Below are 115343 nucleotides of genomic sequence, written 5' to 3' on the forward strand. Positions count from 1 at the left end.
TCGGCCACTGGCTGTGGAACGAGGGCCGCCGCGCGCTGGCGATCTTCCTGCAAAACCAGGTTTCTGTAAGCTTCCAGGTGGATATCCACCCGGCGGCGAAGATTGGCCGCGGCATCATGCTCGACCACGCCACCGGGATTGTGGTGGGTGAAACGGCGGTGATTGAAAACGACGTCTCGATCCTGCAGTCCGTGACCTTGGGCGGGACCGGTAAAACCAGCGGCGATCGCCACCCGAAAATTCGTGAAGGGGTGATGATTGGCGCAGGCGCGAAGATCCTCGGCAATATCGAAGTGGGACGCGGCGCGAAAATTGGCGCCGGTTCGGTGGTGCTGCAACCCGTTCCCCCGCACACCACCGCGGCTGGCGTACCGGCGCGTATCGTCGGCAAGCCAGACAGCGATAAGCCCGCGATGGATATGGATCAGTTCTTCAACGGCATCCACCATACCTTTGAGTATGGCGACGGGATCTGAGTAAACGCCCGGTGGCGCTGCGCTTACCGGGCCTACCGCAATATCGCGCCGGCATACCCCAGCTGGCGCCAGGCTTCATACACCACCACCGACACCGCGTTCGACAGATTCATGCTGCGGCTGTCCGGCATCATCGGAATACGGATTTTTTGTTCAGCAGGCAGGGCATCGAGAATGCTGGCCGGCAGGCCGCGCGTTTCAGGGCCAAACAGCAGATAGTCCCCCTCCTGATAGCTTACGGCGCTGTGCGCAGGCGTACCTTTGGTGGTGAGGGCAAAGATCCGTTCCGGTTTTTCCGTTTCCATAAAGGCGGCCTGATCCCGATGACGAACCACGGCGGTGAACTCGTGATAGTCCAGCCCGGCGCGGCGCAGGCGCTTGTCGTCCCACGTAAAGCCCATTGGCTCGATGATATGCAGACGGAACCCGGTATTGGCGCACAGGCGGATGATATTGCCGGTATTAGGTGGAATTTCTGGTTCGAATAGAACGATGTTAAGCATGCTGCCCCTTGAGCCTGTCCCATCAGGCTATTTTATTTGCCATTTTGGACCTGGGCAGTGCTCACAATCCTCACGTACTACGTGTACGCTCCGGTTATTGCGCGCTGTCCGTGTCCAAACTGGCTGCAACAATATACGCCTGATGGGACAGGCGCAAAAAATTGCGGGGCAGGATATCATCCCCTCTCCCCTTTGGGGAGAGGATGAGGAGCTAAGCCGCATCCCCCTGCGCCAGCGGGGCCAGCCCGGCAGGGATCTTACTCAGCTCCTGCACCAGCATCTCCTTGCTGATGTCGCGAATGGATTTCGCCCCGGTGAGGGTCATCGCCACCTTCATCTCTTTCTCGATCAGATTGAGCAGGTTCGCCACGCCCGCCTGGCCGTGGGTCGCCAGCGCGTAGAGATAAGCCCGGCCCAGCAGAACGGTATCGGCGCCGAGGGCAATCATGCGCACCACGTCCAGACCGTTGCGGATCCCGGAGTCCGCCAGAATCGCAATATCGCCCTTAACCGCATCGGCAATGGCGGGCAGGGCGCGGGCAGACGAGAGCACCCCGTCCAGCTGGCGGCCGCCGTGGTTCGACACCACGATGCCGTCGGCACCAAAGCGCACCGCATCGCGGGCATCTTCCGGATCGAGGATCCCCTTGATCACCATTGGGCCGTCCCAGAATTCGCGGATCCACTCCAGGTCTTTCCACGAGATCGACGGATCGAAGTTGTTCGCCAGCCAGCCAATGTAATCTTCCAGCCCGGTCGGTTTCCCGAGGTAAGTCGAGATATTCCCGAGATCGTGAGGACGACCGTTCAGGCCGACATCCCATGCCCACTGTGGATGGGTCACCGCCTGCCAGTAGCGGCGCATCGCCGCATTCGCGCCGCTCATTCCGGAGTGCGCATCGCGATAGCGCGCGCCGGGGGTCGGCATATCAACGGTAAAGACGAGGGTGGAGCAGCCCGCCGCTTTGGCCCGCTCCAGGGCGTTACGCATAAAGCCGCGATCGCGCAGGACGTACAGCTGGAACCACATCGGACGCTTGATGGTCGGAGCCACCTCTTCAATCGGGCAGACCGAGACGGTGGAAAGCGTAAAGGGAATGCCCTTGGCGTCGGCAGCCGCTGCGGCCTGTACTTCACCCCGGCGGGCGTACATGCCGCACAGGCCAACGGGGGCAAGGGCTACCGGCATGGAGAGCGTTTCGTTGAACAGCTTCGTCTCAAGGCTCAGGTCGGACATATTCTTCAGCACGCGCTGGCGCAGGGCCACCTGCGACAGATCTTCCACATTGCGGCGCAGGGTGTATTCAGAGTAGGCCCCGCCGTCGATATAGTGGAACAGGAACGGGGGCAGGATGCGCTGCGCGGCGGCGCGATAGTCACTGGCTGCGGAAATGATCATGCTTTGTTCTCCCTGGAAATGTCGTTGTCGCCAGGCAGACGGGTAATGCGCGCCTGTCGGGCCTGATCTTCATCGAATCGTTTAATGGTGGTATGCACGAAGCCCAGGTGCGCCATCATCGCTTTACGCGCGGCCTCGGCATCACCGGCGAGAATGGCGTTGAGCACCGCCTCGTGCTGTTCGGTCAGCTGAGCGAAAACCGGCGGGACCAGATACATACGCTGTCGGCTCTGCTTCACGGAGGATTGCAACAGGTCGAAGAACCCGCGCATGGTTTGCAGCAGCACCACGTTATGCGACGCCTCGGCAATCGCCAGATGGAAACGCACGTCCGCCTGAGAGGCGATATCCGGGTCGCTGCTTTGCGTGGCCTCAAAGCAGGCTTTGAGCTTCTCTTTATCGGCCTCGGTTGCCCGCATCGCCGCATGCCAGGCCGTGCTGGTTTCGATGGCGTGGCGCGCTTCGAGGATGTCAAAGCTGTAGTCCGGGTCGTTCTCCATCAACGTTTTAAGCGGCTGGACGATGTTTTGTTCGGACCAGTCGTCATGCTGCCAGCGCACGAAAGTGCCGCCGCCGCGACGGCTCAGCAGCACCCCTTCGTTAACCAGCGTCGCCAGCGCCTCGCGCAGAGAGTTGCGCGACACGCCAAGCTGGGCGGCAAGCTGGCGCTCGGCGGGCAATTTCATGCCCGCCTCCAGATGTTGTTCTTCAATCAGCGCCCGCACGCGAGTGGCAATCTCGTCGGACAGGCGTCTGGGCATCACTATCATGGGATCATCCAGGTTAAGACGTAGGCCTGCAGGGTGGTGATGACCCCTACCATGCAGGTAAATATCAGGCTGTGCTTCACGGTAAAGCGGAACAGATCCGACTCTTTACCCACCAGTCCCACCGCGGCACAGGCAATGGCGATGGACTGCGGCGAGATCATCTTCCCGGTCACGCCGCCGGTGGTGTTAGCGGCAACCAGCAGCACATCCGACACGCCAATCTGCTGGGCGGCTGTCGCCTGCAGGGCGGCAAACAGGGCGTTTGATGAGGTATCGGAACCGGTCAGGAACACGCCCAGCCAGCCGAGGAACGGCGAGAAGAAGGTAAACGCGTGTCCGGTGTGCGCCAGGGCGAGCGCCAGCGTTGACGACAGGCCGGAGTAGTTCGAGATAAACGCGAACGCCAGCACCATGCCGATGGAGTAGATCGGCAGCATCAGCTCTTTAATGGTCGCGGCAAACGTCTGTACCGCTGCGGCAGGCTTCATGCGCAACCACACCACGGAAAGGATCGCGGCAAACAGGATGGCCGTACCGGTGGCGGAGAACCAGTCAAACTTGAACACCGCTGCATACGGCGTGGCGTCGTGCACCACCGGCGGCATACGCGCGACCATTTTGTCGAGGAACGGCACGGAGATGTTAATCACCATGTCGTACAGCGCACCGCCCGGGGCGAACAGCGCTTTAAACGGTGGAACGCTCCACAGCGTCACGGTGGCGGTCAGGAACAGGAACGGTGACCAGGCGCGGACGATCTGCCCGGCGGTATAGCCGGTGCGGGCCAGAGTCTGATCCACATGTGAGGCACCCATGTCGGCAAAGCGGAAGATGCGCACCGGCTGCCAGCGTTTCAGGAACAGCGTCAGACAGACCAGCGACACCAGGGAAGAGATAATGTCCGGCAGTTCAGGGCCGAGGAAGTTGGAGCTGAGGTACTGGGCAATCGCGAACGAACCGCCCGCCACCATCACCGCAGGCCAGGTCTCCTTCACGCCGCGCCAGCCGTCCATAATCGCCATGATCCAGAACAGCACAATAATGGTCAGGAACGGCAGCTGACGGCCCACCATCTGGCCGATCTCAAAGCTGTCCAGCCCGGTCACCTGGCCGGCCACCAGAATCGGGATCCCCATCGCGCCAAACGCTACCGGCGCGGTGTTGACGATCAGACACAGACCGGCGGCATACAGCGGGTTAAAGCCCAGACCCACCAGCAGCGCGGCGGTAATCGCCACCGGCGCACCGAATCCGGCCGCCCCCTCAAGGAACGCCCCAAAGGAGAAGCCGACGATCAGCATCTGCAGGCGCTGGTCAGGGGTAATAGAGAGTATCGATGAGCGGATGATGTCGAACTGCCCGGTTTTCACCGAGATTTTATAGACGAAGACCGCGGCGATGATGATCCACGCTATCGGCCACAGGCCGTAGAAGAAGCCATAGATGACCGAGGCCAGCGCGCGATCGACCGGCATTTTGTAGAAGAACAGCGCCACCATCAGGGCGATGGCAACGGTATATGTCGCGGCAAGGTATCCCTTCAGCTTGAGCTTAATCAGCGCAAAGAAGAAGAACAGGATAGGTAGCGAGGCGATCAGGCTTGATAGCCAGATATTTCCTGCCGGATCGTAATTTTGTTGCCAGAGGCTCATTGCAGATCTCCCGAGGACCACACAGGGTGAGACGCGGTGAGTCTGTGCTCATCTCGGCGTCACATTATGTGTAAAAGTGGTCCTGCCAATAGTGTGATGTAGGGTTAATGACAACAAATGGTTAACCAAATGTTATTGTTCGGCAATGTGTTTGTGAGCAAAGATTATGGAAATGTGAACCAGGGAAGGATCGTTTGCGGAATTGGTTGGGCCAATTTTCTGAAGGGAAAGGGGCAGGCCGGGCAAGCATTGCGCTACCCGGCTAAAAATCAAAACTCGGTCTTGCTGAAACCCGTCATCTCTTTCAGGCCCATTTCACGGCCCAGCTCGGTCATCGGGTGGACAACCACCAGGCCGCGCACGCTTTTCTTCAGCTTGCCCATATCGGCCTGTTCTTTCTTGGTGATCGCACGGCGGAACGGCAGTTTTGACAGCTTCTGCGCTTCTTTGCTCAGCTTCTGCTCTTTCACGCCACGCAGACGCTCGATTTCGGTTTCCAGCGTCGCTTTCTCTTTTTCCAGCTCGGCATATTTCTCGGCGGCATCAACCAGCGAGAGGCTGGCCTGCTGGTGGCGGATCAGATCCAGGCGGTCGCTCAGGCGTTTAATTTCGTTCTTTTCGACTTCTTTCATCACAAATAGCTCTAAAAACAGGGGAGATTACAGGGAAGGATACACCAATGTGCGCAGGCTTACTTCTGAAACGCTTTTTTTAAGCTGATTCGGGAAATCAGCTCAGTCAGGGAGAGGACCATGGTGGAGCGGACGATCTGCTGGTAGCGCTGCTTCTGCATCGCGTACAGCTCCGGGTCGCTGGTGTCAAAATGCGGCGTCGGGGGAAGGGCGGTCACGCAGTGCAGTTCGCCAAGCGGGCCGAGGATCTCGTCGTCGGTGAATGCATACTCGTTGCCGTCGTGATTCAGCTCCTCACGCAGCGCCATCAGCAGTTCGGCATCTTCATACTCATGACGGCTAATGACGCCCAGGCCATAGATCAGTTTCAGACGCACGGATAAATCGCCCAAGGGGCCGTCACCGTCGAGCAACGGTTCAACTGCATATTTTACCGCGTAGTCGTCTTTGCGAAAAACCTGAAGCACCAGGATATTCACCGCCTCGGTTAATAACTCGACGGCTGATATCAGGAAACTTCGAACGGTTTTGCCAGCATTCAGACGCTCCAGCACACGGTTTTCAAAGGCCTGGGTTTGTTCCATTATTGCCTGCATATCTGACAATCTATCTTCCGGGCGCAGGATGACCTGCGCCAGTTCCTGCATCATTTGGTTGCGTTATATACGGTCACCGCCTCCACAACCACGTCGCTGTTGGCATCCAGACCGGATACCTGTGCCAGCGCGGCCTGTGGACCCTGCTCGTCAATCAGCTGCGCCAGCTCCTGCGCCTGCGGATCTTCTTCGCTGCGGTAGTGCATCGCGGCGGCAATGCCTTTGACCAGACTGGTGTGCGGCAGACCGTATTCCAGCGTGCCGAGCAGCGGCTTGATCAGACGATCGCCCGCACTCAGTTTACGCAGCGGCTGACGGCCCACGCGCTCAACGTCATCTTTCAGATACGGGTTTTCAAAACGACCGAGGATTTTCTGAATATATGCCGCATGCTTATCGGCATCAAAACCGTAGCGTTTAATCAGTACCGCGCCGCTCTCATCCATCGCACCTTTTACCACGGCGCGAACGTTCTCATCGAGAATGGCGTCACGAATGGTCTGATGACCGGCTGATTTACCGAGGTAGGCGGTTATAGCATGCCCGGTGTTCAGCGTGAAGAGCTTACGCTCGACAAATGCCATCAGGTTATCAGTTAATTCCATCCCCGGGATTTCCGGCAGCGTGCCTTTAAACTGGGTTTTGTCGACAATCCACTCGCTGAAGGTCTCAACAGTCACTTCCAGCGGGTCGCTGGTCGCTGAGGCTGATGGCGGAACGATACGGTCCACGGCGGAATCGACAAAGCCCACATGCTCTTCAACCCAGGCTTTATCTTCGTCAGCCACGGCGGCCATAACATGGCCTTTCAGCTGAGTGGTGCCGCGCACCATATTTTCACAGGCGATAATATTCAACGGGGCGTCGTTACCCTGGGCCTTACGTTTGGCCAGCCCTTTGGCGACGGCCGGGGCGATGCGCTCCAGCACCACCGGGCCCACCGCAGTGGTGACCAGGTCAACGTTAGCAATCAGGTCGATAACCTCATCGCCAATGCTGCTGACCGCATTCACGCCGGTGACGGTTTCGATCTGCTCGTTTTCACCCACCACATGCACCTGATAGCTATGACGGGCATTCAGGGCATCCAGTACCGTCTGATTCACATCTGCGAATGTCAGCGTAATGCCCGCGTCTGCCAGCAGTTTGCCGATAAAGCCACGACCGATATTACCTGCGCCGAAATGTAATGCTTTCATTGTATTAACCTTCATCAATGTTGTTACCCGAGAGGGCTGGGGTGAGGAACCACGCGAATTTCCCCTCACCCTAGCCCTCTCCCCAACGGGGAGAGGGAAGGGAAAGACTTACTTGTTCAACAGCGCCAGGACTTCTTCGACGCTGGTGGTGTTTGCCAGACGTTCGATAACGGTTTCATCGTCCAGAGCATTGGTCAGGCTGGTAATCACCTGGATGTGCTCGTTGTTACGGGCCGCGATACCAATCACCAGACGGGCAATGTCATCTTCTTCTTCACCGAAGCGCACGCCTGCCGGGTACTGACAGAACACTACGCCGGTTTTCAGAACGCGATCTTTCGCTTCTACCGTACCGTGCGGCACCGCAATGGATTCGCCCAGGTAGGTCGGGGTCAGTTTTTCACGTTCCAGCATCGCTTCAACATATTCCGCCTGCACGTAGCCGCCTTTTACCAGCTGCTCGCCTGCAAAGCGAATCGCTTCTTCTTTGTGGCTCGCGGTACGGCCAAGGAAGATGTTCTCCGCACCCAGTCGGAACAGGTGGCTGTTGCTCTCGTCAAAGCTGTCCTGCAGGCTGGTACGGACTTTAACTTCGTTGTCTTCATGACGCTGCGCCGCCACCAGACGTTCGGTCAGGCTGGTATACAGACCGCTGTCCAGGAAGTTGGTCAGCGAAATGTGCTGCGCCTGCGGAACCTGACGCATCGCACGCTCGGTCAGGTCGCGGTGGGTGATGACCAGGTCAACATCCGGCGGCAGGCTGTTAATCGCGCTGTTAGTCACGGAGATCTGAGACAGACCGGCATCCGCCACTTTCTTACGCAGTACGCCCGCACCCATGGCGCTTGAACCCATACCGGCGTCGCAGGCAACGATGATTTTACGCACGTGGCTCAGGTCGTTAGAGACATCGCCCGCAGCCAGTGGCGTTGCAGCAACACCTTTAGACTGAGATTTCATGTCCTGCATACGACGGGTTGCCGCTTCGATATCGTCTTCTTCTTTCACTTTGCTGGTTTTCAGCAGGATAGCCGACACGACGAAGGAAACCGCCATGGCCGCACAGATAGCGGCGATGTTAGCGAAGTAGGCGCCTTTCGGGGTCATCGCCAGTACCGCCAGGATAGAACCCGGGGAAGCAGGGGAGACCAGACCACCGCCCAGCACGCTTAGGGTGAACACGCCAGTCATACCGCCAAGGATAACGGCAAGGATCAGACGTGGGTTCATCAGCACGTACGGGAAGTAAATTTCGTGAATACCACCGAGGAAGTGGATGATAGCCGCACCGCCAGCAGACTGCTTCGCGCTGCCGCGACCAAAGAACATATACGCCAGCAGGACGCCCATGCCCGGACCCGGGTTAGCTTCAATCAGGAAGAAGATAGATTTGCCGAGGTCATGAGACTGCTGAATACCCAGCGGTGAGAAGATACCGTGGTTGATGGCGTTGTTGAGGAACAGGATTTTCGCCGGTTCAACAAAGATGGACGCCAGCGGCAGCATGTCGTGGGCAACCATGAAGTTAACGCCCGCCGCCAGAAGTTTGGAGAGCACTTCAACTGCCGGGCCAATGCCGAGGAACGCCAGAATCGCCAGGATCATGCCGATGATGCCGGCAGAGAAGTTGTTCACCAGCATTTCGAAGCCGGATTTGATTTTGCCATCAACCCAGACGTCGAACTTCTTAATCGCCCAGCCGCCCAGAGGACCGGCAATCATGGCACCGAGGAACATTGGCATATCCGCGCCGACGATCACGCCCATGGTGGTAATCGCACCGACCACGCCACCGCGGTCCCCGCCTACCAGACGACCACCGGTATAACCGATGAGCAGCGGCAGCAGATAGGTAATCATTGGGCCAACAAGTTTCGCCAGCGTTTCGTTAGGCAACCACCCTGTCGGAATAAATAACGCGGTGATGATACCCCACGCGATAAACGCGCCGATATTTGGCATCACCATGTTGCTGAGGAATCGACCAAAGCTTTGTACTTTGATCTTAAAATCGGATGACATAAAACACCCCTTCTTCTGTTTACGCAGGCCTTAAGCCCGAGGTTTGTTGTTAATGCGGTGGCAGAGGTTGCCCAGCCCTGTTCTGATGCGTGAAATTTGGCACTTAATACTTTAACTGTCCAGACAGGCAAAAATTGTGTGATCTTAGTCACGTAAAGGTAGGGGGTGTGGTGAGGAATGAAGTGACATATGTCACAAAATTGAAGTGTAAAAAAAATACAATGACCGCAAAAGCGGTAGTTTGACCCCTAAAATGTGAATTAAATCACATTTCGTTGTCGGCGATTTGTTTCTGTAGTGTGATCAAATCCACAAAAAATTTTTATGCAGAATTCTCTGGATGTGATCGATGGCAACATCTGTTTAAGCGAACAACGCCAGGATGTAAGTAAGCAACACTTATCGTTAAAAAAAGAGTCCTGAAATATGGTATGGCGAAAAGCGCTAAGCTGGATTAAGCTCATACTGTAAACTTAAGTCTATTATTATTCAGGATATATTTTGTCACGCTTCTAAACTTGCATGGAGATATAAGAAAAAATCATACTCCCCGGCTCTGAAATAATAAGTACATATTCGTGTACTTAATCATGAATTAATGTGGCTGCTTACCATTTAATTATTTTAATGAGTTTACGATTTATTTAGTGAGGCAAATATGTTTCTCAACTATTTTGCGCTGGGTGTGTTGATTTTTGTCTTCATGGTTCTTTTTTATGGAATCATCGCTATTCATGACATTCCATATAACATGGCCAAAAAGCGCAACCATCCTCATGCCGATGCTATTCATACGGCGGGGTGGATTAGCCTGTTTACGCTCCATGCCATTTGGCCGTTTCTGTGGATCTGGGCAACGCTCTACCAGCCAGAGCGCGGCTGGGGGATGCAGAACCATATTCAGCCGCCAGACCGCAGCCCCGACGTGGATGCGCTGGCAAGACGCGTAGCCGAGCTGGAACAAAAACTGGCCGCGGTGCCCCCTGTGGCTGATAAGAACACCTCGGAGCAATAATCATGGATCTGTTGATCGTATTGACCTATGTCGCGTTTGCGTGGGCCATCTTTAAAATATTTCGTATTCCGGTAAACCAATGGACGCTGGCGACTGCGACACTGGGCGGGGTATTTCTCGTGGCCGGTCTCATTTTATTAATGAACTATAACCACCCGTATACGTACACGGCGCAGAAAGCGGTTATCTCAATACCGATTACGCCGCAGGTGACGGGTGTGGTAAGTGAAGTGACGGATAAAAATAACCAGCTCATTAAAAAAGGTGAGGTGTTATTTAAAATCGATCCGGGCAGGTATAAAGCGCGTGTTGATCGTCTGCAGGCTGACCTGGTCACCGCGACGCATAATATCGATGTTCTGAAAGCACAGCTGACGGAAGCACAATCGAATACCACCCGCGTCTCTGCCGAGCGCGATCGTCTGTTCAAAGACTATCAGCGTTATTTAAAAGGCAGCCAGGCGAAGGTGAATCCGTTCTCTGAAAGCGATATCGATAACGCGCGGCAAAACTACCTGGCGCAGGACGCCATGGTTAAAGCCTCAGTGGCGGAGCAGACCCAGATCCAGAGCCAGTTAGACAGTATGTCTAACGGGGAGCAGTCGCAGATCGCCTCCCTGCGCGCCCAGCTAGCAGAAGCGCAATACAATCTGGATCAGACCATTATTCGTGCGCCCAGCAATGGCTATATCACCCAGGTATTGATTCGTCCGGGCACCTACGCCGCGTCTCTGCCGCTGCGTCCGGTGATGGTGTTTATTCCTGAACAGAAACGGATGATCGTGGCGCAGTTCCGCCAGAACTCGTTACTGCGTCTGAAGCCGGGCGATGAAGCGGAAGTGGTGTTCAGCGCGCTGCCGGGGCAGGTCTTCCCCGGTAAGCTCACCAGCATTTTGCCGGTGGTCCCGGGCGGTACTTACCAGGCGCAGGGTGCGCTGCAGTCCCTGACGATGGTGCCGGGTTCAGATGGTGTGCTGGGCACTATCGAACTGGATCCGAACGCCGACGTGGACGCGCTGCCTGACGGTATCTACGCCCAGGTCGCGGTCTATTCCGACCATTTCGCGCACGTCTCTGTGATGCGTAAAGTCCTGCTGCGTATGACCAGCTGGATGCACTACCTCTATCTCGACCACTAATTCCTTTAAAGGCAGGCACGCGATACGCAGTGCCTGCCTTTTTTCTTTGCCTGAGCCATACTTATCCTTTTGTTGGCGGAAAAGGAGCAGGCAATGAAACTCATCGGCAGTTATACCAGTCCCTTCGTGCGTAAAATCTCTATTCTCCTGCTGGAGAAAGGCATCACTTTTGAATTTGTGAATGAACAACCCTATCAGGCTGAAAACGGTGTCGCGCACTACAATCCGCTGGGGAAAGTCCCGGCGCTGGTGACCGATGACGGGGAGCACTGGTTCGATTCCCCGATCATTGCCAGCTATATCGAGCTGCTGGATATCGCCCCGGCGATGATCCCCCGTGAGCCCAGAGCCGCCCTGGCTATCCGGCAAATCGAGGCGCTGGCGGATGGGATCATGGACGCGGCCCTGGCCTCGGTGCGCGAGCAGGCGCGCCCGGCGGCACAACAGTCGGAGAGCGAGCTGCTGCGTCAGCGGGAGAAAATCGCCCGCAGCCTGGATCACTGTGAACAGCTCATCCGCGAAGGGAAAATTGCCACCGACAGCGTTAACCTGGCGACCATCGCCATTGCCTGCGCTATTGGCTACCTCAATTTCCGTCGCGTCTCGCCGGGCTGGTGCGTCGATCGCCCGCTGCTGGTTAAGCTGGCGGAAACCCTGTTCCAGCGCGAAAGTTTTGCCCGCACCGAACCGCCAAAGGCTTGATGTCGTCGATAACACTTCCTGGCCGGACGCGGTACAATCGCCCCTGACATTGACTCCCTCTCCCGTCGGGAGGGGGGAAGATACCCAACCGTCAGGCGCTTCCATGACTACTCAGCACGCACTCTATAGCCAACTTCCCGCGACCGATCGTCTGCTTCGCGACGCCCGTCTTTCCGCCGTTATTGCCCGCTTCGGCCACAGCCGAACGGTCGAGACCTTACGCCTGTTGCAGGACGAAGCCCGCGCCGGGATCCGCGCCGACAACCGCCTGCCGGCGTGGTGTGACGACTGGGCCCAGGAGACCGAAAGACGGCTGGCGACGGAAGACGCGCCGGGCCTGCGCCCGGTCATCAACCTGACGGGAACGGTGTTGCACACTAATCTGGGGCGCGCGCTGCTGGCTCAGGAGGCGGTGGCTGCGGTAACCCAGGCGATGCAAACGCCGGTTACCCTGGAGTACGATCTTGATGGGGCCGGGCGCGGCCATCGCGATCGGCCGCTGGCGGCGCTGCTGTGCCAGCTCACCGGGGCGGAAGATGCCTGCATTGTGAATAACAACGCTGCGGCGGTGCTGCTGATGCTGGCCGCAACCGCCAGCGGGAAAGAGGTGGTGGTTTCCCGGGGAGAGCTGGTGGAGATCGGCGGGGCGTTTCGCATCCCGGACGTGATGACACAGGCCGGGTGCCGGCTGCGGGAAGTGGGTACCACCAACCGCACCCACGAGCGGGACTACGCGGCGGCGATTGATGACAACACCGCCCTGCTGATGAAGGTGCACACCAGCAACTACCAGATTGAAGGCTTCACCCATGCCGTTGACGAGGCGGATCTGGTGCGCATCGGCCAGCAGAGAGACGTGCCTGTGGTCGTCGATCTGGGCAGCGGTTCGCTGGTGGATCTCAGCCGCTATGGCCTGCCGAAAGAGCCGATGCCGCAGGCGTTAATTGCCGCTGGCGTCAGCCTGGTGAGCTTCTCGGGCGACAAGCTGCTGGGCGGCCCGCAGGCCGGGATCATCGTCGGCAAGCGCGACCTGATTGCCAGATTGCAACAGCACCCGCTGAAACGCGCCCTGCGTGCGGATAAAATGACGCTTGCCGCGCTGGAGGCCACCTTACGCCTCTATCTCCACCCGGAGACGCTGGCCGAACGCTTACCGACGTTGCGCCTGTTGAGCCGCGACGCCGCCGCGATCCATCATCAGGGGGAGCGCCTGCTGGCGCAGGTCGCAGCGCACTACCCCGACTTTGAGGTTCGCGTAGAAGATTGCCTGTCACAGCCGGGCAGCGGATCGCTGCCGGTGGATCGCCTGCCGGGTGCGGCCCTGACTTTTACCCCGCGAGACGGGCGCGGCGCGCAGCTGGAGGCGCTGGCGTTACGCTGGCGATCCCTGCCGGTGCCGGTGCTTGGCCGGATAAAAGACGGCCGTCTGTGGCTGGATTTACGCTGTCTGGAAGATGAAGCTCAGTTTCTGGAGATGTTGTTGAAATGATTATTGCCACCGCCGGTCATGTTGACCACGGCAAAACCACCCTGCTGCAGGCGATCACCGGCGTCAACGCCGACCGCCTGCCGGAAGAGAAGAAGCGCGGCATGACCATCGATCTGGGTTATGCCTACTGGCCGCAGCCTGATGGCCAGGTGCTGGGATTTATCGACGTGCCGGGGCACGAGAAGTTTTTGTCCAACATGCTGGCCGGGGTCGGTGGGATTGACCATGCCCTGCTGGTGGTGGCCTGCGATGACGGGGTAATGGCGCAGACGCGCGAGCACCTGCAGATCCTCCAGCTGACCGGCAACCCGCAGCTGACGGTAGCCCTGACCAAAGCCGACCGCGTCGACGACGCCCGGGTGGAGGCGGTGCGCGACGAGGTGCTCACCACCCTGCGCGACTTTGGCTTTGCTGACGCGACGCTGTTTGTCACCGTGGCCACCGAGGGGCGGGGAATTGATGCCCTGCGCGCCCATCTGCAACAGCTCCCGGCCCGCGCTCATGCGGACCATCACCGCTTTCGTCTGGCTATCGATCGTGCCTTTACCGTGAAAGGGGCCGGTCTGGTGGTCACTGGCACGGCGCTGTCCGGTGAGGTGCGGGTGGGTGACAGCCTGTGGCTGACCGGAGTGAATAAGCCGGTGCGTATTCGTGGACTGCATGCGCAAAACCAGCCTGCTGAACAGGCCCACGCCGGGCAGCGTATTGCCCTGAACCTGGTGGGCGATACGGAAAAAGCAGAGCTGAACCGCGGGGACTGGCTGCTGGCCGAAGCGCCGCCGGAGCCGACCACGCGCGTCATCGTCACGCTGCAGGGAGATGTGCCGCTGACCCAGTGGCAGCCGCTGCATATTCACCATGCCGCCAGCCACGTCACCGGACGCGTCTCGCTGCTGGAGGGAGCGCTGGCGGAACTGGTCTTCGATGCCCCGCTGTGGCTGGCCGACAACGATCGGCTGGTGCTGCGCGATATCTCTGCCCGCGTCACGCTCGCCGGGGCGCGGGTGGTCACCCTCAATCCGCCGCGTCGCGGGAAACGTAAGCCGGAGTACCTGCACTGGCTGGCGACGCTGGCACCGGCGGCGGATGATCGTGCCGCGCTGCTGGCGCATCTGGAGCGCGGGGCGGTTAACCTGGATGCGTTCGGCTGGGCACGCCAGCTCAGCAGGGAAGGGTTGCGTCAGCTGACCCAACAGCCGGAGTTTATCCAGGCCGGCGCCAGCCTGTTAAACACTGCCGTCGCGGCGCGCTGGCAGCGTAAGATTCTGGAGGTGCTGACGACCTATCATCAGCAACATCAGGATGAACCCGGTCCGGGGCGCGAGCGCCTGCGGCGGATGGCGCTGCCGATGGAGGACGAGGCCCTCGTCCTGCTGCTGATCGAGCGGATGCGCGAGAGCGGCGAGCTGCACAGCTACCATGGCTGGCTGCACCTGCCGGATCATAAAGCCGGCTTTACCCCGGCGCAGCAGGCCGTCTGGGAAAAAGCGGACGCGCTCTTTGGCGATGAACCCTGGTGGGTGCGCGATCTGGCCCGTGAAACCGCCACTGACGAGCAGACCATGCGTCAGGTGCTGAAGCATGCGGCGCAGCAGGGGCTGATCACCGCGATTGTTAAAGACCGCTACTACCGCCACCATCGGATCGTCACCTTTGCGAACCTGATCCGCGCGCTGGACCACGAGCGCGGCTCCACCTGCGCGGCGGATTTCCGCGACCGGCTGAACGTCGGCCGTAAGCTGGCGATCCAGATCCTCGAATACTTCAACCGCATTGGCTTTACCCGCCGCCGCGGTAACGATCACCTTCTGCGGGATGCGCTGCTCTTTGCCGACGAGGGGCAGCAGGGTTAATCCTTTTTGCTGGCGAACTTCTGTTTCGCCAGCCAGACGGCGCCCAGCCTGCCCGCCTGGTTACCCAGCTGACAGGGCAGGATGGGCACCTGCAGGGATTCCCACTCTTCAAAGGTTTGCAGGTGTCGATCGAGGAGTTTATAAATTTTCTCCTGCTCGCTGATGCCGCCGCCGATCAGCACCACCTGCGGGTCGAACAGGGAGATCACGCTGTAGACCCCGCGGGCCAGAAACAGGGCCCACTCTTCCACCGCTTCGCGCAGGTGCAGATCGTTCTCCATCCGCTCGAACAGCTCTTCGCCTTCCGGCATATCCTCCCCGGAAACCCCCAGCGCCCGGCGGCAGGTCGCCATCAGTCCGCTGGCAGAGGCCACCTCGTGCATTCCTTCGCCGTTTTTGCCGACCGGGATAACCCCGAACTCCCCGGCGCGATAGTGCGAGCCGCGATAGAGATCGCCCCCGAGCACAATCCCGCCGCCGATCCCGGTGCCGATCGTCATGCAGACAAAATTCTCGTACTCATGTCCGGCGCCGCACCAGCGTTCGCCCAGCGCAGCACAGCTGGCGTCATTATCGGCCACCACCGGCAGGTCGGTCAGCTCTGCGAAAAGCGTGTAGAGGTTGACGTTATCCAGGTACTCCAGCGCGCCGGCTTTCGCGGCTTCGCCGGTATGGGTATTGATGTGGCCGGGGATACTCACCCCAATCGCCGTAATCTCGTGCTCTTTCTGGTACGCCTCGACCACCTCGCGCCACCGTTGCTTAAAGGTCTCTTCATCCTCTGGGGTATCAAATTGATCGGTGGTGATTTCGTTACCGTCCTCGTCGATCACGCCGTGTTTAATATGGGTTCCGCCCACGTCAAAGCCGATAAAAAGCTGCATTTATCCTCACCCTCTCCCCTGTTTGTGCGCTTTAAGTATGGCTCAGGGCAGGAAACCAAACGTAAAGTAAGGTAATGCGTGAAGGGGCTCGCAAAGCAGGCGATGACTGGCGATGTTTTCACCGCCGCGGTCTACCTTTGAAGGACACTTCACGCAAGGAGACAGTCATGACGAATAACCCTCCCTCAGCACGTATCCTGCCCGGCGAATATGGTTTCCCCCTCAAACTGAAAGCCCGTTATGACAACTTTATCGGCGGCGACTGGGTTCCCCCGGCCGACGGCGATTATTACCAGAACCTGACCCCGGTGACCGGCCAGCCGCTGTGCGAAATTGCCAGCTCCGGGAAGCGCGATATCGATCTGGCGCTGGATGCCGCCCACAAGATCAAAGACAAATGGGCGCATACCTCGGTACAGGATCGCGCTGCGATCCTGTTCAAAATTGCCGATCGCATGGAGCAGAATCTGGAGCTGCTGGCCACGGCAGAGACCTGGGACAACGGGAAACCGATCCGCGAAACCATGGCCGCCGACGTGCCGCTGGCGATCGACCATTTCCGCTATTTCGCCTCCTGTATTCGTGCCCAGGAGGGCGGTATCAGCGAGGTGGATAAGGACACAGTGGCGTATCACTTCCATGAGCCGCTGGGCGTGGTCGGCCAGATCATCCCGTGGAACTTCCCTCTGCTGATGGCTGCCTGGAAAATGGCACCCGCGCTGGCAGCCGGCAACTGCGTGATACTGAAACCGGCGCGCTTAACGCCGCTGTCGATCCTGCTGCTGATGGAAGTGGTAGGCGACCTGCTCCCGCCTGGGGTTGTGAACGTGGTCAACGGCGCCGGGGGCGAAATCGGTGAATATCTGGCGACCTCCAAACGGATCGCCAAAGTGGCCTTTACCGGCTCCACCGAAGTGGGTCAGCAGATCATGCAGTACGCCACCCAGAACATCATTCCGGTGACGCTGGAGCTGGGCGGCAAATCCCCGAATATCTTCTTTGCCGACGTGATGGACGAAGAGGATGCCTTCTTTGATAAGGCGCTGGAAGGGTTTGCCCTCTTTGCCTTCAACCAGGGCGAAGTCTGCACCTGCCCAAGCCGGGCGCTGGTGCAGGAGTCGATCTACGAGCGCTTTATGGAGCGCGCCATTCGTCGCGTGGAGTCGATCCGCAGCGGCAACCCGCTGGACAGCATCACCCAGATGGGTGCCCAGGTGTCGCACGGGCAACTGGAGACCATCCTCAACTATATCGATATCGGTAAGAAAGAGGGGGCCGAGCTCTTAACCGGCGGACGGCGCAAGCAGCTGGACGGCGAGCTGAAAGAGGGTTACTACCTCGAGCCGACGATTTTGTCCGGTAAAAATAATATGCGCGTCTTCCAGGAAGAAATCTTCGGCCCGGTGCTGGCGGTGACCACCTTCAAAACCATGGAGGAGGCGCTGGAGCTGGCCAACGATTCGCAGTATGGCCTGGGTGCAGGGGTCTGGAGCCGTAACGGCAATCTGGCCTATCAGATGGGGCGTGGGATCCAGGCCGGACGCGTCTGGACCAACTGCTATCACGCCTATCCAGCGCACGCTGCGTTTGGCGGATACAAACAGTCGGGCATTGGCCGCGAAACCCACAAGATGATGCTGGAACATTACCAGCAGACCAAATGCCTGCTGGTCAGCTACTCCGATAAACCGTTGGGCCTGTTCTAACCTCTGAGAGCAGGCCGCCCCAGGGGGGTCTGCTCAATCTGTTTACGCAGGGTATTCAACACCCCGTCCAGCACAAACTGCACCCGCCACGGCTGATAGTCACGTTTGCGGAAGATCGCTACCAGATCCAGCCACCACTCCTCCTGATGGGTGAAACAGGGCACCATTGAGCCTTCTTCTATCTCCCGTAGCAGACTCTCTTTTGGCGCAAAGACGATCCCCAGATGATTGCGGGCCAGCTCCAGCGCCGTCTGGGTGTTGTCGCAAATATAATTACCCGTGACTTTATAATCGATTATCTGCTCGCTATTATTCACGCGAAAACGCCAGATATTAGCGTCATCGATTATCATTGAATCGATAAGAATGCAGGAGTGATTAATGAGATCGTCAGGATGATTAACAGGGTGCTTTTTAATATATTCCGGCGTGGCGAAAGCAGTAACAGAATATTTGGTTAAGGTGCTGGCAACCAGGTTTTCATCTTTCGGTTGAGCATAGGTAATTAAAATATCGCAATCATCGGGAAAGGTGACCCCTTCGAAAAACTCATTCTTGTCCAGGTTGTAGGTCTTCAGGCTAATACGAATATCGCCAATATTTTCGATCTCATGAATCACGTGGCGGGCCAGGTAAGTGACGATCCCCGACGGTCCATAAATGGTGACCTTGCCGCGTTTTTCGTGTTTGTAATCAGCAATAAAATTAACCAGTTGTTCGTTTTTTTCCAGTGATGCATTGACGAAGGGCAGCAGGGATTCACCGAACTGGGTCAGCGCCAGCTGGCGGGTGGTGCGCTCAAAAATTTTCAGCCCGACGCGGGTTTCGAAATCAGCGAGATATTTACTGACGTTGGCCTGGGCCATTCCCAACAATGCAGCAGCATCTCCGATGCTGTGGGTCGCGGCAATGACGGAAATAATTTTTAATTCTCGCGGTTTGATTTGCAGCTTGTTCATTGCCTGACGCCCATCTATATGAATTTATATATAATATTATACAAATATCCCATTTGCATCGCGATTTTTGTAACCATTATTATGCGCCGCGTCGTATGACATTTAATGGATTGCAAACAATGAAGTTTAAAAAGAATTTACTCATCGCGGCCGCTTTATTTACGGCGACATCCGCAATGGCCGATGATTTTTCAGTTGGCGCTGGCGCAGTGTTTAATGAATCACCCTATCAAGGCTATAACGAGAACGTCTCCGCTGCCCCTTTAATTAGCTACGAAGGCGAACATTTCTACGTGCGTCAGACCACCGGCGGCTGGATCGTCTGGAAAGATGCGAAAAACGAACTGAGCCTGACCGCCTCCTGGATGCCGCTGCACTTCGACCCGGAAGATAACGACGACCACGTGATGAAGCAGCTGGATGAGCGTAAAGCCTCCGCGATGCTGGGTGGGGCCTACTACCGTCACGAAAGCTGGGGTAGCCTGAAGTTTGCCCTGGCGGCCGATGCGATGGACGAGAGCGGCGGCGTGGTGGGCGAGATGTCTTACTTCCGCCCGATCCGGATGGAGCGCCTGACCCTGACGCCGTCGGTGGGCGTGTTCTTCCACGACGAAAGCTTCAACGATTACTACTACGGTGTCTCTGCGAAAGAGTCCCGCCGCAGTGGTCTGCAGCAGTACACTGCCGGTGAAAGTGTGACCCCCTATATCGGCCTGGCGGCGAAATACCCGCTGACGCAGAACCTCTATCTGAACGCCAGCGCGGTCTATATCGTACTGCCTGACGACGTGAAAAACAGCCCGATGATCGACCGTGACGACAGCTTCGCGCTGATGACCGGTCTCTCCTGGACGTTCTGATTTTTCAGCAATCTGCCCTCAGGGACGAGGGCAGCCTCAATCGTTTTCTTCTTACGCCTCATCCACCCAGATGCGCATCTCTCCCTCGCCGCGATTCGCCCAGCTAAACCACGGAATAAAGGTCAGGGTCTGCGCCTGCTGCATGGTCGGGGCGCGATCGTACTGCCACAGCGGTCGCTTTTCCGCGTTCACGGCGTGGCGGGCATAACCCTGGGTCTGGATCAGCACCTTGTGGGCAAAAATCCCTTTTCCTTCCACGAGCTTAAATTCGCTATCGGTGGGCAGGGTCAGGTTATGCAGCCCGGCGCCGTTATCCGCCTCTTCGAGACAGTACACCAGCGGCCCGCGCTGAATCGCCACTTTCCCGGCCTGCTGGCGTACCTGCGGATTCCCGTAAACCCGACGTACCGGCATCGGCAGGGTTAACTGCAGCCTGTCGCCCTCCTGCCAGCGGCGGGTCAGGTAGAGATAACCCTGACGCCCCTCGCCGTTGACCGCTTCGCCGTTCAGCGTCAGCTGCGGATTGTCGCACCAGTCCGGCAGACGCAGAGCCAGGGTATGGTCGATTGCCACCGGGGAAGTGATCTCGATAGTGACCTGCTCCTGCCACGGGTAGTTGCCGCTGATGCGCAGCGTTAACTCCTCATCGCCCACCGGGAAGGTCATGCTGTTGCCGATATAGAGGTTAATAAACAGCGCATCCTCACGGACGGTATAGATGTAGTGGCCGATGGAGGTCAGCACCCGGGCGATATTCGGCGGGCAGCAGGCGCAGCCGAACCAGCGCTGGCGAACCGGCTTCACGTGATCATAAATATGGTTAAACTTCAGCGTTTTCGGATGCACCTCCAGTGGGTTAACGTAGAAGAAGTGCTTTCCGTCCAGCGCCATGCCGCCCAGTACGGTGTTATACAGCGCCCGCTCCATCACGTCGGCGTACTGGCTGTTGGCCTCCATCTCCAGCATCCGCCGGGCAAACATCATCAGGCCGATCGAGGCGCAGCTCTCGGCATAGACGGTGTCGTTCGGCAGATCGTAATCGCTGCTGAAAGCTTCGCCGCTGCTCTGGGAGCCAATCCCGCCGGTAATATAGAGCTGGCGCTGGGCCATGTTGTTCCAGAGACGCAAACAGTCCTGGCGTTTGCTTTCGTCCTGGCTCAGGCGGGCCAGGTGCGCGACGCCGGTCATCAGATAGACGAAGCGCACCGCGTGGCCGATGGCCGTCTGCTGTTCCGCCAGCGGCTGATGCGCCTGGCTGTAGGCTTTGTCCTGCACCATCCACGCCGGACCGTAGGTGTTCCAGTAAGAGGTTTTTCCGCGCTTTTCATATTCGATATCGTAGAAGTGCGGCTGAGTCCCGCGCTGCTCGACGAAATATTTCACCAGCGCCAGATAGCGCGGCTCCTGGGTGACATCGAACAGGCGCATCAGCGCCAGCTCAATCTCCGGGTGACCCGGATAGCCGTGCAGCTGCTGCTCGCCCGGACCAAAGACGCTGTCGATATGGTCGGCCAGCTTGCAGACCACCTCCAGCAGATGGCGCTTGCCGGTGCCCTGGAAGTACGCCACGCCCGCTTCAATCATATGCCCGGCGCAGTACAACTCATGGCACTCCGCCAGGTTTGTCCAGCGCTCGTCCGGAGCTTTTACCGTGAAGTAAGTATTCAGGTAGCCATCCTCGCACTGCGCGGCGGCCACCAGCTCAATCACCTCGTCGGCGGTCTTTTCAAGCTCAGCGTCGGGCTTCTGGCACAACGACCAGGCGACCGCCTCCAGCCATTTCGCCACGTCGCTGTCCTGAAAGACCATCCCGTAAAATTCGCCGCTCTGCTGGCCTGCGGCAATGCGGAAGTTGGCGATCGCATGGCTCGGTTCGGCCTCGGTGATGCGATCGTTCAGGGCATCCCACTGGTAGGGGATAACCACATCCCGCACCAACTGTTGATACTGGCCCAGAAACGGGTCGCTGATTTTCAGTTTATGCAGGTCGGGTTCCATTATGGACATCATATTCTCCTCAGGCTTGAGCGTGACGCTGGCGCAGGTCGGTGGCAATGCGCGCCATCATCGGGTTATTGAGCCGGCACTTGCGGATCGCCAGCGCCAGCAGCAGATGGAAAAGGGCAGGCAGCAGGGTTTCCATGGTGGTGATGCCCTGCAGCGAGGCGGCCGTCTGGTTACCAGCGCCCGGCTGATAGGCGACAAAAATGAATACCAGGCTGATGATCCCGGCGCTGGATGCCCAGGCCAGCTTGATGAAAAACAGGTTAAAGGCGAAGTTCATCCCGGAGGAGCGCACGCCGGTTTTCCACTCGCCGTAGTCGTCGGCAAAGGCCATTAACGCGAAGTGCAGCGGCAGGGTAAAGCCGAGGATCACTCCGTTCGCCAGAATCACCACCAGCCACAGGGTCTGATGCGCCGGGCCGCCGGGCAGGAACCACATTCCCACTGCCAGTGCCGCCAGCACCAGGTTAGTGTAATAGTAGAGTTTGACTGTATCGCTGCGGCGCGACAGCAGGTTGACGATCACCGCCCCGAGAATGGCGGCAAAGGTCACCATGGTGAAGAACAGCGAGGTATACGCGGTGCTGCCCTTCAGCACGTAGGTGATGAAATACATGTAGCCGCCGCCACGGATGTTGAAGACGTTAATCAGCAGGAAGGACATCACCAGCATCAGCAGCAGCTGATCGTTCTGGCGCAGACCGGCGAGATGCTCCCTGAGGGTAAATTTCCCCATCATTGCCAGCGGCACGCGCTCACGCACCCAGAAGAAACAGCACAGGAACATCACCACCGCAATGGCGCACAACACCCCCACGCCCAGTTGATACCCCTGAGCCGTGTCGCCCTGGCCGAGCTCCGAGACCAGCCACGGCAGGCCGACCGAGACCAGGAAACCGGCCACGCCGCACAGCACAAAGCGCCAGGACTGACAGGAGAGCACCTCGCTGTGGCGGGTGGTCATGGTGTTGATCAGCGCGCAGTAGGGCACGTTGATGGCGGTATAGCCCACCGAGAGCAGCAAATAGGTGCCGAACGCCCAGGCGATTTTGACTCCCATTCCGGCATCCGGCACGGTGAAGGTCAGGACGCCGATCGCGCCAATCGGCAGGGCGACCCACAGCTGCCAAGGGCGAAAGCGTCCCCAGCGGCTTTGGGTGCGGTCGGCAATGATCCCCATCACCGGGTCGGATATGGCGTCGAAAATGCGCAGGGCGATAAACAGCGTGCCGACCAGCGCCGGGGTTAATCCAAAGACATCGGTATAGAAGAAGGTAAGAAAATTCATGATCAGACAGGTGATGACCGTCCCGCCCGCGTCACCCAGGCCGTAGCCAATTTTTTCTCGTACTGAAAGGCGCTCGTTGACGGCCTGCCGGGCAATCTCTGTCTGCGTAATCGGAGTGGAAGTCATGAGGTAACTCCTCGGGTTATCGGATTTTTTATATTGTTTTGTCAGGTACCCGATTAATTTTGCACCGATCCCCGGCCTCAACAAGGGAAGGGAAAAGTATAAAAAGGTGAGGATTCCGACCTTGTTCTCAAAATGTGATTTCGATCGAGGCGAAAGGAAATTATCTGTTAATAATCAGTAATAAAGCGTCATAAATTGTCTATTAATAGCGGAAAAGTGAATGCCAATACTCGAATTGTCCATAGCACTTCCGATCAGGGTCCAGAATGGCGGGTATTTCATCTCCCGGGGCGTGGGGCGTCATCCGGCACGCAGGCTCGATTCGTGGGAAGTGATTTTTGTCGAAAAGGGAACATTAACGATCCAGGAGGAGGGGAGCGTGTTTGAGGTGCATGCCGGTGAGAGCCTGCTGCTCTGGCCGCATCGTCTGCATAAGGGCATTGAGGATTTTCCCGCCGATTTACGCTTTTACTGGCTGCATTTTGAGGTCGACGAGCAGAGCCTGCCCTCTGCCAGGAGCACGCTGCTGTCTGTACAACAGCACGGAAAAACCGGCGATCCGCAGGCAATGGTTGCGCTTTTCCGGCAATTTCTGACCGAGCAGGAGAAGCTTCAGCGCAGCCCGGCGCTGGAATTTCTTCTGCTGCTGATACTGCAGCAGCTCTCCCTGGCGGCCGGGCAGGAACTGCCGCCGGATGAAGCGGGAGTGAATCTGGCGTGGAAGGCGCGGCAGCTAATCGGCACCCAGTTTCACCTGCCGATCTCCACCTCTACGCTTGCCAAAGAGCTGCACTGCAACGCGGACTATCTGGGGCGGGTGTTTCGACGGGTCTTCAATCTGACCCTGACCGAGGCGATCCACCGCCAGCGTGTCAGGGCCGCTGAGAAGCTGTTGCTCAACGATGCCGTATCGCTGAAAGAGGTAGCAACCCGCTGCGGTTTTAACGATGCCGGCTACTTCCGGCAAATCTTTCGCAAGCATACAGGTTTAACGCCCGGAGTCTGGAAACGCCGCTACTGTAAAGAACACATCAATTCTGCCTGAGTTCTTTGGCAGATGGCCAGTTTTCACGGCAGGGCGCACAAATCGGGGCTTTTACCCTGTCTGATCAAGGCGCTCAACCCGAACCCTCTGGCAACCTGATTTTTTTCAGCAAGGATGGAGCAGGCGATGAACCCGTTTATTGTTGCGGACCCGGCGAAATGTATTGGCTGTCGCACCTGCGAAGTGGCCTGTGTGGTATCGCATCAGGAAGATCAGAATTGTGCGGCCGTGACGGCAAGGACGTTTACTTCCCGCATTCGGGTGGTGAAAGGCGGGACCTTTACCACGGCGGTCACCTGTCATCAGTGTGAAGATGCGCCCTGCGCCAACGTCTGCCCGACGCAGGCCATCCAGCGGCAGGCGGGAGTGTGGCAGGTGGATCAGGCGCGCTGTATCGGCTGTAAAAGCTGTATGGTCGCCTGTCCGTTTGGGGCTATGCAGGTGACGGGGAGCGCTGAGCAGGTTCAGGCCCTGAAGTGCGACCGCTGCGCGCACCGCGAAGCGGGACCGGCCTGCGTGGCGGCCTGTCCCACCTATGCGTTAAGCTGCGTCGATCCTGCCAGATTACGCGCCGAACGGCTGCGTTATCTGGCGTAAAACGTTACTGGCCGTTTTCCCGCCAGGCGAGCTCAACCTCTTCTGCCAGAATTTTAACGCCGGCTTCGATTTTTTCCGGGTCCGGCACGTAGTTCATGCGCATGCACTGATGGGTATGCGGCCAGGGTTTATCCAGCCCCGGGAAGAAGTAGTCCCCCGGTACCATCAACACCCCGCGCTTTTTCAGACGCTGATACAGCAGCTCGGTGGTGATCGGCAGGTCCTTAAACCACAGCCAGAGGAAAATCGCCCCTTCGGGTTTATGGATCAGGCAGCGATTTTCCGGTAAGTAGCGGCGAATGGTGGCGATCGTCTCTTGTACGCGCTGATAGTAGAAAGGCTTGATCACCTCATTCGACAGACGCAGCAGATCGTTGCGCTTAATCATCTCGCACATCATCGCCGGACCAATCCCACCCGGTGACAGGCTAATAATGCCGTTCATATTGGTGATGGCGGTGATGATTTTCTCATTGGCGATGATGATCCCGCAGCGGCTGCCAGGCAGACCCAGCTTGGAAAGGCTCATGCACAGGACAATGTTCGGGTTCCACAGCGGGCGCGCTTCGCTGAAGATAATGCCCGGGAAGGGCACGCCATAGGCGTTATCAATCACCAGCGGAATGCCGTGCTGGTTCGCCAGCGCATCCAGCTTCATCAGCTCTTCGTCGGTGATCACGTTCCCGGTTGGGTTGGTGGGCCGGGAGACGCAGATCATGCCGGTCTCTTCGCCAATATGCAGGTGCTCAAAATCGACGTGATATTTGAACTGGCCTTCCGGCAGCAGCTCGATGTTCGGACGTGCGGAGACGAAAAGGTCATCCTCAAGGCCGGAATCGGCGTAACCGATGTATTCCGGCGTCAGCGGGAAGAGCACCTTTTTGGTGGTGCCGTCGGCACGTCGGCCCGCGAAGAGGTTAAATAAGTAGAAAAACGCGCTCTGGCTGCCGTTTGTCAGTGCAATATTCTGTGGTTCGATCTCCCAGCCGAGGGTGTCGCGCAGCATCTCTGCCAGGGCAGCGAGCAGCTCGGTTTTCCCCTGCGGGCCGTCATAATTGCACAGCGCATCAGTGGCTTTGCCATTTTCCAGCATGTCCGCAAGGAGCGTCTGAAAATAGGCGTTCATCTCCGGAATTTGTGCCGGGTTACCGCCGCCGAGCATGATGGCGCCCGGTGTGCGCAGACCGTCGTTGAGATCCTCCATCAGGCGGGTAATGCCTGAATGGCGGGTGAATTTGTCGCCGAAAAGTGAAAAAGTCATAGCAGGTGTTCTGTCGGGCTTGTTCTAAGAGTGGCTCACCATAACGCTACAACTGCGCAGGTGCAAATCAGCGTGGAAAGACAGAATGATTGCTTTATGTTATCAGTTTGCCATCAGGCAGTGAATTATGCTGTATTTTCCCTCTCCCGTCGGGAGAGGGATTCTGAACGTAACGATCAGCGATTACCCGCCCATACCACCATCACCTTGTCGCCCTGGTGCTCACGTACAAAGCCATAGCCCTGGGGCAGGGACAGCGTGGTTTGCGTTCCTTCCCCCACTGCCGGATGGCGGGCGCGGAACTGTCCGAGCCGCTGCCAGTGGGTGACGGTGGCGGCCTGCGCGCCGCTGATATCCTGCCAGTTCATGTCCGAGCGCGTCCCCTGCAGCGGGTCGGAGCCCGTCGGGCCGAACGGTCGGGCGGATTCATCACCATAAAATATCTGCACGCTGCCCGGCGCCAGTAACAGCAGCTCTGCCGCCCGCTGGTCGCCCTCGCGGAACAGACGCGTATCGTGGGAAGAGAGGTAGCTCAGGACGTTAAAGCCCTGCAGCTTTTCTGCCATCTGCTGCCAGGTCAGGTCGATATCGGCCAGGCAATCTACCGCTTTCGCCGCCTGCTCCTGATAATCAAAATTGATCATCGCATCGAAGCCGTGACGGTAGTAATCGCTCTGCATCACCCCGTGACCCCAGGATTCACCGGTCATCCAGAAGGGCGCATCGTCGAGTTTTTTCTCCGGGTTGGCCGCTTGCCACGCTTTTAGCGCGTCACTGGCCTGGTCCTTCAGCTGCTGCCAGCCTGCCAGCTCCACGTGCTTGGCGGTATCGACCCGGAAACCGTCAATCCCGTATTCCCGTACCCACTGGCTCAGCCAGTGGGTGAGGTAGTCCCGGGGCGTGTAGCCATCGATGGCTTTTGCCCCGGTGTCGGGTTTATGGCGATAAAAGTTCGGCAGGCCCGAAGGAGTGGTGGATTCGGTTTTCAGATCCGGCAGGAAGGCCAGCGACATGGTCAGATCGTCGAAGCCGGGGTTGTCGTAATCGCCAATGTCGGTGCGTATCCACTGTTTGCCCCACCAGTTTTCCCATGCGGCTTTGTCGCTGAAATTGATGTAGTCGTTAAAGCTGTGCCAGCTCTGTCCGGCGGCAGGCTTCCAGTCGGTCCAGCGTTCACCCAGGGTTTTCTTCAGCTCATCACCCTGTAAATAGAGTGCGCCGAACTGGTACTCCTGCATGTCGGCCAGCGTCGCATAACCGGTGTGATTCATCACCACGTCAAACAGAATGCGGATCCCCCGACGATGGGCTTCATCCACCAGCTGGCGTAAATCGTCTTCCGTGCCCATGTTGGCATCGAGTCGGGTCCAGTCCTGGGTGTAGTAACCGTGATAGGCGTAATGGGGGAAGTCACCCTTGGTGCCGCCGCCGACCCAGCCGTGGATCTGCTCCAGCGGCGAGCTGATCCACAGGGCGTTGACGCCGAGCTGTTGCAGATAATCCAGTTTGCTGGTGAGCCCCTTCAGGTCGCCGCCGTGGAAGGTGCCGATCTCCTGTATGCCATCTTTATGGCGTCCGTAACTGTTGTCGTTGCCCGGATCGCCATTCTCAAACCTATCGGTCAGGACAAAATAGACGGTGGCGTTTTGCCAGCTGAACGGGGCGGGTTTGTCCGTCCCGGCACGCTCCAGTAACAGCAGGCCGTTGCTGCCCGGTGCGGGTTGCAGGGTGATTTTGCCCTGCTGCACGGTGGCGGTCTGTTTGCTGTAAGAATCACGCACCACGCTACCTTCCGGGAAGGTGTTGCTGACGTCGACCGTCAGGGGGTTACCGTCCCATTTCGGGCACTGGCGCACCACGCTGGTTACCGCTTTTTCGCTCTCGCTGGCGACGGTCAACATCAGGGTGGGCGTGCCGGAGCGGGTATCAATCCGTGCCTGATAATCACCGTCGCGGAACAGACGCCACTGCACCGGATCCCCTTCGCACGGCTTGAGTGACATCATCTCGTTGAGTTTTATCGCGTTTGTAGGCTGCCAGCACGTCTTGTCAAGATTCACCGTCAGCGGGCGGATACCCTTCGTCAGCTTTGCCTGTGCCGTGAAGACCCCCGAGCCTTCAGCCGTAAAGGTCGGAAAACCCGGGGCTGACCAGTCGGCGCTGGCCATGGCAGGCAAGAGGAGAAGAGCGAGAGCGGAACGTTTCATACCGGTTTCCTGTCACAGCGTTTTGCTCAGTTTGCCATCTATTGTAGAAGGCTAACTCCTCCCCTGGCGCTATCGCGCAGGGAGGAGCAATGAGGGTGAGTGATCTCACGCTAAACGGGTGTATTAACTGCGATATTGAGCACATTTTGGTGAAAATGATGCTTAAGCGAACGCTTTCTGGATGACAGGGTTTCGGATTTAGACTATTTCTTTGAATGCTCTTCTCGTCTATTTTTGCTAGGATCTGAGATTCGCTTCTCATTTTACGAAAAAAATAAGGTGTTGGAATGTTTCTATCCGACCAGGAGACTTAATGATATCGACTCCCATTCGACGATATGGGGCCGCGATACTCATGTTACTCACCATGGCAATTTCTGGTGAGGTGCTTGCGAAGACGCACACGGATACAACGAGTAAGAAGGCCCACGTCATAAAGACGACAAGTAGTAAGGTTAGCAGTAAACAAGAGTATTCTCGCAATAGTGCAAAGAGTAGTTCACTTCCTGATTTGCGAAAATACCCTTCCGGGACACCAAGGAAAAAAGCGTTTCTCCGGACGGTAATGCCTTATATTACAAGTCAAAATGCCGCGATTACGGCGGATCGTAACTGGTTGATCTCCAAACAGTACGATAGCCGCTGGTCGCCATCAGAACGCACGCGTCTGAAAGAAATTTCAAAACGCTATAAGGTGAGCTGGAACGGAAACACGCGTCGTGTGCCGTGGAACTCTCTCTTAGAGCGCGTAGATATTATTCCAGGCAGCATGGTCGCAACGATGGCTGCAGCCGAGAGTGGCTGGGGTACCTCGAAGCTGGCGCGCAGTAATAACAACCTCTTCGGCATGAAATGTGCGAAAGGGCGTTGTAACAATGCGCCGGGCAAGGTGAAAGGCTACTCACAGTTTGAATCGGTAAAAGATTCCGTGAATGCTTATGTTGTGAATCTGAACACGCATCCTGCTTATAAATCCTTCCGTAAGTCGCGCGCGCAGCTGCGTAAAGCAGACCAGGAAGTGACGGCAAGCACCATGATCCATAAGCTGAAAGGTTACTCAACCCAGGGCCAACGCTATAACAACTATCTGTTTGCGATGTACCAGGATAACCAGCGCTTAATCGCCGCACATATGTAATAGTAAAAAAGGCCTTCCATCCGGGAGGCCTTTTTTTATTTAAATCAGTACTTCACTGTAGCGATCGCGATACTCTTTCGGCGTGGTGTCATACGCTTTTTTAAATACCGAATAGAAATATTGTAGAGAGGGATAACCGCACATCTGCGAAATCTCATGAATCGAAAGCGACGTCGAAATTAGCAGGCTGCGGGCTTTCTCCAGTTTCTCGGCGTGAATCACCGCATGGATCGTCTCGCCCACCTCTTCTTTAAAACGCTTCTCCAGATTTGAACGTGAAATCCCTACCGCATCCAGCACCTGATCCACTTTGATGCCTTTACAGGCGTGGTTACGAATGTAGTGCATCGCCTGAATCACCGCCGGATCGTTCAGTGAACGGTAATCGGTCGATCGCCGCTCCACAACGCGCATCGGCGGTACCAGCAGCCGTTGCAGCGGCAGGTTTTCATTATCCAGCAGCCGGTGCAGCAGCTTGGCTGCCTGATAGCCCATCTGACGCGTTCCCTGGGCCACGGAGGAGAGCGCCACCCGTGACAGGTAACGCGTTAGTTCCTCATTATCGATACCAATGACGCACAGCTTTTCCGGCACCGGAATGTGCAGATGCTCGCACACCTGTAACACGTGCCGGGCGCGGGCATCGGTCACGGCGATAATCCCGGTCTGCGGCGGCAGGGTTTGCAGCCAGTCGGCGAGACGATTCTGCGCGTGCTGCCAGTTTTCAGGGGCCGTCTCCAGCCCCTGATAGACAACGCCGCGATACTTCTCCTTTGCCACCAGCTGACAGAACGCATACTCACGTTCCGCCGCCCAGCCTTTGCCGCTGGAAACGGGCAGGCCATAAAAGGCGAAGCGGTGTACCCCTTTCTCCTTCAGATGGAGAAAGGCGCTCTCCACCAGAGCGTGGTTGTCGGTCGCGATATAGTGCACGGGAGGGTAATTTTCCGGCTTGTGGTAGGAGCCGCCGACGCCGACGATGGGGACGTCGACATCGACCAGCAGCTGCTGGATAACGGCATCGTCAAAATCCGCGATAACGCCGTCGCCCAACCACTCTTTAATATTATCGATACGCATCCGGAAATCTTCTTCGATGAAGATATCCCACTCGGACTGCGACGCCTGCAAGTATTCACCCACACCCTCTACAACCTGACGGTCATAAGCTTTATTGGCATTGAATAACAACGTTATGCGGTGACGCTTCTCAAACATGGCGCTCTTTTTCCAGAATCAGTGACAGACGATAAAGCATCCTCAGGCGCGCCTCTTGGTCGCGGAATCCATCCATACTGCCAGCAACAGAATGGCACCCTTAACGATATACTGCCAGAATGTCGGGACGTCCATCATACTCATTCCGTTATCCAGCGACGCCATAATAAAGGCACCCATCACCGCCCCGGCGACGCTGCCGATCCCGCCCGCCAGACTGGTTCCGCCAATGACGCAGGCAGCGATGGCGTCGAGTTCGGCAATGTTCCCTGCCGACGGCGAGCCTGCCCCCAGGCGCGAGCTTAAGATCAGACCCGCCACGGCGACCATCAGGCCATTAATGGCAAAGACCGCCAGCTTGGTGCGCTCAACGTTGATGCCGGACAGGCGCGCGGCTTCGAGGTTGCCGCCGATGGCATAAATGCGCCGACCAAAGGCGGTGCGGGTGGCCATAAACATCCCGGCCAGCAGCAGCAGAACCAGCAGCAGCACCGGCGTCGGCACGCCGCGGTAGTCGTTCAGCAGCCAGATTGCTCCAAGGACAATCACTGCCGTCAGCGCCTGGCGGCCGACAACCGAGGTGGACGGTGCCGTGGCTAACCCTAAGCTCTGACGACGCATTCTGCTCCGCCACTGCCAGGCAACAAACGCCATCAGGCCAATTGCGCCGAGGCTAAAACCGACCCCGCTGGAGAGATAGCTCTGACCAATCTGCGACATGGAGGCGCTGGTGGGAGAGACGGTGGTGCCGTTGGTCACGCCAATCAGAATGCCGCGGAAGGCCAGCATCCCCGCCAGGGTGACGATAAACGACGGCACTTTACGATAGGCCACCCACCAGCCGTTCCAGGTGCCGAGGAGTAAACCGAGCAGCAGGGTAACCACGATGGTGAGCGGCAGCGGCCAGCCCAGCCAGACGTCGAAAATCGCCGCCAGGCCGCCGAGCAGGCCCATCATCGAACCTACGGAGAGGTCGATCTCCGCCGAGATAATCACAAACACCATCCCCACCGCCAGAATGCCGGTAATGGCGGTCTGACGCAGCAAGTTGGAGACGTTACGGGCGCTGAGGTACGAGCCGTCAGTGGTCCAGGTAAAGAACAGCATGATCGCTACAATGGCGGCAATCATGACAAAGACCTGCAGATTAAGCGCCTTTAACCCTGAAAACAGACCCGGTGCGGGCGCCGTGGCTTTTAATTCAGATGGATTGCTCTTCGACATGGCGTTCGCTCCTTAATGCGGCTTCCATCACCTGTTCCTGCGTCAGGTTCTGGTTGTTCAGGTTGGCTTTCAGTTTTCCTTCGTGCATCACCAGCACCCGGTCGCTCAGACCCAGCACTTCAGGCAGCTCTGACGAAATCACAATTACGGCGATACCCTGCTGAACCAGCTGGTTGATCAGCTTGTAGATTTCGTATTTCGCACCGATATCGATCCCGCGGGTGGGTTCATCAAGGATCAGGATGCGCGGGTTGAGCAACAGGCAGCGGGCAAGAATGGCCTTCTGCTGATTGCCGCCGCTAAGACGACCAATGGCGAGGTCCGGGGAAGACGTTTTGACCTTCAGCCGTTGAAGGGACTGCAGAATGCAGTGCTGCTCGGCGGCGTCATCAAGGCTGCTTAGCTTTCCGCTGAACTGATCTAAGGCGGCGAGGGTGATATTTTTACCTACCGCCATCACCGGCACGATGCCGTCTTTCTTACGATCTTCCGGTACCATCGCGATGCCGTGGGCAATCGCCTGCTGACAGTTTTTGATATCGACCGGCTGCCCGTCAATAAAGATACGGCCTTCCCAGCGACCGGGCCAGACGCCGAACAGACACTGCACGGCCTCGGTACGCCCGGCGCCGACCAGCCCGGCTATGCCAAGAATTTCACCGCGATGCAGCGAGAAGGAGACGTCGTTCACCCGTTTGATATGACGATTGATCGGATGCCAGGCGGTGAGATGCTCCACGCGCAGCACCTCCTCCCCGAGGGTATGCGGTTCATTTGGGTAGAGCGCAGTGAGCTCGCGGCCCACCATCATAGTAATGATGTCATCCTCGCTCATTCCCTGCGCTTCGCGGGTGCCGATATGCTGCCCGTCGCGAATGACGCAGACCGTGTCCGAAATAGCTTTCACTTCGTTGAGCTTGTGGGAGATGTAAATGCAGGCAATACCGTGGTTTTGCAGGTCACGAATGATGTCCAGCAATACCGCGGTTTCCTGTTCCGTCAGCGAAGCGGTCGGTTCATCGAGGATCAGCAGGCGCACCTGTTTGTTGAGCGCTTTGGCGATCTCCACCAGCTGCTGTTGCCCCAGACCTAACTCGCCCACCCGGGTATCGGGAGAGATCGCCAGGCTCACCTGTGCCAGCAGCTTTTCGCAGCGCAGGGTCATGGTGTCGTAATCCAGCACCCCGTGACGGGCGATCTCGGCGCCGAGGAAGATGTTCTCCAGCACGGTGAGGTGCTTCACCAGCGCCAGCTCCTGGTGAATGATGGCGATGCCTTTGCGTTCGGTATCGCGGATGTGCGTGGCCTGCAGGGTTTCGCCGGAAAAAATAATTTCGCCGTCATAGCTGCCGTGGGGGTAAATGCCGCACAGCACTTTCATTAACGTCGATTTGCCGGAGCCATTTTCACCGCACAGCGAGACGATCTCGCCGGGATTTAAACGCAGACTGACGTTGTCCACGGCCTTCACCGCGCCAAACACCTTAGTGATGCTTTTCATTTCAAGGAGATAAGACATAACTGCCCCACATGACCCGAAGGAAAACAGTACAAGTCGATACGCCCCCGCCAGGCAGGGGCGATGCTGGATTACAGTTCGCTTTTTTTATGGAAACCGTCTTTCACAACGGTGGCGTCAATGTTCTCTTTATTGACTTCGATAGGGGTTAACAGTCGGGACGGCACATCTTTCAGGCCATTGTTTAAGCTGGTGTCGGCTTTAGGCTGCTGGTCATTGCCCAGCTCAACGGCAATTTCTGCGGCGGTGGTGGCCAGCTCGGTGATCGGTTTATACACCGTCATGGTCTGGGTGCCGGCCACAATGCGTTTCACCCCGGCCAGGTCTGCATCCTGCCCGGAGATCGCCACTTTTCCGGCCAGCCCCTGAGCGCTGAGCGCCTGAATTGCGCCGCCAGCGGTGGCGTCGTTAGACGCGACCACGGCGTCAATTTTGTTATTGTTGGCAGTTAAGGCGTTTTCCATAATTTTCAGTGCGTTTTCTGGCAGCCAGCCATCTGCCCACTGGTCGCCAACCACTTTGATTTTGCCTTCGTCAATGTACGGCTTCAGCACTTTCATCTGCCCGGCGCGGAATAATTTGGCGTTGTTGTCTACTGGCGAGCCGCCCATCAGGAAATAGTTCCCCTGTGGCACTTTCGCTACCAGGCTTTGCGCCTGTAATTCACCGACTTTTTCATTGTCGAAGGAAATATAATAATCGATGTCGGCGTTATTAATCATGCGGTCATAGGCCAATACTTTAATGCCCTCGCGTTTGGCTTCTTTTACCACGTTACTTAAAACCTGACCGTTATAGGGAATAATAACCAGCACATCGACGCCGCGGTTAATCATATTTTCGATTTGCGACATTTGGGTTTCTTCATTGCCATTGGCAGACTGGACAAAAACTTTTGCTCCTAATGCTTCTGCCTTATTGACAAAAATATCGCGATCTTTTTGCCAGCGCTCCAGGCGGAGGTCATCGATCGCCATGCCGATTTTGACTTCTTTTGCATGACTCGCCGTACTCGCCAGCAGCAGCGATGCACAAAGAGTGAGGCACAGGTTCTTTATCTTCATAATTGTATTGCCTTTTGTAGGGTTAGGTAACTGAGATAAAAGAAACAATCATTGCAAGAGACGTAGCAAATTCTTAACGGGGAACGGCAGACTGGCAATTACAGATTTTTATCTTCTCGTTATGATATTTGGTTTATTTTCGAATTTATGACCGCGATCTTATTTTAAATTACATAACTTCTTAATTACGCATGATTCTGGAATTTACGCTGTGAAATTCCTTTGGCTGCAAATTGATTTTGCGAGCCAGCGCACGTTTGTGCATTCTCTCAATAGCAGTGTGAAATAACGTAATTGAGCAAGCTGCGATCACTATTCACTATTACTCCAGTATCTACTCTTCGCCGCACCCCTGATTATGGAGCTCACTATGCAAGCTTATTTCGATCAACTCGATCGCGTTCGTTATGAAGGCCCGAAATCCTCTAATCCTTTAGCGTTTCGTCATTACAACCCGGACGAGCTGGTGTTGGGTAAGCGCATGGAAGAACATTTGCGTTTCGCCGCCTGCTACTGGCATACCTTCTGCTGGAGCGGGGCCGATATGTTTGGCGTAGGCTCGTTCGATCGTCCCTGGCAGCAGCCGGGCGATGCGCTTGAGCTGGCGAAGCGCAAAGCGGACGTTGCCTTTGAGTTCTTCCACAAGCTGAACGTGCCGTACTACTGCTTCCACGACGTGGACGTTTCCCCGGAAGGCGCTTCGCTGAAAGAGTACCTGAATAACTTCGCGCAGATGGTCGACGTACTGGCTGAAAAACAGCAGCAGAGCGGCGTGAAGCTGCTGTGGGGCACCGCCAACTGCTTTACCCACCCGCGCTATGGCGCAGGGGCTGCCACTAACCCGGATCCGGAAGTGTTCAGCTGGGCGGCCACCCAGGTCGTGACGGCGATGAACGCGACCCATCAGCTGGGCGGCGAAAACTACGTCCTGTGGGGCGGGCGCGAAGGCTACGAAACGCTGCTCAATACCGATTTACGCCAGGAGCGCGAGCAGATTGGCCGCTTCATGCAAATGGTGGTGGAGCATAAACACAAAATCGGTTTCCAGGGCACGCTGCTGATTGAGCCAAAACCGCAGGAGCCGACTAAGCACCAGTACGATTACGACGTGGCAACGGTGTACGGCTTCCTCAAGCAGTTCGGGCTGGAAAAAGAGATCAAAGTGAACATCGAAGCCAACCACGCGACCCTGGCCGGCCACTCGTTCCACCACGAGATCGCCTCCGCTATCGCGCTGGGCATTTTCGGCTCCGTGGATGCTAACCGCGGCGATCCGCAGCTGGGCTGGGATACCGATCAGTTCCCGGTCAGCGTGGAAGAAAACGCGCTGGTGATGTACGAAATCATTAAAGCGGGTGGGTTTACCACCGGCGGCCTGAACTTTGACGCCAAAGTGCGCCGTCAGAGTACCGATAAATACGATCTGTTCTATGGTCATATTGGGGCGATGGACACCATGGCGCTGTCGCTGAAAGTGGCCGCCCGCATGATTGAAGACGGCGAGCTGGATAAGCGCGTGGCGAAACGCTATGGCGGCTGGAACAGTGAACTGGGTCAGCAAATTTTGAAAGGCCAGTTATCGCTGACGGAACTGGCGAAGTACGCTGAACAGCATAACCTGGCGCCGCAGCATCAGAGTGGTCATCAGGAGCTGCTGGAAAATCTGGTGAATCATTACCTGTTCGACAAGTAACGGGTATCGCCGGGCGGCGCTACGCTTGCCCGGCCTATAATTTTAAGGAGCCCAGGGCATGTATATCGGGATCGATCTTGGCACATCGGGTGTGAAAGCCATTCTGTTAAATGAACAGGGCGACGTGCTGGCAGCGCAAACAGAAAAATTGCAGGTTTCACGGCCACATCCGCTCTGGTCTGAACAGGATCCTGAAGCCTGGTGGCTGGCAACGGATCGCGCCCTGAAGGCGCTTGGCGAGCAGCACTCGCTGAGGGAAGTCAAAGCCCTGGGAATTGCCGGGCAGATGCATGGCGCTACGCTGCTGGACAAGGACAACCGTGTTTTACGTCCGGCCATTTTATGGAATGACGGCCGCTGCGGTGAAGAGTGCGCCCTGCTGGAAGAACGCGTGCCGACATCCCGGGAGATCACCGGCAACCTGATGATGCCGGGCTTTACCGCACCCAAATTGCTGTGGGTCCAGCGCCACGAGCCCGAGATTTTTAGCCAGGTGGCGAAGGTGCTGCTGCCAAAAGATTATCTGCGTCTGCGGATGACCGGCGAGTACGCCAGCGATATGTCCGATGCGGCAGGCACTATGTGGCTCGACGTCGCTAAACGCGACTGGAGCGAGACGATGCTCGACGCCTGCCATCTCACCCGTGACCATATGCCTGCTCTGTTCGAAGGCTGTGAGCAGACCGGCACGCTGCTGCCGTCGGTCGCGCAACGGTGGGATATGCCGGCCGTTCCGGTCGTGGCGGGGGGCGGTGATAACGCCGCGGGCGCGGTTGGTGTGGGGATGGCCGATGCCGGACAGGCGATGCTGTCGTTGGGCACATCCGGCGTCTACTTTGCCGTCAGCGACGGTTATCGCAGTAACCCTGACAGCGCGGTGCACAGCTTCTGCCATGCGTTACCCGGCAAATGGCATCTGATGTCGGTGATGCTCAGCGCGGCGTCGTGCCTGGACTGGGCGGCAAAACTGACCGGCTTAGGCAGCGTTCCGGCCCTGCTCGATGCTGCGCAGCAGGCCGATGAAAACGCGGGTACCCTCTGGTTCCTGCCCTATCTTTCCGGCGAGCGCACGCCGCATAACAACCCGCAGGCGAAAGGGGTGTTCTTTGGCTTAACCCATCAGCACGGTCCGGCCGAACTGGCGCGTGCGGTACTGGAAGGGGTGGGTTATGCCCTGGCTGATGGCATGGATGTAGTACATGAATGCGGACTCAAACCGACCAGCATTACGCTGATTGGCGGCGGGGCGCGTAGCCCGTACTGGCGTCAGATGCTGGCGGATATCAGCGGTCAGCAGCTGGATTACCGTACCGGCGGGGATGTCGGGCCTGCGCTGGGCGCCGCGCGGCTGGCGCAGATTGCGGTGAATCCGGATAAACCGCTGTCGGCGCTGCTGCCACAGCTAGCGCTGGAACAGCAGCACATCCCTGATACCGCGCGTCATGCCCGCTATGCCGGGCAACGCGATGTGTTCCGCAAGATCTATCAGCAGCTTCTGCCATTGATGTCGTGAAACGTTGCCGGGTGGCGTTTCGTTTGCACAGCCTTGTAGGCCCGTGCAAGCGAAGCGCCGCCGGGCAAGCAAGTCGTGCTTAACTGACAAACCTGCGCGTATCAATCCGCTGCAACAGCATAGACAGCAGCAGACTGACCACCAGCGTGGCCGAGAATATCCAGACGATATCCAGCAGCGGCCAGCTCTTTAACTCCACGCCACGCGTGCGCAGGGCGTGGATCACCAGCGCGTGAAAACCATAAATCCCCAGTGAGTTACGCGAAATTAACCCCAGCAGCGGCAGGGGGCGTGCATTGAGCGTGTTTTTCACCAGGGTAAATAATGACATCGCGCAGATAAAGACCATCGGGCCGCAGTAGAGATACCAGGTGTCGGCGAAGGTGCCGCGCCACTGCAGTTCATGCAGCGTACCGCGGGAGATGATCGCAACCGCAGCAATAAACAGCGCGGCGCAAATCCCATTCAGCCAGCGTTTACGGGTATCCATCATACCCAGAGCGCGGCCCAGCATACCGTACAGCACGTAATAGAAGGTGTCGCCGTTGATATACAGGTTGATCGGCAGCCATTCAAATCCGCCTATTTTTTGCGAGACGGTGTTGGGGTTGGCCACGATGCCGATCACGATCATCAGCGCCAGCAGCATTTTGCCGTTCGCGCTCTTCACCTGCAGCAGCGGGGAGAGCAGGTAAATGACGATAATGGCGAAGAAAAACCACAGATGATAGAACACCGGCTTTTGCAGCAGGTATTTCAGCGACAGCTCGCTGTTAATCGAGGTAAACAGCACGATATAAAGGAACGCCACGGTGCTGTAAAACAGCAGACACAGCCCGATGCGTAAAAAGTGGCGCGGTTGCGCGCTGCGCTCGCCAAAAAAGAGATAGCCGGAGATCATGAAAAACAGCGGCACGCTCACGCGTGAAGCGGAGTTGAGAATATTGGCGATATCCCAGTTAACGAGGCTGACGCTTGCGGCATTGGTGATATACCAGGTCGTGGTATGGATCATCACCACCATTAAACAGGCAATTCCCCGCAGATTATCAATCCAGTTAATTTTTTCCTGCATCCATCCCTCTGTTTTCGCATTAAAAAGAGTCTGACTGTGGTATTGCTAAAGACGCTCACTGGAAAATTCTGAGTTTGCATCGCCCTGCTTGTGCCCGGGCGGTGAGATTCGCAGAATGCCGGGCCATAATCTATAAAGTTTAGAGTTTAAAAATAATAGCCACAGCACAGGGCGGTAATAAAAATGATGATGCGTGCAATGTGGATCCTGATCCCCGCGTTACTGGCCGGCTGCGCGGCTCAGGAGACGTCCCCCGCGCAAAAAGCGCAAACGAAGAAAGTCAGTCCGGTGCGTTCGCTGGACATGGAACAGCTGTGTAAGGATCGGGCGGCTCAGCGCTACAATACCGGTGCGCAAAAAATCGACGTCACCGCATTCGAACAGTTCCAGGGTAGCTATGAAATGCAGGGCTTCACTGCCCGCAATGAGAGTTTCATCTGTTCTTTTGACCCAGAAGGCCATTTTTTACATCTTTCGATGCGTTAAGGCCGTCGCGTCATGAGCTGGCTGTGTCCCGAGGGCGTTGTCAGCTATGCTTATTTCCCAATTTTCCCTAAACAACGCCGTTTCGTACTGTATATCTTGCATCCGACGGGTATACTGATCCCTTCCATTTAAAACCACACGTATCCAGCACGAAATACTATGCAAAAGTTCGATACTAAGACCTTCCAGGGCCTGATCCTGACCTTACAGGATTACTGGGCTCGTCAGGGCTGCACCATTGTTCAACCACTGGACATGGAAGTCGGCGCCGGCACCTCACACCCGATGACCAGCCTGCGCGCGCTGGGGCCAGAGCCAATGGCGACCGCTTATGTGCAGCCATCTCGTCGTCCGACCGATGGTCGCTACGGTGAAAACCCGAACCGCTTACAGCACTACTATCAGTTCCAGGTGGTCATTAAGCCATCACCGGACAATATTCAGGAGCTGTACCTTGGGTCGCTGAAAGAGCTGGGTATGGATCCAACCATCCACGACATCCGTTTCGTGGAAGATAACTGGGAAAACCCAACGCTGGGTGCCTGGGGTCTGGGCTGGGAAGTGTGGCTGAACGGTATGGAAGTGACGCAGTTTACCTACTTCCAGCAGGTTGGCGGTCTGGAATGTAAACCGATCACCGGTGAAATCACCTACGGTCTGGAACGTCTGGCCATGTACATTCAGGGCGTAGACAGCGTTTACGACCTGGTCTGGAGCGACGGTCCGCTGGGTAAAACCACCTACGGCGACGTGTTCCATCAGAACGAAGTGGAGCAATCCACCTATAACTTCGAATACGCGGACGTGGACTTCCTGTTCACCTGCTTCGAGCAGTACGAGAAAGAAGCCCAGCAGCTGCTGGCGCTGGAGACTCCGCTGCCGCTGCCCGCCTATGAGCGTATTCTGAAGGCCGCCCACAGCTTCAACCTGCTGGACGCCCGTAAAGCGATCTCCGTGACTGAACGTCAGCGCTACATTCTGCGTATTCGTACCCTGACCAAAGCCGTTGCAGAAGCTTACTATGCGTCCCGTGAAGCCCTTGGCTTCCCGATGTGCAACCGAAACAAATAAGAGGCGGCCATGTCTGAGAAAACTTTCCTGGTGGAAATCGGCACCGAAGAGCTGCCACCAAAAGCCCTGCGCAGCCTGGCGGAGTCCTTTGCTGCGAACGTGACTGCCGAGCTGGATAACGCTGGCCTCGCACACGGTAAAATCGAATGGTTTGCTGCCCCGCGCCGCCTGGCGCTGAAAGTGGCAAACCTGGCTGCTTCCCAACCCGATCGCGAAGTTGAAAAGCGCGGCCCGGCCATTGCTCAGGCGTTCGACGCTGAAGGCAAGCCGAGCAAAGCGGCAGAAGGCTGGGCGCGTGGTTGCGGGATCACCGTTGACCAGGCCGAGCGTCTGACTACCGACAAAGGAGAATGGCTGCTGTATCGCGCCCATGTGAAGGGCGAGAGCGCAGAAGCGCTGCTGCCGAACATGATCGCCACCTCGCTGGCTAAGCTGCCGATCCCAAAACTGATGCGCTGGGGCGCAAGCGACGTCCACTTCGTGCGTCCGGTTCATACCGTGACCCTGCTGCTGGGCGACACCGTGATCCCTGCCACCATTCTGGGCGTGGCGTCCGATCGCGTGATCCGCGGCCACCGCTTTATGGGCGAGCCGGAGTTCACCATCGACAATGCCGACCAGTATCCTTCAATCCTGCTGGAGCGCGGTAAGGTCATCGCTGACTATGAACAGCGTAAAGCCCGTATTAAAGCGGACGCGGAAGAAGCGGCACGTCAGATTGGCGGTAACGCCGATCTGAGCGAAAGCTTGCTGGAAGAAGTGACCTCGCTGGTGGAATGGCCGGTGGTCCTGACCGCGAAGTTTGAAGAGAAATTCCTGGCGGTACCGGCAGAAGCGCTGGTTCACACCATGAAGGGCGACCAGAAGTACTTCCCGGTCTATGCCAATGACGGCAAATTGCTGCCGAACTTCATCTTCGTGGCCAACATTGAATCGAAAGATCCGATTCAGATTATCTCCGGTAACGAGAAAGTGGTGCGTCCGCGTCTGGCGGATGCCGAGTTCTTCTTTAATACCGACCGTAAAAAGCGTCTGGAAGATCACCTTCCGCGCCTGCAGACCGTGCTGTTCCAGCAGCAGCTGGGTACGCTGCGCGACAAGACCGACCGTATCGCGGAGCTGTCCGGCTGGATCGCCCGTGAAATCGGCGCGGACGTCAACCACGCCACCCGCGCAGGCCTGCTCTCCAAGTGCGACCTGATGACCAACATGGTGTTCGAATTTACCGACACCCAGGGCGTGATGGGCATGCACTATGCGCGTCACGATGGCGAAGCGGAAGACGTAGCTGTCGCGCTGAACGAGCAGTATCAGCCGCGCTTTGCCGGTGACGATCTGCCGTCCAACCCGGTGGCCTGTGCCGTCGCGATTGCCGACAAGATGGACACCCTGGCGGGTATCTTCGGTATCGGTCAGCATCCGAAAGGCGATAAAGACCCGTTTGCGCTGCGTCGTGCTGCGCTGGGCGTGCTGCGCATCATCGTTGAGAAGAACCTCAATCTCGATCTGCAGACTCTGACTGAAGAAGCGGTGCGTCTGTACGGCGACAAGCTGACCAACGCCAACGTGGTAGATGATGTTATCGACTTTATGCTGGGCCGTTTCCGCGCCTGGTATCAGGACGAAGGTTACACCGTCGACACCATCCAGGCGGTGCTGGCGCGTCGTCCGACCCGTCCGGCTGATTTCGATGCCCGCATGAAAGCGGTTTCCCACTTCCGTACCCTGGAAGCGGCGTCTGCTCTGGCGGCGGCCAACAAGCGTGTATCCAATATTCTGGCGAAGTCCGATGAAAAGCTGAACGAGCGTGTCAACGCCGCGACGCTGAAAGAGCCGGAAGAGATCGCCCTGGCGATGCAGGTTGTGGTACTGCGCGACAAGCTGGAGCCGGTCTTCGCGGAAGGTCGCTACCAGGAAGCGCTGGTGGAGCTGGCCGAACTGCGCGACGTGATCGATGCCTTCTTCGAGAAAGTGATGGTGAACGTAGAAGATAAAGATCTGCGTATCAACCGTCTCTCGATGCTCGAAAAACTGCGCGAGCTGTTCCTGCGCGTGGCGGATATTTCCCTGCTGCAGTAATGCGCCCTTTGCCCGGCGGCGCTACGCTTGCACGGGCACCGGGAGTGCTAGAAACCCGCTTCGGCGGGTTTTTTTATGCCGTGCCGTTGAAAATTTAACCTTGAAACGGTCAACAAATTACCGTTATCCTTATCCACGTTGACTTTCTCCCCCTGGAGCGCCCCCCAAAAATGAACAACCACGACTGATGAATTTCGATCCTTGCTAAACGCCACCGCGTCGGCAGGGGAGGTTTTGATTTCATTCAGGAGTGCTTATGGCTCATTTTGCGCAATCCCCTTCTTTTATTTTGCATCAGGTCACCTGTCAGTTTGCGACGGGCGATACCCTTTTTGGTCCGCTGAATTTCTCGCTGGAGTCGTCGCTCTGCGCGCTGGTTGGCCGCAACGGCAGCGGTAAGACCCGTCTCCTGCGCCTGCTGGCCGGTCTGGACGAGCCCGCCAGCGGTCATATCGAACGTTTCGGCACGCACAGCTATGTTGCGCAACAGCACGATATTTCTCCGCAAACCACGCTGGCCGGGCTACTTGGCTATGAGGATATCTTTGCGGCCCGGGCGCGGATCGATAGCGGTGATTACCAGCCTGACGATCTGGAGCGCCTGGAGGGTTTCTGGGATATCGCCGAACGGCTGAGCGAGGCATTCAGGGACGCGCAGCTTCCGACGTTTACACCCGACAAACCGGCTTCCGAACTGAGCGGCGGTGAGCGGATTCGCGCTCTGCTGTGCGGCGCGTTTACGGCGAATACGGATTATCTGCTGCTGGATGAACCGACCAACCACCTCGACCGACAGGGGCGGGAGTGGTTTTACGCTCAGCTTGCCCGCCATACCGGCGGCGTGCTGGTCGCATCCCACGATCGTGAGCTGCTGGCGCAGGTGCCGCGCATACTGGAACTCAGCGCTTCCGGTTTGCACAGCTATGGCGGGAATTATGCCGATTATCAGCGTCAGCGGGATGCGGAACAGCAGGCTGCCCGAGCGGCGCTGGATCATGCAACTCACGAGCGCAAACGCACCCGCACACGTCAGCAGAAAGAGCATGACGACAGCCTGCGCCGCTCGGCTAAAACCCTGCGCACGGTGGATACCCTTAATATCGCCTCGTTTGAGCGCGTGAAATATAAAGGGGCGGCAAAGGAGCGTCCAGGCGCATGGCGCAAACAGCATCACGATCAACAGGATGCGTTGAATGCGGCGGTCAATCAGGCGCGGGAGCGGGTCGAAGAGGAAAACCCGGTGATGTTTACCCTGCCGGGCAGCCAGATTGCGGAGGGCAAACAGGTGCTAGTGCTGGACGATCTGGTGCTGCCGTATGTCACGATGCTGCCGCTCACCTGGCGCATGGACGGGCCGAGGCGGGTGGCCCTGCGCGGGCCGAACGGCTGCGGGAAATCTACCCTGCTGAAAGCGATCCTCGGGGAGTGCGCGCCCGTCGCCGGGACCTGCCGCGTGTCGGTCAACACGGTGTACCTCGACCAGCATTTATCGCAGCTGGATCTGACGCAGTCGGTTATCAGTCATCTCAATCTGCACAACACGCCGCTTGAGGAGGGCGTGCTGCGCAGCCGTCTGGCGCAACTCCAGCTGGGTGCCGGGAAAGTTACGCTGCCGCTGGCAGAGCTGAGCGGCGGCGAGCGGTTAAAAGCAGCGCTTGCCTGCGTTCTGTGGCGGGAAGAGGCGACGCAGCTGTTGCTGCTTGATGAACCGACCAACCACCTGGACCTGGCCTCAACGCAGGCTATCGAAGCGGCGCTGGCAGGCTTTGCAGGCGCACTGCTGGTAGTGTCGCATGACGATCATTTTCTGAACGGGCTGAACCTGACGGATGAACTGGTATGGCTGGATGGGGAGTGGCGTGCTGAACGGCGGTGACAAAAACATAAACCCCCGCAAATGCGGGGGCAAAAACAACTTCATTCAGTCAACTGCTTGCGGAGTGCCGGGTTAGCCTGAATCAGACTCATCAGCTTCAGCTCGGTCATAGAGGGCTTCACTCTTTTCGATTCCCACTCCTGAACCATTGCTACGCTGACACCCATTGCTCGGGCGAAATCATCTGTTTTCATCCCTGTCCCTTTGCGTAAGCGCTCAAATTCCGTAAAGGGGTTAGACTTTTGCGAACGGGTCACCGTCTGCGGTACATCTTTAAAAACAATCTGTTCCAGACTGCTTAGCAGATCGAACATAGGATCTTTTAATTCCATTGAGGACTCCTCTTAAATCACACTGCGGGATCGTGAACATAGAGAGCAATTTAAGAATAGTCGCTAAAACTGACAGGAGATCGTAACGTGCGTGATTAATTTTGAGAGATACGTTTCGCTCGCTTGTTTTCGGTGTGAGCACCAGTGCTAATGACTTGATTATTCAGTAGCGCAATAGCATCAGGTATATTTTTGTAAATCGTAAGAATTTATATGGCAATAGCCGTTTTACATGAAAAGGGTATCTTGCAGGCCTGACCTGGACTATTCTTGTCAGCGTCGGGCACGCCTGTGCCGGTGTACGCTTTTTTGGGTGAAAGGAGTAATAACAATGGCGACAGGAAAGCCCTGCTCTCGCTGGTTTGCGCCGCTTGCGGCGTTATTAATGGTGGTTAGCCTGAGTGGGTGTTTCGATAAGGAAGGCGATCAGCGCAAAGCGTTTATCGATTTCCTGCAAAATACTGCGATGCGCAGTGGCGAGCGTTTGCCAACGCTGACTGCGGATCAGAAAAAACAGTTTGGTCCCTTCGTTTCCGACTATGCCATTTTGTACGGCTATTCACAGCAGGTGAATCAGGCGATGGACGCCGGTCTGCGTCCGGTGGTGGACAGCGTGAATGCGATTCGCGTCCCGCAGGACTATGTGACCCAGCGTGAGCCGCTGAGCCAGTCAAACGGCGCACTGGGTGTGCTGGGCCAGCAGCTGCAGAACGCCAAAATGCAGGCCGATGGCGCGCGCTCTGCGCTGAAACAGGGCGAAGACCTGAAACCTGTGTTCGACAAAGTGTATGAAAAGGTGGTGACCAAACCTGCCGATGCGCTGCAGCCGCTCATTCCGGCCGCGCAGATCTTCACTCAGCAGCTGGTACAGGTGGCGGATTATATTTCGCAGCAGGGTACCCAGGTGAGCTTTGTCTCGAACGGCATCCAGTTCCCGACCTCGCAGCAGGCCAGCCAGTACAATACGCTGATTGGGCCGCTTGCAGCACAGCACCAGGCGTTTAGCCAGGCCTGGGGGGCGGCGATGGCCGCAACGGAATAACGTCAGACGCGCACATTTCCAGAATAAAAACCCCGCTGAAAAGCGGGTTTTTTATTCTGCCAGAAAATAAAGCTTGTCTTTGATCCCGTAACTATGTTTAATAGTCCTCGTCGGTTTGTTACACAGACCTAAAGCAGTTTAGTTAAGCAGTCCAGATGCGTTATCCTTAGATACCCTTCGTAGTGACCCTTCCTTCATCGCTTAAAAATCTGTAACACATTCCATCATCGCGCCGGAAGGCAAAACAAATTTTTAAAAAGGTAATATCTATGTCTGGTAAAATGACTGGTCTGGTAAAATGGTTCAACGCTGATAAAGGTTTCGGCTTCATCACTCCTGACGATGGCTCTAAAGACGTGTTCGTACACTTCTCTGCTATCCAGAACGATGGCTACAAATCTCTGGACGAAGGTCAGAAAGTTTCCTTCACCATCGAAAGCGGCGCTAAAGGCCCAGCAGCTGGTAACGTTGTAAGCCTGTAAGCTTCCAACTCAGCTACAAGAATTTAAAAACCCGCCTCTGGCGGGTTTTTTTCGTTCAGGGTTTGGCCTGTGGATTCACGCAGTTTTTATCGACCTTGCCCTGCAGGGCGTCGATCAGGTTGTCCACCGCACAGGCTGCCATGTTGTAGCGCGTCTCGTGCGTCGCAGAGCCAATATGTGGCAGCGCCACCACGTTAGGCAGCTTCAGCAGCTCTGAGCTGGCCGGCAGCGGCTCCTGCTCGAACACGTCCAGCCCTGCGGCGTGGATCTCACCATTTTTCAGCGCTGCAATCAGCGCCTGCTCATCCACCACCGGCCCACGACCCGCATTAATAAAGATGGCGGACTTCTTCATCTTCTCAAACTGCGCTTTGCCCATCAGATGATGCGTCTCATCGGTCAGGGGCAGGATCAGGCAGACAAAGTCCGCTTCCTGCAACAGGGTATCCAGATCGCAGTGGCGGGCGTTAAAACGCTCCTCGGCCTCTTTATGCTGGCGACGTGCGTTGTAGAGGATCGGCATGTTGAAACCGAAGTGGGCGCGCTGCGCCAGCGCCAGGCCGATGCGGCCCATCCCGACGATACCCAGCGTTTTGCCGTGCACGTCGGTGCCGAACCAGTCCGGGCCGATGCTTTTGGTCCATTCCCCGGCCTTAACGCGTTCGGCCACTTCCACCACCCGACGCGCGCTGCTGAGCACCAGCGCCATCAGAGTATCGGCCACGGTTTCGGTCAGTACGGTTGGCGTGTGCATCAGCAGGACGTTACGGGCATTCAGTGCATCGACGTCGAAGTTGTCATAGCCCACCGAAATAGTGGAGGTTGCACGAAGCGCCGGCATTTTCTCCAGCAGCGCGGCATCCACTTTTTCGCTGGAGCCAAGCAGCCCGATGGCACCGGCGAACGCGTCAGCGTGTTGCTGCACCGTCTCCGGGCTCAGGTTGTTGACCCGGGTAACGGTGAAATGATCTTCAAGGCGCTGCTGTAACGCATCAGGCAGGGCTTTGTACAAAATGACGGACGGCTTCATGCTAATCTCCGTTGATTTTAAAAGGGTTCAGGCGTGGCGTGCGCCGACGGGAAGGTTCTGATTATTAGCAGGCTTAACAATTAAAGTAAGCCACACTGAGGCAAAAAGCGCCACCCCCATAAAGATGTACGAGGCCGACGGGCTGCCGGTTGCGCCATTCAGATAACCCACGAACCATGAACCAAAGAACGAGCCCAGCGCACCCATGCTGTTGATCAGCGCCATCGCGCCGCCCGCCACGTTACGCGGCAGCATTTCCGGGATGATGGCAAAGAACGGACCATAAGGGGCGTACATTGCGGCACCGGCGATCACCAGCAGCGTATAGGAAACCCAGAAGTGGTTTGCGCCCACCGCCCAGGAACCGATAAAGGCGCAGGCAGCAATTAACAGCAGCGGCCAGACGAATAGCTTACGGTTTTGCAGTTTATCCGACGCCCAGGAGACCACGATCATGGCGATGGTCGCGGCCAGATACGGCACGGATGACAGCCAGCCTACCTCGACCATACCGAGGTTATCGCCCGCGCTACGGATGATGGAAGGCAGCCACAGAACAAAACCGTAAACCCCGATGCTCCAGGTGAAGTACTGCATGCACAGCAGCACCACGTTGCGTGACCGGAAGGCTTCGCCGTAGTTGCGCACCGCTTTCAGCCCCTGCTGCTCTTTATCCAGCTGCGCCTGCAGGGCCGCTTTTTCATCTTCAGAGAGCCATTTGGCCTGTGCCGGTTTGTCTTTCACCAGCACCCACCAGCAGAAGGCCCAGATCACCGCCGGAACGCCCTCAATAATGAACATTTCGCGCCAGCCGAAGGACTGGATCAGATACCCGGAGACTACCGACATCCACAGCACCGTGACCGGGTTACCGAGAATAAGGAAGGTATTGGCGCGCGAGCGTTCGGATTTGGTAAACCAGTTGCTGATGTAGATCAGCATCGCGGGCATAACTGCCGCTTCCACCACGCCGAGAATAAAGCGAATGGCCGCCAGCGCCGGGATGTTATTCACTACCCCGGTGAGTGACGCACAGGCCCCCCAGAGGATCAGGCAAACGAAGATCAGTTTGCGCACGCTGCGGCGTTCGGCGTAAATCGCGCCGGGGATCTGGAAGAAGAAATAGCCGAGGAAGAACAGGGCGCCCAGCAGAGAGGAGACGCCTTTAGTGATCCCCAGATCTTCGGTGATGCCTGCGGCGGACGCGAAGCTGAAGTTCGCGCGGTCGAGATACGCCAGGCTGTACGTGATGAACACGACAGGCATGATGTACCACCAGCGTTTTACTGCATTTGTTGCACTGTTCATAGGCTTGCCTCTGTGGTTGAGGGAGTAACCGCCGCTGTCTGTAGGGTACAGGGTGGCTTAATTATGTGGCGGGGAGTTATTCCCCTAACTGTTCCCGGGTGGGTAATCCTTCGCTGTCGCCCTGAACCTGGATCGCCAGCGAGCCGATGATATTGCCGCGAGTGATAGCCTGATGGAGCGTTTTCCCCTCCAGCAGGGCGCTGACCACGCCAACGGCAAAGCCATCTCCCGCGCCGACGGTATCGACGACGTTTTCGACCTTCACCGCCGCTACGGCTCCTTGCTCACCGTTGGCGGTTTTAAACCAGGCGCCGTCGGCCCCGGTCTTCAGGATCACCGCCTTCACGCCCCGGTTCAGGTAAAAATCCGCGATCCCTTCCGGCGTCTTTTCCCCGGTCAGGATCTGGCCCTCTTTCACGCCGGGTAATACCCAGTCGGCCTGGAAGGCGAGGTGGTTCAGCTTTTCCACCATCTCCGCTTCGCTTTTCCACAGCACCGGGCGCAGGTTCGGGTCGAACGAAATGGTCTTACCCGCGGCCTTCATCGCGCCCGCAGCGTGATCGAGCAACGCGTATGAGCTGGCAGACAGCGCCGCCGCCACGCCGCTCAGATGCAGATGCCTTGCCGCGGTAAACCAGATGGGGTTGAAGTCCTCTACCGACAGGTGGCTGGCCGCCGAGCCTTTGCGGAAGTATTCCACAATGGGATCGGTTCCATCGGTGACTTTCGATTTGAGCTGGAAGCCCGTCGGATACCGGTCGTCCAGGGTCACGCCTGCGGTTTCGATCCCCTCCTTTTTCAGGGTGTCGAGCACAAACTGACCGAAGCTGTCATTGCCCACGCGGCTCACCCAGCCCACCTTCAGGCCAAGGCGCGCCAGCCCGGTGGCGACATTCAGTTCGGCACCGGCAACGCGCTTGATAAAGTGGTCGACGGCACTGAGTTCGCCGGTCTTGGTGGCGACAAACATGGTCATGGCTTCGCCAATGGTGATGACATCCAGAGCGTGCGGCATGGGGTTACTCCTCGCGCAGTAAATTGACGTAGTGACGGGTGACAGCCGTCAGGTCTGGTCCTTCCAGCGGGAATTCGATTCCGCGCGGGGCGTCGGAGGGGAGCTGATCCAACAGCGCCTGCCAGCGGGCATCGTCGTTATCCGGCGGCACGGCACGATACTGTTGCTGATGGGGAACGGCGGCTTTAACGTGGATATAGCTCACCGCAGGCGCCAGATGCTTCGCGGCCTCCTCCGGAGATTCACCTACCCACAGCCAGTTGCCCATATCAAAGGTCAGCGTGACCGGCAGATTCATCACCCGGCACGCCGCCTTGAAACGCTGCATCGGGGCCAGTTGGCCGCAGCGCGTCTGGTCGTTTTCCACCACCAGCGTCATGCCGGTTTCATCGAGCAGGGCGCGCAGCGCATCGAGCTGCTGCTTATCGCTGAAGTGGCCGAGAGAGACTTTCAGCCACAGGGCGTTGAGTGTCGCGGCTTCGGCAAGGTAGCGGGGCAGCATGGGATTGAGGGTTCCGTCCGGGGTAAAGAGGGCATCGGGGGCGGAGTAGCAGGCCAGCAGACCAAGCAGTTCAATGGATCCGGCAAGCGTAGGGAGGGACGCCAGTTCGGCGTCGCTGAATAACTCCCGGCGGATCTCGACCCCGTCGGCACCCGCGCCGGCGATCACGTGCAGCATGGCGCGCTGGCCACCTGCCTCACGTACCTTGTCAGCGCCATACGCGGCGGTGACAACAATAATTTTTCTGCCCATTGGCGGACTCCATCACGTAGCTGATACTCTTTACGCTAGATGGAACCGGTTCCAAAGAAAAGTTCAGGATGCTGGATTTATGATCGCCATCACGAAGGGGACTTAACGCGCCGTGGAACCGCGTACGATCAGTTCGCCGGAGAAGACCTGCTCGCGCACGGCCTCATCGGCACCGTTGATCCGGCGGACTACCTGCTCGACGGCGGCAAAGCCAATCTGCCAGGTGGGCTGTTTGAGGGTGGTAATGCCCACGCCTGCCAGCTCGGCCCACTCCAGCTCGTCAAAGCCCAGCAGACCGATGTCGCTGCCCCAGTGCAGGCCAATGCGCTTCAGCGAACGGGCGATCTGTAGCGTTAACGCGCCGTTAGCGGAGATGACCGCCTTGCGCATCCCGCGATGGCGGGTGTGAAACTGGCGCAGGGCGTTGTCCAGCTGCTCAGACTCGTGAAGGGAGATTTCGACGTTTTCAGCAACCACGCCGGCATAGCGGGCCAGGGTGGTGCGAAAGGCGCTCAGGCGCTCGCGGCGGGTATTGACCATTCCCAGCGGCTCGCTCAGGAACAGGATCGCTTCAAAGCCCTGTTCAATCAGGTGCTCTGTGGCGGTAGTGGCGGCCTGGGTGTTATCCAGTCCCACCACATCGCAGGCAAAATCGGGGATTTTGCGATCAATCAGCACCATCGGCAGGGCGGACTGCTGCAGGCGGTTCAGCCCCTCCTCGCGCATGCCCACGGCATTGACCACGATGCCCTCCACCTGATAGCTGCGCAGCAGATCGAGGTAGTGCAGCTCCTGATCGACTTCGTTATTGGTATTACACACCAGCGGGGTGAATCCTTTTTCCCGGCAGGCGGCTTCGATGCCGCTAAGGACATTAACGGAGTAGGGATTAGTGATATCGGCGATGATCAGGCCGATCAGCCGGGTTTTACCATGTTTTAGCCCCCGGGCCATCAGGCTCGGGCGGTAGTCGAGTTCGGCAATAGCGTGTTCAATACGGGCCAGTAGCGCGTCGGAAAGCAGGTGTTTTTCGCCGTTGAGATAACGGGAGATGCTGGTTTTACCGGTTTTCGCGGCTTTCGCCACGTCGCTGATGGTGGGCCGTGTTGATTTTCTCATCGCTGATTTCCTTGCTATTGGTGCGTACACCTTAGCGCGAAAATGCCCGGTGGCGCTACGCTTACCGGGCCTACGGAGTCAGAGCGAGATTTTCCAGGCCGGGTAAGGCGAAGCCGCCACCCGGCAATAAACTTACTGCACCGGGCTTAAGGTGATCTCAACGCGGCGGTTCTGCGCTTTGCCTTCCGCCGTGCTGTTGCTGGCGATTGGGTTCGCCGGGCCCATGCCGCTGGTGCGGATGCGGGTCGCCGCGACGTTCTGGGTGATCAGCGCGCTGGCCACTGCGTCAGCACGCTGCTGGGAGAGACGCATATTCAGATCCTGGCTGCCGGTGCTGTCGGTATAACCCAGCACGTTCACCGCGGTTTTTTCGTACTCTTTCAACACCATCGCCACGCCGGTCAGGGTGTTGGCACCCGCCGGTTTCAGCGTTGCGCTGTTGCTGTCGAAGGTGACGTTATTCGGCATATTCAGAATGATGTTGTCGCCGCTACGGGTGACGCTCACGCCGGTACCCTGCATTTTGTCGCGCAGCTTCGCTTCCTGCACGTCCATGTAATAACCGGCACCGCCGCCCAGCGCGGCGCCTGCTGCGGCACCAATCAGGGCGCCTTTACCGCGATCTTTTTTCGAGGAGGAGAGGACACCTACACCTGCGCCTACCAGGGAGCCGATGCCTGCGCCAATGCCTGATTTACCCGCTTCGCGTTCGCCGGTGTATGGGTTGGTGGTGCAGCCTGAAACAACCAGTGCGCCGCTGACTACGGCGGCAATCATAAGTGCGCTTTTTTTCATCTTCTTTCCTTAAGCTTTTTTATTCTTTGCCACGACGGGCGTGGCGGTTGATTATGACGTGCAGTTACGGAGAAAATTCCGGGGATAACTCTTAAATTTGTGTCAAATCATAAACAGTCTCAATGAAGGCTGAGAAAACCTGCAACCGGCAATCCAGGAGCACACGCTGTGACCACTTCTACAAAAACCATTCTGACGGCAGCCCACTGGGGGCCCATGCTGGTCGAAACCGACGGCGATACGGTGATCTCATCCCGTGGCGCGTTGCCGACGCAGCACCCTAACTCCCTGCAAACCGCAGTGCGCGACCAGGTGCACAGCAAAGCCCGCGTGCGCTGGCCGATGGTCCGTAAGGGCTTTCTGGCGTCGCCGGATAATCCACAGGGCGTGCGTGGGCAGGATGAGTTTGTGCGCGTCAGCTGGGATCAGGCGCTGGATCTTATCGACGCGCAGCACAAACGTATTCGTGAGAACTATGGTCCGTCGTCCATTTTTGCCGGGTCGTATGGCTGGCGCTCGAACGGCGTGCTGCACAAGGCGGCAACCCTGCTTCAGCGCTATATGAGCCTGGCGGGCGGCTACACAGGTCATCTGGGGGATTATTCCACCGGCGCGGCACAGGCCATCATGCCCTATGTGGTAGGCGGCAACGAGGTGTACCAGCAGCAGACCAGCTGGCCGCTGGTGCTGGAGCACAGCGAAGTGGTGGTGCTGTGGAGTGCCAACCCGCTCAATACCCTGAAAATAGCCTGGAACGCCAGCGACGAGCAGGGGATCCCGTACTTCGACGCGCTGCGTAAAAGCGGCAAGCGCCTGATCTGTATCGATCCGATGCGCTCCGAAACCATGGATTTCTTTGGCGAGAGCGCCGAGTGGATCGCCCCGCATATGGGCACTGATGTGGCGATGATGCTCGGTATCGCCCATACGCTGGTGGAGAACGGCTGGCAGGACGAGGAATTCCTCGCGCGCTGTACCAGCGGTTATGAAAAATTTGCCGACTACCTGACCGGGGAAACGGACGGTGTCGCCAAAACCGCCGATTGGGCTGCCGACATCTGCGGCGTTCCGGCAGCGAAAATTCGTGAACTGGCAGCGTTGTTCCACAGCAATACCACCATGCTGATGTCCGGCTGGGGCATGCAGCGCCAGCAGTTTGGCGAGCAGAAACACTGGATGCTGGTCACCCTCGCGGCGATGCTCGGTCAGATCGGCACCCCGGGCGGCGGCTTTGGTCTTTCGTACCACTTTGCCAACGGCGGAAACCCGACGCGGCGCGCGGCGGTGCTGGCCTCTATGCAGGGCTCGGTCAAGGGCGGGACGGACGCGGTGGATAAATTCCCGGTCGCTCGCATCGTGGAGGCGCTGGAAAACCCGGGCGGCTTCTATCAGCACAACGGGCTGGATCGCCACTTCCCGGACATTCGCTTCGTCTGGTGGGCGGGCGGCGCCAACTTTACCCACCACCAGGACACTAACCGCCTGATCCGCGCCTGGCAAAAGCCGGAGCTGGTGGTGATCTCCGAGTGCTTCTGGACCGCGGCGGCAAAGCATGCCGATATCGTGCTGCCAGCCACCACCTCGTTTGAACGTAACGACATGACCATGACCGGCGACTACAGCAACCAGCATATGGTGCCGATGAAGCGGGTCGTGCCGCCGCGCGATGAAGCGCGTGACGATCTTGAGGTATTTGCCGAGCTGAGCGAGCGCTGGGAGCAGGGCGGCGGTGAGCGCTTTACCGAGGGCAAAACCGATCTGGAGTGGCTTGAGACCTTTTATCAGATCGCCGGGCAGCGCGGCGCGGCACAGGGGGTGACGCTGGCACCCTTTGCCGAATTCTGGGAAGCCAATGCCATCGTTGAAATGCCGGAGTCTGACGAGAACGCGAAGTTCGTGCGCTTCGCTGATTTCCGTCGCGATCCTGTGAGCCATCCGCTGAAAACCGAGAGCGGCAAAATTGTGATCTACTCCGAGCGTATCGCCAGCTACCAGTATGCCGACTGTCCGCCGCACCCGATGTGGCTGGAGCCGGACGAGTGGCATGGCAACGCCGAGCCGGAGCAGCTGCAGATCCTGTCTGCTCATCCGGCGCACCGTCTGCACAGCCAGCTGAACTACTCCTCACTGCGCGAGCAGTATGCAGTGGCCGGGCGCGAGCCGGTGACGCTACACCCGGATGATGCCAAAGCGCGCGGCATTGCCGATGGCGACGTGGTGCGCGTCTGGAACCATCGCGGTCAGGTGCTGGCCGGGGCGGTGGTCAGCGACGGCATCAAGCCGGGCGTGATCTGCATTCATCAGGGGGCGTGGCCGGACCTGGATGCTGAAAATGGCGGAATTTGTAAGAACGGGGCGGTCAACGTGCTGACCAAAGATCTCCCCAGCTCGAAGCTGGGGAACGGCTGTGCGGGGAATACCGCGCTGGCGTGGCTGGAAAAATATCAGGGGCCGACGCTTACGCTGACGGCGTTTGATCCGCCTGCCAGCTCATAAGCCAGGTCGGGTGTTGGGTATCTTCCTGCCAGGCGCTGTCTTCAATCCGAAAGCCCTGAGCATGGTAGAAATTCACCGCCCGGCTGTTCTTCTGGTAAACCTCCAGGCTTAACGACGGGTAGCGCTGCTGCACATGGTGGATCAGCGCATGCCCGATCCCCTTTCCGGCATACGCCGGATCGACAAAGAGCGCGCCGACAAAGGCTGACTCCATCACGCTGATGAAGCCCCGAAGCTGGCCTTCCTCTTCCCACACCCAGGTCTCTGCCGACGGCAGATAGACTTCCCGCACGACCGCCTCGCTCTCCTGCCAGTACTGCGCATCAATAAACGGGTGGGCGACGGTGGTGCTCTCCAGCCAGAGGGTCAGCAGAGGTTCGACATCGTCACTGAGCCATTTGCGGATCATGTTGACCTCCAGGATGACAGTGGCAGGCGGTGACGTGATCGTTAACCAGCCCGCAGGCCTGCATAAAGGAGTAACAGATGGTGGTGCCGACGAACTTAAAGCCGCGCTTTTTCAGCGCTTTCGACAGGGCATCAGAGGCGGGCGTAGAGGTGGGGATCTCTGCCAGCGTTGCCGCCTGGGTCACCTGCGGAGTGTTATCGACGAAGGACCAGACGAAATCACAGAACCGCTCGCCGTTCTCTTCCATCGCCAGGTAAGCCCGGGCGTTGCCGATAATGGCCTCGATTTTGCCGCGATGGCGGATAATGCCTGCATCCAGCACTAACCTGTCGACGTCCGCAGTGGTCATCCCGGCGACAAGAACCGGATCGAACCGGTGGAAGGCCTGGCGATAGTTTTCCCGTTTCTTAAGCACGGTGATCCAGGATAATCCGGCCTGCTGGCCCTCAAGGCAGATCATCTCAAACAAATTCTTTCCGTCAGTTTCCGGCACGCCCCACTCCTTATCGTGATAGGCGATGTAGAGCGGATCCTGGCTAACCCAGCCACAACGTTGCATCGGTTCTCTCCCTTGTTGCACCTGAAATTACAAAAATTTCAATCGACCCGGCTTGACGTGTCACCTAAAGAGACAATAGTTAATACAGGCTGATACGCAACATTCTTCATGTAGCCGCGTAGCCTCACTATAAACAATCACAAATATCGCCGAATTCGGCTCTTCTCTGGAGTCGCTTTGATGATTATAAAAAAAATAAGTGGCCGCCATGCCGTAACCGGTCTGGTGAGTTTCTTGGCCTGTCTGCTGACAGGCAACACAGCAAATGCCTGGCAACAGGAATATATCGTTTCGGATACAAAAAGTAATACCACTGAGCGTTATACATGGGATGACGATCACCAACCGCGTTACGAGGATATTCTCAAAGAGCGGATCCTCTCTTCACAGAATATGCCCGGTCTGGCGCTGAATTTGCCCGATTCGTCACCGGCAGAGGCGACCAGCACGATGAGTGTGGGCTGGAGTATTCCCGTTGCCCGCCGTTTCACCACCGGACCGGTTGCCGCCTGGCATTACGATGGCTCCACGCCCAATATGTACAACGAGTTTGGCGACAGCGTGAACACGCAGTCGCTCACCGACCCGCTGTGGCATGCCAGCGTGAGTACGCTGGGCTGGCGCGTCGATACGCGCCTGGGCGATGTACGGCCCTGGGCGCAAATCAGCTATAACCAGCAGTTCGGCGATAACCAGTGGAAGATGCAGTCCGGGTTGGGGCGCCTGGCACCCTCAACGCAGTACGGCAACTGGATGGATGTCACCGTCGGGGCCGATATGCTGATCAACCCGTATATGGCGGCCTATGCTTCGATGTCGCAGGCCGAAAACATGTCCACCGGAGAAGATTATCTCTATACCCTCGGCGTCAGCGCGAGGTTCTGAAACCCGTGGATGAATGACCTGAGCGACTCCGGGTTCATCTTTTTCGGGGCGGGTTCAGACAGCAGTCCAGGTCATTCATTCCTGATTTTCGGCATTTCATTCCGGCACCTCTGCATTTCATGCCGTTTTACCCCTGCCCATGTAGGGTTTTGGTTATCGTTGTCAGCAGTGAATTTCCCTTTTTTCTGCTGCAGGACAACTGCCATGAATACCTCAAATTACAACCGCACCCGCTGGCTGACCCTTATCGGCACCATCGTGACCCAGTTTGCCCTGGGTTCAGTCTACACCTGGAGCCTGTTTAACAGCGCCCTCTCCGAAAAACTCGATGCCCCGGTCAGCCAGGTCGCCTTCTCCTTTGGCTTGCTGAGCCTGGGCCTGGCGCTCTCATCTTCCATTGCCGGTAAATTACAGGAACGCTTCGGCGTGAAGCGCGTCACTATGGCTTCCGGGATTTTGCTGGGGGTCGGCTTCTTCCTGACCGCCCATTCCAGCAACCTGATGATGCTGTGGCTGAGCGCCGGGGTGCTGGTGGGGCTGGCGGATGGCGCTGGCTACCTATTAACCCTGTCGAACTGCGTGAAATGGTTCCCGGAGCGTAAGGGGCTGATATCCGCCTTCGCCATTGGCTCTTATGGTCTCGGCAGCCTGGGCTTTAAGTTTATCGACAGCCATCTGCTGGCCACCGTCGGTCTGGAAAAGACCTTCATGATCTGGGGCGCTATCGTGCTGGTGATGATCCTGTTCGGGGCCACGCTGATGAAAGATGCCCCACAGCAGGAAGTTAAATCCGTTAACGGCGTGGTTGAGAACGACTTCACCCTGGCCCAGTCCATGCGTAAACCACAGTACTGGATGCTGGCGGTGATGTTCCTGACCGCCTGCATGAGTGGTCTGTATGTGATTGGCGTGGCGAAAGATATCGCTCAGGGGATGGTGAAACTGGATGCCGCAACGGCGGCCAACGCGGTCACCATTATCTCTATCGCCAACCTCTCTGGCCGCCTGGTGCTGGGGATCCTCTCCGATAAGATTGCCCGTATCCGCGTAATTACTCTCGGCCAGGTGGTGTCGCTGGTAGGCATGGCGGCGCTGTTATTCGCCCCGCTCAACGAAGTGACCTTCTTCGCCGCTATCGCCTGCGTCGCGTTTAACTTCGGCGGCACCATTACCGTATTCCCGTCGCTGGTCAGTGAATTCTTCGGCCTGAATAACCTGGCGAAAAACTACGGCGTTATTTATTTAGGCTTTGGTATCGGCAGTATTTGCGGTTCGCTTATTGCTTCGCTGTTTGGCGGCTTTTATGTCACCTTCTGCGTTATATTCGCCCTGCTAATCCTCTCCCTGGCGCTTTCCACCACTATTCGCCAGCCGCAGCGCGAAATATTTAAAGAAGCGCATGCCTGATTGAAACTCCCTCTAAAGGCCGGATATTCCGGCCTTTTTTGTTTCTTCGGGAGGCAAAGAACAGGCCGCAGGTATGTCATCGGACTTGTTTTTTTGTAAATATTTGCAGGGATCACATTCTCTGTTGCCACTTTTTCTTTTCCCTGTGGTCTACTTACCGCGCTTAAAGACGTTTCCGATAACGATCCCCTGAGCAATGAAACACCCTGTTCACTTTTTGACCAAGAGTGGAGCGGCTCTACTTTACCTTTTTCCAGGTTGCATTAATGAAATATATCAAAGCGATGACGCAACAAAAGCTTAGCTTTTTGCTCGCGTTGTACATCGGTCTGTTTATGAATGGCGCGGTTTTTTTCCGTCGGTTTGATGGTTATGCGCAAGATTTTACCGCCTGGAAAGGAGTCGCTGCGGTCGTTGAACTGGTGGGCACTGTGCTGGTCACCTTCTTTTTGCTGCGTCTGCTGTCGCTGTTTGGACGGCGTATCTGGCGCGTACTCGCCACGCTGGTGGTGTTGTGCTCGGCGGGTGCCAGCTATTACATGACCTTTATGAACGTGGTGATTGGCTACGGCATTATTGCCTCGGTCATGACCACGGATATCGACCTCTCGAAAGAAGTGGTCGGTATACACTTTATTCTCTGGCTGGTTTGCGTCAGCATCCTGCCGCTGCTGCTTATCTGGAACAACCGCTGCCGCTATACGTTATTGCGCCAGCTGCGTACCCCAGGGCAGCGCATCCGCAGCGCCGCGGTCGTGGTACTGGCGGGATTAATGGTCTGGGGACCCATCCGGCTGTTGGATTTGCAGCAGAAGAACGTTGAGCGTACCTCCGGCGTGGATATGCCGAGCTACGGCGGCGTGGTGGCAAACTCCTATCTGCCGTCCAACTGGATCTCCGCGCTGGGGTTATATGCCTGGGCGCAGGTGGATGAGTCCTCCGATAATAAATCGCTGATGAACCCGGCGAAGAAATTCACCTATCAGGCGCCGTCTGATATCGACGATACCTACGTGATTTTCATTATTGGCGAAACCACGCGCTGGGATCATATGGGTATTCTGGGCTATGAGCGGGATACCACTCCGAAGCTGGCGCAGGAGAAAAACCTTGTCGCCTTCCGCGGGTATTCCTGTGATACCGCCACCAAGCTCTCGTTGCGCTGTATGTTCGTGCGCGAGGGCGGGGCGAGCGATAACCCGCAGCGGACGCTGAAAGAGCAGAACGTCTTCTCGGTACTGCGTCAGCTGGGCTTTAGCTCCGACCTCTACGCGATGCAAAGCGAGATGTGGTTCTACAGCAACACCATGGCCAACAACATCGCCTACCGTGAGCAGATTGGCGCCGAGCCGCGTAACCGCGGTAAGAGCGTGGACGACATGCTGCTGATCGACGAGATGCAACGCTCCCTGCAGAGCAACCAGGATGGTAAGCATATGATCATTCTGCATACCAAAGGGTCACACTTTAACTACACCCAGCGTTATCCGCGCAGCTTTGCCAAATGGACGCCGGAGTGTAAGGGCGTGGATAAAGACTGCAGCAAAGCGCAGCTGATTAACTCCTACGACAACTCGGTGACCTATGTGGATCACTTTATCGATAGCGTGATTGACCAGGTGCGCGATAAGAAGGCGATTGTCTTCTACGCCGCCGACCACGGTGAGTCGATTAACGAGAAAGAGCACCTGCACGGTACGCCGCGCAAGATGGCACCGCCGGAGCAGTTCCGCGTGCCGATGATGGTGTGGATGTCCGACAAGTATCTGGAGAACCCGGATAAAGCCAAAATGTTCGCCCATCTTAAAGAGCAGGCGGATATGAAAGTGGCACGGCGTCATGTGGAGCTGTACGACACCATTCTCGGTTGCCTCGGTTATACCTCGCCAGACGGCGGGATTAACGAGAATAACAACTGGTGTAAAGTGCCGGACGGCGCTGCGAAAGCCGCAAAGTAACAGGCCTGGCGACTTTATAGCCGATCGAAAGGCTTTTGCAAAATAAGGGATTGACGGAGGCAGAGCGTAGCAGTAAGATGCGCTCCGCATTCGGCGAGTAGCGCAGCTTGGTAGCGCAACTGGTTTGGGACCAGTGGGTCGGAGGTTCGAATCCTCTCTCGCCGACCACATTCGAAAACCCCGCTCTTTGAGCGGGGTTTTTTGCATTTATCACCTACAGAAATTAATGCTCAGCAAGACTTACCCGACTTAACCCACCAAAATACGCCTTACCTCTGTTTAGCCCTGCCTGTTAACCATTATGTGACATATTCCATTGTATTTTTTTATCTTTAGATTGATCTTTTTTCGCGTTGCTTATGGATAACCTCAGCATTTTCCCCTGTGCGTTTTAACGTTCATGGTATTTAGTGCGCAGATAATCGCCATTCCGTAAGAAAATTTACCCCGGTTGAATAAATGTTAATCACTGGTTGTAGCAGATTGCGTAGAGAGTTGTGCTACGTCATGGCGGGTAGCATAAATTTCCCTGCTGAAAATACGCTCCGGTAGTTTTTTTAATCTTTGTTTGCCAATTCTCACACTTAGCGTAAATCCCCGTCACCTGTATTGACGTTTTCACATTCTGTTGACAGATTGTAGGGCACGAGGGGCACTTCAGGGAGGATCTGCGCTGCAACTCAGTCGCTCTTCTGAAAGGAATCTCCATCCCTTATAACGCCTCAGGGCAACACCGACCGGACCGGGTAAAAAATAAATTAAAGGTCAGGCGGAGTAACACAACAAAAAACATCACATTGGAGCAGAATAACAATGAGTATTTCCTTGAAGAAGTCAGGGATGCTGAAGCTTGGTCTGAGCCTGGTGGCTATGACCGTCGCAGCAGGCGTACAGGCAAAAACCCTGGTCTACTGTTCTGAAGGCTCGCCGGAAGGCTTTAACCCACAGCTCTTTACCTCTGGTACGACGTACGACGCAAGCTCTGTACCTATCTATAACCGTCTGGTTGAATTCAAAACCGGCACCACGGAAGTTATTCCAGGTCTGGCTGAGAAGTGGGAAGTCAGCGAAGACGGTAAAACCTATACCTTCCACCTGCGTCAGGGCGTGAAGTGGCAGGACAGCAAAGAGTTCAAACCAACGCGCGATCTGAATGCAGACGACGTGGTGTTCTCCTTCGACCGTCAGAAGAATGCCCAGAACCCGTACCACAAAGTCTCTGGCGGCAGCTATGAGTACTTCGAAGGGATGGGCCTGCCAGACCTGATCAGCGAAATCAAAAAAGTGGACGACAACACCGTTCAGTTCGTGCTGACTCGTCCTGAAGCACCGTTCCTGGCTGACCTGGCCATGGACTTCGCCTCTATTCTGTCGAAAGAATATGCCGACAACATGCTGAAAGCCGGCACGCCGGAAAAAGTGGACCTGAACCCGGTTGGTACCGGTCCGTTCCAGCTGCTGCAGTATCAGAAAGACTCCCGCATTCTGTACAAAGCGTTCGAAGGTTACTGGGGCACCAAGCCGCAGATCGACCGTCTGGTCTTCTCCATCACGCCTGACGCATCCGTGCGTTACGCCAAGCTGCAGAAGAACGAGTGCCAGGTAATGCCGTACCCGAACCCGGCTGATATCGCGCGCATGAAGCAGGACAAAAACATCAACCTGCTGGAGCAGGCGGGTCTGAACGTCGGCTACCTCTCTTTCAACACCGAGAAAAAACCGTTTGATGATGTGAAAGTGCGTCAGGCGCTGACCTACGCGGTCAACAAAGAAGCGATCATCAAGGCCGTTTATCAGGGCGCTGGCGTTGCCGCGAAGAACCTGATCCCACCAACAATGTGGGGCTACAACGACGACGTTAAGGATTACACCTATGACGTTGAGAAAGCGAAAGCGCTGCTGAAAGAAGCGGGCCAGGATAAAGGCTTTACCGTTGAGCTGTGGGCAATGCCAGTACAGCGTCCTTACAACCCGAACGCACGCCGTATGGCCGAGATGGTTCAGGCTGACTGGGCGAAAATCGGCGTTCAGGCCAAGATCGTGACCTACGAGTGGGGCGAGTACCTGAAGCGTGCTAAAGCAGGCGAGCACCAGGCGGTCATGATGGGCTGGACCGGCGACAATGGGGATCCGGATAACTTCTTCGCAACCCTGTTCAGCTGTGCAGCGGCGAAAGACGGTTCTAACTACTCTCGCTGGTGCTACAAGCCGTTCGAAGATCTGATTCAGCCGGCACGTGCTGCAGAAGATCACAACAAGCGTATCGAACTGTACAAACAGGCTCAGGTTGTCATGCATGAACAGGCACCAGCGCTGATCGTGGCTCACTCAACCGTGTACGAGCCAGTGCGTAAAGAAGTTAAAGGCTATGTGGTTGATCCACTGGGCAAACACCACTTCGAAAACGTTTCTGTTGAATAATTAAAAGCAATGCCAGGCGGCGCTGCGCTTGCACTGGCCTACGGAATGTAGGCCGGGTAAGTGTAGCGCCACCCGGCAGCAGTGCTTTATTCCCTCTCTGAAAGGGGAGGGAATAAGATTTGTGAGCAATACAGACGTCGCGCCTCCAGGCGTACGTCATTAGAGAGAATCCGGGTTATGTTGCAGTTCATCCTCCGACGTCTGGGACTTGTTATCCCCACGTTTATCGGTATCACCCTTCTCACCTTTGCCTTCGTCCATATGATCCCCGGTGACCCGGTAATGATTATGGCGGGCGAGCGTGGTATTTCTCCTGAACGTCATGCGCAGCTGTTAGCCGAACTGGGGCTGGATAAGCCTATGTGGCAGCAGTATCTCCACTATATCTGGGGCGTGTTGCATGGTGATTTAGGTATTTCGCTGAAAAGCCGTCTGCCGGTGTGGGAAGAGTTCGTACCACGATTTAAAGCAACGCTGGAACTCGGTGTCTGCGCCATGATTTTTGCCGTCTCCGTGGGTATTCCGGTGGGCGTGCTGGCTGCGGTGAAACGTGGCTCTATCTTTGATCATACCGCCGTTGGCCTGGCGCTGACCGGTTACTCCATGCCTATCTTCTGGTGGGGCATGATGCTGATCATGCTGGTGTCGGTGCAGTGGAACCTGACCCCGGTGTCCGGGCGCGTCAGTGATATGGTCTTCCTTGATGACACCAACCCGCTGACCGGCTTTATGCTGATCGACACGGCTATCTGGGGTGAAGAGGGCAACTTTATCGATGCGCTGGCGCATATGATCCTGCCGGCCATGGTGCTTGGTACGATCCCGCTGGCGGTTATCGTGCGTATGACCCGTTCGTCGATGCTGGAAGTGCTGGGCGAGGATTATATCCGTACCGCCCGCGCCAAAGGTCTGACCCGCATGCGGGTGATCATCGTTCATGCCCTGCGTAACGCCATGCTGCCGGTAGTAACGGTTATCGGCCTGCAGGTAGGGACGTTGCTGGCAGGGGCGATCCTGACCGAAACCATCTTCTCCTGGCCGGGCCTGGGGCGCTGGCTGATTGACGCGCTGCAACGCCGTGATTATCCGGTGGTACAGGGCGGTGTGCTGCTGGTGGCGACGATGATTATTCTCGTCAACCTGCTGGTCGATTTGCTGTACGGCGTGGTGAACCCGCGTATTCGTCATAAGAAGTAAGGGGCCATCATGTCACAAGTATCTGAAAATAAAGTGGTCGCTGCACCGGTGCCAATGACGCCGATGCAGGAGTTCTGGCACTACTTCAAACGCAACAAAGGCGCGGTAGTAGGGCTGGTGTATGTTGTCATCATGATCTTGATCGCGGTGTTCGCGAACTTTCTTGCGCCGTACAACCCGGCGGAGCAGTTCCGTGATGCGCTGCTTGCACCACCTGCATGGCAGGACGGCGGTACCCTGACGCATCTGCTGGGTACTGACGATGTAGGCCGCGATGTGCTGTCTCGTCTGATGTACGGCGCGCGTCTGTCGCTGCTGGTGGGCTGTCTGGTGGTGGTGCTGTCCCTGATTATGGGGGTGGTACTCGGTCTGGTGGCTGGCTACTTCGGCGGTGTGGTGGATAACATCATTATGCGTGTTGTCGACATCATGCTGGCGCTGCCAAGCCTGCTGCTGGCGCTGGTGCTGGTGGCGGTCTTTGGGCCGTCAATCGGCAACGCCGCCCTGGCCCTGACGTTCGTGGCGCTTCCTCACTACGTGCGATTAACGCGTGCGGCGGTGCTGGTGGAAGTGAACCGTGACTACGTGACCGCCTCTCGCGTGGCGGGTGCGGGCGCGATGCGCCAGATGTTCGTCAATATTCTTCCAAACTGCCTTGCGCCGCTGATTGTTCAGGCGTCGCTCGGTTTCTCTAACGCCATTCTCGATATGGCCGCTCTTGGCTTCCTTGGCATGGGTGCGCAGCCGCCAACACCGGAGTGGGGCACCATGCTCTCCGATGTGTTGCAGTTCGCGCAAAGCGCTTGGTGGGTTGTGACCTTCCCGGGTCTGGCGATCCTCCTGACGGTGCTGGCATTTAACCTGATGGGTGATGGTCTGCGTGATGCACTTGATCCCAAACTGAAGCAGTAAGAGGCACGAGATGGCGTTATTAAATGTAGATAAATTATCGGTGCACTTCGGTGACGTGGGCTCCGAGTTTCGCGCCGTAGATCGGGTTAGCTACAGCGTAAATCAGGGTGAAGTTGTCGGCATCGTGGGCGAGTCAGGTTCCGGTAAATCGGTAAGCTCTCTGGCGATCATGGGGCTGATTGATTACCCTGGCCGCGTAATGGCGGAAAGCCTGGAGTTCAACGGCCAGGATCTGAAGCGGATCTCTGAAAAAGAGCGTCGCAACCTGGTTGGCGCCGAAGTGGCAATGATCTTCCAGGATCCGATGACCAGCCTCAACCCATGCTACACCGTCGGTTTCCAGATTATGGAAGCAATTAAGGTGCATCAGGGTGGGAATAAGAAAACCCGTCGTCAGCGGGCAATCGACCTGCTGACCCAGGTGGGTATTCCTGACCCGGCCTCGCGTCTGGATGTCTATCCGCACCAGCTGTCCGGTGGGATGAGCCAGCGCGTGATGATCGCCATGGCCATTGCCTGTCGTCCGAAGCTGCTGATTGCCGATGAACCGACGACCGCGCTGGATGTGACCATTCAGGCGCAGATCATCGAGCTGCTGCTGGAGCTGCAGCAGAAAGAGAACATGGCGCTGATCCTGATCACCCATGACCTGGCGTTAGTGGCCGAAGCGGCGCATAAAATCATCGTGATGTATGCCGGACAGGTAGTTGAAACCGGCAGCTCGCACGATATCTTCCGCGCGCCGCGCCATCCTTATACTCAGGCGCTGCTGCGCGCACTGCCGGAGTTTGCTCAGGACAAGGCGCGTCTGGCGTCGCTGCCGGGCGTGGTACCGGGGAAATATGACCGCCCGACCGGCTGTCTGCTGAACCCGCGCTGCCCGTATGCCACGGACAAATGCCGCATCGATGAGCCGGATCTTTATACCCTCAACGATGGCCGTCAGTCTAAATGCCACTACCCACTCGATGACGCCGGGAGGCCCACACTATGAGTTCGCAAGAGGCCACCATGCAACAGCCGCTGTTGCAGGCTATCGATCTGAAAAAACACTACCCGGTCAAGAAGGGGCTGTTTGCTCCGGAACGCCTGGTGAAAGCGCTGGATGGCGTCTCCTTTACTCTGGAGCGCGGCAAAACGCTGGCGGTGGTGGGGGAGTCCGGCTGCGGGAAATCCACCCTGGGCCGTCTGCTGACCATGATTGAAACCCCGACCGGGGGCGAGCTGTACTATCAGGGGCAGGATCTGCTCAAGCACGATCCCGACGCGCAGAAACTGCGGCGCCAGAAAATCCAGATTGTGTTCCAGAACCCGTATGGTTCCCTGAACCCACGTAAGAAAGTGGGGCAGATTCTGGAGGAGCCGCTGCAGATCAACTCCACGTTGAGCAAAGAGCAGCGTCGCGAGAAAGCGCTGGCGATGATGGCGAAAGTGGGGCTCAAGACCGAACACTACGATCGCTATCCGCACATGTTCTCCGGCGGTCAGCGTCAGCGTATCGCTATCGCCCGTGGTCTGATGCTTGACCCGGATGTGGTGATCGCCGATGAACCGGTCTCCGCGCTCGACGTTTCCGTCCGTGCGCAGGTGCTGAACCTGATGATGGATTTGCAGCAGGATTTAGGCCTGTCGTATGTCTTCATCTCCCATGACCTGTCGGTGGTGGAGCACATTGCCGATGAAGTGATGGTGATGTATCTGGGCCGCTGCGTGGAGAAGGGGACGAAAGATCAGATCTTTAATAACCCGCGCCATCCTTATACGCAGGCGCTGCTCTCTGCGACACCGCGCCTGAACCCGGATGAACGTCGGGAGCGTATTAAGCTGACCGGCGAGCTGCCAAGCCCGCTCAACCCGCCGCCGGGCTGTGCTTTCAACGCCCGCTGCCGTCGTCGTTTTGGGCCGTGCACCCAGCTGCAACCGCAGTTAAAAGACTACGGCGGTCAGCTGGTGGCCTGCTTCGCCGTCGATCAGGATGAAAACGGCGAGAAGCCCCTGGCGTAAGTCATAAAAAAACCGGCGATAAGCCGGTTTTTTTATTGGGGCGGTGAATAGCTATTTCCGTAAACGAATCTGGTCGACAGCGTGTTTCTCACTCTTGGTGAGGATCAGGCTGGCGCGCTCACGCGTCGGCAGAATGTTCTCTTTCAGGTTCACGTAGTTGATCTCATTCCACAGCGAGGTGGCCACATTAACAGCCTCATCTTTCGAGAGCTGGGCGTAGTTATGGAAGTAGGAGTCAGGGTCGGTGAACGCCCCTTCGCGGAACTTAAGGAAGCGGTTGATGTACCAACTCTGCAGGAGATCTTCCGGCGCATCCACGTAGATAGAGAAATCGACAAAGTCAGAGACAAACACATGATGCGGATCGTGAGGATAGTCCATCCCGCTCTGCAGAACGTTTAATCCTTCCAGAATCAGAATGTCCGGCTGCACCACCGTTTTGTCCCCGTCAGGGATGCGGTCATAAATCAGATGCGAGTACACCGGAGCCGTCACGTTTGGCACGCCGGATTTCAGATCCGACACGAATTTCACCAGACGGTGCATATCATAAGAGAGCGGAAAGCCCTTCTTCTTCATCAGACCGCGTTCTTTTAACACCTCGTTAGGGTGCAGGAAGCCGTCGGTAGTGATCAGCTCCACGCTGCGGTGTTCCGGCCAGCGGCTCAGCAGCGCCTGCAGAACACGCGCGGTGGTGCTTTTCCCCACGGCGACGCTGCCGGCAATACTGATAATATAAGGGATGCGCTGCCCGTTCGTACCGAGGAACTGCTCAAGTACGGCCTGTCGGCGGAGGTTAGAACTGATATAGAAATTCAGCAAACGCGAGAGAGGTAAATAAATTTCAGCCACTTCTTCAAGCGACAGGTCTTCGTTTATCCCTTTTAACCGTGCGATTTCGCCTTCCGTTAAGGTCATGGGAACGGAGTCACGCAGAGCAGCCCACTGGCTGCGGCTAAACTGGAGATAAGGCGTCATTAACGTTTGCTCTTTTTTGCTCATAAGCACGCTTGAGTGAGGCGTCTTATCCCACACCAGAGGCTAGCCGTGCGGGGTAGAGCACATCACATATATAGTTAATTTTGGACAATGCGCAGGAGGTTAACACCAGATGGGCCGAATAATAAGAAAAAAAGTGGCCGAGTGTTGCGTTAAGCGTGAAACGTCACAGACCGGGTTTCACCCCTTTTGAGGACCGTAAATGATGAATATTTGCGCGCATTTGCCTGGAAATACAGCGTTATTCTCTCTTCTCGCACAAAATGTGAGCGAAAGAACGATTTATGCAAATTTTTAGTTGCATGAACCTGCAGGGCTCCCTAAAATGCGCGCTACTTGATGCCGACTTAGCTCAGTAGGTAGAGCAACTGACTTGTAATCAGTAGGTCACCAGTTCGATTCCGGTAGTCGGCACCATCAAGTCCGGTGGGGTTCCCGAGCGGCCAAAGGGAGCAGACTGTAAATCTGCCGTCACAGACTTCGAAGGTTCGAATCCTTCCCCCACCACCACTTTCTGGCAGCGTTAAAGCCGCCGGAGCTGGTTGGAAAAAATTGACCAGCTCGAACTTAAAAAGAGAGAAATCTCTTTTTTTGTTACAGAAAGAACTGGGTAGCCGAGTTTCAGGATGCGGGCATCGTATAATGGCTATTACCTCAGCCTTCCAAGCTGATGATGCGGGTTCGATTCCCGCTGCCCGCTCCAATACGTGCTGATATGGCTCAGTTGGTAGAGCGCACCCTTGGTAAGGGTGAGGTCCCCAGTTCGACTCTGGGTATCAGCACCACTTCACTTCTCCCTCCCGTTTCTCTCTGTTTCAATTTAAATGTATTCAACAGTTCAGGCATTTCGCCTGGTTGATGTGGTGATATCACCGATTTATCCGTGTCTTAGAGGGACAATCGATGTCTAAAGAAAAGTTTGAACGTACAAAACCGCACGTTAACGTCGGTACTATCGGCCACGTTGACCATGGTAAAACAACGCTGACCGCTGCAATCACTACCGTTCTGGCAAAAACCTACGGCGGTGCTGCTCGTGCATTCGACCAGATCGATAACGCACCAGAAGAAAAAGCTCGTGGTATCACCATCAACACTTCCCACGTTGAATATGACACCCCGACTCGCCACTACGCACACGTAGACTGCCCGGGCCACGCCGACTATGTTAAAAACATGATCACCGGTGCTGCGCAGATGGACGGCGCGATCCTGGTTGTTGCTGCGACTGACGGCCCTATGCCTCAGACCCGTGAGCACATCCTGCTGGGTCGTCAGGTAGGCGTTCCTTTCATCATCGTGTTCCTGAACAAATGCGACATGGTTGATGACGAAGAGCTGCTGGAACTGGTTGAGATGGAAGTTCGTGAACTCCTGTCCCAGTACGACTTCCCGGGCGACGATACCCCAATCGTTCGCGGTTCCGCGCTGAAAGCGCTGGAAGGCGAAGCAGAGTGGGAAGAGAAAATCATCGAACTGGCTGGCTACCTGGATTCCTACATCCCAGAGCCAGAGCGTGCGATTGACAAGCCGTTCCTGCTGCCTATCGAAGACGTATTCTCCATCTCCGGTCGTGGTACCGTTGTTACCGGTCGTGTAGAGCGCGGTATCGTTAAAGTTGGCGAAGAAGTTGAAATCGTTGGTATCAAAGAGACTGCCAAGTCTACCTGTACCGGCGTTGAAATGTTCCGCAAACTGCTGGACGAAGGCCGTGCCGGTGAGAACGTTGGTGTTCTGCTGCGTGGTATCAAACGTGAAGAAATCGAACGTGGTCAGGTTCTGGCTAAGCCAGGCTCCATCAAGCCGCACACCAAGTTCGAATCTGAAGTGTACATCCTGTCCAAAGACGAAGGCGGCCGTCATACTCCGTTCTTCAAAGGCTACCGTCCACAGTTCTACTTCCGTACTACTGACGTGACCGGTACCATCGAACTGCCAGAAGGCGTTGAGATGGTAATGCCAGGCGACAACATCAAGATGGTTGTTACCCTGATCCACCCAATCGCGATGGATGACGGTCTGCGTTTCGCAATCCGTGAAGGCGGCCGTACTGTTGGCGCGGGCGTTGTTGCTAAAGTTCTCGGCTAATTGCTGATAACATTTGACGCAATGCGCATGAAAAGGGCATCATTTGATGCCCTTTTTGCACGCTTTCGAACCAGAACCTGGCTCATCAGTGATTTTATTTGTCATAATCATTGCTGAGACAGGCTCTGAAGAGGGCGTTTTAGTCCGAAACGCAACAGAGCATTTCGGTTTGGTTCGCCTCGCTATCGCGGGGTGAAAATGTTTGTAGAATACTTCTGACAGGTTGGTTTATGAGTGCGAATACCGAAGCTCAAGGGAGCGGGCGCGGCCTGGAAGCGATGAAATGGGTAGTAGTAGCTGTATTGCTGATCGTGGCAATCGTTGGCAACTACCTTTATCGCGACATGATGCTGCCGCTACGCGCGCTGGCAGTGGTAATTCTGATTGCTGCAGCGGGTGGTGTCGCGCTGTTGACGACCAAAGGTAAAGCGACCGTCGCTTTTGCCCGCGAAGCGAGAACCGAAGTCCGTAAGGTCATTTGGCCGACTCGCCAGGAAACATTGCACACCACGCTGATTGTAGCTGCGGTTACCGCTGTAATGTCACTGATCCTGTGGGGACTGGATGGTATTCTGGTTCGCCTGGTATCCTTTATCACTGGCCTGAGGTTCTGAGATGTCTGAAGCCCCTAAAAAGCGCTGGTACGTCGTTCAGGCGTTTTCCGGTTTTGAAGGCCGCGTAGCAACGTCGCTGCGTGAGCATATCAAATTACATAATATGGAAGAGTTGTTTGGCGAAGTTATGGTTCCGACCGAAGAAGTGGTCGAGATCCGTGGCGGCCAGCGTCGCAAAAGCGAGCGCAAATTCTTCCCGGGTTACGTGCTTGTTCAGATGGTGATGAACGATGCAAGCTGGCACTTAGTGCGCAGCGTACCGCGCGTAATGGGCTTTATCGGCGGCACGTCTGACCGTCCGGCGCCAATCAGCGACAAAGAAGTTGATGCGATTATGAACCGCCTGCAGCAGGTTGGTGATAAGCCGCGTCCGAAAACGCTGTTTGAACCGGGTGAAATGGTTCGTGTTAATGACGGTCCGTTTGCTGACTTTAACGGCGTGGTTGAAGAAGTGGACTACGAGAAGTCCCGCCTGAAAGTTTCCGTTTCTATCTTCGGTCGTGCGACCCCGGTAGAGCTGGACTTTGCCCAGGTAGAAAAAGCCTAAGCAGCGATCAAAAAAGCGACGATTTAACCGTTGCACAGGGCGCGAGATTGGACTACAATTTCGCGCCTTTTGTTTTTATGGATTGCATCCGTAAAACGAATTTTATCACGGGGAGCCTCCTTGAGGCGCTATAACCCAATCAGAGGATTTTACAATGGCTAAGAAAGTACAAGCCTATGTCAAGCTGCAGGTTGCAGCTGGTATGGCAAACCCAAGTCCACCAGTTGGTCCAGCTCTGGGTCAGCAGGGTGTGAACATCATGGAATTCTGTAAAGCGTTCAACGCCAAAACCGAATCCCTGGAAAAAGGTCTGCCAATCCCAGTCGTAATCACTGTTTACGCTGACCGTTCTTTCACTTTCGTTACCAAGACCCCGCCGGCAGCAGTTCTGCTGAAAAAAGCGGCTGGTATCAAGTCTGGTTCCGGTAAGCCGAACAAAGACAAAGTTGGTAAAATTTCCCGCGCTCAGCTGCAGGAAATCGCGCAGACCAAAGCTGCCGACATGACTGGTTCCGACGTTGAAGCGATGACTCGCTCCATCGAAGGTACTGCACGTTCCATGGGCCTGGTAGTGGAGGACTAAGAAATGGCTAAACTGACCAAGCGCATGTCCGTAATCCGTGGCAAAGTTGATGCGACCAAACAGTACGACATCAACGAAGCAATCGCTCTGCTGAAAGAACTGGCTACCGCTAAGTTCGTAGAAAGCGTTGACGTTGCTGTTAACCTCGGTATCGACGCTCGTAAATCCGATCAGAACGTTCGTGGCGCAACTGTACTGCCACACGGTACTGGCCGTTCCGTACGCGTAGCTGTATTTGCTCAGGGTGCAAACGCTGAAGCTGCTAAAGCTGCCGGCGCTGAACTGGTAGGTATGGAAGATCTGGCTGATCAGATCAAGAAAGGCGAAATGAACTTTGACGTTGTTATTGCTTCCCCGGATGCAATGCGCGTTGTTGGCCAGCTCGGCCAGGTTCTGGGTCCACGCGGCCTGATGCCAAACCCAAAAGTTGGTACTGTAACCCCTAACGTTGCTGAAGCGGTTAAGAACGCTAAAGCAGGTCAGGTTCGTTATCGTAACGACAAAAACGGCATCATCCACACCACCATCGGTAAAGTGGACTTTGACGCTGACAAACTGAAAGAAAACCTGGAATCTCTGCTGGTTGCGCTGAAAAAAGCAAAACCAACTCAGGCGAAAGGCGTGTACATCAAGAAAGTTAGCATCTCCACCACCATGGGTGCAGGTGTTGCAGTTGACCAGGCTGGCCTGAGCGCTGCTGCAAACTAATGCCTTTACGTGGGCGGTGGATTTGTCTACAATCTTACCCCCACGTTTGCTAACAATAGTTAGCGGCTAAAAGATTTGTTCGTTGGAGCCTGGCCTAATCCAGGCCTCCGTCGAAGACCGCAGGTGTTTCGCAAGAAACTTAATGCCCTGCGTAGACGGTGACAGAACGCTAAGATTATTTTTGGATACTCTGGCTTGTTTCTGCTCACCGTATTAAGACGCTCTTCCCGTTGGGAAGAGTGAAGTGAGTTCCGGAACATGAGTTCCGGCAAACATCCAGGAGCAAAGCTAATGGCTTTAAATCTTCAAGACAAACAAGCGATTGTTGCTGAAGTCAGCGAAGTAGCCAAAGGCGCGCTGTCTGCAGTAGTTGCGGATTCCCGTGGCGTTACTGTAGATAAAATGACTGAACTGCGTAAAGCAGGTCGTGAAGCTGGCGTTTACATGCGTGTTGTTCGTAACACCCTGCTGCGCCGCGTAGTTGAAGGTACTCAGTTCGAGTGCCTGAAAGACACGTTTGTTGGTCCAACCTTGATTGCATACTCTATGGAACACCCGGGCGCTGCTGCTCGTCTGTTCAAAGAGTTCGCGAAAGCGAATGCAAAATTCGAGGTTAAAGCTGCAGCCTTTGAAGGTGAGTTGATCCCGGCATCGCAAATCGATCGCCTGGCAACCCTGCCGACCTACGAAGAAGCAATTGCACGCCTGATGGCAACCATGAAAGAAGCTTCGGCTGGCAAACTGGTTCGCACTCTGGCTGCTGTTCGCGATGCGAAAGAAGCTGCTTAATAGCAGTCATCTTTATCAAGTATTCGCTTACGTATAAACTTATTCTGATTTTCAGGAACAATTTAAATGTCTATCACTAAAGATCAAATCATTGAAGCAGTTGCAGCTATGTCCGTAATGGACGTTGTAGAACTGATCACTGCAATGGAAGAAAAATTCGGTGTTTCCGCTGCTGCTGCTGTAGCTGTAGCTGCTGGCCCGGCTGAAGCTGCTGAAGAAAAAACTGAATTCGACGTAGTTCTGAAAGCTGCTGGCGCGAACAAAGTTGCTGTAATCAAAGCAGTACGTGCTGCAACTGGCCTGGGTCTGAAAGAAGCTAAAGACCTGGTAGAATCTGCTCCAGCTGCGCTGAAAGAAGGCGTGAGCAAAGACGACGCAGAAGCACTGAAAAAATCTCTGGAAGAAGCTGGCGCTGAAGTTGAAGTTAAATAAGCCAACCCTTCCGGTTGCAGCCTGAGAAATTAGGCTGATGGCTGGTGACTTTTTAGTCACCAGCCTTTTTGCGCTGTAAGGCGCCAGTAGAGTTTCACACTGTTTGACTGCTGGCTGTCCTGACAATGCTTGTTTCTATCGACGACTTAATATACTGCGACAGGGTGCTCGCTCTGGGTAAATCGCAATGAAATGGTTTAAGCGTGATAGCAACAGGCATTGCGGAAAGTGTTCGATTTTCCGATCAACAAAATGGTGTTGCACAAACTGTCCGCCAATGGACAGATGGGTCGACTTGTCAGCGAGCTGAGGAACCCTATGGTTTACTCCTATACCGAGAAAAAACGTATTCGTAAGGATTTTGGTAAACGTCCACAAGTTCTGGACATTCCATATCTCCTTTCTATCCAGCTTGACTCGTTCCAGAAGTTTATCGAGCAAGATCCTGAAGGGCAGTACGGTCTGGAAGCTGCCTTCCGTTCCGTGTTCCCGATTAAGAGCTACAGCGGTAATTCCGAGCTGCAATACGTCAGCTACCGCCTTGGCGAACCGGTATTTGACGTTCAGGAATGTCAAATCCGTGGCGTGACCTACTCGGCACCGCTGCGCGTTAAGCTGCGTCTGGTGATCTACGAGCGCGAAGCGCCGGAAGGCACCGTTAAAGACATTAAAGAACAAGAAGTCTACATGGGCGAAATTCCGCTCATGACCGACAACGGTACTTTCGTCATCAACGGCACCGAGCGTGTTATCGTTTCCCAGCTGCACCGTAGCCCGGGCGTCTTCTTCGACAGCGATAAAGGTAAAACGCACTCTTCCGGTAAAGTACTGTATAACGCGCGTATCATTCCTTACCGTGGTTCCTGGCTGGACTTCGAGTTCGATCCGAAAGACAACCTGTTTGTCCGTATCGACCGTCGTCGTAAACTGCCTGCGACCATCATTCTGCGTGCGCTGAACTACACCACTGAGCAGATTCTTGATCTGTTCTTTGAGAAAGTTGTTTTCGAAATTCGCGACAACAAGCTGCAAATGGAGCTGGTGCCTGAGCGTCTGCGTGGTGATACCGCGTCGTTCGACATCGAAGCCGACGGCAAAGTGTATGTGGAGAAAGGCCGTCGTATTACTGCGCGCCACATCCGTCAGCTGGAAAAAGATGATATCAAACACATCGAAGTCCCGGTTGAATACATTGCTGGAAAAGTCGCTGCAAAAGATTACGTTGATGCATCCACTGGCGAGCTGATCTGCCCGGCTAACATGGAGCTGAGCCTGGATCTGCTGGCTAAGCTGAGCCAGTCTGGCCACAAGCGTATCGAAACGCTGTTCACCAACGATCTGGACCACGGTCCGTACATGTCCGAAACCGTACGTGTCGACCCAACCACCGATCGTCTGAGCGCGCTGGTAGAAATCTACCGCATGATGCGCCCGGGTGAGCCACCGACTCGCGAAGCGGCTGAAAGCCTGTTCGAGAACCTATTCTTCTCCGAAGACCGCTACGATCTGTCCGCGGTTGGTCGTATGAAGTTCAACCGTTCTCTGCTGCGTGACGCGATCGAAGGTTCCGGTATCCTGAGCAAAGAAGACATCATCGAAGTGATGAAGAAGCTCATCGATATCCGTAACGGTAAAGGCGAAGTGGACGATATCGACCACCTCGGCAACCGTCGTATCCGTTCCGTAGGCGAAATGGCGGAAAACCAGTTCCGCGTTGGCCTGGTACGTGTTGAGCGTGCGGTGAAAGAGCGTCTGTCTCTGGGCGATCTGGATACCCTGATGCCTCAGGATATGATCAACGCCAAGCCGATCTCCGCAGCAGTGAAAGAGTTCTTTGGTTCCAGCCAGCTGTCCCAGTTTATGGACCAGAACAACCCACTGTCTGAGATCACGCACAAGCGTCGTATCTCTGCACTCGGCCCGGGCGGTCTGACCCGTGAGCGCGCAGGCTTTGAAGTTCGAGACGTACACCCGACTCACTACGGTCGCGTATGTCCAATCGAAACGCCTGAAGGTCCAAACATCGGTCTGATCAACTCCCTGTCAGTGTACGCACAGACTAACGAATACGGTTTCCTTGAGACCCCGTATCGTAAAGTGACGGACGGTGTTGTAACCGACGAAATTCACTACCTGTCAGCTATCGAAGAAGGTAACTACGTCATCGCTCAGGCGAACTCCAACCTGGATGACGAAGGCCACTTTGTAGAAGACCTGGTAACGTGCCGTAGCAAAGGCGAATCCAGCTTGTTCAGCCGCGACCAGGTTGACTACATGGACGTTTCCACCCAGCAGGTGGTTTCCGTCGGTGCGTCCCTGATCCCGTTCCTGGAACACGATGACGCCAACCGTGCATTGATGGGTGCGAACATGCAACGTCAGGCGGTTCCAACTCTGCGCGCTGATAAGCCGCTGGTTGGTACCGGTATGGAACGTGCTGTTGCCGTTGACTCCGGTGTTACTGCAGTTGCTAAACGTGGCGGTACTGTTCAGTACGTCGATGCTTCCCGTATCGTTATCAAAGTTAACGAAGACGAGATGCATGCAGGCGAAGCGGGTATCGACATCTACAACCTGACCAAGTACACCCGTTCTAACCAGAACACCTGTATCAACCAGATGCCATGTGTGTCTCTGGGTGAGCCAATTGAGCGCGGCGACGTGCTGGCTGACGGTCCGTCTACCGACCTCGGTGAACTGGCGCTCGGTCAGAACATGCGCGTAGCGTTCATGCCGTGGAATGGTTACAACTTCGAAGACTCCATCCTCGTCTCCGAGCGTGTGGTTCAGGAAGATCGTTTCACCACTATTCACATCCAGGAACTGGCGTGTGTGTCCCGTGACACCAAGCTGGGGCCAGAAGAGATCACCGCTGACATCCCTAACGTGGGTGAAGCTGCGCTCTCCAAACTGGATGAATCCGGTATCGTATACATCGGTGCAGAAGTGACCGGCGGCGACATTCTGGTTGGTAAGGTTACGCCGAAAGGTGAAACCCAGCTGACGCCAGAAGAGAAACTGCTGCGCGCGATCTTCGGTGAGAAAGCGTCTGACGTTAAAGACTCTTCTCTGCGTGTGCCGAACGGTGTTTCCGGTACGGTTATCGACGTTCAGGTCTTTACTCGCGATGGCGTAGAAAAAGACAAACGTGCGCTGGAAATCGAAGAGATGCAGCTGAAGCAGGCTAAGAAAGACCTGTCTGAAGAGCTGCAGATCCTCGAAGCTGGCCTGTTTGGTCGTATCTACGCGGTGCTGGTTGCCGGTGGTGTTGAAGCTGAGAAGCTCGACAAGCTGCCACGCGACCGCTGGCTGGAACTGGGCCTGGCCGACGAAGAGAAACAAAATCAGCTGGAACAGCTGGCTGAGCAGTATGACGAACTGAAACACGAGTTCGAGAAAAAACTCGAAGCGAAACGCCGTAAAATCACTCAGGGCGACGATCTGGCACCGGGCGTGCTGAAGATTGTTAAGGTTTATCTGGCCGTTAAACGTCAGATCCAGCCTGGTGATAAGATGGCAGGTCGTCACGGTAACAAGGGTGTTATCTCTAAGATCAACCCGATCGAAGATATGCCGCACGATGCTAACGGTACGCCGGTAGATATCGTACTGAACCCGCTGGGCGTACCGTCTCGTATGAACATTGGTCAGATCCTCGAAACTCACCTGGGTATGGCTGCAAAAGGTATTGGCGATAAGATCAACGCCATGCTGAAACAGCAGCAGGAAGTCGCGAAACTGCGCGAATTCATCCAGCGTGCGTACGATCTGGGTACTGATGTTCGTCAGAAAGTCGACCTGAACACCTTCAGCGATGAAGAAGTGCTGCGCCTGGCTGAGAACCTGAAAAAAGGTATGCCAATCGCAACGCCAGTCTTCGATGGTGCGAAAGAGTCTGAAATCAAGGAACTGTTACAGCTGGGTGGCCTGCCAAGCTCTGGCCAGATCACACTGTTCGACGGTCGTACCGGTGAGCAGTTCGAGCGCCAGGTAACCGTGGGTTACATGTACATGCTGAAACTGAACCACCTGGTTGATGACAAGATGCACGCGCGTTCTACCGGTTCTTACAGCCTGGTTACTCAGCAGCCGCTGGGTGGTAAGGCGCAGTTCGGTGGTCAGCGCTTCGGGGAGATGGAAGTGTGGGCGCTTGAAGCATACGGCGCGGCATACACCCTGCAGGAAATGCTTACCGTTAAGTCTGATGACGTGAACGGTCGTACCAAGATGTATAAAAACATCGTGGACGGCAACCATCAGATGGAACCGGGCATGCCAGAATCCTTCAACGTACTGTTGAAAGAGATTCGTTCGCTGGGTATCAACATCGAACTGGAAGACGAGTAACTCTCGCTCAAACAGGTCACTGGTGCCGGAGTAGTTTCCGGCACCAGATTGTGCTAACTCCGACGGGAGCAAATCCGTGAAAGACTTATTAAAGTTTCTGAAAGCGCAAACTAAAACCGAAGAGTTTGATGCGATCAAAATTGCTCTGGCCTCGCCAGACATGATCCGTTCATGGTCTTTTGGTGAAGTTAAAAAGCCAGAAACCATCAACTACCGTACGTTCAAACCTGAGCGTGACGGCCTTTTCTGTGCGCGTATCTTCGGGCCAGTAAAAGATTACGAGTGCCTGTGCGGTAAGTACAAGCGCCTGAAACACCGTGGTGTGATCTGTGAGAAGTGCGGCGTTGAAGTGACCCAGACTAAAGTGCGTCGTGAGCGCATGGGCCACATCGAGCTGGCGTCTCCGACTGCCCACATCTGGTTCCTGAAATCTCTGCCGTCCCGTATCGGTCTGCTGCTGGATATGCCGCTGCGCGATATCGAACGTGTTCTGTACTTCGAATCTTATGTTGTGATCGAAGGCGGGATGACGAACCTGGAACGTAACCAGATTCTGACCGAAGAACAGTATCTCGACGCGCTGGAAGAGTTCGGTGACGAATTCGACGCGAAGATGGGTGCGGAAGCTATCCAGGCCCTGCTGAAGAGCATGGATCTGGAGCAAGAGTGTGAAACTCTGCGTGAAGAGCTGAACGAAACCAACTCCGAAACCAAGCGTAAAAAGCTGACCAAGCGTATCAAACTGCTGGAAGCGTTCGTTCAGTCTGGTAACAAACCAGAGTGGATGATCCTGACCGTTCTGCCGGTTCTGCCGCCAGATCTGCGTCCGCTGGTTCCGCTGGATGGTGGTCGTTTTGCGACTTCTGACCTGAACGATCTGTATCGTCGCGTCATTAACCGTAACAACCGTCTGAAACGTCTGCTGGATCTGGCTGCGCCGGACATCATCGTACGCAACGAAAAACGTATGCTGCAGGAAGCGGTAGATGCCCTGCTGGATAACGGTCGTCGCGGTCGTGCGATCACCGGTTCTAACAAACGTCCTCTGAAATCTTTGGCCGACATGATCAAAGGTAAACAGGGTCGTTTCCGTCAGAACCTGCTCGGTAAGCGTGTTGACTACTCCGGTCGTTCTGTAATCACCGTAGGTCCATACCTGCGTCTGCATCAGTGCGGTCTGCCGAAGAAAATGGCACTGGAACTGTTCAAACCGTTCATCTACGGCAAGCTGGAACTGCGTGGCCTGGCCACCACCATCAAAGCCGCTAAGAAGATGGTTGAGCGTGAAGAAGCTGTCGTTTGGGATATCCTGGACGAAGTGATCCGCGAACACCCGGTACTGCTGAACCGTGCACCAACCCTGCACCGTCTGGGTATCCAGGCCTTTGAGCCAGTACTGATCGAAGGTAAAGCTATCCAGCTGCACCCGCTGGTCTGTGCGGCATATAACGCCGACTTCGATGGTGACCAGATGGCTGTTCACGTACCGCTGACGCTGGAAGCCCAGCTCGAAGCGCGTGCGCTGATGATGTCTACCAACAACATCCTGTCTCCAGCGAACGGTGAACCAATTATCGTTCCTTCTCAGGACGTTGTACTGGGTCTGTACTACATGACCCGTGACTGTGTTAACGCCAAAGGCGAAGGCATGGTGCTGACTGGCCCGAAAGAAGCTGAGCGTATTTATCGCGCTGGCCTGGCCTCTCTGCATGCGCGTGTAAAAGTGCGTATCACCGAGTATGAAAAAGCTGAAAACGGCGAACTCGTTGCGAAAACCAGCCTGATTGACACGACCGTTGGCCGTGCCATTCTGTGGATGATCGTACCGAAAGGTCTGCCTTTCTCCATCGTCAACCAGGCGCTGGGCAAGAAAGCAATTTCCAAGATGCTGAACACCTGTTACCGCATCCTGGGCCTGAAGCCGACTGTTATCTTCGCTGACCAGACAATGTACACCGGCTTTGCTTATGCAGCGCGTTCAGGTGCATCTGTTGGTATTGATGACATGGTCATCCCAGAGAAGAAACACGAGATCATCTCTGAAGCGGAAGCCGAAGTTGCTGAGATCCAGGAGCAGTTCCAGTCTGGTCTGGTAACCGCGGGCGAACGCTATAACAAAGTTATCGATATCTGGGCAGCGGCGAACGATCGTGTATCCAAAGCGATGATGGACAACCTGCAGACCGAAACCGTTATCAACCGTGACGGCGTCGAAGAGCAGCAGGTTTCCTTCAACAGCATCTACATGATGGCCGACTCCGGTGCGCGTGGTTCTGCAGCACAGATTCGTCAGCTGGCAGGTATGCGTGGTCTGATGGCGAAGCCAGATGGCTCCATCATCGAAACGCCAATCACCGCGAACTTCCGTGAAGGTCTGAACGTACTCCAGTACTTCATCTCCACCCACGGTGCTCGTAAGGGTCTGGCGGATACCGCACTGAAAACAGCAAACTCCGGTTATCTGACGCGTCGTCTGGTTGACGTTGCACAGGATCTGGTTGTTACCGAAGACGATTGTGGCACCCTCGAAGGTATCACCATGACCCCGGTTATCGAGGGTGGTGATGTTAAAGAGCCACTGCGCGATCGCGTTCTGGGTCGTGTTACTGCGGAAGACATTCTGAAGCCGGGTACTGCAGACATCCTGGTTCCACGCAACACGCTGCTGCACGAGCACTGGTGTGACCTGCTGGAAGCCAACTCTGTTGACTCAGTGAAAGTACGTTCCGTTGTATCCTGTGACACCGACTTTGGTGTATGTGCGCACTGCTATGGTCGTGACCTGGCGCGTGGCCACATCATCAACAAAGGTGAAGCCATCGGCGTTATCGCGGCACAGTCCATCGGTGAGCCGGGTACACAGCTGACGATGCGTACGTTCCACATCGGTGGTGCGGCATCTCGTGCGGCTGCTGAATCCAGCATCCAGGTGAAAAACAAAGGTAGCATCAAGCTCAGCAATGCGAAGTCTGTTGTTAACTCCGCAGGCAAGCTGGTTGTGACTTCTCGTAACACCGAGCTGAAGCTGATCGACGAATTCGGTCGTACCAAAGAGAGCTATAAAGTGCCTTACGGTGCTGTTATGGCGAAAGGTGATGGTGAGCAGGTTGCCGGCGGTGAAACCGTAGCGAACTGGGATCCACACACCATGCCGGTTATCACCGAAGTAAGTGGTTTCATCCGCTTTACTGACATGATCGACGGCCAGACGATTACTCGTCAGACCGACGACCTGACCGGCCTCTCTTCCCTGGTGGTTCTGGATTCTGCAGAACGTACCGCGGGTGGTAAAGATCTGCGTCCAGCACTGAAAATCGTTGATGCTAACGGCAACGACGTTCTGATCCCGGGCACCGACATGCCGGCTCAGTACTTCCTGCCAGGTAAAGCGATTGTCCAGCTGGAAGATGGTGTTCAGATCGGTGCGGGTGATGCTCTGGCGCGTATTCCTCAGGAATCCAGCGGTACCAAAGATATTACCGGTGGTCTGCCGCGCGTTGCGGACCTGTTCGAAGCACGTCGTCCGAAAGAGCCGGCAATCCTGGCTGAAATCAGCGGTATCATTTCCTTCGGTAAAGAGACCAAAGGGAAGCGCCGTCTGGTGATCACGCCGCTGGATGGCAGCGATCCGTACGAAGAGATGATTCCAAAATGGCGTCAGCTCAACGTGTTTGAAGGTGAACGTGTAGAACGTGGTGACGTGGTTTCCGACGGTCCGGAAGCACCGCACGACATTCTGCGTCTTCGTGGCGTCCACGCGGTAACGCGTTACATCACCAACGAAGTACAGGACGTTTACCGTCTGCAAGGCGTTAAGATCAACGATAAGCACATCGAAGTTATCGTTCGTCAGATGCTGCGTAAAGCCACCATCGTGAATGCCGGTAGCTCCGACTTCCTCGAAGGTGAGCAGGTTGAATACTCTCGCGTTAAGATTGCTAACCGCGATCTGGAAGCGAACGGCAAACTCAGTGCGACCTTCGCACGTGATCTGCTGGGTATCACCAAAGCGTCTCTGGCAACCGAGTCCTTCATCTCCGCGGCATCGTTCCAGGAGACCACTCGTGTGCTTACCGAAGCAGCTGTTGCGGGCAAACGCGACGAATTGCGCGGTCTGAAAGAGAACGTTATCGTGGGTCGTCTGATCCCGGCCGGTACCGGTTATGCGTACCACCAGGATCGTATGCGCCGTCGCGCAGCGGGCGAAATCCCTGCTGCACCACAGGTGACTGCTGAAGATGCATCTGCCAGCCTGGCAGAGCTGCTGAACGCAGGCCTGGGCGGTTCTGACAACGAGTAATCGTTACGTCAGCCCATAAAAAAACCCGCTTCGGCGGGTTTTTTTTGTCTGTTTGGTGCGGTTTATGCCGGATGGCGCTGCGCTTACCCGGCCTACGGTTCGGGGGCGTTGTAGGCCCGGTAAGCGTAGCGCCACCGGGCGTGTTAGTTCACCAGCGGTAACCGGCGATACAGCTCGATCATATCTCCCGCCAGATCCTGAATCACCATCGCGTTCATCAGATGATCCTGGGAGTGAACGGTAATCAGGTTAACCGGCAGCTTGCCGGTGCCTTCATCCATACCAATCAGCTTCGTCTGGATGGTATGCGCATGCTTAACGAATTCGCGCGACTCTTCCATCGCCTTTTCTGCGTCGGCAAAATCGCCTTTACGCGCCATCTGCAGGGCGGTTAATGCTGAACTGCGGGCTGCACCGGCATTCACCAGCAGCTCCATAATGATGGTTTCTAAATCGTCCATGGGTCACTCCAGCAGTTTGAGGGCTTTTTCGAGAACGGCATCGCCTTTCATCATGCCGTAATCCATCATGTCGATAACCGCGACCTTTTTGCCCAGCGGTTCTGCCTGTGCCTGAAGATTATTGAGTTCGTATTTGACCTGCGGGCCAAGCAACACAATGTCGGCTGCGGCGATTTCATCTTTAAACTCAGCAACCGGTACGGCTTTAATGGTTACTTCGACCCCTTTTTTCTGCGCGGCGTCTTTCATGCGTTGAACCAGCATGCTGGTGGACATTCCCGCTGCACAGCATAAAACGATGTTCTTCATAGTCAGCCTCAATGTACATGTGTTTATTGATAATTATCCCGCGCCGCCCGCTTCGACAACCGCGTTACCGCGATTGTGTGTGAGGCATCACAAAGAAACCCGCATTTTCTGAAACCGGTTACAACTGTTACAGAACGGGGAAAGGCAGGGCGAAACGAGGAAGAAGCTTTCCGCCCTGGTCAGCATCCCCTGCTGACGAAGTAAGCGTAAAAAATACGGGCACAGTCTGGCAATGGCCCGTTGATCAGGTTACGTGACGCCTCGTAATAACTTCATCGGGTTGCATTCTTTCTCAGCCCGGCTGCGAGGCGCGTCCCAGCCAGCTATCCCAGTCTTTCCACACCGGCTGTAATCCCTGCAGGCTGAGCGCTTCGGCAACCTCTTCCGGACGACGATTGTCGTGCGGCGCAAACTGTTCCAGCTCGGGGCGATTGTCGGCATAGCCGCCTGGCTGCGTTTTTGAAAAAGCACTGACGTTGTTAATGGCCAGAGGAATGACGCGATCGCGAAACGCGGGAGATTCCCGGGTCGACAGCGACAGCTCCACCTCTGGTGCCAGCAGACGAAACGCGCAGATGGTCTGTACCAGCTGGCGTTCATCCATGATCGACGCGGGCTGGATCCCCCCGGCACAGGGGCGCAGCCGTGGGAAGGAGATCGAGTACCGGCTCTGCCAGTAGCGCTGCTGCAGCCACAGCAGATGTTCCGCCACCATAAAGTTGTCGACCCGCCAGCTGTCGGAGAGCCCGGTCAGTGCCCCGAGTCCGATCTTGTCGATCCCGGCGCGGCCCAGTCGATCCGGCGTCTCCAGCCGCCAGAAAAAGTCCTGCTTTTTACCTTTCAGATGGTGCTGAGCATATACCGCCTCGTGATAGGTTTCCTGATAGACCAGCACGCCATCCAGCCCCAGCGTTTTCAGCTCGCCATATTCGGCTTCTGACAGGGGTTGAACCTCCATTTGCAACGAGGCGAACTGGCGGCGAATGGCCGGAAGATGGCGACGAAAATAGTCCATCCCGACCTTAGTCTGGTGCTCGCCGGTCACCAGCAGCAGATGCTCAAACCCCATCTCGCGGATCGCGGCACACTCCCGGGCAATCTCATTTTCATCCAGCGTCTTGCGCTTGATGTGGTTGCTCATTGAAAAGCCGCAGTAGGTACAGTCGTTCGCGCACAGGTTGGACAGATAGAGCGGAACATAAAAACTCACCGTGTTGCCAAAGCGCTGGCGCGTCAGACGCTGGGCCCGCTGGGCCATCGGCTCAAGATACGCGCTGGCTGCGGGCGAGAGCAGGGCCATCATGTCCTCGCGCGTCGGCTGCCGGGCATTCAGGGCGCGTTCAACGTCCGCCGGGGTTTTACTGTTGATACGCAGGCGAATATCGTCCCAGTCGAGCTGGCGCCAGCGATCGGTAAAGGTGCTCATGAGAAGGCCTCCAGAAATCCGGTTAACGGGCTCGTGGCCTGGGCTTCAGGGCTCCGTGAACCGGGGCCAGACTGACGCGCCAGCACGCCCGCCTCCACCGCCAGCCGAAACGCCCGTGCCATGCTCACCGGATCGTCCGCGACCGCAATGGCGGTGTTGACCAGCACGGCATCGGCACCCATCTCCAGCGCCTGCGCGGCATGGCTGGGCACGCCGATGCCGGCGTCCACGATCACCGGCACCGTCGCCTGCTGAATGATAATTTCCAGCATCGCGCGGGTTTCCAGCCCCTGATTGGAACCTATCGGCGCTCCGAGCGGCATCACCGCGGCGCAACCCGCCTCTTCGAGCCGTTTGCACAGCACCGGATCGGCGCCGCAGTAGGGCAGCACCGTGAACCCCTCTTTGACCAGCATCTCCGCCGCTTTCAGCGTCTCGATGGGATCGGGAAGCAGCCAGCGGGCATCGGGATGGATCTCCAGTTTGAGCCAGTGCGTCCCCAGCGCCTCGCGCGCCAGTCGGGCGGCGAACACGGCTTCCTCCGCGGTTTTGGCTCCGGAAGTATTGGGCAGCAGGCTCACGCCCGCCTCCAGCAGCGGCGCCAGAATAGCGTCATTGTGATGACGCAGATCGACCCGCTTCATCGCCAGGGTCACCAGTTGGCTGCCGCTCTCGCGAATGGCGTCCACCATCAGCTGCGGCGAGGCGAATTTCCCGGTGCCGGTAAACAGATGCGAATCAAAGGTTTTATCAGCAATACGTAACATCTCAGCCTCCGGCAATCACCTGAAAGAGCAGGATCCGATCGCCTTCGCGGACCTGCTGTTTATCCCACTGCTCGCGCGGCAGGATCTGTTGGTTCAGGGCCAGCGCGACCCCGGGTTTTAACTGGCGCAGCTGGTGGAGCAGGGTGGCGACGGTTAAACCTTCCACGCACTGCATCGGTTCGTCGTTAAACAGGATCTGCATGCTGCCCTCCACACACCGCACAGCCGCTGGCGCGCTGCAGGGCCAGCTGTCGCCAGCTGCCCGCCCGGGCATCAAACAGGCGCAGCGCATTGCGCGGGGTCTCAATGCCGCTGAGCAGCTTGATCGCCTCCAGCGCCTGTAAGGTTCCCATCACGCCAACCACCGGCCCGACGATCCCTGCGGTGCGGCAGTTGCGTTGCGGCTCGTCATCCTCCGGCCACAGACAGCGGTAACAGCCCTGCGCCCAGGGCGGCGTCAGCACCATCATCTGGCCACCAAAACCCACAGCGCTGGCGGTAATGAGCGGAGTATTGAGCATCACGCAGGCGGCGTTGATCGCCTGGCGCGTGGCCATGTTATCGGTGCAGTCCAGCACCACGTCGGCGCGGGCGATCTCCTCCTCCAGCGCTTTGCCTTCCAGGCGCGTCTGCAGGGCAATCAGCCGGATATCCGGGTTGAGCTGCTGCAGCCGACGCTGCGTTACCTGCGCCTTTGGCTGGGCGATGTCGTCGGTGGTGAAGAGGATCTGGCGCTGCAAATTACTCAGATGAACCTCGTCATCGTCGGCCAGCACCAGAGTGCCGATCCCTGCACCGGCCAGGTACAGCGCCGCCGGGGCGCCTAATCCGCCGAGACCGACCAGCAGGACCCGGCTGGCGAGCAGCTTCTGCTGCCCGTCGATGGCGATATCGTCCAGCAGGATCTGGCGGCTGTAGCGCATAAAGTCACGGTCATTCATCGCCTGCTCCCGCCAGTTGCAGTAACTGCGCCGTCGCTGCCTGCCAGTCATCGGCCTGGGTGATGGCGCTTACTACCGCGATGCTCCCGACGCCGGTCGCCAGTACCGCCGGGGCGCGCTCGAGACTGATACCGCCGATGGCAACGGTGGGGTAATCCGCCAGTCGTTCGATATGCCGGGCCAGCTGCTCCAGCCCCTGAGGGGCGGAAGGCATCTGCTTGGTCTGGGTAGGGAAAACGTGCCCCAGGGCGATATAGGACGGACTCGCCGCCAGCGCCACGTCGATCTCCATATCGTCGTGGGTCGAGACGCCGAGACGTAACCCGGCGGCACGAATGGCCTCAAGATCGGTGGTCTCCAGATCCTCCTGACCCAGATGCACGCCGTAAGCCTGATGTTTAATCGCCAGGCGCCAGTAGTCATTGATAAACAGCCGGGCGTTGTAGCGACGCCCCAGGGCAATGGCCGCCACGATATCGGCTTCGACCTCATCCTCCTGCTTGTCCTTTATGCGCAGCTGGAGCGTTTGTACGCCCGCGGCAAGCAGGCGTTCGATCCACGCCACGCTGTCGACTACCGGATAGAGCCCCAGGCGAAAGGGCACCGGCGGAAAGTTGGGTTGATACATTACGCCTCCTCTTTTTTGAGGTAGATTTCGCCGCCCCGGGCGCGGAAGGTTTCCGACATATCGGCCATCCCCACTTCGATGGTCTGCGCCGCGGCGTAGTCGCGCACTTCCTGGCTGATTTTCATCGAGCAGAATTTTGGCCCGCACATGGAGCAGAAGTGCGCCACTTTGCCCGACTCCTGCGGCAGGGTTTCGTCGTGGTAGGCGCGGGCGGTGAACGGGTCAAGGGCGAGGTTGAACTGATCTTCCCAGCGGAATTCAAAGCGCGCTTTTGACATGGCGTTATCGCGGATCTGCGCCCCCGGATGGCCCTTCGCCAGGTCGGCAGCATGGGCGGCAATCTTGTAGGTGATCAATCCTTGCTTCACGTCCTCTTTATTCGGCAGGCCGAGATGCTCTTTCGGCGTGACGTAGCAGAGCATCGCGCAGCCAAACCATCCGATCATCGCCGCGCCAATTCCGGAGGTGAAGTGGTCATAGCCCGGTGCGATGTCGGTGGTCAACGGCCCCAGGGTGTAGAACGGCGCTTCGTGGCAGTGCTCCAGCTCCTCGGTCATGTTGCGGCGGATCATCTGCATCGGCACATGGCCCGGGCCTTCAATCATCACCTGGACGTCATACTCCCAGGCAATTTTGGTCAGCTCGCCCAGGGTATGTAGCTCGGCAAACTGGGCTTCGTCGTTGGCATCGCGAATGGAGCCCGGACGCAGGCCATCGCCCAACGACAGCGATACGTCGTACGCGGCGCAGATTTCGCAGATCTCGCGGAAGTGTTCATACAGGAAGTTCTCCTGATGATGGGACAGGCACCATTTCGCCATAATAGAACCGCCGCGGGAGACGATGCCGGTCAGGCGTTTGGCGGTCATCGGCACGTAGCGCAGCAGCACGCCCGCGTGGATGGTGAAGTAGTCCACGCCCTGCTCGGCCTGCTCCAGCAGCGTATCGCGGAACGCTTCCCAGGTGAGATCTTCCGCAATGCCGTTCACCTTCTCCAGCGCCTGGTAGATAGGTACCGTGCCAATCGGCACCGGACTGTTACGCAGGATCCACTCGCGGGTTTCGTGAATATAGCGCCCGGTAGAGAGGTCCATCACCGTGTCCGCGCCCCAGCGGGTGGACCAGACCAGTTTTTCCACCTCTTCTTCGATGGAGGAGGTGACCGCCGAGTTACCGATGTTGGCATTCACTTTCACCAGGAAGTTACGTCCGATGATCATCGGCTCTGATTCCGGGTGGTTAATGTTGGCCGGAATAATGGCGCGGCCAGCAGCGACTTCGTCACGTACAAATTCCGGGGTGATGTTCTCCGGCAGGCGGGCGCCAAAGCCTTCTCCCGGATGCTGGTGGCGCAGCACTTCGCCACGTATGCGCTCGCGGCCCATGTTTTCGCGGATGGCAATAAACTCCATCTCCGGCGTCACTATCCCCTGGCGGGCGTAATGCAACTGGGTCACACATTTACCCGCTCTGGCACGCTTCGGCGTGAGCAGTCCGGTAAAGCGCAGCTCGTCCAGCCCGTCATCGGCCAGACGCTCCCGGGTATAGGCTGAGCTTTGCGCATTCAGGGTTTCGCTGTCGTTACGGGCTTCAATCCACGGCTGGCGCAGCTTCGCCAGACCCTGCTGGACATTAATCGCCACAGCCGGATCGCCGTACGGGCCGGAGGTGTCGTACACCGGCACCGCTTCGTTTTCTTCAAACTGCGGGTTCTCTTTGCTGCCGCCGATTAACGTCGGGCTGAGCTGGATCTCGCGCATCGGCACGCGGATATCCTCCTGCGAACCCGTCAGGTAAATGCGTTTTGAGTTGGGGAAAGCGGTGCCTTCCAGGGTGTCGATAAAGTGTTGGGCGTGTGCGCGCTGTTCGCGGCGGGTCATTTTTGTGGCAGACATAGCTCGTTCCAGTAAGTTCAGGAAGTGGCTTGTCAGACGACGGATGAAGCAAGAGAGGATCGCCCGGGGGCGATACAATAAATTGACTCTTGTTCCCTTCGCAGGTCTTAACCTGATCAGGTTCCGCGGATCCCGAATTAACGGTCTCAGCCCGGCTTTCGCACTGGGCACTCCGACAAGAATAGGCTCCCCTACAGCGGGAGCAGTGAATGTAAACTACGCGTTAACGAGGAATAACTCAAGCCGGTCGGGCGACGTTATCTTCGTTGCTCGCTTTCAGATTGTGATCCAGCGCAAGGGCGATCAGGTTATCTTCCAGCGTAAAGCGTTGCTCCAGCGCCTCGCCGATATCGGAAAGCGCCTGCTGAAATTCCAGGTAGTTATCCTGATCGATGGCGTTTTCCAGCGTGGAGTCATAGTAATCCATGATTTGCTGGGTATTGGCCTCCAGCAGGGGATAGAGTTTGGTTGCCGCTAAATACGGGCTGTTGCCTTCCATTTCACGGATAAAACGTTCATAAACATTGAAATGACCGTTGGAAAGGTAGTCGACCAGGCTCTGACAGAAATCGTCCAGCGCTTTTTCATTCAGGCGCATATAGGACTCTTTGCCAGGCTTAATGCCAACGAGATTGTAGTAGGCAACAAGCAGATGTTTCCGCACGTGCAGCCAGCGATCGACCAGTTTGTTACTTCCGCCAACGCGCTCTGTCAGGTTTTCTAGCTGGTTTAGCATGTTTGACTCCGCAAGGTTAAGATTAAAAGCTGCCCACCCAAAATGTAATAGTATTGTTACCAACATGCCTGTGAAGCAAAGGTAGTGCAATAGATATGGATCGTATAATTGAAAAATCGGATCGCGGCTGGTGGTTAGTCAGCCATGAACAAAAATTATGGTTGCCCGGTGGTGAATTACCATATGGCGAGGCCGGAAATTTCGATCTTGCGGGGCAACACGCACTAAATATAGGTGAGTGGAAGGGCGATTCTGTGTGGTTGATCCAACAAAATCGTCGTCACGATATGGGATCGGTGCGCCAGGTGCTCGATCTCGATGTCGGCTTGTTCCAGCTGGCGGGTCGTGCTGTGCAGCTTGCCGAGTTTTATCGCTCGCATAAGTTCTGCGGCTACTGTGGCCACACCATGCACCCGAGCAAAACCGAGTGGGCGATGCTCTGCAGCCACTGCCGGGAACGCTATTACCCGCAAATCGCGCCGTGCATTATTGTCGCCATCCGTCGGGATGACTCCATCTTACTGGCGCAACACACCCGTCATCGCAACGGGGTGCATACCGTGCTCGCCGGATTTGTCGAAGTGGGCGAAACCCTGGAGCAGGCCGTGGCGCGAGAAGTGATGGAGGAGAGCGGGATTAAGGTGAAAAATTTACGTTATGTCACCTCCCAGCCGTGGCCGTTCCCACAGTCGCTGATGACCGCCTTTATGGCCGAGTACGACAGCGGCGAGATCGTCATCGATCCGAAAGAGCTGCTGTCCGCCGACTGGTATCGTTACGACGATTTACCCCTGCTGCCACCGCCGGGCACCGTGGCGCGCCGCCTGATAGAAGATACCGTGGCAATGTGTCGGGCTGACGATGTGTGAGACATGTTACACTGGAGATAAGACGCTTAAGGAACTGCAAAAATGACCGAACTGAAGAACGATCGTTATCTGCGTGCGCTGCTGCGCCAACCCGTTGATATCACCCCGGTATGGATGATGCGCCAGGCGGGCCGCTATTTGCCGGAGTACAAAGCCACGCGCGCGCAGGCGGGCGATTTTATGTCGCTGTGCAAAAACGCGGAGCTGGCCTGTGAAGTGACCCTTCAGCCGCTGCGCCGCTATCCGCTGGACGCGGCGATCCTCTTCTCCGATATCCTGACTATCCCCGACGCGATGGGACTTGGCCTGTACTTTGAAACCGGCGAAGGCCCGCGCTTTAGCTCGCCGATTAAGAGCAAAGCGGACATCGACAACCTGCCGATCCCGGACCCGGAGCAGGAGCTCGGTTATGTGATGAATGCGGTGCGCACCATTCGCCGCGAGCTGAAAGGCGACGTGCCGCTGATCGGTTTTTCCGGCAGCCCGTGGACGCTGGCGACCTACATGGTCGAAGGCGGCAGCAGCAAAGCCTTCACCGTGATCAAGAAGATGATGTACGCCGATCCGCTGGCGCTGCACGCCCTGCTGGATAAGCTGGCGAAAAGCGTCACCCTCTACCTGAACGCGCAGATCAAAGCCGGCGCCCAGTCGGTGATGATCTTCGACACCTGGGGTGGGGTGCTGACGGGCCGCGATTACCAACAGTTCTCGCTCTACTACATGCATAAAATTGTCGATGGCCTGCTGCGTGAAAACGAAGGTCGTCGCGTGCCGGTGACCCTGTTCACCAAAGGCGGCGGTCAGTGGCTGGAAGCCCTGGCTGACACTGGCTGTGATGCGCTGGGCCTCGACTGGACTACCGATATTGCCGATGCGCGCCGCCGCGTTGGGGACAAAGTCGCCCTGCAGGGCAACATGGATCCGTCTATGCTGTATGCTCCGGCCGCCCGTATTGAAGAAGAAGTCGCGACCATTCTGGCGGGCTTCGGTCAGGGCGAAGGCCATGTGTTTAACCTGGGGCACGGTATTCATCAGGATGTACCGCCAGAACATGCAGGCGTGTTTGTGGAGGCGGTGCACCGACTTTCTGCCCAGTATCACCTGTAAGGAGTCGTTATGGATCTTGCGTCACTTCGCGCTCAACAACTTAAACTTGCTGCGTCGGTTTCCCGTGAAGACCGGCTGGATAAAGACCCACCCGCGCTGATTGCCGGGGCGGATGTCGGGTTTGAGCAGGGCGGTGAGGTGACGCGGGCGGCGATAGTACTCCTGACCTGGCCCGAACTGGAGCTGGTCGAGTATCAGGTAGCGCGTATCGCCACCACCATGCCTTACATCCCCGGATTCCTCTCTTTTCGTGAATATCCCGCGCTGCTGGCCGCGTGGGACCAGCTTTCGCAAAGACCCGACCTGATGTTCGTCGATGGCCACGGGATCTCCCATCCGCGCCGTCTCGGCGTTGCCAGCCATTTTGGCATGCTGGTGGATGTGCCGACCATCGGGGTAGCGAAAAAGCGCCTCTGCGGTAAGTTTGAACCTCTGTCGGCAGAGCCCGGCGCGCTGGCACCCTTGATGGACAAAGGCGAACAGCTGGCGTGGGTCTGGCGCAGTAAGGCGCGCTGCAATCCGCTGTTCATCGCCACCGGCCATCGCGTCAGTACCGACACCGCGCTGGCGTGGGTCCAGCGCTGCATGAAGGGCTATCGATTACCGGAGCCGACCCGCTGGGCCGATGCGGTGGCTTCCGGCCGTCCCGCTTTTGTGCGATGGCAGGAAATTCAGCGCTGATTCAGGTAAACTGCGGCTAATTTTCGATTCGAGACTTCATCATGTTACAAAACCCGATTCACCTGCGCCTCGAGAAGCTGGAAAGCTGGCAGCATGTCACCTTTATGGCCTGCCTGTGCGAACGCATGTACCCGAACTACGCCATGTTCTGTAAGCAGACTGAATTTGGTGACGGCCAGCTGTATCGCCGTATTCTCGATTTGGTATGGGAGACGCTGACGGTCAAAGATGCGAAGGTGAACTTCGATTCTCAGCTCGATAAGCTGGAAGAGGCGATCCCGGCTGCCGATGACTATGATGTCTATGGCGTCTATCCGGCGATCGATGCCTGTGTGGCATTAAGTGAACTGATTCACTCGCGCCTGAGTGGCGAAACTCTGGAACATGCCATCGAAGTCAGTAAGGCCTCAATTACTTCCGTGGCGATGCTGGAGATGACCCAGGAAGGTCGTGAAATGACCGATGAAGAGCTCCGTTTAAACCCGGCCGTTGAGCAGGAATGGGACATCCAGTGGGAAATATTCCGTTTGCTGGCAGAGTGCGAAGAACGCGATATCGAGCTGATTAAAGGTCTGCGTGCAGACTTGCGTGAGGCAGGCGAGAGTAACATTGGTATAAATCTTCACCAGTGAAACAATAAAACGTGATTTTACGCCTGTTTTGTCATGCCTGTACTCTTCCCTTCTGCCCCCCGTCTGGTCTACATTTGGGGGGCGAAAATAAGTGGCTATCGGTGCGTGTATGCAGGAGAGTGCTTTTTTGGCATTTTCGTCGCACTCGATGCTTAGCAAGCGATAAACACATTGAAAGGATAACTTATGAACAAGACTCAACTGATTGATGTAATTGCGGACAAGGCTGATCTGTCTAAAGTACAGGCTAAAGCTGCTCTGGAATCCACCCTGGCTGCTATTACTGAGTCTCTGAAAGAAGGCGATGCTGTACAACTGGTAGGTTTCGGTACCTTCAAAGTGAACCACCGCGCTGAGCGTACTGGCCGCAACCCGCAGACCGGTAACGAAATCAAAATCGCTGCAGCTAACGTGCCAGCATTTGTTTCTGGCAAAGCACTGAAAGACGCAGTTAAGTAAGCCGCGTAGCAGTGAACAGTTTTATCGAGGGGGCGGTTTCGCCCCTTTTGTCTGTCTGGCGCCAGGCAATAGCGCTGGCAAGCATACTTTTGCTGTCCGCCTGCAGCCATGACGCCTCTCTGCCGCCTTTTACCGCCAGCGGTTACGCTGACGATCAGGGTGCGGTACGAATCTGGCGTAAAGACACGGACGATGAAGTCCATCTGCTCTCCGCCTTTAGTCCCTGGCACAGCGGCAGTACCACCACCAGTGAGTACCGCTGGCAGGGTGATACGCTTGCTTATATTGACGTGAATATCTACAGCAAGGTGCCCGAGCATGTGCGGGTGCGTTTTGACGACCACGGTGAGCTGAGCTTTATGCAGCGCGAAATCGGCGGTCTTAAGCAGCAACTCTCCACCGATCAAATTGACCTCTATCGCTACCGTGCCGACCAGGTTCGTCAGACCAGTGACGCGCTGCGACAGGGACGGGTAGTGCTGCATCAGGGGCGCTGGCATGCCGATGGCACCGTGACCACCTGCGAAGGCCAGACCCTGAAGCCGGATCTTGATAGCTGGGCGACGGAACATATTGGACGCCGTCAGAGCCACTCCTCTATGGAAGTAAGCGTGGCGTGGCTGGAAGCGCCGGAAGGGTCACAGCTGCTGCTGGTGGCTAACGAAGATTTCTGTACCTGGCAGCCGACCGAGAAGAGTTTTTAAGTTCCCTCTCCCTTGAGGGAGAGGGTCAGGATGGGGGAAAAGTTACTCCCCTCGCTCCCGCGCAATCGCACGATAACCAATATCGTTACGGCTGAAGCTGCCGTTCCAGCGAATATCCGCCATCAGGGCATAGGCGCGCTGCTGTGCTTCCGCGACCGTATGTCCCAGCGCGGTGGCGCACAGGACGCGGCCGCCGTTGGTCAGCACGCGATCGTCATCAGACAGCGTAGTGCCGGCATGGAACACCTTCGCGCCTTCAACCTGCTCCAGCGGCAGACCGTGGATCTCATCCCCGGTGCTGTAGTTGCCCGGATAACCACCCGCCGCAATCACCACGCCCAGCGACGCACGCTCGTCCCACTCGGAGGTTTTCGTGTCCAGCTTGCCTTCGCAGGCCGCCAGGCACAGATCTACCAGATCGGATTTCATGCGCAGCATGATCGGCTGAGTTTCCGGATCGCCAAAGCGGCAGTTGAACTCGATTACCTTCGGGTTGCCCAGCTTGTCGATCATCAGGCCGGCATAGAGGAAACCGGTGTAGGTATTGCCTTCAGCCGCCATGCCTTTCACAGTAGGCCAGATGATGCGGTCCATGGTGCGCTGGTGCACTTCATCCGTCACTACCGGGGCAGGGGAGTAGGCACCCATACCGCCGGTATTCGGGCCGGTATCGGCATCGCCCACGCGCTTGTGATCCTGGCTGGTGGCCATCGGCAGGACGTGCTCGCCGTCGACCATCACGATAAAGCTCGCCTCCTCACCGTCGAGGAACTCCTCGATCACGATGCGGTGGCCCGCGTCGCCAAAGGCATTACCCGCCAGCATATCCTGAACCGCGGCCTCTGCCTCTTCGAGGGTCATCGCCACGATCACGCCTTTACCGGCGGCCAGACCGTCGGCCTTGATCACAATCGGCGCGCCTTTCTCACGCAGATACGCCAGAGCGGGCTCCACTTCGGTGAAATTCTGATACTCCGCGGTCGGGATGTTATGACGCGCGAGGAAATCTTTGGTGAAGGCTTTAGAGCCTTCCAGCTGGGCGGCGCCTTCGGTTGGGCCGAAGATGGTCAGACCCGCCGCGCGGAAAGCGTCTACTACGCCAATTACCAGCGGCGCTTCCGGGCCGACGATGGTCAGGTCGATCTTTTCATTCTGGGCAAAGCTCAGCAGCGCCGGAATATCGGTCACGCCGATGGCGACGTTCTGCAGGGCGGGCTCCAGCGCCGTACCGGCGTTACCCGGTGCCACGAAGACGGTGTTCACCTGCGGTGACTGCGCCGCTTTCCACGCCAGGGCGTGCTCGCGCCCGCCGTTACCAATCACTAATACTTTCATTCTCTGCTCCGGAAATTAATGGCGGAAATGACGCATGTCGGTGAAGATCATCGCGATACCGTGTTCGTCGGCAGCGGCAATGACTTCGTCATCGCGGATAGAACCGCCAGGCTGGATCACGCAGGTGATGCCCACAGCCGCCGCCGCGTCGATACCGTCACGGAACGGGAAGAAGGCGTCAGAGGCCATGGCGGAGCCTTTCACTTCCAGACCTTCATCGCCTGCCTTGATACCGGCAATTTTCGCGGAGTAGACGCGGCTCATCTGGCCTGCGCCTATCCCGATGGTCATGTTCTCTTTCGCATAGACGATGGCGTTGGATTTCACGAACTTCGCTACTTTCCAGCAGAACAGCGCATCACGCAGTTCCTGTTCGGTCGGCTGACGCTTGCTGACCACGCGCAGGTCGGCTTCTGTCACCATACCCAGATCGCGATCCTGAACTAACAGACCGCCGTTCACACGCTTGAAGTCCAGGCCCGGAACGCGTTCTGCCCACTGGCCGCAGGTCAGTACGCGAACGTTCTGTTTCGCCGCGGTAATCTTCAGGGCTTCCTCGGTGGCGGAAGGGGCGATAATCACTTCCACAAACTGACGGGAGATAATTGCCTGAGCGGTTTCAGCATCCAGTTCACGGTTGAAGGCGATAATGCCGCCGAACGCAGAGGTCGGGTCGGTTTTGTACGCGCGATCGTAGGCATCCAGAATCGAGGTGCTGACCGCCACGCCGCATGGGTTCGCGTGTTTGACGATCACGCAGGCCGGCTCGCTGAACTCTTTCACGCACTCCAGCGCCGCGTCGGTGTCCGCGATGTTGTTATAGGAGAGCGCTTTGCCCTGAACCTGCTGTGCAGTGGCAACGGAGGCTTCTTTAACCTCTTCTTCTATATAGAAGGCAGCCTGCTGGTGGCTGTTCTCACCGTAGCGCATATCCTGCTTCTTAATGAAGTTCAGGTTTAAGGTGCGTGAGAAGCGGCCGGAAGGATCTTTGCTTTCGCCATGATAGGCTGGCACCAGGCTACCGAAGTAGTTGGCGATCATGCTGTCGTAGGCGGCGGTATGTTCGAACGCTTTAATGGCGAGGTCGAAACGGGTCTCGAGATTCAGGGAGCCTTCGTTGGCATCCATCTCTTTAATAATGGCCTCGTAGTCGCTGCTCTTAACTACGATGGCAACATCTTTATGGTTCTTGGCGGCGGAGCGCACCATGGTCGGGCCGCCGATATCGATATTCTCTACCGCATCTTCCAGAGAGCAGCCTTCACGGGCAACGGTCTGAGCGAACGGGTAGAGGTTAACAACAACCATATCGATCGGCGCAATCCCGTGCTGATCCATAATGCCGTCGTCCTGACCGCGACGACCCAGAATGCCGCCGTGGACTTTTGGATGCAGGGTTTTGACGCGTCCATCCATCATTTCCGGGAAACCGGTGTAATCGGACACTTCGGTTACCGGCAGGCCTTTATCTGCTAACAGGCTGGCGGTACCGCCAGTGGACAGCAGCTCCACACCACGTGCAGAAAGTGCCTGAGCGAATTCGACGATACCGGCTTTATCAGAAACACTGAGCAGAGCGCGGCGGACTGGACGACGTTGTTGCATGGTAAATCCCCTGGATTTGACGATTACAGAGAGCGTTAGGTGAATTTTCCACATAAAAACTCAACTAACACACCTGGCGGGGCCGCTTTATTTAGCGCGAGCATTTTAACGAAAACGTTTGCGCAACGCTCGCACATTTTCACTTTTTCGTCGCATTGTGGATAAGTCTGTGAGTAATCAGGTATAAGGCGGGGTTTTGCTGGGGAATGCAGCAGTCAGTCATTTTTCTGTCATTTAAGGGTTGCGGGCTGCGGAGAACTCCCTATAATGCGCCTCCATCGACACGGCGGATGTGAATTACTTCACACAAACAGCCGGGTTGATTGAAGAGAAAAGCGAAAAATAAACGCTTGACTCTGAAAGAGGAAAGCGTAATATACGCCACCTCGCAACGGTGAGCGAAAGCCGCGTTGCACTGCTCTTTAACAATTTATCAGACAATCTGTGTGGGCACTCAAAGTGACATGGATTCTTAACGTCGCAAGACGATAAATGAATACCAAAGTCTCTGAGTGAACATGCGTAATTCATTACGAAGTTTAATTCACGAGCATCAAACTTAAATTGAAGAGTTTGATCATGGCTCAGATTGAACGCTGGCGGCAGGCCTAACACATGCAAGTCGAGCGGTAGCACAGAAGAGCTTGCTCTTCGGGTGACGAGCGGCGGACGGGTGAGTAATGTCTGGGAAACTGCCTGATGGAGGGGGATAACTACTGGAAACGGTAGCTAATACCGCATAACGTCGCAAGACCAAAGAGGGGGACCTTCGGGCCTCTTGCCATCAGATGTGCCCAGATGGGATTAGCTAGTAGGTGGGGTAATGGCTCACCTAGGCGACGATCCCTAGCTGGTCTGAGAGGATGACCAGCCACACTGGAACTGAGACACGGTCCAGACTCCTACGGGAGGCAGCAGTGGGGAATATTGCACAATGGGCGCAAGCCTGATGCAGCCATGCCGCGTGTATGAAGAAGGCCTTCGGGTTGTAAAGTACTTTCAGCGAGGAGGAAGGCGGTGAGGTTAATAACCTCATCGATTGACGTTACTCGCAGAAGAAGCACCGGCTAACTCCGTGCCAGCAGCCGCGGTAATACGGAGGGTGCAAGCGTTAATCGGAATTACTGGGCGTAAAGCGCACGCAGGCGGTCTGTCAAGTCGGATGTGAAATCCCCGGGCTCAACCTGGGAACTGCATTCGAAACTGGCAGGCTAGAGTCTTGTAGAGGGGGGTAGAATTCCAGGTGTAGCGGTGAAATGCGTAGAGATCTGGAGGAATACCGGTGGCGAAGGCGGCCCCCTGGACAAAGACTGACGCTCAGGTGCGAAAGCGTGGGGAGCAAACAGGATTAGATACCCTGGTAGTCCACGCCGTAAACGATGTCGACTTGGAGGTTGTTCCCTTGAGGAGTGGCTTCCGGAGCTAACGCGTTAAGTCGACCGCCTGGGGAGTACGGCCGCAAGGTTAAAACTCAAATGAATTGACGGGGGCCCGCACAAGCGGTGGAGCATGTGGTTTAATTCGATGCAACGCGAAGAACCTTACCTACTCTTGACATCCAGAGAACTTAGCAGAGATGCTTTGGTGCCTTCGGGAACTCTGAGACAGGTGCTGCATGGCTGTCGTCAGCTCGTGTTGTGAAATGTTGGGTTAAGTCCCGCAACGAGCGCAACCCTTATCCTTTGTTGCCAGCGGTTCGGCCGGGAACTCAAAGGAGACTGCCAGTGATAAACTGGAGGAAGGTGGGGATGACGTCAAGTCATCATGGCCCTTACGAGTAGGGCTACACACGTGCTACAATGGCGCATACAAAGAGAAGCGACCTCGCGAGAGCAAGCGGACCTCATAAAGTGCGTCGTAGTCCGGATTGGAGTCTGCAACTCGACTCCATGAAGTCGGAATCGCTAGTAATCGTAGATCAGAATGCTACGGTGAATACGTTCCCGGGCCTTGTACACACCGCCCGTCACACCATGGGAGTGGGTTGCAAAAGAAGTAGGTAGCTTAACCTTCGGGAGGGCGCTTACCACTTTGTGATTCATGACTGGGGTGAAGTCGTAACAAGGTAACCGTAGGGGAACCTGCGGTTGGATCACCTCCTTACCTTAAAGAACCTGCCTTTGCAGTGCTCACACAGATTGTCTGATGAAAAGTAAAAAGCAAGGCGTCTTGCCGAAGCAGACTTCAGTGTCCCCTTCGTCTAGAGGCCCAGGACACCGCCCTTTCACGGCGGTAACAGGGGTTCGAATCCCCTAGGGGACGCCACTTGCTGGTTTGTGAGTGAAAGTCACCTGCCTTTATATCTCAAAACTAACTCAGTGAGTTACGTTTGAGATATTTGCTCTTTAAAAATCTGGATCAAGCTGAAAATTGAAACGACACGCCGTGTCTGTTCTCCGTAATAAGAGCAGATAAGCGGTGTGTCAGAGTCTCTCAAATTTTCGCAATCAGAAGTGAAACATCTTCGGGTTGTGAGGTTAAGCGACCAAGCGTACACGGTGGATGCCTAGGCAGTCAGAGGCGATGAAGGACGTGCTAATCTGCGATAAGCGTCGGTAAGGTGATATGAACCGTTATAACCGACGATTTCCGAATGGGGAAACCCAGTGTGACTCGTCACACTATCGTTAAGTGAATACATAGCTTAACGAAGCGAACCAGGGGAACTGAAACATCTAAGTACCCTGAGGAAAAGAAATCAACCGAGATTCCCCCAGTAGCGGCGAGCGAACGGGGAGCAGCCCGGAGTCTGAATCAGCATGTGTGTCAGTGGAAGCGTCTGGAAAGTCGCAGGGTACAGGGTGATACTCCCGTACACGAAGATACACTTGCTGTGAACTCGAAGAGTAGGGCGGGACACGTGGTATCCTGTCTGAATATGGGGGGACCATCCTCCAAGGCTAAATACTCCTGACTGACCGATAGTGAACCAGTACCGTGAGGGAAAGGCGAAAAGAACCCCGGCGAGGGGAGTGAAAAAGAACCTGAAACCGTGTACGTACAAGCAGTGGGAGCACCCTTGTGGTGTGACTGCGTACCTTTTGTATAATGGGTCAGCGACTTATATTCTGTAGCAAGGTTAACCGTATAGGGGAGCCGAAGGGAAACCGAGTCTTAACTGGGCGTTAAGTTGCAGGGTATAGACCCGAAACCCGGTGATCTAGCCATGGGCAGGTTGAAGGTTGGGTAACACTAACTGGAGGACCGAACCGACTAATGTTGAAAAATTAGCGGATGACCTGTGGCTGGGGGTGAAAGGCCAATCAAACCGGGAGATAGCTGGTTCTCCCCGAAAGCTATTTAGGTAGCGCCTCGTGAACTCATCTCCGGGGGTAGAGCACTGTTTCGGCTAGGGGGCCATCCCGGCTTACCAACCCGATGCAAACTGCGAATACCGGAGAATGTTATCACGGGAGACACACGGCGGGTGCTAACGTCCGTCGTGAAGAGGGAAACAACCCAGACCGCCAGCTAAGGTCCCAAAGTCATGGTTAAGTGGGAAACGATGTGGGAAGGCACAGACAGCCAGGATGTTGGCTTAGAAGCAGCCATCATTTAAAGAAAGCGTAATAGCTCACTGGTCGAGTCGGCCTGCGCGGAAGATGTAACGGGGCTAAACCATGCACCGAAGCTGCGGCAGCGACACTATGTGTTGTTGGGTAGGGGAGCGTTCTGTAAGCCGTCGAAGGTGTGCTGTGAGGCATGCTGGAGGTATCAGAAGTGCGAATGCTGACATAAGTAACGATAAAGCGGGTGAAAAACCCGCTCGCCGGAAGACCAAGGGTTCCTGTCCAACGTTAATCGGGGCAGGGTGAGTCGACCCCTAAGGCGAGGCCGAAAGGCGTAGTCGATGGGAAACAGGTTAATATTCCTGTACTCGGTGTTACTGCGAAGGGGGGACGGAGAAGGCTATGTTGGCCGGGCGACGGTTGTCCCGGTTTAAGCATGTAGGCGGAGGTTCCAGGTAAATCCGGAGCCTTGTTAACGCTGAGGTGTGATGACGAGGCACTACGGTGCTGAAGCAACAAATGCCCTGCTTCCAGGAAAAGCCTCTAAGCATCAGGTAACATCAAATCGTACCCCAAACCGACACAGGTGGTCAGGTAGAGAATACCAAGGCGCTTGAGAGAACTCGGGTGAAGGAACTAGGCAAAATGGTGCCGTAACTTCGGGAGAAGGCACGCTGATGTGTAGGTGAAGCCCCTGCGGGTGGAGCTGAAATCAGTCGAAGATACCAGCTGGCTGCAACTGTTTATTAAAAACACAGCACTGTGCAAACACGAAAGTGGACGTATACGGTGTGACGCCTGCCCGGTGCCGGAAGGTTAATTGATGGGGTTAGCGGCAACGCGAAGCTCTTGATCGAAGCCCCGGTAAACGGCGGCCGTAACTATAACGGTCCTAAGGTAGCGAAATTCCTTGTCGGGTAAGTTCCGACCTGCACGAATGGCGTAATGATGGCCAGGCTGTCTCCACCCGAGACTCAGTGAAATTGAAATCGCTGTGAAGATGCAGTGTACCCGCGGCAAGACGGAAAGACCCCGTGAACCTTTACTATAGCTTGACACTGAACACTGGTCCTTGATGTGTAGGATAGGTGGGAGGCTTTGAAGCGTGGACGCCAGTCTGCGTGGAGCCATCCTTGAAATACCACCCTTTAATGGCTGGTGTTCTAACGTAGACCCGTAATCCGGGTTGCGGACAGTGTCTGGTGGGTAGTTTGACTGGGGCGGTCTCCTCCTAAAGAGTAACGGAGGAGCACGAAGGTTAGCTAATCCTGGTCGGACATCAGGAGGTTAGTGCAATGGCATAAGCTAGCTTGACTGCGAGAGTGACGGCTCGAGCAGGTGCGAAAGCAGGTCATAGTGATCCGGTGGTTCTGTATGGAAGGGCCATCGCTCAACGGATAAAAGGTACTCCGGGGATAACAGGCTGATACCGCCCAAGAGTTCATATCGACGGCGGTGTTTGGCACCTCGATGTCGGCTCATCACATCCTGGGGCTGAAGTAGGTCCCAAGGGTACGGCTGTTCGCCGTTTAAAGTGGTACGCGAGCTGGGTTTAGAACGTCGTGAGACAGTTCGGTCCCTATCTGCCGTGGGCGCTGGAGAATTGAGGGGGGCTGCTCCTAGTACGAGAGGACCGGAGTGGACGCATCACTGGTGTTCGGGTTGTCATGCCAATGGCACTGCCCGGTAGCTAAATGCGGAAGAGATAAGTGCTGAAAGCATCTAAGCACGAAACTTGCCCCGAGATGAGTTCTCCCTGAGCCTTTAAGGCTCCTGAAGGAACGTTGAAGACGACGACGTTGATAGGTCGGGTGTGTAAGCGCAGCGATGCGTTGAGCTAACCGATACTAATGAACCGTGAGGCTTAACCTTACAACGCCGAAGCTGTTTCGGCGGATTTGAGAGATTTTCAGCTGATACAGATTATTCACTGCGCCTGCGGGCGGGGTGACAACAGAATTTGCCTGGCGGCTGTAGCGCGGTGGTCCCACCTGACCCCATGCCGAACTCAGAAGTGAAACGCCGTAGCGCCGATGGTAGTGTGGGGCCTCCCCATGCGAGAGTAGGGAACTGCCAGGCATCAAACACGCGAAAGCCCATCCTCCCGGATGGGCTTTTTGCGTTGCGGCGGGAAACCCGCCGGGCGGCTGCGCCTTACCCGGCCTACGGGACCAGTGCTTTAGTATGCCCGGTAAGCGTAGCGCCACCGGGCAATCCTGCCACACCCAACCCCCTTCCTTGAAACTTTCTCACCTTTCACATGCAGACTCGACATTTGCCTTATTCCTGGTTATTGTCAGCTATCTGGATGTCTAAACGTTTATACGTATGCTTTGAGGATCTAAGGTTATGCCGATTCGGGTGCAGGACGAGCTACCAGCCGTCAATTTCTTGCGTGAAGAAAATGTCTTTGTCATGAAGGCATCGCGCGCTACAGGTCAGGAAATTCGTCCTCTGAAGGTGCTTATCCTCAACCTGATGCCGAAGAAGATTGAGACGGAGAATCAATTCCTCCGCTTGCTCTCAAACTCCCCCCTCCAGGTCGATATTCAGCTGTTGCGTATTGATGCGCGTGAGTCCCGCAACACGCCTTCGGAGCATCTTAATAACTTCTACTGTAACTTTGATGATATCCGCGACGACAATTTCGATGGACTGATTGTCACCGGTGCGCCGCTGGGCCTGGTTGAGTTCAACGACGTGGCCTACTGGCCGCAGATTAAGCAGGTGCTGGAGTGGGCCAAAGATCACGTCACCTCCACGTTGTTTGTCTGTTGGGCGGTGCAGGCGGCACTCAATATTCTTTACGGTATCCCTAAGCAGACCCGCAGCGAAAAACTTTCTGGCGTCTACGAACACCATATTCTGCACCCCCATGCACTGCTGACGCGGGGCTTTGATGACACCTTCCTTGCTCCCCATTCACGCTATGCCGATTTCCCGGCAGCACTGATCCGTGACTACACCGATCTGGAGATCCTGGCAGAAAGCGAGGAGGGGGATGCCTATCTGTTCGCCAGCAAAGATAAGCGTATTGCTTTTGTTACCGGTCATCCCGAATACGATCCCGATACTCTGGCGAGCGAATATTTCCGCGATGTGGAAGCAGGTTTGAACCCGGACGTGCCCTACAACTATTTCCCGCAAAACGATCCGCAGAACAAACCGCGGGCAACCTGGCGCAGTCATGGCAACCTGCTGTTTACTAACTGGCTCAACTATTACGTCTACCAGATCACCCCATACGATCTGCGCCACATGAATCCGACACTGGAGTAATCCTCTGAGGATCTTGATCCTGTAGCGTTTCAGCTCTCCAGTTAAGGCACCTTCGGGTGCCTTTTTTATTTCCGAAACCCCCTCCGCTTGATGAATGATTTTTAATCTAATAAATATCAATCGCTTAAGTTCATTTTAAATTAAAAATGGAAATAGTTTTTGATTTTGCGATAAATATGGATAGTCTTAATTTTGCTGAACGAAAACTACACAACGATCTTTCGTTCGCGTGGGGAAATGAATTCGGATCAACGACGAGGAGCAGTGGAATGAATCAACAGGCAACCATTATCGATGAACTGGCCTTTAACCAACCGCATGGCGAGCAGGAGCAGCAGATTCTGACGCCAGATGCCGTTGAGTTTCTTACCGAGCTGGTGACCCGCTTCACGCCAAAACGCAATAAGTTACTGGCCGCACGTATCCAGCAGCAGCAAGACATTGATAACGGAAAGCTGCCTGACTTTATTTCGGAAACTGCTTCCATTCGTGAAGGTGACTGGACGATACGCGGCATTCCGCAGGATCTGCAGGACCGACGCGTCGAGATCACCGGGCCGGTAGAGCGTAAAATGGTGATCAATGCGCTGAATGCCAATGTGAAAGTCTTTATGGCGGATTTTGAAGATTCGCTGGCGCCTGACTGGAACAAAGTGATCGAAGGCCAGATCAACCTGCGCGACGCGGTGAACGGCACCATCAGTCACACCAATGAAGCCGGCAAAATTTATCAGCTTAAACCCAACCCGGCGGTCCTGGTCTGCCGCGTGCGCGGCCTGCATTTACCGGAAAAGCATGTTACCTGGAACGGGGAAGCGATCCCGGGCAGCCTGTTCGACTTTGCCCTCTACTTCTTCCATAACCATAAAAATCTGCTGGCAAAAGGCAGCGGCCCCTATTTCTACCTGCCGAAAACCCAATCCTGGCAGGAAGCGGCCTGGTGGAGTGAGGTCTTCAGCTATGCCGAAGACCGTTTCGACCTGCCGCGTGGCACCATCAAAGCCACGCTGCTGATTGAAACCCTGCCGGCGGTGTTCCAGATGGATGAGATCCTGCATGCCCTGCGTGACCACATCGTTGGTCTGAACTGCGGCCGCTGGGATTACATTTTCAGCTATATCAAGACCCTGAAAAACCACCCCGATCGTGTTCTGCCGGATCGCCAGGTGGTGACCATGGACAAATCATTCCTGAATGCCTACTCGCGTCTGCTGATCAAAACCTGCCACAAACGCGGCGCCTTCGCGATGGGCGGCATGGCGGCCTTTATTCCGAGCAAAGACAGCGAGCGTAACAATCAGGTGCTGAACAAAGTGAAGGCCGACAAGGAGCTGGAAGCCAGCAACGGCCATGACGGCACCTGGGTGGCACACCCGGGACTGGCCGATACCGCCATGGAGGTGTTCAACCGCATTCTGGGCGATAGCAAAAATCAGCTGCACGTAACCCGTGAAGGAGATGCGCCAGTCACTGCCGCGCAGCTGCTCGAGCCGTGCGAGGGCGAGCGCACCGAAGAGGGAATGCGTGCCAATATCCGCGTGGCGGTGCAGTACATCGAAGCGTGGATCTCCGGCAACGGCTGTGTACCGATTTACGGTCTGATGGAGGATGCCGCTACCGCTGAGATCTCCCGTACCTCTATCTGGCAGTGGATCCACCATCAGAAGACCCTCAGCAACGGCAAACCGGTCACCAAAGCCCTGTTCCGCGAGATGCTGTCGGAAGAGATGCTGAACATTCAGGACGAGCTGGGCGAGCACCGCTTCAGCAGCGGCCGCTTCGACGCCGCCGCACGCCTGATGGAACAGATCACCACCTCAGATGAGCTCATCGACTTCCTGACGCTGCCTGGCTACCGCCTGCTGGCCTGATTTCACCACATAACAATATGGAGCATCTGCACATGAAAACCCGTACCCAACAAATCGAAGCATTACAGAACGAGTGGACTCAACCGCGCTGGGAAGGCATTGAACGCCCTTATAGCGCAGAGGAAGTGGTGAAGTTACGCGGCTCGGTCAACCCCGAGTGCACTCTGGCGCAGCTGGGGGCGGCCAAAATGTGGCGTCTGCTGCACGGCGAATCGAAGAAGGGTTACATCAATAGCCTCGGCGCGCTGACGGGCGGCCAGGCGTTGCAGCAGGCGAAAGCGGGCATTGAAGCGGTCTATCTGTCGGGCTGGCAGGTCGCGGCGGACGCCAACCTGGCGTCCAGCATGTACCCGGATCAGTCTCTCTATCCGGCAAACTCTGTCCCGGCGGTGGTGGAGCGGATCAACAATACCTTCCGCCGTGCGGATCAGATCCAGTGGGCGTCCGGCATTGAGCCAAACGATCCGCGCTTTGTGGATTACTTCCTGCCGATTGTCGCCGATGCCGAAGCGGGCTTTGGCGGGGTGCTGAACGCCTTCGAGCTGATGAAATCGATGATTGAAGCCGGTGCAGCGGCCGTTCACTTCGAAGATCAGCTGGCCTCGGTGAAAAAGTGCGGGCATATGGGCGGTAAAGTGCTGGTGCCAACGCAGGAGGCGATCCAGAAACTGGTGGCTGCCCGTCTGGCCGCTGACGTGCTGGGCGTTCCGACGCTGGTGATTGCCCGTACCGATGCTGATGCCGCAGACCTGATCACCTCCGATTGCGACCCTTACGACAGCCAGTTTATTACCGGGGAACGTACCAGCGAAGGCTTCTACCGTACCCATGCCGGCATTGAGCAGGCGATTAGCCGCGGCCTGGCCTATGCTCCTTATGCCGATCTGGTGTGGTGCGAAACCTCTACCCCGGACCTGGCGCTGGCTAAACGCTTCGCTGACGCCATTCATGCGAAATACCCGGGCAAACTGCTGGCCTATAACTGCTCACCGTCCTTCAACTGGCAGAAAAACCTGGACGATAACACCATCGCCAGCTTCCAGCAGGCGCTGTCAGACATGGGCTACAAGTATCAGTTCATCACCCTCGCGGGCATTCACAGCATGTGGTTCAACATGTTCGACCTGGCGCACGCCTACGCCCAGGGCGAGGGGATGAAGCACTACGTCGAGAAGGTCCAGCAGCCGGAGTTCGCGGCAAGCCAAAAGGGCTACACCTTTGCCTCACATCAGCAGGAAGTGGGAACGGGCTACTTCGACAAAGTCACCACCATCATTCAGGGCGGCGCCTCCTCCGTGACCGCGCTGACCGGCTCGACCGAAGAAGCACAGTTCTGATAACGGAAACGCCCGGTGGCGCTACGCTTACCGGGCCTACGGTTCTGTTTCCTGGGGAGAGGGAAGCTATGTCGCGTGGCCTGGAGTTACTGATTGCACAAACCATTCTGCAGGGCTTCGATGCCCAGTATGGTCGTTTCCTTGAAGTGACGTCCGGGGCGCAACAGCGCTTTGAGCAGGCCGACTGGCACGCCGTGCAGCAGGCGATGAAGCAGCGTATTCACCTTTATGATCATCACGTTGGGCTGGTGGCGGAGCAATTACGCTGCATCACCGGGCACACCAGTACCGATGCCGCGTTCTTACTGCGTGTGAAAGAGCATTACACCCATCTGCTGCCGGATTACCCTCGCTTTGAAATTGCGGAAAGCTTTTTCAATTCCGTCTATTGTCGGCTGTTCGATCACCGCTCGCTATCACCGGAGCGGCTCTTTATTTTCAGCTCTCAATCCGGACAACGTTTTCGCACCCTGCCGCGACCGCTGGCGAAAGATTTCTTTCCCGATCAGGGCTGGGAGGCGTTGTTAACCAAAGTGTTAGCCGATCTCCCCCTGCGGCTGCCCTGGCAAAATCGCCCGCGTGATGTCGGGTATATCATCGCCCATTTGTCTGACACGCTGGGTGCAGACAAGCTGCGCAACGGCCATCTGCAGGTCGCGAACGAACTCTTCTATCGCAACAAAGCCGCCTGGCTGGTGGGCAAGCTGGTCACGCCGGACGTCACGCTGCCGTTTCTGCTGCCCATTCATCGCAGTGATGAAGGGGAGCTGATGGTGGATACCTGCCTGACCACCAGCGCCGAGGCGAGCATCGTTTTCGGCTTCGCCCGCTCCTATTTTATGGTTTATGCCCCGCAGCCTGGCGCGCTGGTGGCGTGGCTGCGCGAAATCCTTCCGGGTAAAACCACCGCTGAGCTCTATATGGCGATAGGGTGTCAGAAGCATGCCAAAACCGAGAGCTACCGGGAGTATCTGCACTATATCGCCCATGCCGACGAGCAGTTTATTGAAGCCCCGGGTATTCGCGGCATGGTGATGCTGGTCTTTACCCTGCCGGGGTTTGACCGGGTGTTTAAGGTGATTAAGGACAAATTCGCCCCGCAAAAAGAGATGACTGCCGCCCACGTGCGCGCCTGCTATCAGCTGGTTAAAGAGCACGATCGCGTCGGGCGAATGGCGGATACCCAGGAGTTTGAGAACTTTGTACTCGATAAGCGACAGATTGCGCCGGAACTGATGGCACTGTTGCTTCAGGAAGCGCCGGGAAAAATCAGCGATCTGGGTGACCGGATTATCATCAGCCATCTCTACATTGAACGACGGATGGTGCCGCTCAATATCTGGCTGGAGCAGGCGGAGGGACAGGCCCTTCACGACGCCATCGAAGAGTACGGCAATGCTATCCGCCAGCTGGCGGCGGCTAACATCTTCCCGGGCGATATGCTGTTCAAAAACTTCGGCGTCACCCGACACGGGCGGGTGGTGTTCTACGATTACGACGAAATCTGCTACATGACGGAAGTGAATTTCAGGGAGATCCCGCCGCCGCGTTACCCGGAGGATGAGCTCGCCAGCGAGCCCTGGTACAGCGTCTCACCGGGAGATGTCTTCCCGGAAGAGTTTCGTCACTGGCTCTGCGCTGACCCGCGCATCGGGACGCTATTTGAGGAGATGCACGCCGATCTGTTTCGCGCCGACTACTGGCGGGGCCTGCAAAAGCGCATCCAGAACGGTCATGTGGAAGATGTATATGCTTACCGGCGTAAGCAGAGGTTTAGCATCAGATTTGCGGTTTAACGCCCGGTGGCGCTGCGCTTACCGGGCCTACGGTCCGAATGTAGGCCGGGTAAGGCGCAGCCGCCACCCGGCAAAACCATCTTAACGGATCCCACCATACGCCAGCGTGACCTCTTTCGCCGCCTTAATCACCAGCGCACCCAACTCGGTCACCCGGTCATCGGTCATTCGCGAGATTGGCCCGGAAATAGAGATGGCGGCAAAGGGCTCGCGATGCTCGTCATAGATGCAGGCGGCAAGACAGCGCAGACCCAGCGCATGCTCCTCATCATCAAAGGAGTAGCCGCGCTTGCGCGTCAGGGCCAAATCCTCTTTCAGATGCACCGGAGACACCAGCGTCGCATGGGTATAGGCGTGTAAGCCTTTGCGGTGCAGCAGCCCGGTAACCTGCTCTTCGCTCAGCTGGGACAGGAATGCTTTTCCCGCCCCTGAGGCGTGCATCGGCAGCTTGCCGCCAATCGGCGCCGACATGCGCATCAGCTGGGTACACTGTACCTGGTCGATAATAATCGCCTGATGATCGCTCTGGTCGAGCACCGCCAGGTTGACCGTCTCGCCGGAGTCTTCCATCAGTTTGCGCAGGATCGGGTGCACGATAGCGAGCAGGTTACGGCTCTGCAAAAAGCTGCTGCCGACGATAAACGCGTGGGCACCTACGGACCAGTGCCCCAGCTCGCCCACCTGACGGACAAAGCCCAGCTGCTGCATGGTGGTAAGCAGGCGATGGGTAGTGGAGTTCGGCAGGCCAGCCTGCTGGGCCAGCTCGGTCAGCGCCACGCTGCTGTGCGACTCGGCTATCCACTCCAGCAGTTTGAGGCCCCGCGTCAGGGACTGGACTTGTCCGCCCGCCGGGGCGGTTGCGGCGGCGGGTTTTCTGCCGCGTTTAGCGGGAACGGTGGCAACCATGACAGGCTCCTTTTTCTGTATCGTGGAAATCATTTTCGTTTTATTTGGCTGTTTTGCAACCGCTATCCTTACTGATCGGAGGAGTTATAGTGAACATGTCTCATGTTACCGCGGTGTGACTTTTCCCCTTTGCAAGATTATGCCAGTATGGTCTGCTGGCCTTTTGGCCTGGTTGAGCGTTGGCGGGAGCAAGTGTGAGCAGCAAAGTAGATCAACTGCGTGCGCAGTTAAATGAACGCATTCTGGTGCTGGATGGCGGTATGGGCACCATGATCCAGAGCTATCGTCTGAGTGAAGACGACTTTCGCGGCGACCGCTTCGCCGACTGGCCCTGCGATCTGAAAGGTAACAACGACCTGCTGGTGCTCAGCAAGCCAGAGATTATCGCCGCCATTCATTACGCCTATTTCGAGGCGGGCGCGGATATCGTTGAGACCAACACCTTCAACTCGACAACTATCGCCATGGCGGATTACGAGATGGAATCCCTGTCGGCGGAGATCAACTATGAGGCGGCGAAGCTGGCGCGTGCCTGTGCCGACGAATGGACGGCCCGCACGCCAGAGAAACCGCGCTACGTCGCAGGCGTGCTTGGCCCGACCAACCGCACCGCCTCTATCTCTCCGGACGTGAACGATCCGGCATTTCGTAATATCACCTTTGACCAACTGGTGGCCGCGTACCGCGAGTCGACCCGTGCGCTGGTGGAAGGCGGTTCCGATCTGATCATGATTGAAACGGTCTTCGATACCCTCAACGCCAAAGCCGCTATCTATGCGGTGAAAGAGGAGTTCGAGGCCCTCGGCGTGGATCTGCCGATCATGATCTCCGGCACCATCACCGATGCCTCTGGCCGAACCCTGTCCGGGCAGACCACCGAAGCCTTTTATAACTCCCTGCGCCACGCCGATGCCCTGAGCTTTGGCCTGAACTGTGCGCTGGGGCCGGACGAACTGCGCCAGTACGTACAGGAACTGTCGCGCATCGCCGAATGCTACGTGACCGCTCACCCGAACGCCGGCCTGCCGAACGCCTTCGGTGAATACGATCTCGACGCCGCGACCATGGCGGCGCAGATCCGCGAATGGGCCGAGTCCGGGTTCCTGAATATTGTCGGCGGCTGCTGCGGCACCACGCCGGAGCATATCGCCGCCATGAGCCACGCCGTGGCAGGCCTGCCGCCGCGTAAATTACCCGAGCTGCCGATTGCCTGCCGACTGGCCGGGCTTGAACCGCTGAACATCGGTGATGAGAGCCTGTTTGTGAACGTAGGGGAACGTACCAACGTCACCGGCTCCGCGAAGTTCAAGCGTCTGATCAAAGAAGAGAAATACAGCGAAGCGCTGGATGTGGCCCGCCAGCAGGTAGAGAGCGGCGCGCAAATTATCGATATCAACATGGATGAGGGGATGCTCGACGCCGAAGCGGCGATGGTGCGTTTCCTCAACCTGATCGCCGGTGAGCCGGACATTGCCCGCGTGCCGATCATGATCGACTCCTCGAAATGGGAAGTTATCGAGAAAGGGCTGAAGTGCATTCAGGGCAAGGGCATCGTTAACTCCATCTCCATGAAAGAGGGGGTTGAGCCCTTTATCCATCATGCCAAACTGGTGCGCCGCTACGGTGCCGCCGTGGTGGTGATGGCCTTTGATGAAGTGGGCCAGGCGGATACCCGCGAGCGTAAAATTGAGATCTGCCGCCGCGCGTACAAGATTTTGACCGAAGAGGTGGGCTTCCCGCCGGAAGACATTATTTTTGACCCGAATATCTTCGCCGTCGCGACCGGGATTGAAGAGCACAACAACTATGCCCAGGACTTTATCGGTGCCTGTGAAGACATCAAGCGCGAGCTGCCGCACGCCCTGATCTCCGGCGGCGTGTCGAACGTGTCGTTCTCGTTCCGCGGTAACGACCCGGTGCGTGAAGCCATCCACGCGGTGTTCCTCTACTACGCCATCCGCAACGGGATGGACATGGGGATCGTTAACGCCGGGCAGCTGGCGATTTACGACGATCTGCCAGCGGAGCTGCGCGATGCGGTAGAAGATGTGATCCTTAACCGCCGAGACGACGCGACCGAGCGCATGCTGGAGCTGGCGGAGAAATACCGCGGCAGCAAAGCCGACGACGGCGCCAACGTTCAGCAGGCCGAGTGGCGCTCGTGGGACGTGAAAAAGCGTCTGGAATATTCGCTGGTCAAAGGCATTACCGAATTTATTGAACTCGACACTGAAGAAGCACGTCAGCAGGCCGCCCGTCCAATCGAAGTGATCGAAGGCCCGCTGATGGACGGCATGAACGTGGTCGGCGATCTGTTCGGCGAGGGTAAAATGTTCCTGCCGCAGGTGGTGAAATCCGCCCGCGTAATGAAGCAGGCGGTGGCGTATCTCGAGCCCTACATCGAAGCCAGCAAAGAGAAAGGCTCCAGCAACGGCAAGATGGTGATTGCCACCGTGAAGGGCGACGTGCACGACATCGGCAAAAACATCGTCGGCGTAGTACTGCAGTGTAATAACTACGAAATTATCGACCTCGGCGTGATGGTGCCGGCGGATAAAATCCTCAAAACCGCGCGCGAGGTGAATGCTGACCTGATTGGCCTCTCGGGGCTGATTACCCCGTCGCTTGACGAGATGGTCAACGTGGCGAAAGAGATGGAGCGCCAGGGCTTTACCCTGCCGTTGCTGATTGGCGGGGCGACCACCTCGAAAGCGCACACGGCGGTGAAGATCGAGCAGAACTACAGCGGGCCGACGGTGTACGTACAGAACGCGTCGCGCACGGTGGGCGTGGTCTCGGCGCTGCTTTCAGCAACCCAGCGCGACGACTTTGTTGCCAGAACCCGCAAAGAGTACGAGACGGTGCGTATCCAGCACGCGCGCAAAAAGCCGCGCACCCCGCCGGTCACCCTGGCCGCGGCTCGTGATAACGACCTGGCCTTTGACTGGTCAAGCTATACGCCGCCGGTTGCCCATCGTCTGGGCGTGCAGGAGGTGACGGCCAGCATTGAAACCCTGCGCAACTACATCGACTGGACGCCGTTCTTTATGACCTGGTCGCTGGCCGGAAAATATCCGCGCATCCTCGAAGATGAAGTGGTGGGTGAAGAGGCCCAGCGCCTGTTTAAGGATGCCAACGACCTGCTCGATCAGCTCAGCGCGGAGAAAACCCTCAACCCGCGCGGCGTGGTGGGGCTGTTCCCGGCCAACCGTGTGGGCGATGACATCGAGATCTATCGCGATGAAACTCGCACCCACGTGCTGACGGTCAGCCATCATCTGCGTCAGCAGACCGAGAAGGTCGGTTTTGCCAACTACTGCCTGGCCGATTTTGTCGCGCCTAAGCTGAGCGGTAAAGCGGACTACATCGGTGCCTTTGCCGTAACCGGCGGGCTGGAGGAGGACGCGCTGGCGGATGCCTACGAAGCGCAGCATGATGATTACAATAAAATCATGATTAAAGCGATTGCCGACCGTCTGGCCGAGGCCTTTGCCGAATACTTGCATGAGCGGGTGCGTAAAGTGTACTGGGGCTATGCCCCGAACGAGAACCTCAGCAATGAGGAGTTGATCCGCGAGAACTACCAGGGTATTCGTCCGGCGCCGGGTTATCCGGCCTGCCCGGAGCACACCGAGAAAGGCACTATCTGGCAGCTGCTGGATGTCGAAGCCCATACCGGCATGAAGCTCACCGAATCTTTCGCCATGTGGCCTGGGGCGTCGGTGTCCGGCTGGTATTTCAGTCATCCTGACAGCAAGTACTACGCCGTGGCGCAGATCCAGCGCGATCAGGTGGAGGATTATGCCCTGCGTAAAGGGATGAGCGTTTCGGAAGTGGAGCGTTGGTTAGCTCCGAACCTCGGCTACGACGCAGACTGACCTGGCTTACTTGCCAGCTTGCACCAGGGCTGTCCTCACTCGGGTCACGTACTTTGTGTACGCTCCCCTCACTGCGGGCAGTCCGTGTGCAATCTGACTGCGCCGCCGACGGTCAGTGTCCGGTTCACGTCACGTTTCCTTACAACAAACAGGGCACCCACAGGGTGCCCTGTCTCTTTCTTACGTTTGACCCCTTATACTGATCGAAGGCTCCTTCGGCATTGCCCGGTGGCGCTCTCGCTTACCGGGCCTACAGCGCGCAACGAGCCTCAGGAAAACGTATAACGAAAAGGAGAACCTACATCCGTGCTGACTCTGCTACATCTGCTTTCTGCCGTGGCGTTGCTGGTCTGGGGCACGCACATTGTCCGTACCGGCGTGATGCGTGTTTTTGGTGCCCGCTTACGTACTGTACTCAGCCGCAGCATTGAGAAAAAACCGCTAGCGTTCTGCGCCGGCATTGGCGTGACCGCGCTGGTGCAAAGCAGCAACGCCACCACCATGCTGGTCACCTCGTTTGTGGCGCAGGATCTGGTGGCGCTGACCCCTGCGCTGGTGATTGTCCTCGGTGCCGACGTGGGGACCGCGCTGATGGCGCGGGTGTTAACCTTCGATCTCTCCTGGCTGTCGCCGCTGCTGATTTTCATCGGCGTGATATTTTTCCTTGGCCGTAAACAGACCCGCGCCGGACAGCTGGGACGGGTGGGGATCGGCCTTGGCCTGATTCTGCTGGCGCTGGAGCTGATCGTCCAGGCCGTCACACCCATTACCCAGGCCAGCGGCGTGCAGGTCATCTTCGCCTCGCTGACCGGCGATATCCTGCTGGATGCGCTGATTGGCGCGGTGTTTGCCCTGATTAGCTACTCCAGCCTGGCGGCGGTGCTGCTAACCGCCACGCTCACCGCGGCGGGGATCATCTCCTTCCCGGTGGCCCTGTGTCTGGTGATTGGCGCTAACCTCGGCTCCGGCCTGCTGGCGGTACTCAATAATAGCGCCGCCAACGCCGCGGCCCGTCGCGTGGCGCTCGGCAGCCTGCTGTTTAAGCTGGTGGGTAGCCTGGCCATCCTGCCTTTCGTCTATCCGCTGGCGAATCTGATGGATAACCTGTCGCTGCCGGAATCGGAGATGGTGATCTACTTCCACGTCTTTTATAACCTGGTGCGCTGCCTGGCGATGGTACCCTTTGCCGGGGTGATGGCGCGGTTCTGTGAACGGATTATCCGCGATGAACCCGAGCTCGATGCGCGCCTGAAACCGAAACATCTGGACACCTCAGCTCTGGATACCCCGGCGCTAGCGCTGGCCAATGCCGCTCGGGAAACGCTGCGCATGGGCGATGCCATGGAGCAGATGCTGGAGGGGCTGAAAAAGGTGATGCACGGCGAACCGCGGGAAGAGAAAGCGCTGCGCAAGCTCGCGGATGACATCAACGTGCTCTATACCGCCATCAAGCTCTATCTGGCGCGGATGCCAAAAGATGAGCTGGCGGAAGAAGAGTCCCGCCGCTGGGCGGAGATCATAGAGATGTCGCTCAATCTGGAGCAAGCCTCCGATATCGTCGAACGCATGGGGAGTGAAATCGCTGACAAATCGCTGGCGGCCCGCCGGGCGTTTTCCCTCGAAGGGGTCAAAGAGCTGGATGCGCTGCACGATCAGCTGCTCGCCAACCTCAGGCTGGCGATGTCGGTCTTTTTCTCCAGCGATCTGGCCAGCGCCCGTCGCCTGCGTCGTAACAAGCACCGTTTCCGCATCCTCAACCGCCGCTATTCCCACGCGCACGTTGACCGGCTGCACCAACAGAACGTGCAAAGTATCGAGACCAGCTCCCTGCATATGGGGCTACTGGGCGACATGAAGCGTCTGAACTCCCTGTTCTGCGCGGTGGCGTACAGCGTGATGGAGCAGCCGGATGAAGATGATGGCCGGGATGAGTATTAATCTGCGTTAAGCCTTTGGCGCGGGCAACGACGCCGGGGGCTTGCGCAAGATAGCCAGGACCATACTGAATGCGTCTCGTATTTCCTGGTACTTAGCTTTTTACCAGCTCAAACCTGGGGTATATTTCGCCTCTACAGGAGAAATTATGCTGCCAACTCAATCTACCCGATTAAACAAATACATTAGCGAGAGCGGGATCTGCTCGCGCCGCGAGGCTGACCGTTACATTGAACAGGGCAACGTGTTTATCAACGGTAAACGCGCCACCATTGGCGATCAGGTCGTCCCTGGCGACGTGGTCAAAGTGAATGGTCAATTGATCGAGCCCCGGGACGAAGAAGACCTGGTGTTTATCGCGTTGAATAAACCGGTTGGCATTGTCAGTACCACGGAAGATGGCGA

Annotated in this window: 91 protein-coding genes, 6 tRNA genes, 3 rRNA genes and 1 riboswitch (2 of these 101 running past the window's edge); of the genes, 59 read left to right on the forward strand and 41 right to left on the reverse strand. The window is 56.5% G+C overall.

The features are described from left to right. Positions 1–476 carry the 3' portion of a serine O-acetyltransferase gene (gene cysE / locus ACP4QI_RS00560; protein WP_103177740.1) on the forward strand. It extends 346 nt beyond the left edge of the window, so the window shows 476 of its 822 coding nt (coding positions 347–822); its start codon lies beyond the left edge, outside the window; its stop codon occupies positions 474–476. A gap of 32 nt (positions 477–508) precedes the next feature. Here cysE and trmL read toward each other — a convergent pair whose 3' ends face one another. The 8 genes from trmL to ACP4QI_RS00600 form a co-directional block, all read right to left on the reverse strand. After that, positions 509–979, reverse strand: coding sequence for a tRNA (uridine(34)/cytosine(34)/5-carboxymethylaminomethyluridine(34)-2'-O)-methyltransferase TrmL (gene trmL, locus ACP4QI_RS00565; protein ID WP_142487751.1), 471 nt, complete (start codon positions 977–979; stop codon positions 509–511). A 211-nt stretch (positions 980–1190) separates the two neighbouring features. Then, complete coding sequence (gene lldD, locus ACP4QI_RS00570) at positions 1191–2378, reverse strand: FMN-dependent L-lactate dehydrogenase LldD (protein ID WP_426495918.1); 1188 nt, start codon at positions 2376–2378, stop codon at positions 1191–1193. Beyond that, entirely contained in the window at positions 2375–3148 is a 774-nt protein-coding gene (gene lldR, locus ACP4QI_RS00575) for a transcriptional regulator LldR (protein ID WP_010436677.1), read from the reverse strand. Before lldR ends, lldD begins: the two co-directional genes overlap by 4 nt. Then, a complete protein-coding gene (gene lldP / locus ACP4QI_RS00580) occupies positions 3145–4800 on the reverse strand; it encodes an L-lactate permease (RefSeq protein ID WP_142487753.1) in 1656 nt (551 codons plus the stop codon). The genes lldR and lldP overlap by 4 nt, the downstream gene beginning before the upstream one ends. 269 nt (positions 4801–5069) lie before the next feature. Then, positions 5070–5432 (reverse strand): YibL family ribosome-associated protein, encoded by a 363-nt coding sequence (locus ACP4QI_RS00585; RefSeq protein ID WP_142487754.1) that lies wholly within the window; start codon positions 5430–5432, stop codon positions 5070–5072. Positions 5433–5491: 59 nt separating this feature from the next. Then, entirely contained in the window at positions 5492–6082 is a 591-nt protein-coding gene (mtlR, locus tag ACP4QI_RS00590; RefSeq protein ID WP_142487755.1) for a mannitol operon repressor MtlR, read from the reverse strand. Then, entirely contained in the window at positions 6079–7227 is a 1149-nt protein-coding gene (gene mtlD / locus ACP4QI_RS00595) for a mannitol-1-phosphate 5-dehydrogenase (protein ID WP_285112351.1), read from the reverse strand. Before mtlD ends, mtlR begins: the two co-directional genes overlap by 4 nt. 108 nt (positions 7228–7335) lie before the next feature. Then, positions 7336–9249 (reverse strand): PTS mannitol transporter subunit IICBA, encoded by a 1914-nt coding sequence (locus ACP4QI_RS00600; protein ID WP_426495919.1) that lies wholly within the window; start codon positions 9247–9249, stop codon positions 7336–7338. Between the two features lie 658 nt (positions 9250–9907). On the opposite strand from ACP4QI_RS00600, the gene ACP4QI_RS00605 reads away from it, so the two are divergent. From ACP4QI_RS00605 to selB, 5 genes are all read left to right on the forward strand, one after another. Further along, a complete protein-coding gene (locus ACP4QI_RS00605; RefSeq protein ID WP_426495920.1) occupies positions 9908–10264 on the forward strand; it encodes a DUF3302 domain-containing protein in 357 nt (118 codons plus the stop codon). Between the two features lie 2 nt (positions 10265–10266). Then, positions 10267–11403 carry an HlyD family secretion protein gene (locus ACP4QI_RS00610; RefSeq protein WP_142487759.1) on the forward strand — a complete coding sequence of 379 codons (1137 nt, stop codon included), beginning with the start codon at positions 10267–10269 and terminating at the stop codon, positions 11401–11403. Between the two features lie 93 nt (positions 11404–11496). Then, entirely contained in the window at positions 11497–12105 is a 609-nt protein-coding gene (locus ACP4QI_RS00615; protein ID WP_156262647.1) for a glutathione S-transferase, read from the forward strand. Between the two features lie 103 nt (positions 12106–12208). Next, a complete protein-coding gene (selA, locus tag ACP4QI_RS00620; RefSeq protein ID WP_426495921.1) occupies positions 12209–13594 on the forward strand; it encodes an L-seryl-tRNA(Sec) selenium transferase in 1386 nt (461 codons plus the stop codon). Beyond that, positions 13591–15447 carry a selenocysteine-specific translation elongation factor gene (gene selB / locus ACP4QI_RS00625; protein ID WP_426495922.1) on the forward strand — a complete coding sequence of 619 codons (1857 nt, stop codon included), beginning with the start codon at positions 13591–13593 and terminating at the stop codon, positions 15445–15447. The genes selA and selB overlap by 4 nt, the downstream gene beginning before the upstream one ends. Here selB and ACP4QI_RS00630 read toward each other — a convergent pair. Beyond that, positions 15444–16331, reverse strand: coding sequence for an ROK family protein (locus ACP4QI_RS00630; RefSeq protein WP_285129217.1), 888 nt, complete (start codon positions 16329–16331; stop codon positions 15444–15446). The genes selB and ACP4QI_RS00630 overlap by 4 nt on opposite strands. Positions 16332–16498: 167 nt before the next feature. On the opposite strand from ACP4QI_RS00630, the gene aldB reads away from it, so the two are divergent. Further along, the gene (aldB, locus tag ACP4QI_RS00635) at positions 16499–18037 is read left to right on the forward strand and encodes an aldehyde dehydrogenase AldB (RefSeq protein WP_156262651.1); all 1539 of its coding nucleotides are present in this window, start codon (positions 16499–16501) and stop codon (positions 18035–18037) included. Here the strand turns inward: aldB and ACP4QI_RS00640 are convergent. Then, positions 18034–18996 (reverse strand): LysR family transcriptional regulator, encoded by a 963-nt coding sequence (locus tag ACP4QI_RS00640; RefSeq protein ID WP_426495923.1) that lies wholly within the window; start codon positions 18994–18996, stop codon positions 18034–18036. The two genes, aldB and ACP4QI_RS00640, sit on opposite strands and share 4 nt — an antisense overlap. 119 nt (positions 18997–19115) lie before the next feature. On the opposite strand from ACP4QI_RS00640, the gene ACP4QI_RS00645 reads away from it, so the two are divergent. Then, a complete protein-coding gene (locus tag ACP4QI_RS00645) occupies positions 19116–19856 on the forward strand; it encodes a MipA/OmpV family protein (protein ID WP_426495924.1) in 741 nt (246 codons plus the stop codon). A gap of 51 nt (positions 19857–19907) precedes the next feature. Here ACP4QI_RS00645 and ACP4QI_RS00650 read toward each other — a convergent pair whose 3' ends face one another. Together ACP4QI_RS00650 and ACP4QI_RS00655 are read right to left on the reverse strand one after the other, a co-directional pair. Beyond that, positions 19908–21863, reverse strand: a complete 1956-nt coding sequence (locus tag ACP4QI_RS00650; RefSeq protein ID WP_426495925.1) for a glycoside hydrolase family 127 protein — start codon at positions 21861–21863, stop codon at positions 19908–19910. Between the two features lie 10 nt (positions 21864–21873). Further along, positions 21874–23274, reverse strand: coding sequence for an MFS transporter (locus ACP4QI_RS00655; protein WP_426495926.1), 1401 nt, complete (start codon positions 23272–23274; stop codon positions 21874–21876). 226 nt (positions 23275–23500) lie between these two features. Between ACP4QI_RS00655 and ACP4QI_RS00660 the strand changes: the two genes are divergently transcribed. Together ACP4QI_RS00660 and ACP4QI_RS00665 are read left to right on the forward strand one after the other, a co-directional pair. Then, positions 23501–24319, forward strand: a complete 819-nt coding sequence (locus tag ACP4QI_RS00660; protein WP_285112376.1) for a helix-turn-helix domain-containing protein — start codon at positions 23501–23503, stop codon at positions 24317–24319. 126 nt (positions 24320–24445) lie between these two features. Then, positions 24446–24916 carry a 4Fe-4S binding protein gene (locus tag ACP4QI_RS00665; RefSeq protein WP_142487769.1) on the forward strand — a complete coding sequence of 157 codons (471 nt, stop codon included), beginning with the start codon at positions 24446–24448 and terminating at the stop codon, positions 24914–24916. Between the two features lie 4 nt (positions 24917–24920). Here ACP4QI_RS00665 and avtA read toward each other — a convergent pair whose 3' ends face one another. Next, on the reverse strand, positions 24921–26177 hold the full coding sequence (gene avtA / locus ACP4QI_RS00670; protein ID WP_142487770.1) for a valine--pyruvate transaminase: 1257 nt from the start codon (positions 26175–26177) through the stop codon (positions 24921–24923). A gap of 176 nt (positions 26178–26353) precedes the next feature. Beyond that, a complete protein-coding gene (locus tag ACP4QI_RS00675) occupies positions 26354–28384 on the reverse strand; it encodes an alpha-amylase (RefSeq protein WP_426495927.1) in 2031 nt (676 codons plus the stop codon). Between the two features lie 313 nt (positions 28385–28697). On the opposite strand from ACP4QI_RS00675, the gene ACP4QI_RS00680 reads away from it, so the two are divergent. After that, positions 28698–29522, forward strand: coding sequence for a protein bax (locus tag ACP4QI_RS00680; RefSeq protein WP_142487772.1), 825 nt, complete (start codon positions 28698–28700; stop codon positions 29520–29522). Positions 29523–29561: 39 nt separating this feature from the next. Here the strand turns inward: ACP4QI_RS00680 and xylR are convergent, their stop codons facing one another. From xylR to xylF, 4 genes are all read right to left on the reverse strand, one after another. Then, positions 29562–30740, reverse strand: coding sequence for a D-xylose utilization transcriptional activator XylR (xylR, locus tag ACP4QI_RS00685; RefSeq protein ID WP_426495928.1), 1179 nt, complete (start codon positions 30738–30740; stop codon positions 29562–29564). A gap of 42 nt (positions 30741–30782) precedes the next feature. Continuing rightward, a complete protein-coding gene (xylH, locus tag ACP4QI_RS00690) occupies positions 30783–31964 on the reverse strand; it encodes a xylose ABC transporter permease XylH (protein WP_142487774.1) in 1182 nt (393 codons plus the stop codon). Beyond that, positions 31942–33483 carry a xylose ABC transporter ATP-binding protein gene (locus ACP4QI_RS00695; protein WP_426495929.1) on the reverse strand — a complete coding sequence of 514 codons (1542 nt, stop codon included), beginning with the start codon at positions 33481–33483 and terminating at the stop codon, positions 31942–31944. Before ACP4QI_RS00695 ends, xylH begins: the two co-directional genes overlap by 23 nt. A gap of 71 nt (positions 33484–33554) precedes the next feature. Next, on the reverse strand, positions 33555–34547 hold the full coding sequence (gene xylF / locus ACP4QI_RS00700; RefSeq protein ID WP_142487776.1) for a D-xylose ABC transporter substrate-binding protein: 993 nt from the start codon (positions 34545–34547) through the stop codon (positions 33555–33557). A 370-nt stretch (positions 34548–34917) separates the two neighbouring features. On the opposite strand from xylF, the gene xylA reads away from it, so the two are divergent. Together xylA and xylB are read left to right on the forward strand one after the other, a co-directional pair. Next, positions 34918–36240 (forward strand): xylose isomerase, encoded by a 1323-nt coding sequence (xylA, locus tag ACP4QI_RS00705; protein WP_285112362.1) that lies wholly within the window; start codon positions 34918–34920, stop codon positions 36238–36240. A gap of 58 nt (positions 36241–36298) precedes the next feature. Then, positions 36299–37753, forward strand: coding sequence for a xylulokinase (gene xylB, locus ACP4QI_RS00710; RefSeq protein WP_426495930.1), 1455 nt, complete (start codon positions 36299–36301; stop codon positions 37751–37753). A 79-nt stretch (positions 37754–37832) separates the two neighbouring features. On the opposite strand, the gene ACP4QI_RS00715 is transcribed toward xylB, so the two are convergent. After that, positions 37833–38828: an acyltransferase gene (locus ACP4QI_RS00715; RefSeq protein WP_156262659.1), complete on the reverse strand. Its 996-nt coding sequence runs from the start codon at positions 38826–38828 to the stop codon at positions 37833–37835. A 189-nt stretch (positions 38829–39017) separates the two neighbouring features. Between ACP4QI_RS00715 and ACP4QI_RS00720 the strand changes: the two genes are divergently transcribed. The 4 genes from ACP4QI_RS00720 (at position 39018) to ACP4QI_RS00735 (ending at position 44340) form a co-directional block, all read left to right on the forward strand. Beyond that, entirely contained in the window at positions 39018–39314 is a 297-nt protein-coding gene (locus ACP4QI_RS00720; RefSeq protein ID WP_370462902.1) for a YsaB family lipoprotein, read from the forward strand. Between the two features lie 159 nt (positions 39315–39473). Then, on the forward strand, positions 39474–40385 hold the full coding sequence (gene glyQ, locus ACP4QI_RS00725; protein ID WP_003860141.1) for a glycine--tRNA ligase subunit alpha: 912 nt from the start codon (positions 39474–39476) through the stop codon (positions 40383–40385). Between the two features lie 9 nt (positions 40386–40394). After that, positions 40395–42464 carry a glycine--tRNA ligase subunit beta gene (gene glyS / locus ACP4QI_RS00730; RefSeq protein WP_142487781.1) on the forward strand — a complete coding sequence of 690 codons (2070 nt, stop codon included), beginning with the start codon at positions 40395–40397 and terminating at the stop codon, positions 42462–42464. A 256-nt stretch (positions 42465–42720) separates the two neighbouring features. Further along, a complete protein-coding gene (locus tag ACP4QI_RS00735; protein WP_426495931.1) occupies positions 42721–44340 on the forward strand; it encodes an ATP-binding cassette domain-containing protein in 1620 nt (539 codons plus the stop codon). Positions 44341–44381: 41 nt separating this feature from the next. On the opposite strand, the gene ACP4QI_RS00740 is transcribed toward ACP4QI_RS00735, so the two are convergent. Beyond that, a complete protein-coding gene (locus ACP4QI_RS00740) occupies positions 44382–44672 on the reverse strand; it encodes an HTH-type transcriptional regulator (RefSeq protein ID WP_142487783.1) in 291 nt (96 codons plus the stop codon). A gap of 331 nt (positions 44673–45003) precedes the next feature. Here ACP4QI_RS00740 and ACP4QI_RS00745 point away from each other — a divergent pair, with 331 nt between their 5' ends. Both ACP4QI_RS00745 and cspE read left to right on the forward strand, forming a co-directional pair. Beyond that, a complete protein-coding gene (locus ACP4QI_RS00745; RefSeq protein ID WP_142487784.1) occupies positions 45004–45714 on the forward strand; it encodes a DUF3053 domain-containing protein in 711 nt (236 codons plus the stop codon). Positions 45715–45983: 269 nt separating this feature from the next. Then, positions 45984–46196: a transcription antiterminator/RNA stability regulator CspE gene (gene cspE, locus ACP4QI_RS00750; RefSeq protein ID WP_032615822.1), complete on the forward strand. Its 213-nt coding sequence runs from the start codon at positions 45984–45986 to the stop codon at positions 46194–46196. 55 nt (positions 46197–46251) lie between these two features. Here the strand turns inward: cspE and ghrB are convergent, their stop codons facing one another. The 6 genes from ghrB to ACP4QI_RS00780 form a co-directional block, all read right to left on the reverse strand. Then, positions 46252–47226 carry a glyoxylate/hydroxypyruvate reductase GhrB gene (ghrB, locus tag ACP4QI_RS00755; RefSeq protein ID WP_426495932.1) on the reverse strand — a complete coding sequence of 325 codons (975 nt, stop codon included), beginning with the start codon at positions 47224–47226 and terminating at the stop codon, positions 46252–46254. Positions 47227–47253: 27 nt separating this feature from the next. Beyond that, on the reverse strand, positions 47254–48534 hold the full coding sequence (locus ACP4QI_RS00760; protein WP_142487786.1) for an MFS transporter: 1281 nt from the start codon (positions 48532–48534) through the stop codon (positions 47254–47256). A 76-nt stretch (positions 48535–48610) separates the two neighbouring features. Further along, on the reverse strand, positions 48611–49549 hold the full coding sequence (locus ACP4QI_RS00765) for a sugar kinase (protein ID WP_426495933.1): 939 nt from the start codon (positions 49547–49549) through the stop codon (positions 48611–48613). A 4-nt stretch (positions 49550–49553) separates the two neighbouring features. After that, complete coding sequence (locus tag ACP4QI_RS00770) at positions 49554–50303, reverse strand: sugar phosphate isomerase/epimerase family protein (RefSeq protein ID WP_231313315.1); 750 nt, start codon at positions 50301–50303, stop codon at positions 49554–49556. A 102-nt stretch (positions 50304–50405) separates the two neighbouring features. Beyond that, complete coding sequence (locus ACP4QI_RS00775; protein WP_426495934.1) at positions 50406–51422, reverse strand: LacI family DNA-binding transcriptional regulator; 1017 nt, start codon at positions 51420–51422, stop codon at positions 50406–50408. A gap of 132 nt (positions 51423–51554) precedes the next feature. Next, positions 51555–52217 (reverse strand): OmpA family lipoprotein, encoded by a 663-nt coding sequence (locus ACP4QI_RS00780; protein ID WP_142487790.1) that lies wholly within the window; start codon positions 52215–52217, stop codon positions 51555–51557. Between the two features lie 216 nt (positions 52218–52433). Between ACP4QI_RS00780 and ACP4QI_RS00785 the strand changes: the two genes are divergently transcribed. After that, positions 52434–54713 carry a molybdopterin guanine dinucleotide-containing S/N-oxide reductase gene (locus ACP4QI_RS00785; protein ID WP_445730324.1) on the forward strand — a complete coding sequence of 760 codons (2280 nt, stop codon included), beginning with the start codon at positions 52434–52436 and terminating at the stop codon, positions 54711–54713. Here the strand turns inward: ACP4QI_RS00785 and ACP4QI_RS00790 are convergent. Both ACP4QI_RS00790 and tag read right to left on the reverse strand, forming a co-directional pair. Further along, positions 54676–55122: an N-acetyltransferase gene (locus ACP4QI_RS00790; protein WP_142487792.1), complete on the reverse strand. Its 447-nt coding sequence runs from the start codon at positions 55120–55122 to the stop codon at positions 54676–54678. The two genes, ACP4QI_RS00785 and ACP4QI_RS00790, sit on opposite strands and share 38 nt — an antisense overlap. Beyond that, positions 55100–55681: a DNA-3-methyladenine glycosylase I gene (gene tag / locus ACP4QI_RS00795; RefSeq protein ID WP_156262664.1), complete on the reverse strand. Its 582-nt coding sequence runs from the start codon at positions 55679–55681 to the stop codon at positions 55100–55102. Before tag ends, ACP4QI_RS00790 begins: the two co-directional genes overlap by 23 nt. A gap of 180 nt (positions 55682–55861) precedes the next feature. On the opposite strand from tag, the gene ACP4QI_RS00800 reads away from it, so the two are divergent. From ACP4QI_RS00800 to dppF, 9 genes are all read left to right on the forward strand, one after another. Further along, on the forward strand, positions 55862–56566 hold the full coding sequence (locus ACP4QI_RS00800; protein WP_142487794.1) for an autotransporter domain-containing protein: 705 nt from the start codon (positions 55862–55864) through the stop codon (positions 56564–56566). A gap of 204 nt (positions 56567–56770) precedes the next feature. Next, positions 56771–57973 carry an L-lactate MFS transporter gene (locus tag ACP4QI_RS00805; RefSeq protein WP_142487795.1) on the forward strand — a complete coding sequence of 401 codons (1203 nt, stop codon included), beginning with the start codon at positions 56771–56773 and terminating at the stop codon, positions 57971–57973. Between the two features lie 266 nt (positions 57974–58239). Then, entirely contained in the window at positions 58240–59931 is a 1692-nt protein-coding gene (gene eptB, locus ACP4QI_RS00810; RefSeq protein ID WP_231313311.1) for a kdo(2)-lipid A phosphoethanolamine 7''-transferase, read from the forward strand. 91 nt (positions 59932–60022) lie between these two features. After that, positions 60023–60099, forward strand: a tRNA-Pro gene (locus tag ACP4QI_RS00815). 645 nt (positions 60100–60744) lie between these two features. Then, a complete protein-coding gene (gene dppA / locus ACP4QI_RS00820; RefSeq protein WP_142487797.1) occupies positions 60745–62352 on the forward strand; it encodes a dipeptide ABC transporter periplasmic-binding protein DppA in 1608 nt (535 codons plus the stop codon). Positions 62353–62529: 177 nt separating this feature from the next. Then, complete coding sequence (gene dppB, locus ACP4QI_RS00825) at positions 62530–63549, forward strand: dipeptide ABC transporter permease DppB (RefSeq protein WP_142487798.1); 1020 nt, start codon at positions 62530–62532, stop codon at positions 63547–63549. A gap of 9 nt (positions 63550–63558) precedes the next feature. After that, entirely contained in the window at positions 63559–64461 is a 903-nt protein-coding gene (gene dppC / locus ACP4QI_RS00830; RefSeq protein ID WP_426495936.1) for a dipeptide ABC transporter permease DppC, read from the forward strand. Between the two features lie 10 nt (positions 64462–64471). Further along, entirely contained in the window at positions 64472–65455 is a 984-nt protein-coding gene (gene dppD / locus ACP4QI_RS00835; RefSeq protein WP_142487800.1) for a dipeptide ABC transporter ATP-binding protein, read from the forward strand. Continuing rightward, on the forward strand, positions 65452–66465 hold the full coding sequence (gene dppF, locus ACP4QI_RS00840; RefSeq protein ID WP_142487801.1) for a dipeptide ABC transporter ATP-binding subunit DppF: 1014 nt from the start codon (positions 65452–65454) through the stop codon (positions 66463–66465). The genes dppD and dppF overlap by 4 nt, the downstream gene beginning before the upstream one ends. Before the next feature lie 51 nt (positions 66466–66516). Here the strand turns inward: dppF and coaA are convergent, their stop codons facing one another. Beyond that, positions 66517–67467, reverse strand: a complete 951-nt coding sequence (gene coaA, locus ACP4QI_RS00845) for a type I pantothenate kinase (protein ID WP_142487802.1) — start codon at positions 67465–67467, stop codon at positions 66517–66519. 338 nt (positions 67468–67805) lie between these two features. Between coaA and ACP4QI_RS00850 the strand changes: the two genes are divergently transcribed. The 13 genes from ACP4QI_RS00850 (at position 67806) to rpoC (ending at position 81872) form a co-directional block, all read left to right on the forward strand. Further along, positions 67806–67881 (forward strand) — tRNA-Thr (locus tag ACP4QI_RS00850). An 8-nt stretch (positions 67882–67889) separates the two neighbouring features. Then, a tRNA-Tyr gene (locus ACP4QI_RS00855) sits at positions 67890–67974 on the forward strand. Between the two features lie 118 nt (positions 67975–68092). Beyond that, a tRNA-Gly gene (locus tag ACP4QI_RS00860) sits at positions 68093–68167 on the forward strand. 6 nt (positions 68168–68173) lie between these two features. Continuing rightward, positions 68174–68249: transfer RNA gene (locus ACP4QI_RS00865), tRNA-Thr, on the forward strand. Between the two features lie 118 nt (positions 68250–68367). Beyond that, positions 68368–69552 (forward strand): elongation factor Tu, encoded by a 1185-nt coding sequence (tuf, locus tag ACP4QI_RS00870; RefSeq protein WP_142487332.1) that lies wholly within the window; start codon positions 68368–68370, stop codon positions 69550–69552. Positions 69553–69782: 230 nt separating this feature from the next. After that, the gene (secE, locus tag ACP4QI_RS00875) at positions 69783–70166 is read left to right on the forward strand and encodes a preprotein translocase subunit SecE (RefSeq protein WP_003862342.1); all 384 of its coding nucleotides are present in this window, start codon (positions 69783–69785) and stop codon (positions 70164–70166) included. A gap of 1 nt (position 70167) precedes the next feature. After that, on the forward strand, positions 70168–70713 hold the full coding sequence (gene nusG, locus ACP4QI_RS00880; RefSeq protein ID WP_003862341.1) for a transcription termination/antitermination protein NusG: 546 nt from the start codon (positions 70168–70170) through the stop codon (positions 70711–70713). Between the two features lie 154 nt (positions 70714–70867). Further along, a complete protein-coding gene (rplK, locus tag ACP4QI_RS00885; protein WP_032615878.1) occupies positions 70868–71296 on the forward strand; it encodes a 50S ribosomal protein L11 in 429 nt (142 codons plus the stop codon). Positions 71297–71299: 3 nt separating this feature from the next. Continuing rightward, a complete protein-coding gene (gene rplA, locus ACP4QI_RS00890; RefSeq protein WP_142487804.1) occupies positions 71300–72004 on the forward strand; it encodes a 50S ribosomal protein L1 in 705 nt (234 codons plus the stop codon). 291 nt (positions 72005–72295) lie between these two features. Beyond that, positions 72296–72793 (forward strand): 50S ribosomal protein L10, encoded by a 498-nt coding sequence (gene rplJ / locus ACP4QI_RS00895; protein ID WP_001207203.1) that lies wholly within the window; start codon positions 72296–72298, stop codon positions 72791–72793. 66 nt (positions 72794–72859) lie between these two features. Continuing rightward, on the forward strand, positions 72860–73225 hold the full coding sequence (rplL, locus tag ACP4QI_RS00900) for a 50S ribosomal protein L7/L12 (RefSeq protein WP_142487805.1): 366 nt from the start codon (positions 72860–72862) through the stop codon (positions 73223–73225). A gap of 318 nt (positions 73226–73543) precedes the next feature. Continuing rightward, positions 73544–77572: a DNA-directed RNA polymerase subunit beta gene (gene rpoB / locus ACP4QI_RS00905; protein WP_142487806.1), complete on the forward strand. Its 4029-nt coding sequence runs from the start codon at positions 73544–73546 to the stop codon at positions 77570–77572. Positions 77573–77648: 76 nt separating this feature from the next. Then, positions 77649–81872, forward strand: a complete 4224-nt coding sequence (rpoC, locus tag ACP4QI_RS00910) for a DNA-directed RNA polymerase subunit beta' (RefSeq protein ID WP_142487807.1) — start codon at positions 77649–77651, stop codon at positions 81870–81872. A 143-nt stretch (positions 81873–82015) separates the two neighbouring features. Here rpoC and ACP4QI_RS00915 read toward each other — a convergent pair whose 3' ends face one another. From ACP4QI_RS00915 to rsd, 9 genes are all read right to left on the reverse strand, one after another. Continuing rightward, complete coding sequence (locus ACP4QI_RS00915) at positions 82016–82333, reverse strand: PTS lactose/cellobiose transporter subunit IIA (protein ID WP_106996047.1); 318 nt, start codon at positions 82331–82333, stop codon at positions 82016–82018. 3 nt (positions 82334–82336) lie between these two features. Then, positions 82337–82642 (reverse strand): PTS sugar transporter subunit IIB, encoded by a 306-nt coding sequence (locus tag ACP4QI_RS00920; RefSeq protein ID WP_039028885.1) that lies wholly within the window; start codon positions 82640–82642, stop codon positions 82337–82339. Between the two features lie 292 nt (positions 82643–82934). Continuing rightward, positions 82935–84068, reverse strand: a complete 1134-nt coding sequence (gene thiH / locus ACP4QI_RS00925; RefSeq protein WP_426496009.1) for a 2-iminoacetate synthase ThiH — start codon at positions 84066–84068, stop codon at positions 82935–82937. After that, on the reverse strand, positions 84065–84835 hold the full coding sequence (gene thiG / locus ACP4QI_RS00930; RefSeq protein ID WP_285131652.1) for a thiazole synthase: 771 nt from the start codon (positions 84833–84835) through the stop codon (positions 84065–84067). Before thiG ends, thiH begins: the two co-directional genes overlap by 4 nt. Before the next feature lies 1 nt (position 84836). Further along, complete coding sequence (thiS, locus tag ACP4QI_RS00935) at positions 84837–85037, reverse strand: sulfur carrier protein ThiS (RefSeq protein ID WP_142487810.1); 201 nt, start codon at positions 85035–85037, stop codon at positions 84837–84839. Further along, positions 85021–85776 carry a HesA/MoeB/ThiF family protein gene (locus tag ACP4QI_RS00940; RefSeq protein ID WP_426496010.1) on the reverse strand — a complete coding sequence of 252 codons (756 nt, stop codon included), beginning with the start codon at positions 85774–85776 and terminating at the stop codon, positions 85021–85023. Before ACP4QI_RS00940 ends, thiS begins: the two co-directional genes overlap by 17 nt. Beyond that, the gene (gene thiE, locus ACP4QI_RS00945) at positions 85769–86404 is read right to left on the reverse strand and encodes a thiamine phosphate synthase (protein WP_142487812.1); all 636 of its coding nucleotides are present in this window, start codon (positions 86402–86404) and stop codon (positions 85769–85771) included. Before thiE ends, ACP4QI_RS00940 begins: the two co-directional genes overlap by 8 nt. Further along, the gene (gene thiC / locus ACP4QI_RS00950) at positions 86404–88299 is read right to left on the reverse strand and encodes a phosphomethylpyrimidine synthase ThiC (RefSeq protein WP_142487813.1); all 1896 of its coding nucleotides are present in this window, start codon (positions 88297–88299) and stop codon (positions 86404–86406) included. The genes thiE and thiC overlap by 1 nt, the downstream gene beginning before the upstream one ends. A 76-nt stretch (positions 88300–88375) precedes the next feature. Beyond that, positions 88376–88484, reverse strand: a riboswitch (TPP riboswitch). Between the two features lie 53 nt (positions 88485–88537). Next, positions 88538–89035: a sigma D regulator gene (gene rsd, locus ACP4QI_RS00955; RefSeq protein ID WP_426496011.1), complete on the reverse strand. Its 498-nt coding sequence runs from the start codon at positions 89033–89035 to the stop codon at positions 88538–88540. A 95-nt stretch (positions 89036–89130) separates the two neighbouring features. Here rsd and nudC point away from each other — a divergent pair, with 95 nt between their 5' ends. The 6 genes from nudC (at position 89131) to ACP4QI_RS00985 (ending at position 93487) form a co-directional block, all read left to right on the forward strand. Then, the gene (gene nudC / locus ACP4QI_RS00960; RefSeq protein ID WP_285112851.1) at positions 89131–89904 is read left to right on the forward strand and encodes an NAD(+) diphosphatase; all 774 of its coding nucleotides are present in this window, start codon (positions 89131–89133) and stop codon (positions 89902–89904) included. A 42-nt stretch (positions 89905–89946) separates the two neighbouring features. Beyond that, a complete protein-coding gene (gene hemE / locus ACP4QI_RS00965) occupies positions 89947–91011 on the forward strand; it encodes a uroporphyrinogen decarboxylase (RefSeq protein WP_142487816.1) in 1065 nt (354 codons plus the stop codon). A gap of 9 nt (positions 91012–91020) precedes the next feature. Then, complete coding sequence (gene nfi, locus ACP4QI_RS00970; RefSeq protein ID WP_142487817.1) at positions 91021–91692, forward strand: deoxyribonuclease V; 672 nt, start codon at positions 91021–91023, stop codon at positions 91690–91692. A gap of 41 nt (positions 91693–91733) precedes the next feature. Next, positions 91734–92324, forward strand: coding sequence for a YjaG family protein (locus ACP4QI_RS00975; RefSeq protein ID WP_106996058.1), 591 nt, complete (start codon positions 91734–91736; stop codon positions 92322–92324). A 186-nt stretch (positions 92325–92510) separates the two neighbouring features. Beyond that, positions 92511–92783: a nucleoid-associated protein HU-alpha gene (gene hupA, locus ACP4QI_RS00980; protein ID WP_032615913.1), complete on the forward strand. Its 273-nt coding sequence runs from the start codon at positions 92511–92513 to the stop codon at positions 92781–92783. An 11-nt stretch (positions 92784–92794) separates the two neighbouring features. Continuing rightward, positions 92795–93487 (forward strand): DUF1481 domain-containing protein, encoded by a 693-nt coding sequence (locus ACP4QI_RS00985; RefSeq protein WP_285129323.1) that lies wholly within the window; start codon positions 92795–92797, stop codon positions 93485–93487. 42 nt (positions 93488–93529) lie between these two features. Here the strand turns inward: ACP4QI_RS00985 and purD are convergent, their stop codons facing one another. Together purD and purH are read right to left on the reverse strand one after the other, a co-directional pair. Then, positions 93530–94822, reverse strand: a complete 1293-nt coding sequence (gene purD, locus ACP4QI_RS00990) for a phosphoribosylamine--glycine ligase (RefSeq protein WP_231313304.1) — start codon at positions 94820–94822, stop codon at positions 93530–93532. A 15-nt stretch (positions 94823–94837) separates the two neighbouring features. Further along, the gene (gene purH, locus ACP4QI_RS00995) at positions 94838–96427 is read right to left on the reverse strand and encodes a bifunctional phosphoribosylaminoimidazolecarboxamide formyltransferase/IMP cyclohydrolase (RefSeq protein ID WP_426496012.1); all 1590 of its coding nucleotides are present in this window, start codon (positions 96425–96427) and stop codon (positions 94838–94840) included. Positions 96428–96988: 561 nt separating this feature from the next. Here purH and ACP4QI_RS01000 point away from each other — a divergent pair. From ACP4QI_RS01000 to aceK, 8 genes are all read left to right on the forward strand, one after another. Further along, positions 96989–98530, forward strand: a 16S ribosomal RNA gene (locus ACP4QI_RS01000). Positions 98531–98616: 86 nt separating this feature from the next. Next, positions 98617–98692 (forward strand) — tRNA-Glu (locus ACP4QI_RS01005). 210 nt (positions 98693–98902) lie between these two features. Further along, a 23S ribosomal RNA gene (locus ACP4QI_RS01010) occupies positions 98903–101808 on the forward strand. Between the two features lie 91 nt (positions 101809–101899). Beyond that, positions 101900–102015: ribosomal RNA gene (gene rrf / locus ACP4QI_RS01015) — 5S ribosomal RNA — on the forward strand. Together the 16S, 23S and 5S rRNA genes with 1 tRNA gene alongside form the textbook arrangement of a ribosomal RNA operon. 270 nt (positions 102016–102285) lie before the next feature. Continuing rightward, the gene (metA, locus tag ACP4QI_RS01020; RefSeq protein WP_142487821.1) at positions 102286–103215 is read left to right on the forward strand and encodes a homoserine O-acetyltransferase MetA; all 930 of its coding nucleotides are present in this window, start codon (positions 102286–102288) and stop codon (positions 103213–103215) included. 269 nt (positions 103216–103484) lie between these two features. Then, positions 103485–105086, forward strand: coding sequence for a malate synthase A (aceB, locus tag ACP4QI_RS01025; protein WP_426495393.1), 1602 nt, complete (start codon positions 103485–103487; stop codon positions 105084–105086). Positions 105087–105118: 32 nt separating this feature from the next. Further along, positions 105119–106423 carry an isocitrate lyase gene (gene aceA, locus ACP4QI_RS01030; RefSeq protein WP_156262674.1) on the forward strand — a complete coding sequence of 435 codons (1305 nt, stop codon included), beginning with the start codon at positions 105119–105121 and terminating at the stop codon, positions 106421–106423. Positions 106424–106491: 68 nt separating this feature from the next. Then, positions 106492–108219, forward strand: a complete 1728-nt coding sequence (gene aceK / locus ACP4QI_RS01035; protein WP_426495394.1) for a bifunctional isocitrate dehydrogenase kinase/phosphatase — start codon at positions 106492–106494, stop codon at positions 108217–108219. An 81-nt stretch (positions 108220–108300) separates the two neighbouring features. Here aceK and iclR read toward each other — a convergent pair whose 3' ends face one another. Then, entirely contained in the window at positions 108301–109125 is an 825-nt protein-coding gene (iclR, locus tag ACP4QI_RS01040) for a glyoxylate bypass operon transcriptional repressor IclR (RefSeq protein WP_156262676.1), read from the reverse strand. Positions 109126–109319: 194 nt separating this feature from the next. Between iclR and metH the strand changes: the two genes are divergently transcribed. The 3 genes from metH to rluF form a co-directional block, all read left to right on the forward strand. After that, positions 109320–113003, forward strand: coding sequence for a methionine synthase (metH, locus tag ACP4QI_RS01045; protein ID WP_426495395.1), 3684 nt, complete (start codon positions 109320–109322; stop codon positions 113001–113003). 306 nt (positions 113004–113309) lie between these two features. Then, positions 113310–114941 (forward strand): Na/Pi cotransporter family protein, encoded by a 1632-nt coding sequence (locus ACP4QI_RS01050; RefSeq protein ID WP_285127639.1) that lies wholly within the window; start codon positions 113310–113312, stop codon positions 114939–114941. A gap of 145 nt (positions 114942–115086) precedes the next feature. After that, positions 115087–115343: the beginning of a 23S rRNA pseudouridine(2604) synthase RluF gene (gene rluF / locus ACP4QI_RS01055; protein WP_142487829.1), read on the forward strand. The gene runs 619 nt beyond the window's last position; 257 of the gene's 876 nt are visible here — the first part of the coding sequence; it begins with the start codon at positions 115087–115089; its stop codon lies off the right edge, out of view.

The sequence above is a fragment of the Leclercia sp. TB492 genome, from assembly GCF_049974505.2.
GTDB lineage: Bacteria > Pseudomonadota > Gammaproteobacteria > Enterobacterales > Enterobacteriaceae > Enterobacter > Enterobacter adecarboxylatus_C.

Coding starts and splice junctions, on each gene's coding strand:
- trmL (WP_142487751.1), bottom strand. CDS start 979: ATGCTTAACATCGTTCTATTCGAACCAGAAATTCCACCTAATACCGGC.
- lldD (WP_426495918.1), bottom strand. CDS start 2,378: ATGATCATTTCCGCAGCCAGTGACTATCGCGCCGCCGCGCAGCGCATC.
- lldR (WP_010436677.1), bottom strand. CDS start 3,148: ATGATAGTGATGCCCAGACGCCTGTCCGACGAGATTGCCACTCGCGTG.
- lldP (WP_142487753.1), bottom strand. CDS start 4,800: ATGAGCCTCTGGCAACAAAATTACGATCCGGCAGGAAATATCTGGCTA.
- ACP4QI_RS00585 (WP_142487754.1), bottom strand. CDS start 5,432: ATGAAAGAAGTCGAAAAGAACGAAATTAAACGCCTGAGCGACCGCCTG.
- mtlR (WP_142487755.1), bottom strand. CDS start 6,082: ATGATGCAGGAACTGGCGCAGGTCATCCTGCGCCCGGAAGATAGATTG.
- mtlD (WP_285112351.1), bottom strand. CDS start 7,227: ATGAAAGCATTACATTTCGGCGCAGGTAATATCGGTCGTGGCTTTATC.
- ACP4QI_RS00600 (WP_426495919.1), bottom strand. CDS start 9,249: ATGTCATCCGATTTTAAGATCAAAGTACAAAGCTTTGGTCGATTCCTC.
- ACP4QI_RS00605 (WP_426495920.1), top strand. CDS start 9,908: ATGTTTCTCAACTATTTTGCGCTGGGTGTGTTGATTTTTGTCTTCATG.
- ACP4QI_RS00610 (WP_142487759.1), top strand. CDS start 10,267: ATGGATCTGTTGATCGTATTGACCTATGTCGCGTTTGCGTGGGCCATC.
- ACP4QI_RS00615 (WP_156262647.1), top strand. CDS start 11,497: ATGAAACTCATCGGCAGTTATACCAGTCCCTTCGTGCGTAAAATCTCT.
- selA (WP_426495921.1), top strand. CDS start 12,209: ATGACTACTCAGCACGCACTCTATAGCCAACTTCCCGCGACCGATCGT.
- selB (WP_426495922.1), top strand. CDS start 13,591: ATGATTATTGCCACCGCCGGTCATGTTGACCACGGCAAAACCACCCTG.
- ACP4QI_RS00630 (WP_285129217.1), bottom strand. CDS start 16,331: ATGCAGCTTTTTATCGGCTTTGACGTGGGCGGAACCCATATTAAACAC.
- aldB (WP_156262651.1), top strand. CDS start 16,499: ATGACGAATAACCCTCCCTCAGCACGTATCCTGCCCGGCGAATATGGT.
- ACP4QI_RS00640 (WP_426495923.1), bottom strand. CDS start 18,996: ATGAACAAGCTGCAAATCAAACCGCGAGAATTAAAAATTATTTCCGTC.
- ACP4QI_RS00645 (WP_426495924.1), top strand. CDS start 19,116: ATGAAGTTTAAAAAGAATTTACTCATCGCGGCCGCTTTATTTACGGCG.
- ACP4QI_RS00650 (WP_426495925.1), bottom strand. CDS start 21,863: ATGTCCATAATGGAACCCGACCTGCATAAACTGAAAATCAGCGACCCG.
- ACP4QI_RS00655 (WP_426495926.1), bottom strand. CDS start 23,274: ATGACTTCCACTCCGATTACGCAGACAGAGATTGCCCGGCAGGCCGTC.
- ACP4QI_RS00665 (WP_142487769.1), top strand. CDS start 24,446: ATGAACCCGTTTATTGTTGCGGACCCGGCGAAATGTATTGGCTGTCGC.
- avtA (WP_142487770.1), bottom strand. CDS start 26,177: ATGACTTTTTCACTTTTCGGCGACAAATTCACCCGCCATTCAGGCATT.
- ACP4QI_RS00675 (WP_426495927.1), bottom strand. CDS start 28,384: ATGAAACGTTCCGCTCTCGCTCTTCTCCTCTTGCCTGCCATGGCCAGC.
- ACP4QI_RS00680 (WP_142487772.1), top strand. CDS start 28,698: ATGATATCGACTCCCATTCGACGATATGGGGCCGCGATACTCATGTTA.
- xylR (WP_426495928.1), bottom strand. CDS start 30,740: ATGTTTGAGAAGCGTCACCGCATAACGTTGTTATTCAATGCCAATAAA.
- xylH (WP_142487774.1), bottom strand. CDS start 31,964: ATGTCGAAGAGCAATCCATCTGAATTAAAAGCCACGGCGCCCGCACCG.
- ACP4QI_RS00695 (WP_426495929.1), bottom strand. CDS start 33,483: ATGTCTTATCTCCTTGAAATGAAAAGCATCACTAAGGTGTTTGGCGCG.
- xylF (WP_142487776.1), bottom strand. CDS start 34,547: ATGAAGATAAAGAACCTGTGCCTCACTCTTTGTGCATCGCTGCTGCTG.
- xylA (WP_285112362.1), top strand. CDS start 34,918: ATGCAAGCTTATTTCGATCAACTCGATCGCGTTCGTTATGAAGGCCCG.
- xylB (WP_426495930.1), top strand. CDS start 36,299: ATGTATATCGGGATCGATCTTGGCACATCGGGTGTGAAAGCCATTCTG.
- ACP4QI_RS00715 (WP_156262659.1), bottom strand. CDS start 38,828: ATGCAGGAAAAAATTAACTGGATTGATAATCTGCGGGGAATTGCCTGT.
- ACP4QI_RS00720 (WP_370462902.1), top strand. CDS start 39,018: ATGCGTGCAATGTGGATCCTGATCCCCGCGTTACTGGCCGGCTGCGCG.
- glyQ (WP_003860141.1), top strand. CDS start 39,474: ATGCAAAAGTTCGATACTAAGACCTTCCAGGGCCTGATCCTGACCTTA.
- glyS (WP_142487781.1), top strand. CDS start 40,395: ATGTCTGAGAAAACTTTCCTGGTGGAAATCGGCACCGAAGAGCTGCCA.
- ACP4QI_RS00735 (WP_426495931.1), top strand. CDS start 42,721: ATGGCTCATTTTGCGCAATCCCCTTCTTTTATTTTGCATCAGGTCACC.
- ACP4QI_RS00740 (WP_142487783.1), bottom strand. CDS start 44,672: ATGGAATTAAAAGATCCTATGTTCGATCTGCTAAGCAGTCTGGAACAG.
- ACP4QI_RS00745 (WP_142487784.1), top strand. CDS start 45,004: ATGGCGACAGGAAAGCCCTGCTCTCGCTGGTTTGCGCCGCTTGCGGCG.
- cspE (WP_032615822.1), top strand. CDS start 45,984: ATGTCTGGTAAAATGACTGGTCTGGTAAAATGGTTCAACGCTGATAAA.
- ghrB (WP_426495932.1), bottom strand. CDS start 47,226: ATGAAGCCGTCCGTCATTTTGTACAAAGCCCTGCCTGATGCGTTACAG.
- ACP4QI_RS00760 (WP_142487786.1), bottom strand. CDS start 48,534: ATGAACAGTGCAACAAATGCAGTAAAACGCTGGTGGTACATCATGCCT.
- ACP4QI_RS00765 (WP_426495933.1), bottom strand. CDS start 49,549: ATGCCGCACGCTCTGGATGTCATCACCATTGGCGAAGCCATGACCATG.
- ACP4QI_RS00770 (WP_231313315.1), bottom strand. CDS start 50,303: ATGGGCAGAAAAATTATTGTTGTCACCGCCGCGTATGGCGCTGACAAG.
- ACP4QI_RS00775 (WP_426495934.1), bottom strand. CDS start 51,422: ATGAGAAAATCAACACGGCCCACCATCAGCGACGTGGCGAAAGCCGCG.
- ACP4QI_RS00780 (WP_142487790.1), bottom strand. CDS start 52,217: ATGAAAAAAAGCGCACTTATGATTGCCGCCGTAGTCAGCGGCGCACTG.
- ACP4QI_RS00785 (WP_445730324.1), top strand. CDS start 52,434: ATGCTGGTCGAAACCGACGGCGATACGGTGATCTCATCCCGTGGCGCG.
- ACP4QI_RS00790 (WP_142487792.1), bottom strand. CDS start 55,122: ATGATCCGCAAATGGCTCAGTGACGATGTCGAACCTCTGCTGACCCTC.
- tag (WP_156262664.1), bottom strand. CDS start 55,681: ATGCAACGTTGTGGCTGGGTTAGCCAGGATCCGCTCTACATCGCCTAT.
- ACP4QI_RS00800 (WP_142487794.1), top strand. CDS start 55,862: ATGATTATAAAAAAAATAAGTGGCCGCCATGCCGTAACCGGTCTGGTG.
- ACP4QI_RS00805 (WP_142487795.1), top strand. CDS start 56,771: ATGAATACCTCAAATTACAACCGCACCCGCTGGCTGACCCTTATCGGC.
- eptB (WP_231313311.1), top strand. CDS start 58,240: ATGAAATATATCAAAGCGATGACGCAACAAAAGCTTAGCTTTTTGCTC.
- dppA (WP_142487797.1), top strand. CDS start 60,745: ATGAGTATTTCCTTGAAGAAGTCAGGGATGCTGAAGCTTGGTCTGAGC.
- dppB (WP_142487798.1), top strand. CDS start 62,530: ATGTTGCAGTTCATCCTCCGACGTCTGGGACTTGTTATCCCCACGTTT.
- dppC (WP_426495936.1), top strand. CDS start 63,559: ATGTCACAAGTATCTGAAAATAAAGTGGTCGCTGCACCGGTGCCAATG.
- dppD (WP_142487800.1), top strand. CDS start 64,472: ATGGCGTTATTAAATGTAGATAAATTATCGGTGCACTTCGGTGACGTG.
- dppF (WP_142487801.1), top strand. CDS start 65,452: ATGAGTTCGCAAGAGGCCACCATGCAACAGCCGCTGTTGCAGGCTATC.
- coaA (WP_142487802.1), bottom strand. CDS start 67,467: ATGAGCAAAAAAGAGCAAACGTTAATGACGCCTTATCTCCAGTTTAGC.
- tuf (WP_142487332.1), top strand. CDS start 68,368: ATGTCTAAAGAAAAGTTTGAACGTACAAAACCGCACGTTAACGTCGGT.
- secE (WP_003862342.1), top strand. CDS start 69,783: ATGAGTGCGAATACCGAAGCTCAAGGGAGCGGGCGCGGCCTGGAAGCG.
- nusG (WP_003862341.1), top strand. CDS start 70,168: ATGTCTGAAGCCCCTAAAAAGCGCTGGTACGTCGTTCAGGCGTTTTCC.
- rplK (WP_032615878.1), top strand. CDS start 70,868: ATGGCTAAGAAAGTACAAGCCTATGTCAAGCTGCAGGTTGCAGCTGGT.
- rplA (WP_142487804.1), top strand. CDS start 71,300: ATGGCTAAACTGACCAAGCGCATGTCCGTAATCCGTGGCAAAGTTGAT.
- rplJ (WP_001207203.1), top strand. CDS start 72,296: ATGGCTTTAAATCTTCAAGACAAACAAGCGATTGTTGCTGAAGTCAGC.
- rplL (WP_142487805.1), top strand. CDS start 72,860: ATGTCTATCACTAAAGATCAAATCATTGAAGCAGTTGCAGCTATGTCC.
- rpoB (WP_142487806.1), top strand. CDS start 73,544: ATGGTTTACTCCTATACCGAGAAAAAACGTATTCGTAAGGATTTTGGT.
- ACP4QI_RS00915 (WP_106996047.1), bottom strand. CDS start 82,333: ATGGACGATTTAGAAACCATCATTATGGAGCTGCTGGTGAATGCCGGT.
- ACP4QI_RS00920 (WP_039028885.1), bottom strand. CDS start 82,642: ATGAAGAACATCGTTTTATGCTGTGCAGCGGGAATGTCCACCAGCATG.
- thiH (WP_426496009.1), bottom strand. CDS start 84,068: ATGAGCACCTTTACCGATCGCTGGCGCCAGCTCGACTGGGACGATATT.
- thiG (WP_285131652.1), bottom strand. CDS start 84,835: ATGTTACGTATTGCTGATAAAACCTTTGATTCGCATCTGTTTACCGGC.
- thiS (WP_142487810.1), bottom strand. CDS start 85,037: ATGCAGATCCTGTTTAACGACGAACCGATGCAGTGCGTGGAAGGTTTA.
- ACP4QI_RS00940 (WP_426496010.1), bottom strand. CDS start 85,776: ATGAATGACCGTGACTTTATGCGCTACAGCCGCCAGATCCTGCTGGAC.
- thiE (WP_142487812.1), bottom strand. CDS start 86,404: ATGTATCAACCCAACTTTCCGCCGGTGCCCTTTCGCCTGGGGCTCTAT.
- thiC (WP_142487813.1), bottom strand. CDS start 88,299: ATGTCTGCCACAAAAATGACCCGCCGCGAACAGCGCGCACACGCCCAA.
- rsd (WP_426496011.1), bottom strand. CDS start 89,035: ATGCTAAACCAGCTAGAAAACCTGACAGAGCGCGTTGGCGGAAGTAAC.
- nudC (WP_285112851.1), top strand. CDS start 89,131: ATGGATCGTATAATTGAAAAATCGGATCGCGGCTGGTGGTTAGTCAGC.
- hemE (WP_142487816.1), top strand. CDS start 89,947: ATGACCGAACTGAAGAACGATCGTTATCTGCGTGCGCTGCTGCGCCAA.
- nfi (WP_142487817.1), top strand. CDS start 91,021: ATGGATCTTGCGTCACTTCGCGCTCAACAACTTAAACTTGCTGCGTCG.
- ACP4QI_RS00975 (WP_106996058.1), top strand. CDS start 91,734: ATGTTACAAAACCCGATTCACCTGCGCCTCGAGAAGCTGGAAAGCTGG.
- hupA (WP_032615913.1), top strand. CDS start 92,511: ATGAACAAGACTCAACTGATTGATGTAATTGCGGACAAGGCTGATCTG.
- purD (WP_231313304.1), bottom strand. CDS start 94,822: ATGAAAGTATTAGTGATTGGTAACGGCGGGCGCGAGCACGCCCTGGCG.
- purH (WP_426496012.1), bottom strand. CDS start 96,427: ATGCAACAACGTCGTCCAGTCCGCCGCGCTCTGCTCAGTGTTTCTGAT.
- metA (WP_142487821.1), top strand. CDS start 102,286: ATGCCGATTCGGGTGCAGGACGAGCTACCAGCCGTCAATTTCTTGCGT.
- aceB (WP_426495393.1), top strand. CDS start 103,485: ATGAATCAACAGGCAACCATTATCGATGAACTGGCCTTTAACCAACCG.
- aceA (WP_156262674.1), top strand. CDS start 105,119: ATGAAAACCCGTACCCAACAAATCGAAGCATTACAGAACGAGTGGACT.
- aceK (WP_426495394.1), top strand. CDS start 106,492: ATGTCGCGTGGCCTGGAGTTACTGATTGCACAAACCATTCTGCAGGGC.
- iclR (WP_156262676.1), bottom strand. CDS start 109,125: ATGGTTGCCACCGTTCCCGCTAAACGCGGCAGAAAACCCGCCGCCGCA.